Here is a 111,783-nt window from a genome sequence, read left to right on the forward strand (position 1 = left end):
ACCTGTTTGGGCTGACGGCGCAAGGACTGGTGCAGGGCGCGCAGGAAACCGCCCGGTTGACCGCCGTCCAGGACAACTATGTCGGCAAGGTGGCCGACCTGTCGGTGCCGCAGCTGGTGCAGTCCTTCATTCCGAAGAACCCCTTTGCCGAGCTGACCGGCGCCAAGCCCACGTCCATCATCGGCGTGGTGATCTTCGCGGCGTTCCTGGGCGTGGCTGCGTTGAACCTGCTGAAGGATGATGCGGTAAAAGGCGAGCGCGTGCTGACCGCCATTGACACCGCGCAGGCCTGGGTGATGAAGCTCGTGCGGCTCGTCATTCGCCTGACTCCTTACGGCGTGCTCGCGCTCATGACGAACGTGGTAGCCGTGTCCAACGTGCAGGACATCATCAAGCTCGGCGGTTTCGTGGTGGCGTCTTACCTCGGCCTGGCGATCATGTTCGGCGTGCATGCTGTGCTGCTCACGCTCAATGGCATCAATCCGCTCCGCTTCTTCCGCAAGGTCTGGCCGGCGCTGTCGTTCGCGTTCACGAGCCGGTCCAGTGCGGCCACCATTCCGCTGAGCATCGAGGCGCAGACGCGGCGCATTGGTGTGCCGGAATCGATTGCCAGTTTCGCTGCATCGTTTGGCACGACCATTGGCCAGAACGGCTGCGCGGGCCTGTATCCCGCCATGCTGGCAGTGATGGTGGCGCCCACGGTGGGCATCAACCCGTTCGATCCTGTATGGATTGCAACGCTCGTGGCGGTGGTTACGCTCAGCTCGGTTGGCGTGGCGGGTGTGGGCGGCGGCGCCACGTTTGCGGCGTTGATCGTCCTGCCGGCGATGGGCTTGCCGGTGACGCTCGTGGCACTGCTGATCTCCATCGAACCGCTCATCGACATGGGCCGTACCGCTCTCAACGTCAATGGCTCGATGACGGCCGGGGCGATCACTAGCCAGTTGCTGGGGCAGACCGATCGCAGTGTCTTCGATGCTGCCGATGACGTGGAGATGGCGCACCGCTGATCTGCGCGTCGAAATAAAAAATGCCGGCCATGGGGTCGGCATTTTTTTGAGGGCGAGGCGGCTCAGATCGGCGTCTGCGCCAGCTCGGTCAGCAGTTCCATGAACGCGCTGGCCAGTTCGCTGGGTGTGGCGACGCTTCTGCGCAGCAGGCCGACGGGCTCCTTGGTGCCCGACGTGGCAGTGTCCAGACGGGCAAGTTGACCATGCGCCAGGTCGTCGCCCGCAGCGCGCTCGGGGGTGATCCACACCGCATCGGATCGGCACGCCAGCAACCGTGCGACGGACACCGAAAGCGTTTCCGTCACGCCCGCGGGCAAGCGCAGGCCGTGTGTCTGGAACAGCGCTTCGGTGTGATGGCGGGGCACCGTGCCCGGCGTGGCGATCACGAGCGGGTAATCCAGCACCGCCTGCAGGGACGCCGATGCGCCCGGCAGCGTCAGCAGCGGATGTCCAGGCCGCACGACCAGCGCCAGCGGCTCTGCATACAGCAACTCGAACGACAGCCCCTGCATGCGGTCGGGCTCGGCCATGCGCCCGACGATGAAATCGAGTTCGCCGGCCTTGAGCGCGGTCAGCAGCTCGATATTGGTGCCGGTGCGCAACCGCACGCCGGCATGCGGGCGCTGCGCGTGCAAATGGGCAATCGCCTGGGGCAGGAGGCTGCTGGCCACCGTCGGCAGGGCGCCCACATGCACGACCGGCGCGGAAGCGTCCGTCGATCCCATCAGCGCGGCGGTGGCCGATTCCAGCGCCTGCGTCACGCCCACTGCATGCCGCAGGAATTGCTCGCCGGCCGCGGTGAGCCGCGCGCCTTGCCGGCCGCGTTCCACGAGTTGCATACCGGCAAGCGCTTCGAGTTCGCCCAGCGTTTTCGATACCGCCGGCTGGCTCAGATGCAACCGCTCGGCGGCGCGCCGCAGATTGCGCTCCTGCGCGATGGCGACAAAGCAGCTCAGATGGCGAAAGCGGATGCGGGACGGCAAGTCCGCTGAGAAGGCACTTTCCATAACTTGGAGTTATCGATTTTCCGATAAGAAGTCAATTTACTTCACTTTTTGTCGGCGATACAGTCTCTCCACGATTTCAACAGGAGACGCCCCATGACCCTGCCGCTTTCCGGCACCGGCGAATTCGCCCAGCGCGACACCGCGCAGCACCCGCCCGCACTGACTCCCGGCTACAAGACCAGCGTGCTGCGCTCGCCGCGCAACGCGCTCATCTCCACCCTGAATACGCTGTCCGAGACCACCGCACCGGTGTTCCGCGCCGACGACCTGGGCGCGCTCGATAACGATCTGATCCTCAACTACGCCAAGGAAGGCCTGCCGATCGGCGAGCGCATCATCGTCCACGGCTACGTGCGCGACGAGTTCGGCCGCCCCGTGCCGAACGCGCTGGTGGAGGTGTGGCAGGCCAACGCCGGCGGCCGCTACCGCCACAAGAAAGACCAGTACATCGCGCCGATCGACCCGAACTTTGGCGGCTGCGGCCGCATGCTGACGGACGCCAATGGCTACTATGTCTATCGCACCATCAAGCCGGGCCCGTATCCGTGGCGCAACCGCATCAATGATTGGCGCCCGTCGCACATCCATTACTCGCTCTCGGGCGACGGCTGGGCCCAGCGCCTCATCACGCAGATGTACTTCGAGGGCGATCCGATGATCGCGCAGTGCCCGATCATCAAGACCATCCCGAGCGAAGAGCAGGTGCGTGGTCTGATCGCGCTGCACGACACGGCGAACCACGTGCCGCTCGACAGCCGCTGCTACCGCTTCGACATCACCTTGCGCGGCCGCCGTGCCACGCATTTCGAAAACGCCGTGCCCGCCCTGCAAGGAGCCAAGTGATGACCACGACCACACTGCGTGAATCGCTCGAACGTGCCCAGGCAACGGCCATGACGACAACGCCGCCGTTCGCGCATTTCAACGAGACCGCTTCGCAGACGGGCGGCCCCTACGTGCACATTGGCCTTGCACCGCGCCAGGCCGGCTTCGACATCTACGACAAGGAATTCGGCAGCGTCCTGACCACGCCCGCCACGCGCGGCGAACGCATCGCGCTGGAAGGCCGCGTCTACGATGGCTCCGGCTCGCTCGTGCGCGATGTGCTGATCGAGATCTGGCAAGCCAATGCCGACGGCAAATACGCGCATCCTGCAGATCGGCAAGACAAACCTGTCGACCCGGCATTCCGTGGCTGGGGCCGCGCCGGGGCGGATTTCGATACGGGCGTCTATCGTTTCGATACCATCAAGCCGGGCGCCGTGGCCGGCCGCAGCGGTACCACGCAGGCACCGCACATCTGCATGATCCTGTTTGCGCGCGGCATCAACCTCGGCCTGCATACGCGCGTGTACTTCAGCGATGAGGCCGCAGCCAACGGCACGGACCCGGTGCTGAATGGCATCGAGTGGGAAGTGCGCCGCAAGACGCTGATCGCCCAGCGCAGCGAGCGTAACGGCGAGGTGGTCTACACCTTCGACGTACGCTTGCAAGACACGCCGGATGGCGGCGCGGAGACAGTGTTCTTCGATATCTGATCGCCGCATCACATCCAAAAGACCACGCCCGGCAGGTTCACACCGCCGGGCGTTGTTTTTGATGCGAGCAACACGACTTTCAGCGGGACGTCATGCGGGCGTCGATAATGGGTGGATCGCCAGCCCGGCGTTTGACGACCCTGCCGTGACCCAGCTCACTCTTCCCGGATTCGAAGCCACCCCGCAATTGCCCGCGCATCGCCTGTTTCTGGCGATCAAGCCTGACGTGGATACCGCCGAGCGCATCGCGCGGCTGATCCAGCAATTGCGGCCCGTCGTGGGTTTCAAGGGCAAGGCGCTGCGTACGGAGCGCCTGCATGTCACGCTGCATCATCTGGGCGATTTCGTTCATCTGCCGCCTGAGGATGTCGTGGCGCGTGTGCGTGCAGCGGCAGACAGCCTGGCCATGCCCGCGTTCGACGCCACGTTCAACCAGGTGGTAAGCCTGCATGGCCGGCGCGATCATCGGCCGTTTGTGTTGCTGGGCGATGAGGGCGTGGGCGGTTTGACGGCGTTTCAGGCCGCGCTCGGCGAGGCGCTCGAGCATGCCGCCGTGCCGGTGCAGCGCGGGCCGTTCAAGCCGCACATCACGCTGTTGTATGACCGCGGCGGCTTTGCGGCGAAGGCAGTCGAGCCCATCACTTGGACCGTACGCGAGTTCGCTTTCATCCATAGCTGGCTCGGCAAGACGCGCTACGACGAACTCGGCCGTTGGGCGCTCAAAGGCTGAGCGCCACGTCGTTACGCACAGCCGTCCGGGCCGCAGACGGGGCCATCGGCTTCGCTCGCCGGGGCAAGCGTGCCGATGTGCTGTGTCAGCGCCTGCACCCAGGATTCCGGCTTGCCAAGCCACGGGCCGATGTCGATGATGCCCAGTCGGCCATCCGCATCTTCCAGCGCAAACGTCGGAAAACCCTGTCCGCCAACACGGTCGAGCCATTGCCGGCTCTGCGCGATGTGCTGCTGCGTGAGCGCTCCGGTCTGTCGCGCGTATTCCGCGTCGAATGCTTCGGGCGATAGGCCGATCTCTGCTGCGAGCTCGCGCAGTACCGCCGCATCGGCAATGCGCAGGCCTTCTTCGTAATGCGCGCGTTGAACGCGATGGATCATGTCGAGCCCGCAGCCGCCGAGCGCCTCCGCCGCAAGGACCGCCGCAATGGGCGGCTCCGAATCCATCACTGCCGTGGTGTCGCGCAATAGGCTTTCGAAGTAGGGCTCGCCGAATGGCTGGCCGGTCAACTCGGCAATGCGGTGGTCGTGCGGCATCACATAGTCGCGCCATTGGGGCGTGACCGTACGGCGATTCGGGCCGGCAAGCATGCCGCCGCCGTGGAAGGCAATCGTGAGGCCCGGCACCGTGCGCGCGGCCTCCACCAGCGGTGCGGCACCGTAGCACCAGCCGCACAGCGGGTCGTAGATGTAATGCAATGTCGTCATGTTGTTTCCTCGGTGGCAGACCAGCTTACTGCGGCCACTTCATTTCGCCCTTGATGACCTTGGCGCTCAGTTCCAGCGATGCATCGCCGCCCAGCGTCGGATACGCCGCCTTCATCGCCTTGATCAGCTCCGCCGAGTTGTCTGCCTTTGCAGCTTGCAGTTCGAAGGTCTTCAGGTAGTCCGCCGTAAAGCGAACCGCCTCCAGCCCCTTTGGCATTGCACCCGTGAAGTGACCGGGCACCACGGTCGTCGGCTTGAGCGCCGTGATGTTGTCCAGCGTCTGCAACCAGCGCAGGCGCGATTCGCGCGTCTGCGTGTCGGCCACCCAAACGTGGTCGCCGCTGTTGACGACCACGCCGCCGGCCACGGTCTTGATCGAAGGGATCCACAGATACGTGCGTGCCGCGTCCGGGCCGTTCAGCTCCTTGATCTCGATGGTGCGGCCTTCCAGCGTGAGGTGGTCGGCGCTCAGCACGTCGGGCAGCACGAGCGTCTTGGGCGCGTTGTCCTTCAGGATCGGGCCCCAGTAGGCGAGCTTGCCATCCATCGATGCCTTGATGGCGGCCACGGTTTGCGGTGTTGCCACGATCTTCGCTCGCGGGAATGCCGCACGGATGACATCGAGCCCGAAGTAATAGTCCGGATCGCTCTGGCTGATGTAGACGGTAGTGAGCGTCTTGCCGCTGGCCTTGAGTTTCTGCACGAGCGCCTCTGCATCGCTGCGCTGGAACTGCGCGTCAATCAGGATGGCTTCGTGCGCACCGCTGATGATTTCCGACGACACCGGGAAGATGCCCTTGGCACCGGGGTTGTAAACCTCAAGATGCAATGGCGCCGGCGCGGCAGCGTGGGCAACAGGACCGGCGCTGACAAGGCCGGCGGCAAGCAGGGTGCGGAGCAGGGACATCGGGGTTCTCCAGGCGGATGTGATTTCTGCGAAGCCGCTACTGTAAGTTGCTTGATTCGATCAAAAAACCACCTAAGATGCGCATATTTGTTTCTCCAATCGATCAAATATGGATCGCATCACGTCGGCCGAAGTGTTTGTGGCGATTGTCGAGCGCGGCAGCCTGAGCGCCGCCGCCGAAGCGCTCGACATGTCGCGCGCGATGGTCACGCGCTATCTGGCGCAGATGGAGGCGTGGTCTGGCGCGCGGCTGCTGCACCGGACCACGCGCCGCATCGGCCTGACACCCGCCGGCGAGGCCACGCTTGCACGCTGCCGCCAGATGCTGGAAATCGCTTCACAGATGGCCGTGGCGGATGGCCCCGAAGCCGATACGCCGCGCGGGCTCCTGCGCATTGCCTGCGCGCAGTCCCTGGCGCAGCAGACGTTGAGCGCGGCCGTGACGGCCTACCTGCGGCGCTATCCGCAAACGGCCGTCGATCTGGTGGTCGACAACCGCACCACCAACCTCGTGGAAGAACGCATCGACCTGGCCGTGCGCATCACCAACGACCTTGATCCGAACCTGATTGCGCGGCCGCTGGGCATGTGCGAATCCGTCGTGGTGGCGGCACCGTCTTACCTGGCCGCGCACGGTACGCCGCGCCGCGTGCAAGACCTGGCCGTTCACAACTGCCTGACGTATACGTACTTCGGCAAAAGCCTGTGGAAGTTCACCGAGGCGAAGACGGGCGCGCCGTCGGACGTACCGGTGGGCGGCAATCTGAGTGCGAATGAATCGATGGTGCTGCTGGCGGCGGCGCGAGAGGGCGCAGGCATTGCATTGCAGCCGGTGTTTGCCGCCGCGCCGCTGATTGCCAGCGGGCAACTCGTGCGTTTGTTGCCCGACTACCTGCCGCAGGCGCTGGGCATTCACGGCGTGTACAGCTCGCGCAGGCAGATGCCGGCGGCGCTGCGGGCGATGCTGGATTTTCTGGTGGACTGGTTCAGGGCGCAGCCGAACGTCACGTGATCCCGGAAGACTTTCCTCGCATTGCCAATAAGCCCAATGCCAGCACGCAAAACACCGCACCCGCGTGGAATGTTGCGGCTGCGCCAAGCTTGTCCCACAGCAGCCCTGCAAGAACGCTGGCCGCTAGCATGGCCAGTCCGCTCACCAGGTTGAACATGCCGTACGCCGTGCCGCGCAAATCGGCCGGTACGGTATCAGCGACCATGGTTGCCAGCAAGCCCTGCGTAATGCCCATATGCACGCCCCACAGCGCCACGCCTGCGACGACCACGCTCCAGTGAGCGGACAGGCCGAGCACCACATCGGCGGCAACCAGCACTACCAGCCCAAGCGCGAGCAGCTTCGTGTGACTCATGCGGTCAGAGAGCTTGCCGAACGGGTACGCCGCCAGCGCATAGACGATGTTCATCGCCACCATGACCAGCGGCACCAGCGCCAGAGGAATGCCGCCTTGCTGTGCCCGCAACACCAGGAACGCTTCGGAAAACCGCGCAAGCGTGAAGACCGCGCCGATCATCACCACCCACCAGTACGCGCGGGGCAGCCGCTGGAGGTTGTCCCGGCGGAGCGGGTTGGTGCGGCGGGCACCGTTGTGGGTTTCGGGCTCGCGCAGGCCGAACATCAGCAGCGCAACAGAGAGCAGCCCTGGCACCACGGCCACCCAGAACACGGCGCGAAAATCATCCGCCCACAGCAGCATCAGACCCACCGCCAGAAGCGGCCCCAGAAATGCACCCACGGTATCGAGCGACTGCCGCAGCCCGAAGGCCGCGCCGCGCAACGCAGACGGGGCAATGTCGGCGACCAGCGCATCACGCGGTGCCCCGCGGATGCCCTTGCCGACGCGGTCCAGCAGGCGCGCCGTCAGCACAATGCCAACCGTGGGCGCGATGGCGAACAGCGGTTTGGACAGCGCGCCCAGCGCATAGCCGAACACCGCCAGGCCCTTGCGCTTGCCAAGGTAGTCGCTGAGCGTGCCGGAGAATATCTTGACGATGAGTGCGGTCGATTCTCCCAGGCCCTCGATCAGCCCGACCGACAGCGCGCTCGCGCCCAGCACCGACACCATGAACAGCGGCAGCAGGCTGTGGATCATCTCGGAAGCGATGTCCATCAGCAGGCTGACGCAGCCGAGCACCCAGATGCCGGCGGGCATCTGGCGCAGGCCGCCGGGCGGCTGGGTGTCGGTTGGAGGGGATGCCAAGATTGGCTGCGATCGCCCGGCGGCAAGCTCAGGCGAACGGTGCAAAGAGGCCGTTGAGCTTGGCTCCACTGGCGGCATCGCGCGCAAAGCTGAACGTCCCGGCGGTGCGCAGTTCTTCCGCCGCCCGCATGAATGCACCCATGGCTACGCGTGCCAGCGTCGCGCCTACGCTGATGCGCTTGACGCCCAATTCGGTCAACTCGGCCACGCTCAAGTTGCCGTCGGCAAAACCCATCAGCACGTTGAGCGGGCGGTCGATCTCGCGCAGCACGGCGGCGATCTCGTCGCGTGTTTTCAGGCCGGGGGCGTACAGCACGTCGGCGCCGGCGTCCTGGAAGGCCTGCAGGCGGCGGATCGTGTCGGCCAGGTCGTTGCGACCGTGCAGGTGGTTTTCGGAGCGCGCGGTGAGCGTGAACGGAAACGGCAACGCGCGCGCAGCCTCCACCGCTGCGCGCACGCGGTCGACCGAAGCCTCCAGCGAATAGATGGGCGCATCTGCGCGACCCGTCGCGTCCTCAATCGAGCCGCCGACGATGCCGGTGGCGCCTGCCAGGCGGATGGTCTCTGCCACAGTTTCCGGCGCATCGCCAAAGCCGTTTTCCAGATCGGCAGCCATGGGCACATCCGTGGCGGCCGCCAAGTCAGCCACATGCGCGAGGATGGTGTCGCGGCCGACGCCATAGTCAGGCAGCCCGCGCGAGAACGCAAAGCCGGCGCTGGTGCTGGTCAATGCTTCGAAGCCCACCGATGCGAGCAGCCGGGCCGAGCCAGGGTCCCACGGGTTCGGGATCACGAAGGTGCCGCTGCGTTCATGCAGCGCGCGGAAGGCGCGGGCTTTTTCGATCTGGGTCGGCATGGGTTATCCGCTGTGATATGAGCCAGGATTGGACTGCAATGCTACGGCGCAGGCGAGCGCATCGTCCAGGCGGTCGTTGCCCCAGAACATCGCGTCGCCGACAAAGAACGTGGGAGCGCCAAAGATGCCACGAATCTGCGCGGGGTGCGTTTGCTCGCGCAGGCCTAGCTTGCTTGCGTCGGACTGTGCCTGAGCGAGGATGGCGTCGACCGGCAAGCCGAGCGCCGTCAGTTCTTCTGCCACGGCGTCAGGCGTGTGGATGTCGCGGTCCTGGGCGAAATTGCGCAGCATGATGCGCTGGCAAAAGGCGCCGATCCACGGGGTGTCTGCGCCGTGCAGCGCCACACGCAGCGGCAGGACGGAGGCGCGCGGAAACGTGCTCGGCTGCGTCCAGGGCAAGTCGTGTTTGGCGCATTCGCGCGCCATGTCCTGCCAGACGTAATGCCCTTTGGCCCGTTGCAGCACAAACGGCGAACTGGCCCAGCCGAGTGACTGAAAAATCGGCCCCAGCAGGAAGGGTTTCCATGCGACTTGCACACCAAGTTGCACTGCGGCCGCCTCGATGCGCATCACGCTCAGGTAGCTGTAATTGCTCGCGAAGTCGAACCAGAACTCGACGGTGGGCGCGGGGACAAGCGGCTCCCATGTGGCGTTGTAAGCGGCGTGCTGGGGTGCGGTCTGCGGGCGGGCTAGGGTGTCCATGCGGCCTCCAACATGATGTCGTTGGCGGCATTACACGTGGGGCGCGGTACGCGTTCAAACGCCTTTCATGCAAGTTCGGATGCGCCGGATGCATGCGTGGCCTGCGTTGCCGCTTCAGCGCAGATCCAGGCAGCCACATCGCGCACGTCGCGTCGAGGGTTGGGCTCGGATTGGATCAACCAGTACGCATGCGTGTTGCGCACGCCGGGGGCGATGGTCGGTACGGTGACCAGGCGGCCGTCGGCCAGCAGCGGCGCGATCAACTCCAGACGGCCCAGCGCGATGCCCTGGCCGGCCACCGCCGCATGGATGATCTGGTCGTGCTGGTTGAAGCGCAGCACGGTGCGCGGCTTGGCATGGCTCCATCCGGCGGCGGCCAGCCAGTCGGTCCATTGGAGCCAGGGGCGGCGCAGGTCGCGGTCGTCAAAGTCGAGCAGCGTCAGGCCGGCGAGCGCCTCGGCGGAATCCAGCGAGCGCAGCCCCAGCGACGGATGCGCGACGGGCGCCACGGTTTCCCCAAACAGCCGGATGGCACCGGGTGGCGCATCGCCGGGTGGGCAATACCGGATGGCAAGCTCAATCCCTTCGTTCTTCAGGTCGACGAGGCGGTTGTTGGTCGCCACGCGCACGTCGATGTCGGGGTACTGCAGCTGGAAGCGCGCCAGGCGCGGCAGCAGCCACAGGCCGGTGACGCCGATGCTGGCCGTGATCGTGACCGGCCGACGTTCGGCCGCCACGCGGATGGCCCCGATGGCGTCCTGCAACTGCTGCACGGCACTGTCAGCGCTGCGGAACAGGCGTTCTCCCTCGGGCGTGAACGCGATCGAGCGGTGCCCGCGCACCAGCAGTTTCACGCCCAGTGCCTCTTCGAGCGCCGACACCTGGCGGCTCACGGCGGACTGCGTCAGACACAGATCATCGGCTGCGAGCGTGATGCTCATGCGCCGGCCTACCGCCACGAAGCCGCGCAACAGGTCCAGGGAGGCCAATCGAACCAGGGGAGTCGACATGCGTTTTCCTCATGCAAGGCGTTCTCAAAGATCAATTGAGAAGCTGGGCAGGGCTAAGTTTAATAAGCCATCGGACGACATTCCAGCCCAATGCATGTTCCACACGCTTGCGGAGCCGGAATGTCTGCCACATCGGAGAAAAAACGCTCATGACCTCGAAATCTCTCACGCAATCGCCCTGGTTGCCGGTATTGGCCGGCGGCGCGGTGATCGGCGTGGCGCTGGGCATTCGGCACGTGCAAGGGCTCTTCCTCGTGCCCGTCACGATGGGCCATGGCTGGACACGCGAAACCTTCGGCCTGGCGATCGCGTTGCAAAACCTCATCTGGGGCGCGGCACAGCCATTTGCGGGCATGCTGGCCGACCGTTACGGCGCGGCCAAGGTGGTCGTTGCCGGCATCGTGGTCTATGCGTTTGGGCTGATGCTGATGGCACATGCAGGCACGCCATTGGGCTTTACGCTGTCGGCGGGCGGGCTGATCGGGCTCGGGCTGTCAGGCACGTCGTTCGGCGTGGTGTATGGCGCGATCAGCCGATTGACGCCGCCCGAGCGGCGCAGCTGGGCGCTGGGCGTAGCGGGCGCGGTGGGCGGTGTCGGCCAGTTCGTGATGGTGCCGACGGCGCAGGGCTTGCTGAGTACGGTCGGCTGGGTGACGGCGCTGGTGATCATGGCGGGGTTCATGGCGATCTTCTTGCCGCTGGCCGCGCCGTTACGCGAGAGAACATCGGCTGCCGCCGCGCAGCAGGCGCAGCAAAGCATGGGTTCGGCCATCCGCGAGGCCTTTGCCCACCGGGGTTTCTGGCTGCTGAATCTCGGGTTCCTGACGTGCGGATTCCAGCTCGCCTTTATCGGTGCGCACATGCCGGCGTATCTGCTCGACAAGGGGCTCACCGGCCGCCACGGCATGGTGGCGCTGGCGCTCATTGCCGCCGCCAACATCGTCGGCACGTATTACTGCGGCGCGCTGGGCGGGCTGTTCCGGCGCAAATATCTGCTGTCGTTGCTGTACCTGATTCGCACGGCGGCGATTGCGCTATTCATCCTGCTCCCGCTGTCGCCCGCAACGCTGTATGCGTTTGCCATCGTGATGGGCCTGCTGTGGCTGGGGACGGTGCCGCTGACGAACGGGCTGCTGTCGCAGGTGTTTGGGGTGCGCTACATCGGCACGCTGTTCGGCTTCGTATTTCTTGGTCATCAGATCGGCGCGTTTCTGGGCGTGTGGCTGGGCGGCGTGGTGTACGACCACCTGCATTCCTACGACGCGATCTGGTTTGGCGCCATGGCGCTCGGTGTGGTGGCCGCGCTGCTGCACTGGCCGATCGACGATCGCCAACTCGTGCGTACGCCGGTGGCGCAACCCGCGTGAATGCACAGTTCAAAACATGGATGGCTTGGGCGCTGGCAGCGGCCGGCGCCGCCCTGATCTTTGCGGCGTGGCTGACCCCGGAAGGCGCGTTTTCCTTTGTGACGCTGGCGTCCTTCTGCGGATAGGGCGACGCGTGAGCCCGATTTGTGAAACAATATCGGGTTAATCACTAGTGGGCACTGGTACGGTTTGCGCGGGAAATACGTCGCTTCTGCGTCGTTCTCCTGTGAATGCCACCGTTCAGACATGACTTACGCCGTCAAGGAAATTTTCTACACGCTGCAAGGCGAGGGTGCCAACACCGGCCGCGCAGCCGTCTTCTGCCGCTTTGCCGGCTGCAATCTCTGGAGTGGGCGCGAAGCCGATCGCGCCACCGCCGTCTGCCAGTTCTGTGACACCGACTTCGTCGGCACGGACGGCACGCAAGGCGGCAAATACACCACCGCCGACGCACTCGCCGACACCGTTGCCGCCGAATGGCCGGCCAGCGCCACGGGCGGCAAGCCGCTCGTCATCTGCACCGGCGGCGAGCCGCTGCTTCAGCTCGACAAGCCGCTGATCGACGCGCTGCACGCACGCGGTTTCGAAATCGCCATCGAGACCAACGGCACCATTACCGTGCCGGAAGGTATCGACTGGGTGTGCGTGAGCCCCAAGATGGGCTCCGAACTCGTCGTCACACGCGGCGACGAGCTGAAGGTGGTGATTCCGCAAGACGGACAGGACCTCGACGCATACGAACGGCTCGATTTCCAGCATTTCTTCCTGCAGGCCATGGACGGCCCGCTTGCCCGGCAGAATACGGCGGCAGCCGTCGAGCTGTGCCAGCGCCGGCCGCGCTGGCGCCTGTCGCTGCAAACCCATAAGATGCTGGGCATCCGCTAGGGCGGGCCGCAGCACTTTGTCCCCGGTTTTCTGCCGGTTCCAGCCGTTTCGCGGCGCCCGCTGCCGCCACCTTGCTCCATGACCAAGACCGTTTCCATCACGCGCCGGCTCGAATTCGACGCCGGCCACCGCATCCCGGGCCATGCCGGCCAGTGCCGCAACCTGCACGGGCATCGCTATCAGCTCGAACTCACGCTCACCGGCGAAGTGCTGCACAACGACAAGGCTGCCGACGACGGCATGATCCTCGACTTTGGCGACGTCAAGCAGCTCGCCAACAAGCATCTTGTCGACCTTTGGGATCACGCCTTCCTCGTCTATCGCGGCGATACGAAGCTCGTTGAATTCCTGAACGACATGGAAGGCGGTCACAAGACCGTCGTGCTGAACGATGTGCCCACCGTCGAGAACCTCGCGCAGGTCGCGTTCGACATTCTCGAGCCAGTGTTTCGCAACACGTTCGGGCACCATCTGCGCCTGTCCAAGCTCGTGCTGTACGAAACCCCGAATTGCTGGGCCGACGTGAAGCTCGCGCGTCCGCACGAACAGGATTGATGCGACAGCGCCGGATCGCATGACCACACCGCACGTCCTCACCCCGCCTGCCGACATGTCCGCCCATGAGCGCGACGGCTACTGGATGCAGCAGGCGCTCGTGCAGGCCAAGTTCGCGTGGGGGCAAGGCGAAGTGCCGGTGGGTGCCGTGGTCGTGCGCGGCAACGAAATCGTCGGGGTGGGCTACAACGCCCCGATTGGCACGCACGACCCATCCGCGCATGCCGAGATGCGCGCGCTGCGCCAGGCCGCCGAGAAGCTCGGCAACTACCGCCTGCCCGACTGCGAAGTCTTCGTGACCCTGGAGCCGTGCGTGATGTGCGCCGGCGCCATGCTGCATGCCCGCGTGGCGCGTGTCGTCTATGGCGCGCCAGACCCCAAGACGGGCGCCGCGGGCAGCATCCTCGACCTGTTTGCAGAAACGCGGCTGAACCACCAGACCGCCATCACCGGCAGCGTGCTCGCGCAGGAGTGCGGCGACATGCTGCGCGCCTTCTTCGCCGAGCGCCGCGCAACCCAGAAGGCCGCACGCCTGGCGGCCACTGAATCCGACGAATCCGCCACATGACCACTGTCCGCCTGATTGCCCCTTCCGGTTATCCGAACGATCCGGCCATCGCGGAGCGCGGCGTGGCGGCGTTGGAAGCGCAGGGCTGCACGATCGTCAACCGCGAGTGCCTGAGCCGGCAGCATCAGCGTTTTGCCGGCGGTGAACTTGCGCGGCTGGCAGACCTGAACCAGATCGGCACGGGCAGCGGCCAGGAAATCGCCATGGCCATTCGCGGCGGGTATGGCCTGACGCGCTTGCTGGACCGCATCGACTTCATCGACATCGGCCGCCGCGCGCAGGCCACCGACGCCATCATCGTCGGCCACAGCGATTTCACCGTGTTTTCGCTGGCGTACCTGGCGGCCACGGGTGGCGTGACGTTTGCCGGCCCGCACGTGTGTTCGGACTTCGGGCTGGAGACGGTCGACCCGTTCATGGTCGAGCATTTCTGGGGCATTTTGCGCAGCCCGACCTACGCGCTGCGTGCAGATGTGCCGCAACCCAGCGGCTGCGCGCGGCCCGGCCGCTATGAGGGCACCCTGTGGGGCGGCAATCTGGCCATGCTGTGCAGCTTGATCGGCACGCCGTATCTGCCGGACATTCGCGACGGCATCCTGTTCGTTGAGGACATCAATGAACATCCGTACCGCGTTGAGCGCATGCTGCTGCAATTGCAGCAGGCCGGCGTGCTCGATGCGCAGCGGGCGCTGGTGCTGGGCGATTTTTCCGGCTATCGCACCACGCCGTACGACGCGGGCTATGGTTTCGACGCCATGCGCGACTACCTTGCCGAACACCTGTCGATTCCGGTCGTCACGGGCTTGCCGTTCGGCCATTGCCCAACCAAGGCGACACTGCCGATTGGCGCGCAGGCCGAGCTGGATGTTGACGCCACGGGCTTTACGCTGCACTTGTCGGGGTATCCGACACTGAAGGCGTAAGTCTTCCGGCCATCCGGGTCACGTCCGGGTGGTAAAATCTCGGGTTCTCCAAATGGCGACCGGCCAAGTGCTTGCCGCGCCAGATCACCGCTTTCCAAATCAAGGTTTCCACGTGCTTTCCACCGCCAACATCACCATGCAGTTCGGGCCCAAGCCCTTGTTCGAGAACATCTCGGTCAAGTTTGGCGAGGGCAATCGCTATGGCCTGATCGGCGCCAATGGCTGCGGCAAGTCGACCTTCATGAAAATCCTGGGCGGCGATTTGGAGCCGAGCGCAGGCAACGTGATGCTGGAACCGGGCGTGCGCCTGGGCAAGCTGCGTCAGGACCAGTTCGCCTACGAAGACATGCGCGTGCTGGACGTGGTGATGATGGGCCACACCGAAATGTGGGCCGCCGCGCAGGAGCGCGATGCCATCTACGCGAACCCGGAAGCCACTGACGACGACTACATGAAGGCCGCCGACCTGGAGGCCAAGTACGCCGAATACGACGGCTACACGGCGGAAGCGCGCGCGGGTGAACTCCTGATGGGCGTGGGCATTCCGACCGACCAGCACAACGGCACGATGAGCAACGTCGCGCCCGGCTGGAAGCTGCGCGTGCTGCTGGCGCAGGCGCTGTTCTCGAACCCGGACGTGCTGCTGCTGGACGAGCCGACCAACAACCTCGACATCAACACGATCCGCTGGCTGGAATCGGTGCTCAATGAGCGCAATTCCACCATGATCATCATCTCCCACGATCGCCACTTCCTGAACTCGGTCTGCACGCACATGGCCGACATGGACTACGGCACGCTCAAGGTCTACCCGGGCAACTACGACGACTACATGCAAGCCTCCCTGCAGGCGCGCGAACGCCTGCAGGCCGCCAACGCCCGGGCCAAGGAGCGCATCTCCGACCTGCAGGACTTCGTGCGTCGCTTCTCGGCCAACAAGTCCAAGGCGCGCCAGGCTACGTCGCGCCTGAAGATGATCGACAAGATCAAGGTGGAAGACATCAAGCCGTCGTCGCGCCAGAACCCGTTTGTCCGCTTCGAGATGGAGAAGAAGCTGCACAACCTGGCAGTGGAAACCGAGAACGCGCGCAAGACGTACGATCGCAAGATTTTCGATGGCCTGACGATGGCAGTGCGGGCGGGCGAGCGCATCGCCATCATCGGCGAGAACGGCGCCGGCAAGACCACGCTGCTGCGTTGCCTGCTGAACGGCGCCGTGAAGACCGGCGTGCAGCGCGGCATCGAGATCGACGGTGGCACCGTCAAGTGGGCCGAGAACGCCAATGTCGGCTACATGCCCCAGGACACCTACGAAGAATTCCCCGAAGACCGCGACCTGATGGACTGGATGAGCCAGTGGATGCAGCCCGGCGATGACGACCAATCGCTGCGCGGCACCATGGGCCGCCTGCTGTTCTCTGCCGACGACATCAAGAAGAATGTGAAGGTGCTCTCCGGTGGCGAGAAGGGCCGCATGATCTGGGGCAAGCTGATGCTCGGCCGCCACAACGTGCTGGCGCTGGACGAGCCGACCAACCACATGGACATGGAGTCCATCGAGTCGCTGCAGATTGCGCTCGACAAGTTCGAAGGCACGCTGATCTTCGTGTCGCATGATCGCGAGTTGATCAGCGCCCTGGCCACGCGTGTGATCGAAGTGCGCCCGGACGGCACGCTCACCGACTACCTCGGCACCTACGACGAATACCTGCAGAGCCAGGGCGTCGAAGTCTGACCCCCGATCTTTTGCCGTAGCCAAAGGGCCGCCGATGTGCGGCCTCTTTTTTTTTGCGGGCGTCCCCGCGAGGCGAACGTGTGTTTCCGATCCGGATCGGTCTCTCACGTGCGGCTTGCCGAGGCCGCGTTGACAGTGCCTCCTCCCGATTCCAGAATGCCTTGGCCGAACGCGGCACAGCATCCTTGCGGCTGCGTTGAGCGCCAACACAGAACAATCAAAACATATGAGGAGACTCACGTTGAAAAACGTACTGACCTTGCTATCGACAGCCGCCCTGGTGCTGATGACGTCTGCACACGCAGCTGAGCGCCTACCAACCATTCCGCCGGACAAGTACAGCGCCGAACAGACCAAGGCGGCGCAGGACTTTCAGGCTGCGCGCAAGGTGCCGGTATTCGGTCCTTTCGAGCCCCTGATGCATAGCCCCGAGGTGATGAGCCAGGCCCGCGCAATGGGCGACTATCTGCGATATCACTCCGCGATTGGCAACACGCTGAGCGAATTGGTCATCCTGATCACGGCGCGGGAGTGGAGCCAGGATTACGAGTGGTACGTGCACCATCCGATCGCTCTGAAGGCGGGTATCAAACCCGGTATTGCCGATGCCATTGCCGATGGCCGCCGCCCCACGGGCATGAGCGAGGACGAGGAGATCGTCTACGACTTCGCGACGGAACTGATCCGCAACAAGCGCGTGTCCGACCAAACCTATACCCGAGCGGAAAAGCGGTTCGGCAACAAAGGCATCGTAGACATGACGGGCATCTGCGGCTACTACACGCTGCTCGCCATGGAAATGAACGTGGCGCAGTATCCGGCACCCAAGAACGCCGCCAAGCTCGCGCGTTTTCCGGAGCCTTGACCGCTGTGCCGTAGACCGAGGACTGCGCGCAGCTGTGATGCCGCGCAGGGTGAACGCCGATTCTTTGCCGTCATCAAGGGGCCGCCAATGTGCGGCCCTTTGTTCTTGGTCTTCGCCGCAATCGACTGAAGCATGTCGGCAAAGTGGGCCATTTATGAAAAAACCGACTGGATTTCATGATTTTTTATCGCCATCAGAATGCATGGTCGTCGCTACACTGGTCTGCATATCCCAGTGAATAGGCCGAGACCTGCTGACGGGGCGCCCTACATTACAACAAGAAGCGCCAAAGTCAGGCTCGGCGAAGTACCAAGGAGACGAGATGACCTCTGATATTGGCGGCCGCATTCGCCTGCAATCCCTGCTCGATAAAGTGGTGTCTGCGGACGAAGCCGCGACCCTGATCCACGATGGCATGACGGTCGGCATGAGCGGTTTCACCCGTGCCGGCGACTGCAAGGCCGTGCCGTTTGCCCTGGCCCGGCGTGCCGCGCACGAGCCGCTGCGCATTACGCTCATGACCGGCGCATCGCTGGGTAACGACATTGACAAGGTATTGGCCGAAGCCGATGTGATTGCCCGTCGCCTGCCGTTCCAGGCCGATGCCACCCTTCGGCGCAAGATCAACGCAGGCGAGGTCATGTTCATTGACCAGCACTTGTCGGAAACCGTCGAGCAACTGCGTTCGCGGCAGATTGCACCGCTGGATGTGGCGGTGGTCGAAGCCACCGCCATCACCGAGAACGGCGGCATCGTGCCGACGACGTCGGTGGGCAACTCTGCAAGTTTCGCCGTGCTGGCGAAGCAGGTGATCGTCGAGATCAACCTGAACATGCCCGCCAATCTGGAAGGGCTGCACGATATCTTCTTTCCGGTGCAGCGGCCCTATCGCCAGCCGATTCCACTCATTGCAGCGGAGCAGCGCATCGGCCTGCCGTCTATCCCGATCGACCCGCGCAAGATCGCTGCCATCGTCATCACGGGGCAGGACGACAGCCCGTCCAACGTGTTGCCCCCCGATGCGGAGACCAATGCCATCGCGGGGCATCTGAACGCATTCCTGGCGCGCGAGGTGCGCACGGGCCGTCTTTCGCCCACGCTGCAGCCGCTGCAGGCGGGTATCGGAACGATCTCCAACGCGGTCCTGCATGGCTTCATCGACTCGCCGTTCCATGACCTCAAGATGTATTCGGAGGTTTTGCAGGACAGCTCCATCGAGCTGCTCGACTCGGGCAAGCTGGCGTTTGCCTCGGCTTCGTCGATCACGCTGTCACGCCCGATCTACAAGCGGTTTCTGTCAGAGCTGGAACGCTACAAGACGCGGGTGATTCTGCGACCGCAGGAGATCAGCAACCACCCTGAAGTGATCCGCCGCTTGGGCCTGATCACCATCAATACCGCGCTGGAATGCGATATCTACGGCAACGTGAATTCGACGCACGTGGGCGGAACGCACATGATGAACGGCATCGGCGGCTCGGGCGACTTCTCGCGCAACGCGCATCTGTCGGTCTTCGTGACCAAGTCATTGGCCAAGGACGGCGACATTTCGAGCATCGTCCCGATGGTCTCGCATGTGGACCATACCGAACACGACGTCGACATCATCGTCACCGAACATGGACTGGCCGATCTGCGCGGGTTGGCGCCGCGCGAGCGTGCTGTGCAGATCATCAGCAACTGCGCTGATCCGCGCTACCGCGAGCTGCTGCGCGACTACGTTGTGCGCGCGCAGCGGCGCGGCGGGCATACGCCCCACCTCCTGGAGGAGGCGCCGGCCTGGCATGTCCGGTTTCGCGACCAGGGCTCGATGGCCTCAGCCGGGCTCACAGGTGAAAGCCTGCTCCCGGAACCCGCCCTCAGCGCTTGACGCACGTCGCAGCCGCTGCTCAGGCGCCGAGCACTTCCTGGCACGTCGCGAGCCACGCGCGAGCGGCGTGCGACAGGTAGCGGCCGGGCGACCACAGGTGCGCGAGCGCCCAATCCATGTCGGGGGCGGTCAGGCGTGCCACGGCCAGCTTGTCACGGTTCGCAAGGTTGGCCACCAGCGGCTGCGGCAAAAAAGTCGTGCCCAGTCCCGCAGCGGCCATCGAGGCGAGGAATTCCCAATGCCCGCTCCGCGCAGCGATGTGCGGCTCGATACGGGCTTCGAGAAAGGCCTGTCGCAGCTTGCGCGTCAGGGAGAAATCCTCGGCCAGCAATAGCAGGGGTTCGTCGCGCAGTGCCGTGAGGGTGACGGTCCTGCCTTTGGCCCATTTCGCTTTGCGCGGTCCCACCACCCAGATCGGATACTTTGCAAACTGCCGCGTAGCGAGTTCAAGGCCGCTATCGCCGGGAAGAACGGTGGCGCCCACCTCCAGTTCGCCGCTGGCCACCTGCTGTTCCACCGTCTTGCCGCCGTACTCTGCCAAGTTCAGTACCAGATTCGGATAACGCTGACGAAACGCGCTCACGACGGGCGAAAAGAACAGATTCACCATCGGTGGGATGCCGACCGTCAGTTCGCCCCGTCCGAGCGAGGACAGATCAGCGACTTCAAGCGTCAGCCTGTGCACCACGCCCAGCGTTTCCTGGCCCCGCGCGTACACGACGCGGCCCACGTCGGTGAGCCGCACCTGCTTGCCTTCGCGGATCAACAAAGGCTGGCCAACTTCGTTTTCCAGCTGACGCACCATTTTGCTGACGGTGGACTGGGTGACCGAGAGCGAACTCGCCGCTTGCGTGAAGCTTTGCAGCCGCGCGGTCTCGACAAAGTAACGAAGCGCTCGGATATCGATGGGCACGGGCGGTCCTTTGCCATGAAGGATGGGAATGGGATTCGCCATGGTAATGAATTTTCCCCATTCCACGGTGCTCAAAAAAAAAAAGCGGCACAGGTGGCCGCCTTCTTTTGCTGCCCGACCGTGTGGGCTTAGCCTGTTGCTTCGTCGATCAGCAGATCGAGCTGGGCGATCACGTTGCTGGTCTCGGGCTCGCCGCGTGTTTTGCTGAGCGCGGCCTTGAGCGTGTCGCGCAGGGCGACGAGTTCCGCCACATTGCCGGCTTTCTCCACCTTCATCTCCAGCAGATAGCCGCGCAGGCCGAGATACCGGCTGATCGTTTCGGTATAGAAGCGATAGAGGCGTTGATAGCCCTCGGCGGCGGGCTCTTTTGAAGGCACTGCGGGTACTGCGCTGGCCGACGCGGGGGCAGGCGCAGGTTCATCGGTCGAGACAGCCTTCACCGTGGTGCTGCTGGCCAAGTGCGGGCGGATATACCCCCCTCCCTCCAGCTCGTCGAATACCGCTTGCGTCATACCGAGCGGCTGAAGCTGCACGAGGATGTCGTCGCAGGTTTTCTCGCCATTCACCATCAGGAGCACCGCGCGGTGACGCTGGTCGAGGTGGTTCGCGCGCGTTCGGATCTCGTCCTGACCTTTTTCGGTCTTCTGATAGATGCGGGTGGTCATGGTCGTCTCCCTCGGCCGGCGCGTCTGCAGTGTGCGCTCTGGTGGCTCTACAATAGTCCGATCATAACCGCCCGGGGGCGACGTGGGCCTCAGTCGCAACCCGGATAGCACAACGCGCAAATCGCGCATCCACCAGAGCGAGACGACCGACGATGCAGCAACGCGACAAGCTTTTTATCAATGGCAAGTGGGTGGCGCCGCAGGGCAAGGGCGTCATTGAAGTGATTCATTCGGCCACGGAAGCCGTGATGGGGACCATTCCCGAAGGCAGCGCGGCAGACGCTGAAGCCGCCGTGGCCGCCGCGCGCGCCGCATTTGATGACTGGGCTGCTACGCCCGTGGCCAAGCGCGCCGAGTACATCCAAAAGATTGCCGACGGCCTGCATGCCCGCAGCGAAGAACTGGCGCAGCTGATTGCCGGTGAAGTCGGCATGCCGATCAAGTTGGCGCGTGCCATCCAGGTGGGCGGCCCCGTCTACAACTGGAGCAATTTCGCCAAGCTGCTCAGCACGTTTGAATTTGAAGAGCACGTTGGCAACTCGCTGGTGGTGCGCGAGCCCGTGGGTGTGGTGGGCGCCATCACGCCGTGGAACTACCCGCTCAACCAGATCACGCTGAAGGTTGCGCCCGCGCTGGCGGCCGGCTGCACGGTGGTGCTCAAGCCGTCGGAAGTGGCACCGCTCAACGCCTTCGTGCTGGCGGAAGTCATTGAAGAAGCCGGCCTGCCGCCGGGCGTGTTCAACCTGGTCACCGGCTATGGCCCGGTGGTGGGCGAGGTGCTGGCAAGCGACCCCGAGGTCGACATGGTGTCGTTCACGGGCTCCACGCGTGCGGGCAAGCGCGTGGCGGAACTCGCATCGCAGTCGGTCAAGCGGGTGGCGCTGGAGTTGGGCGGCAAGTCGGCCTCGGTGATCCTGGATGACGCGGACCTGGCATCGGCGGTCAAGGGCACGCTGTCGGCATGTTTCTTGAACTCGGGGCAGACGTGCTCGGCGCACACGCGCATGCTGGTGCCGCGCGCCAAGTATGAAGAGGTGAAGGCGCTGGCCGCACAGTTTGCCGCTGCGTACGTGCCGGGCGATCCGGCGCAGGAAAGCACGCGCCTGGGGCCGCTCATCTCTGCCGTGCAGCGCGACCGCGTGCTGGGCTACATCCGCAAGGGGCTGGAGGAGGGCGCAGAACTCATTACCGGCGGCGCCGACACGCCCGAAGGCCTGACCACCGGTTACTTCGTCAAGCCGACGGTGCTGGGCAACGTCAAGACCACCGACACCGTCGCGCGCGAAGAAATCTTCGGCCCTGTGCTGACCGTCATCTGCTACGACGACGAGGAAGAGGCCGTCCGGATTGCCAACGACAGCATCTACGGCCTGGGCGGCGGTGTGTGGTCGGGCGACGAGGCCCGGGCGATTCGGGTGGCGCGGCGCATCCGCACGGGCCAGGTCAATATCAACGGCGGGCCGTTCAACATGCAGGCACCGTTTGGCGGCTACAAGCAATCCGGCAACGGGCGGGAAAACGGCAAGTACGGCCTGGAGGAGTTCCTGGAGTACAAGGCGCTGCAACTCAATCCCGCCAAGACGGCCTGATCTGCCCCACGTGCAGCACCAATGAAAAACCCGGCCTCGGCCGGGTTTTTTGCGTTTGACGCCCTCCGCCTACTTGCGGCTGCCGTCAGCGTTGTAGCCCTGGGCGGTGCCTTCGGCCAGGATGCGCGTCCAGACCGCGTTGCGCTCTTCGTCGGTCATGAAGACCCAGTTGCTGACCTCCAGTTGCGTGCGCCCGCAGCCCTGGCAAACCTCGTCGAAGAGCGTCGAGCAGATGCCGATGCAGGGGCTGTCTGGGCGGCCCAGCAGGGTGCTGTCGGAAGCACTGGTTGCGTCGTCTGGCATGGGGCTGAAAGCGGTCGATTCGGTCATGGCCGGTATTTTACCGGCTTCGGCCGGACGTCAGCTGCACGGCGGTTCCCCCGTGCGCTGGCTGACATGATCGGCCGCCTTGGATAGCGCCAGTGCGGAATTGACCAGCGCGATATGCGAAAACGCTTGCGGGAAGTTGCCAACGAGCCGACGCAGGCGTGGGTCGTATTCTTCAGCCAGCAGGCCCACGTCATTGCGCAGCGCCAGCAGCTTGGTAAAGAGCGCGCGCGCTTCGTCATGGCGGCCCTGCATGACGAGGTTGTCGACGTACCAGAAGCTGCAGGCAAGGAATACGCCTTCGCCCTCGGGCAGGCCGTCGGTCGCCGCTTCGGTGCGGTAGCGGCGCACGAGGCCATCGACGAGCAGGTCTTCTTCGATGGCCTTGACCGTGCCCTGGATGCGCGGGTCGGATGCCGGCAGAAAACCCACCAGCGGCAGCATGAGAAGCGCGGCATCCAGTTCGTCGCTGTCGTAGCTCTGCACGAAGCAGCCACGCGCGGCGTTGTAGCCGTGGGCACAGACCTCTGCGTGGATGCTGTCGCGCACGACGCGCCAGCGCTCTACCGGGCCATCAACGTTGAATTGCTCGATGGTTTTGACGGCGCGGTCGAACGCCACCCACGCCATGACCTTGGAGTGCGTGAAATGGCGCGAGGGGCCGCGGACTTCCCAGATGCCCTGGTCCGGCGTTTGCCAGATGCTTTCCAGATGCGTCATCAGCGCAACCTGCAGGCGCCACGAGGCATCGTCGCCGTCGAGGCCACCTTTGCGAGCGATGAAGAGGGCGTCCATCAACTCGCCATACACATCGAGCTGCAGTTGCTGCGCGGCCGCATTGCCCACGCGCACGGGCTGGGCGCCCTCGTAGCCGGGCAGCCAGGGGACGGTCCATTCGCCCAGGCGGCGCTCCCCGGCAATGCCGTACATGATCTGCACTTGCGCCGGGCTGCCGGCAATCGCGCGTTCGAGCCATTGGCGCCAGCTGCGGGCCTCGTCGTAGAAGCCGGCGTTCATCAGCGCGAGCAGCGTGAGGGTGGCGTCGCGCAGCCAGCAGTAGCGGTAATCCCAGTTGCGCACGCCTCCAAGCTGTTCCGGCAACGACGTTGTGGGCGCGGCCACGACACCGCCGGTGCGGTGGTACGTGAGCGCCTTGAGCGTGATCAGGGAGCGCTCTACGGCTTCGGTCCATTCGCCTGCGCCGTGGCAGCGGCCACCCCATGCGCGCCAGCGCGCCTCGATGTCGACCTGGGCTTCCAACGCGTCGATCGATGCCGGTAACGGCAGGTGCGACGGCGAATGCGTGAGTACAAACGGGACCGCTTCGCCTTCGCTTACCGTGAAATCGGCCACGGTGGAAAGGTTTTCGCCGCGGATGGGGGCGGCGGTGCGCACTGTCGTCATGTTGGGCCCGGCCACGGCCCGCAGCACGCAATCGGGCATGTCGCACGGGCCGTCAGCCGGGGCGCCCGTCACTTCGGACACGCGGCTGACCCACGGTACAGACGCGCCGTAGTCGAACCGCAGGGTCAGGTCCATGCGCATATCGACGGTGCCGGAGAGCCCGCGCACGATGCGGATGAGGTCGGAGGTGTCGTCCCGTGCGCCGGCGGTGCCGGGCAGACGGGCCGTCATCAGGTCGGTCACGCTGGCGGAACCGGTGTCGGTTTCGAAGACGGTCTCCAGCACGAGCGTGCCAGGCAGGTAGCGCCGGCGCGTGGCGCGGACCTCGCCTTGCGGTGCGATGCGCCATCGGCCGTGGTCCGGCGTGCCGAGCAGCGCGGCAAAACAGGCGCCTGAATCGAACCGTGGCCAGCAGAGCCAATCGATGGAGCCGTCACGCGAAACCAGTGCCGCGGTTTCACAATCGCCAATCAACGCGTAATCTTCGATTCTTGAGGGCATTGCACTCCACTCCAAGACTTCAACGAGGCCTGACCATGCATGACAGCACCCGCATCCTGCTTGAATACAACGCCGGGCGTGATCCCGAAAGGCTTACCCGAAAACTGGATGCCATTGCCGCCGACCCGTTTTCATTTTTTCGCGGCACCAACAACCTGTACGCCGCGTCTCTGGCCGATGCCGCCTTGCTGCACGACGCGCCCCGCACGCTGGTCTGCGGCGACCTGCACCTTGAAAACTTCGGCAGCTTCAAGGGCGACAACGGCCTCGTCTACTTCGACATGAACGACTTTGACGAAGCCTTGGCGGCGCCGTTCACCGTCGACCTCGTGCGCGTGCTGTCGAGCCTGCAGGTGGCGTCATTCGGCTGGAAGCTGGCCGATGAAGACGCTCATAACCTGTGCCGGCGCTTTCTTGACACGTATGCGGCCGCGCTGGTGGAAGGCAAGCCCCGCTGGGTGGAGCGGGCAACCGCCACGGGCATCGTGCGCGATCTGTTGCGTGCCTTGCGCAAACGCAACCGCGCGGCCTACCTCGCGCAGCGCACCGAGCGCGTCGGCAACCGCATCTCGCTGCGCATTGACGGCCGCCGCACATTGCGTGCCAGCAAGGACGAGGCCCGCCGCGCGCGGCGCATTCTCGAGGCGTACGGACAGCAGGGCAACGGCCAGCGTTTCGTTGCCGTCGACGTAGCCCGGCGGATTGCCGGTACGGGCAGCCTGGGGCTTGAGCGTTATTCCGTGCTGGCTCGCCCCGAAAACGACCCCGCCACCCTGCGCCTGATCGACATCAAGCTGTCGATTCCGAGCGTATGGGCCGGCGTGCTGGGCAGCGCCTGCAGCGTGGCACCCTGGCATAGCGAGGCAGGGCGCGTTGTCGATATCCAGCGCGTTTCGCAGGCCATTTCGCCCGCGCTGCTGCGCGGCGTCGTCTACGGCGCCAAGGGCGAAAAGCCGAAGTCGTACGTCGTCAAGAGCCTGCAGCCGACGGCCGACCGTGTCGCGCTCGGCTCGGGCAAGAACGTGGTCGCCAATCTGGACGATGCACTGCAGACCATGGCGCACGTGGCGGCCTGGTGCCATCTGCGCGGCTGTGGCCGCCACGGGACGGATCTCGTGGAGAAGGTGCAGGACTACGCGGCCGGCACGGCGTGGCGCAAATCGGCGCTGAAGCTGGCGGTGCACGGCCGCAAGGTGTCGTTGAAGCAATGGGCCGAGTTTGCTGAGGACTACCGCCAGGCGCGTGGTGACAGGGCCGCTTAAGTGCGTGCCGTCAGTGCGGGATAGCGGGCCATTGACTTCAGGCCCGCGAGACCTATTTGAAAACCCTCTGAGACTGCAATGAAAAACCTCGACAACCCATCGCATGATCGCGAGGTGGGCGTTGCCGACGGCACGCAAGACACGACGCGTATCGACGACACCCGCATCGGTGCGGTGCGTCCGCTGATTTCTCCGGCGCTGCTGCTGGACGAGCTGCCCGTGCCGGCCGATACGCAGACGCTCGTTGAAGACACCCGCCGTGCCATCAGCAACATCCTGCACGGCCGTGACGATCGGCTGCTGCTGATCGTCGGCCCGTGCTCGATCCACGATCACGATCAGGCGCTCGATTACGCGCGCCACCTCAAGGCTGCCGCAGATGCACTGAAGGACGACCTGCTGATCGTGATGCGCGTCTACTTCGAGAAGCCGCGCACGACGGTCGGTTGGAAGGGATACATCAACGACCCGCGCCTGGACGGCAGCTTCCGCATCAATGAAGGGCTGCGGGCTGCGCGGCAACTGCTGCTCGACGTCAACGCGCTCGGGCTGCCCGCCGCGACCGAATTTCTCGACCTGCTGAGCCCGCAATACATTGCCGACCTCATCGCATGGGGCGCGATCGGCGCGCGCACGACAGAAAGCCAGAGCCATCGGCAGCTCGCCTCAGGCTTGAGCTGCCCCATCGGTTTCAAGAACGGCACGGACGGCGGCGTGCAGGTTGCCTCGGACGCGATCATCGCGGCGCGCGCCAGCCATGCGTTCATGGGGATGACGAAGATGGGCATGGCCGCGATCTTCGAGACACGCGGCAACGACGACGCGCACGTAATCCTGCGCGGCGGCAAGGGCGGGCCGAACTACGGCAGCGAGCACATCGAGGCGGCCTGCGCGGCGCTGCGCGCGGCAAAGTTGCGCGAACAGGTCATGGTGGACTGCTCGCACGCGAACTCAAACAAGTCGCATGAACGTCAGATCGACGTTGCGCAAGATCTGGCGCGGCAACTCTCGCAGGGCGAGCGCCGGATCGTCGGCGTGATGGTCGAAAGCAACCTTGAAGCAGGGCGCCAAGACCTGAAACCGGGTGTGCCGCTCAAGTACGGCGTGTCGATCACCGATGCGTGCCTGAGCTGGACCCAGACGGAGCCCGTACTCGACATACTCGCCGAGGCGGTGCGGCATCGGCGCGCGTATTCGTACGACGGGTAACGTGACGGCGGCAGGTTCGGGCTTGTCGCATTGTCCTAATCCTTGATGTAGCTCGGCGTCTCACTGTCATTTCACTGATGGCCAGCCGCTGCATATGCGCATGCGGCTCGGTCAGGCATTGTGTTTTGGCCCCAAGCCGGGTGATCTGCACATCTTCCAACGGGCATTCGACAATCAACCCGCCCTAGATGAAGCAGGCCGCAGCAGTGTATTCGCCTCTTCGCCCTTAAGTTGATCGACTCCGCAGCCGATAGTGCCCAGGTAGCCGGCCGCCTGGCGCGATGGTCGCGCCGCGTGAAGAGCCGTGCACGCCACTCTCGCCGCGCCCATGTCCGCTCGCCTGACCATCCGCACCCGCCTGGTGCTTTCGGTTTCCATACTGTTCCTGCTCGCCTTGCTGATTGGCGTGGCCGGCTTGCTGGGGCTGCGCGATGCCAACCGCGCGCATGAGCAGACCTTTACCAACCAGTTTCCGTCCGCACTCGCGCTGGGCGAATCCGATCTGAGCCTGACGCGTGCCCGCACCGCGCTCGACAAGGCGATGCTGTATCCGGATGACAAGGGTGCGATGCAGTTGCTGGATCGTACGGAAGAACTCATCGTCCGCTCCGATGAAGCGTGGAAGAAATACCTGTCGCTGCCGCGCGACGACGAAGAGGAACGCCTGGCCAAGGACGTCGCCACCAAGCGCGACGCGGCTTCCGCCAGCCTGCGCGACATCATCAAGGCGCTTCGTGCTGGGGATCGCGCAACGGCGGACAAGATCATGGAAAAGGGCGTGTCCAAGGCCTTCCGTGATGCCAATGATTCGAGCCTCGCACTGAGCAAGAAGCAGTTGGCGTTTTCCAAGGCCAACTATGACGAATCGCGCGACGCTTACGCGCGCTTCCGCCTGATCATGATTGCCGCCATCGTCCTCGCGCTGGTCGTGGCGCTTTGGTGCGCGTGGTCGCTGCTGCATGCAATCGTCGGGCCGCTGAACGCCGCGCTGGCGCAGTTCGACCGCATTGCCGCGGGTGACCTGACCGAGCGTGTGCGCATCGATCGTCAGGACGAAATGGGCCGCCTGCTCGAAGGCCTGGCCCGCATGCAGACCGCACTGACCGATACCGTGCGCCGGGTGCGCACGGGCTCCGAGTCGATCGGTGCCGCCACCAAGCAGATTGCCGCCGGCAATGCAGACTTGTCGCAACGCACGGAAGAGCAGGCCAGCTCGCTGGAAGAAACCGCTTCCAGCATGGAAGAGATGACCTCCATCGTGCGCCAGAACGCCGACAACGCGCGCCAGGCCAGCCAGTTGGCCGACAGCGCATCGGAAGTCGCCAGCCAGGGCGGCGCCGTGGTGACCGATGTGGTGGCGACCATGCGCGAGATCAGCGCGTCGTCGCGCACAGTGTCGGAAATCATTGGCGTGATTGACGGCATTGCGTTCCAGACCAACATCCTGGCGCTCAACGCCGCCGTGGAAGCCGCCCGTGCCGGCGAGCAAGGTCGCGGCTTTGCCGTGGTGGCCGGCGAGGTGCGCAACCTTGCGCAGCGTAGCGCCGCAGCCGCGAAGGAAATCAAGGAAATGATCGAGGCGTCGCTCTCCAAGGTGGAGACCGGCAGCGCGCTGGCCGAACGCGCGGGCAGCACGATGGAAGACATCGTGTCGTCCATTCGCCGCGTGACCGACATCATGGGCGAAATTGCCGCCGCCTCGAATGAGCAAAGCTCGGGCATCGAGCAGGTCAACAAGGCCGTCACGCTCATGGATGAAGCCACCCAACAAAACGCGGCGCTGGTGGAGCAGGCCGCAGCCGCGGCTGAATCGCTGGAAGAACAGGCCCAGGCCCTGAACGCCGCCATCGCCGCATTCCGCCTCGCTTGATATTGGCCCCGTCGACGCGCGGGGCATCCTGAATACTTGCCTTGAACGCCATTTCGGTTGATATAACCGACGGGTCCATTCAAGGAGTCGCCTCATGCCGTTCATCATTGCCGCGCTCGCGTTGGTTGGTCTGCTGATCTACGGCGCGCTCCGGCTGTATGCGGGCGTTGCCGCGGCATACGGCGCGGTGGCGGGCGGCGCGGCGGTGCTGCTGGCTGTGGCGCTGCTGGCCGGCGCAGTCGTTACTTTCATCCGGCGTTATCGCGCCGTTCATGGCGTGAACGTGAAAGGCCAGCGAATTGTGTCGCTCAGTGCAAGCTGGGGGCAGGTCGCGGTCGATGCCGAACAAAAGCGCGGGACGCTGCAGTTGCACGGGCAGGGCGCCCGTTTTCTCTTTGCCGATATTGTCGGCGCCGACGCGGTCGAGCGCGAGGGCGCCTGGACGCTGGTGCTACGCCTGAAGCATCAGGCGCAGGCCGATTGGCTGATCCCGATGCGCAACCGCCGGGAAGCGCACCGCTGGGCGAAGATCTTCGCGCTGGCGGCGAGCCAGGAACTTTGACCGGCGCGTTGGGTTGACCGCTTATTCGGTCGTACTCGGATTCCAGAACGCCTGCGCCACGTGCGGCTGCGATTGCAGCGACGCCACGATGCGGTCCAGCTCGGATGCGTTCACGGCGGTCGACATCAGCATGGCTTCAATTTCCACGTGGTCGTCGCCAAACGGTTCGACCGACAGATCGCTGATCGGGTAGCTCGCTTCTTCGAGCAGGCGTTCCAGATCGGCAAGTGCCTCCTTCTGGCGTTCGCTGGTCGAGATGACGCACATGGTGTACGTGACTTCGCTCGCCTGGTTGTCCAGCGGCGTGCGGTTGATGCGATCCACCACCGGCCGCAGCAGGATGTTCGAGGCCAGCACGAACAGCGTAATGAGAATGGCCTGCCCAATGAGATCGGAGCCGGTCGCCGCACCCACAGCGGCGGAGCCCCAGAGCGTGGCGGCGGTGTTCAGCCCGCGCACGTTCAGCCCTTCCTTCATGATGGTGCCGGCCCCCAGAAAGCCGACGCCCGACACCACATAGGCGATCACGCGGGTGGTGTCCGATGCGGTGCCGATCTGCGCCGCCATGTCGACGAACGCCGATGCGGCCACCGCCACCAGCGCATTGGTGCGCAGCCCCGCAGTCCGCTGTCTTACCTGCCGTTCAAAGCCGATGAGTGAGCCCAGCGCAAAGGCCGAGGCAAGGCTGATGAACGAATCCACCAGCGTGGCGATATTGAGATGGGCGAGGGCTTGCAGCGTCATCGGCGGCTCCTTGTTGTGGTGACCGGAGTCTTGGTGAAGGGCGCCGATGGTTATAGCACGGCGCCATGACACGCCGTGCGGGCCGTGGAGGCCGGACGGCTACTTATAGTCCCACCGCATCTGCTCGGGGATCGGCACGGCGTCCGACGTCTCGAGGCAGCGGTCGAGATAAGCGAGCAGGGAGCGCGGCTGGAAGCCGGTCTCCTGCACCAGCCGCGTGTTGTCGAACACGTAGCTCATGCTGGCGAACTTGGCATACAGGTGGATGCAGCGCGCGACCAGTCGCACGTTGCCATCGCCCGTCAAGCTCAGGAATTTACGCGCCAATGCTTTCTCGGCGATTTTTTCCTGGTACACGTAGCCGGCCAGCGCCTGCGCGTCTTCTTCTGGCGTCTTGCAACGCTTGAAGCGCGGGTACAGCGTTTCGATGCGCTCGGAGTTCGCGTCGCCGGCGCTGATGTGGTACAGGTCGTGCGCCAGCGTCGGCTTGGTCGCCAGCTGCACGATGCCTTCGGCGCAATCGTCCACGGGCAGGATGTCGACGCGGTCGGACAGCCGGCAACTGAACGTTTCGAGCATCGCCACCATGCGCAGCATCCAGAAAATGCTGCCCGACGGTTCGCACCCCAGCGTGCTGTGCCCCACCACGATGGACGGCCGCACCACCACCAACGGCAACTCGGGCACCGCTTCGCGCAGCTTCAGTTCGGCCATGCCCTTGGAATACGTGTACGGCACCGCGTGCTGTTGCAGCGCGGGCACACTCCAGCTTTCGCTGACATGGCGATTGGCCAGTTGGCCGCACGACATGGCCGTGCCGATCTGCATGAACCGCTTCAGGCGTTTGCCTTGCGCCGCCAGCCGGCCCAGCGCCAGCACGCCCTCAACGTTGGTTTCCCACAGCGACGGATGGTTCGAGAACGTTGCCAGCGCCGCGCAGTTGATGATGACTTCCGGATCGCCCAGCTCGGCCGCTCCGGCCTCGCGCAGGTCGAATGGCACGATTTGCGATTCGGTAATGGCGTTCAGCGTGCCGGGTGCGAATTCGAAACGCCGCAGGTTGCTGCGCAGCCGCGCTAACCCGTCTGCGGGCGTGTCGCCGCGCACGGCAAAGCGCGTGTCAGCCAGCAAACCTTTGGCTGCCAGATTGGCGGCAATGGCACCGCCCACGAAACCGGTGGCACCGGTCAGCAAAATACTCATGCGAGAAAACTAGATTTTCTTGGGGGGCAAAACGGGGGACCGTCCCGTTTGCAAACAACACGGCTGCTGCCGCACCGGTACGGGGCAAGGGGCAGGTAAGTCGTGCCAAATGATGCCGCGAACACGAAACGAAGTTCGTGGCCCGCTGGGTTCGCACAATGCGATGCGGCAAACTTACGCCCAATCGGCGATATATAAGAATGTAACCTTTCAGGCGCCTTTCGGCATCCCATTCGATCAGAGGGTTGACTCAGCTTTGCGGCACAGCGCAGCTTGACGCGGCGTTGGCGGCAATCTCGCGCGCCGCCTTGGCGCCTTCGACCTGCAGGATGGTCGGCAGCGACACGCCGTTCTTGGCAGCCGTGACTTCGGCCAGGATCGAGATGGCGATTTCCGGCGGCGTGCGGCTGCCGATGTAGATGCCGACCGGCCCATGCAGGCGCGCCAGCTCGGCATCACTCAGGTCGAATTCCTTGAGGCGCTCGCGGCGGTTGGCGTTGTTGCGGCGGCTGCCGAGCGCGCCGACGTAGAACGCGGGCGTCTTGAGCGCTTCCATGAGTGCGAGGTCGTCGAGCTTGGGGTCGTGGGTGAGCGCGATGACGGCGCAGCGCTCGTCGAGCTTCATGGCCATCACCGTGTCGTCGGGCATGGTGCGGACCATGGCCACGCCGGGAATCGACCACTCCTCGCTGTATTCCTCGCGCGGGTCGCAGACGGTGATCTGGTAATCCAGGCCCACGGCGATCTGGCACAGGTAGCGCGAAAGCTGTCCCGCACCAATGACGAGCATCCGGTAGCGCGGCCCGTGAATCGTCACGAGGCGCGCTTCGTCGAACTGAAGGCCGTCGGTGACGGTGGCGTGCTGCAGCGTTGCGGCGCCGGTCGCCATGTCAAGCGTGCGGGCGACGAGCTGACCGGCTTCCACGGCGCGCAGCAGGGCGTCGATTCCGCTGGAAGCGTTTAGCGGCTCCAGCACGAGTTGCAGCGTGCCACCGCAAGGCAGCCCAAAACGATGCGCTTCTTCAGCGCTGATGCCGTATTTGACGGCTTCGGGCTTGGTGTAATGCAGGCCTTCGCGGCGCACGCGGTCGATGAGGTCGTCTTCAATGCAGCCGCCCGAGACCGAGCCGATGACGACGCCGTCATCGCGCAGCGCAAGCATCGCACCCTCGGGCCGCGGCGACGAACCCCACGTTTTGACCACCGTGACGAGCAGCACGCGCCGCCCCTGTTCCAACCAGCGCACGCTGGTTTTCAAGACTTCAAGATCGACGCTGTCCATGATGCGTTGGCTGCGCTTTCGCGCGCTTCAGTGATGTGTTGCGGGGAATGGACCGATTATGCCCCGTGGTGCAAAAACAGGTAGGCGGCTGCCACGGCCACCACCGCAACGATGATCCACGGCCATGGATTACGCGGCTGGAGCGCGGGGCTGACGTCGGGTGCGTGGCCGGGCGGTGCGCCGTGGGCCTGCAACTGGCCAGCGGCCAAGTCCGGAATTGCCTGTGTGGCCGGCATGTCGTCGACCGGAGTGGCATGTCCGTCGACGCCAGCCGAATCTGTGGGGCCGAATTCTGCCGCGAAACGCTGGAAGAACTCGTCCGCCAGTTTGCGAGCGGCGCCGTCGACAAGCCGTGAGCCGATTTGCGCAAGCTTGCCGCCCACCTGCGCCGTTGCGGTGTAAGAGAGCCGCGTGACCGTGGGGCCTTCTGGCGTGAGCTGCACCTGGGCGCTGCCCTTGCCGAAGCCGGCCGCGCCGCCCTGGCCGTCGAAATGCAGCGTGTAGCTGCGCGGCGGCGCCACGTCGGCCAGTTCCATGCGCCCCTTGAAACGCGCCTTGACGGGCCCGACGGCGGCGGTCATCGCAATGTCGTAGGCGGGGTTGGCGCCTGCCTCGGCAGCGGTGATGCTCTCGCAGCCGGGAATGCAGCGTTGCAGCACGGCCGGGTCGTTCAGCGCATCCCAGGCGGTCTGCAGGGGCACGGGCAGGAGATGGGTCTGGGTCAGTTCCATGGGGTGGTCGAGGGGGCGGGGGGGCGCCCGGCACCGCCCGTGTCGCGGACGCGGCGCGCCGCGTCCGCGACACGGGCGGTGCCGGGCGCCCCCCCGCCCCCTCGACCACCCCATGGAACTGACCCAGACCCATCTCCTGCCCGTGCCCCTGCAGACCGCCTGGGATGCGCTGAACGACCCGGCCGTGCTGCAACGCTGCATTCCCGGCTGCGAGAGCATCACCGCTGCCGAGGCAGGCGCCAACCCCGCCTACGACATTGCGATGACCGCCGCCGTCGGGCCCGTCAAGGCGCGTTTCAAGGGGCGCATGGAACTGGCCGACGTGGCGCCGCCGCGCAGCTACACGCTGCATTTCGACGGCCAGGGCGGCGCCACGTCGGCCAGTTCCATGCGCCCCTTGAAACGCGCCTTGACGGGCCCGACGGCGTGCGCACGGGCACGGCGTTGGTGCCCGAAGCGGTATCCGCTGTGATCGACACCATCCAGATGGGCGTGCCGATTGCGCGCGTGGAGTTTGTCGACGCACTGGCCATCCGCGCGATCAACCAATACGACAAGCTCACGCTGCCCGAATTGCCGACGTTGTTCTTCGAATTTCACGGCTCGGAGCACGGCGTGCAGGAGCAGGCCGAGACCGTTCAGCAGATCGCTGCTGAACATAAAGGCCAAGGCTTCGAATGGGCAACACGCCCCGAAGACCGCAGCCGCCTGTGGAACGCCCGACACAACGCGTACTTCGCGTTCCTGCAGCTCAAGCCGGGCTGCCGCGCCGTCACCACCGACGTGTGCGTGCCGATCTCGCGCCTGGCTGAATGCGTGGTCGAGACCGAGAAGGACCTGCTCGCCAGCGCGCTGCAACTGCCCGCCCCCATCGTCGGCCACGTGGGCGACGGCAACTTCCACGTTGCGCTGCTGATCGACCCGAACAAGCCGGAAGAACTGGAAGAGGCCGAGCGCATCAACCAGCGCATCGTCGCCCGTGCAATTGCCATGGACGGTACCTGCACGGGCGACGATGCGCTGGTTGATGCGCTCGGCCTCTTCCAGTTCTTCCGGCTTGTTCGGGTCGATCAGCAGCGCAACGTGGAAGTTGCCGTCGCCCACGTGGCCGACGATGGGGGCGGGCAGTTGCAGCGCGCTGGCGAGCAGGTCCTTCTCGGTCTCGACCACGCATTCAGCCAGGCGCGAGATCGGCACGCACACGTCGGTGGTGACGGCGCGGCAGCCCGGCTTGAGCTGCAGGAACGCGAAGTACGCGTTGTGTCGGGCGTTCCACAGGCGGCTGCGGTCTTCGGGGCGTGTTGCCCATTCGAAGCCTTGGCCTTTATGTTCAGCAGCGATCTGCTGAACGGTCTCGGCCTGCTCCTGCACGCCGTGCTCCGAGCCGTGAAATTCGAAGAACAACGTCGGCAATTCGGGCAGCGTGAGCTTGTCGTATTGGTTGATCGCGCGGATGGCCAGTGCGTCGACAAACTCCACGCGCGCAATCGGCACGCCCATCTGGATGGTGTCGATCACAGCGGATACCGCTTCGGGCACCAACGCCGTGCCCGTGCGCACGAAGAGGTCTTCGCCCCACAGCTCTTCCAGATTCTTGATGCGGTGCGATACCGCGCTGGGCGTGACGGACAGCTCTTCGGCCGCGCGCGCTGCTTGCTGAATTCCGGCCGTGCCAGTTCGTGCTCCAGCGCAGCGAGGCTGTCGAAATGGTGCGCCGGCACCATCACGTCGACATGCGGCAGGATGGCCCGCACGCCACGTGCCCGCGGCTCAAAGCCGGCAAAGCGCAATAGCGGGTTGAGCCAGACGATGCGATGGGCGAAGCGCGCCAGACGCGCCATTTCGGTGTCGAGCACGTCGATGTGCTCGTGGTCGAGCCCATCCGTCACGAGCAGGACGGTGGCACGGCCGGACAACGTGCGGCGCGCCCATTGGCGGTTGAACTCCGCCAATGCTGCACCGATGCGCGTGCCGCCCGACCAGTCGGGCACAAGCTGCGCGATGGCCTGCACGGCGACATCCGGATCACGCTCGCGCAACTGCCGGGAGACATTCGTCAGCCGCGTGCCAAACAGGAAAGCCTGGATGCGCTCCCGCGACTGCACCAGCGCATGGCAGTAGTACAGCACGGCGCGTGAATAGCGGCTCATCGAGCCGGAGATGTCGAGCAGCAGCACCAACGGCGGTGTGCGGTCGACGGGCTGGCGGTATTTCCAGCCGGTCCACTCGCCGCCGGCGCGCACAGCCTGGCGGGCGGTGGCACGCAGGTCCGGATGGCGCCCGCGCGAGGCCGCTTTGAGCCGCCGCGTGCGCTCCTGCGCCAGATGCACGCGCCGGCGGCGGATCATGTGTTGCAGCGTGCGCCATTCCGCCGCATTGAGCGTGTCGAAGTCACGCGTGCGCAAGGCCTCGTTGGCGGAAAAGGCGAGCGGCGCCACGATGTCATGGCGTTCGCCATCGGGCGTGGGGCCCGGGGGCAGATGTGTCGAAGGCTGCGCGCGCAAGGCATCGGCCAGGCGGTTGCTGCGTGCCGCCGGAATGCCGCCACGCACCTTGGGCAGCAGCAGGGCGCGCAGCTTGCCCTCCCAATCCGGATCCCGCCAGAACACGTTGAAGGCCGCGTCGAACAGCGGGCGCTCGTCGGGGTGCGAGACGAGCAGGGCGGACAGCGCGGCTTTTACCTCGTCGCGGCGGCCGATGTCGATATGGCTCAGGGCTTCGATGGCGTCCACCGCGCGGGAGGGCGCCAGCGGCATGCCTGCGTTGCGCAGCAGCCGCACGAAATGCGTCACGTTGCGCGCCAGCATCGGACACTGCGTTGGTTCGGTCGCTTGCATGCCTTACTCCGGCAGCGCGGGGGCGGCCAGCAGTTGCTCGATGGTCGGCATATCGACGCGGGCCAGGTCGTCCTGGTACTTGAGCAGTACGCCCAGCGTGTCTTGCACGGACTGGGGATCAAGCTCCGTCACGTTCAGCGCCGCCAATGCGCGGCACCAGTCGATGGCTTCGGCAATGCCCGGGGCCTTGAACAGGTCGATACCGCGCAGACGGTGCACAAAATCGACCGCGCGCTGTTGCAGGCGGGCAGCCGTCTCGGGCGCGCGCTGCGCCACGATCTGCAGCTCCCGTGCCTTGTCGGGGTAGCCAATCCATTGATACAGGCAGCGCCGCTTGAGCGCGTCGTGCACCTCGCGTGTGCGGTTGGACGTCATGATGACCAGCGGAATCACCTGCGCGCGCACCGTGCCGAATTCGGGAATCGACACCTGGAAGTCGGACAGCAGCTCCAGTAAAAACGCCTCGAACGGTTCGTCGGCGCGGTCGATCTCGTCGATCAGCAGCACGCGTGGTGTCTCGGCATGGAGTGGGTCGGGCAGCAACGCCTGCAGTAGGGGGCGCTTGAGGAGGAATTCGTCGCGGTAGAGGGTGTCGGCGCGGGGTTTTTCGCCGGCGGCCTCGGCCAGGCGCAGTGCCATGATCTGGCGCGGGTAGTCCCATTCATAGAGCGCGCTGGCGGTATCGAGCCCCTCGTAACATTGCAGCCGCAGCAGCGACGTGCCGAGCAGGCCAGCCGCCGCCTTCGCCAACTCGGTCTTGCCCACGCCGGGCTCGCCTTCCAGAAACAGCGGCCGCTGCATGCGCAACGCGAGGAACAGGGCCGTGGCCAGCTCACGGCTGGCGAAATAGCCCTGACCTTGCAGTTGCGCGATGCAGTCGTCGATGGAATCGACTGGCATGCCGTTCCTTGGGCGTGCGCTCAATGGTGGTGCGCCAATGCCTGTTCGACCGCGCGCGCCGCCAATACCGGAATGAGGTGCGCCCGGTATTCCGGCGGGGCATGCAGATCGCCCACCAGATCGTCGGCCGGCACCACCACCTTGCGTGCGGCTTCCGATGTAAAGCTGGCTGCCAGCGCCTGCTCCAGGGGCGTGCAACGGAACACGGACGGCGCCGCGCCCGTCACCGCCACACGCACGTTGTTGCCCTTGCGGCTGATGAACACGCCCACCAGCGCAAAGCGCGACGCCGGATTGCGGAATTTCACGTAGGCCGCCTGGTCCGGCACGGGAAACTGCACCTCGGTGATGAGTTCGTCCGCAGCCAGCGCGGTTTCATACATGCCGAGGAAAAAGTCGTCCGCCGCGATGTTGCGCCGTTCGGTGACGACGGTGGCGTTCAGCCCGAGCACGGCGGCCGGGTAGCACGCCGCCGGGTCGTTGTTGGCGAGCGAGCCGCCGAGCGTGCCCATCGCGCGCACCTGGCGGTCGCCGATACCGCCGGCCAGTTCCCCGAGCGCGGGCAGCATGCGGGCGATGTCGGCGCTGTCCGCCACATCGGCATGGCGTGTGGCAGCGCCCACCGTAATCACGCCGGGCTGCGTGCGAATGCCCGACATGCCCGGAATGCGCGTGACATCGACCAGCGTCGACGGCTGCGCCAACCGCAGTTTCATCGCAGCCAGCAGGCTCTGGCCGCCGCCGAGGTATTTGGCGTCGGCGTGCGTCTTCAGGGCGGTCACGGCGGTCTGGGCGTCGGTGGCTTTCTGGTACTCGAAGTCGTACATGGTTCGCTCCTCTGCCTAGGCCTTGGCCGCTTGAATGGTTTGCCAGACGCGATGGGGCGTCGCCGGCATCTGGATGTCTTTCACGCCCAGCGGCGCAAGTGCGTCGACGATGGCGTTGATCAGTGCCGGCGGGGAGCCGATCGCGCCGGCCTCACCGCAGCCTTTGACGCCCAGTGGGTTGTGCGTGCACGGCGTGCCCTTGGCGGTTTCCACCGTAAAGCTGGGAAGATCGTTCGCGCGCGGCATGGCGTAGTCCATGTACGAGCCGGTCAGCAGCTGGCCGTTTTCGTCGTACACGCACGCTTCCAGCAGCGCCTGGCCGATTCCCTGGCCAAGCCCGCCGTGGACCTGGCCCTCGACGATCATCGGATTGATGATGTTGCCGAAGTCATCCACGGCGACAAAACGGTCGATGTGCACCTCGCCGGTGTCGGGGTCGACTTCCACCTCGCAGATGTACGCGCCGGCCGGGTAGGTGAAGTTGGTCGGATCGTAGAAGGCGTTTTCGTCCAGCCCAGGTTCGAGCTTGTCGAGCGGATAGTTGTGCGGCACGTACGCCGTCAGCGCGACTTCGCCGAACGTCTTGGTGCGATCCGTGCCGGCCACGCGGAAGACGCCATCCTTGAACTCGATGTCCTCCGCCGAGGCTTCCAGCAAATGCGCGGCGATCTTCTTGGCCTTGGCCTCGATCTTGTCGAGCGCCTTCATGATGGCCGAGCCGCCCACGGCAATCGAGCGCGAGCCGTACGTGCCCATGCCGAACGGGATGCGGCCGGTGTCGCCGTGCACGATTTCGATGTTGTCGATCGGCACGCCCAGACGATCGGCCACCACTTGCGCGAACGTCGTCTCGTGGCCCTGGCCGTGGCTGTGCGAGCCGGTGAAGACCGTGACGGAGCCTGTCGGGTGGACGCGAATTTCGCCGGCTTCAAACAGCCCGGCCCGCGCGCCCAGCGCTCCGGCGATGTTCGACGGTGCCAGCCCGCACGCCTCGATGTAGCAGGAGTAGCCCATGCCGCGCAGCCGCCCTTTGGCGCGGGAGGCATCGCGTCGGGCGGCAAAGCCCTTCACGTCGGCCAGCTCGATGGCGCGGTCCAGGCAGGGTTCGTAGTCGCCCGTGTCGTACGTCAGCCCCACCGGCGTTGCATACGGGAACGTGCGGATGAAGTTGCGGCGGCGCAGCTCAGCCGGGTCGATCTGCAGTTCGTGCGCGGCGGTTTCAACGAGGCGCTCGACCACATACGTCGCCTCGGGCCGGCCGGCACCGCGATACGCATCGACGGGCGCGGTGTTCGTGAACACCGCTTTCACTTCGGCATAAATGGCCGGCGTTTTGTACTGGCCGGCGAGCAACGTCGCATACAGGATGGTCGGCACGCTGCTGGCAAACGTCGACAGATAGGCGCCCATGTTGGCCGTCGTATGCACGCGCATGGCGAGGAAATTGCCCTGCGCATCGAGCGCCAGTTCCGCATGCGTGACGTGGTCGCGGCCATGCGCGTCGGTCAGGAAGGATTCGGAGCGCTCGGCGGTCCACTTGATCGGCCGGCCAACTTTTTTCGATGCCCACGTCAGCGCCACATCTTCCGGGTACAGGAAGATTTTCGAGCCGAACCCGCCGCCCACATCCGGCGCAATCACGCGCACCTTGGCTTCGGTCAGGCCCAGCACGAATGCCGACATCAGCAGGCGTTCGACGTGCGGGTTCTGGTTGGCAACGTAGAGCGTGTAGCTGTCGTCCTGGCGCGAATAGCTGGCGTTGACGGCGCGTGGCTCAATCGCATTCGGGATCAACCGGTTGTTGACGATATCGAGGCGCGTCACGTGCGCGGCCCTGGCAAACGCCGCGTCAGTGGCGGCCTTGTCGCCGTGGCCCCAGGTGTAGCAGGTGTTGTTCGGTACGTCGTCGTGGACAGCGGTGCCGGCAGTATCTGCGGTGGCGGTGTCCACCACGGCGGGCAGTTCGTCGTATTCGACGTCGATCATCTCGACGGCGTCCTTGGCGATCTTCACCGATTCCGCCACCACCAGCGCAACCTGGTCGCCCACATGGCGCACCTTGCCTTGCGCGAGCACGGGGTGGGGCGGCTCCTTCATCGGTGTGCCGTCAATGCTGTGGATGAGCCAGCCGCACGGCAGGCCATTGACCTTGTCGGCAGCCAGGTCGTCGCCCGTCAGCACGGCCAGCACGCCCGGATGGTTGCGTGCGGCATCCGTGTTGATGTGCTTGATACGGGCATGCGCATACGGCGAGCGCAGGAACACCGCGTAGGACTGGTGCGCCTGCACGACGTCGTCCGTGTATTGCCCGGCGCCCGTCAGGAAGCGGAAGTCTTCCTTACGTTTGACGGACGCGCCAATCAGGTGGTTGTTGGGTTCTGCGGGAGCGTTCATGGTGGTCTCCTCGCTGGGGTCAGGCGGCGTGGGCCCGCGCCGCGGCCAGGCTTTGCAGCGAGGCATCGTCGCCCTGGGCTTCGGCCATGGCTTCGGCACCGTGCATCACAGCACGCACGATGTTGTGATAACCCGTGCAGCGGCAAAGATTGCCGTCGAGCTGCTCGCGCACCGTGTGTTCATCTGGATGCGGGTGCTGCGCAACCAGTGCCGTCGCCGCCATCACCATGCCGGGCGTGCAGAAGCCGCATTGCAGGCCGTGGCATTGACGAAAGGCTTCCTGCATCGGGTGCAGTGCACCATCTTTCGACAGGCCTTCAATGGTTGTCACCTCGGCGCCGTCAGCCTGTACGGCCAGGATGTTGCAGGACTTCACCGCCCGCCCGTTCATATGCACGGTGCAGGCACCGCATTGCGCCGTATCGCAGCCGACGTGCGTGCCGGTCAGGCGCAGGTGCTCGCGCAGCAATTGAACTAGCAGGGTATGGGGTTCGACACTGACGGTGACAGGCGCACCGTTGACCGACAGCTTGAGGCTGATCGCCATGGGAGTCTCCTTGGGGGATGGGCGCCGGGTGCCACGCTGTGCGTCTTCCTGGCTGCGAAGATGCACGCGTGGTCTCGATATGGGTGGTCGCGGCTCTACTCAGTAAAGCACAGGCGAACGAGAAGACAACTGCGGCGCGGTGAGCCGGTCGGGGGAGACAGGGCGATGCTGCGGCATGAAACAACCCAGACAAATGCCGCAGACATGACAAAGGGCCGGAATCCGGCCCTCGATTGGCACCAGGCGGTCATGACCTGGCGGGTGTGGCGGCGGGTGTGATGACACACGGCCGGCGCACGGTGCTACTGAGACTTCGGGTACTGCATACAGCTAACTCGGGCACACGCCCATCAACAATAGCGCGGCGGGTTAGGCCTTGGCGGTGCGGTGCGTGCCGAACAGGTTCGCGATTGCCGAGAAGAACTGGGCGAACGAGAACGATTGGCCGCTCGGACGGCGATAGTAGTAGATACCTTCGGACATTTCGCGCTCGATCAGTTCGCGTTCGAGTTGATCGGTCAGCTTCAGGTCGTTCGTGTTTTGCATGATTGGCCTCTTAGGGAAATCCCGGTTAGGGAATACCCTGACTATACACCAGATGATGCAATGCACCATACGTAGGCTTACCTATGCACCTTTTCTGCGCGGCTGACCGTTGCTCAGCCACCACGCTCGTGTTGCACCGCACCAACGTGGTGCGGTCATCGCTTTAGCGGCCAGATTTGCGCGTCACTTCACGGGAATCGGCTGGCTGGCCGGGATCGGCACGGCCGTCACGCTGTTCTTCGGGCTCCCCGAAATGACCTTGTCCGAATACGTCAGATAGACCAGCACATTGCGTTTGCGGTCCACCGTGCGCACCACGTGCAGCGTCTTGAAAACGAGCGACAGGCGCTGCGTGAACATGTCGTCCTGCTGCGGCAGCGGCTTGACGAAGCTGATCTGGCCGACCTGCCGGCAGGCCACGGCGGCTTCGCTCACGTCTTCGGCCACCCCCAGCGAGCCCTTGATGCCGCCCGTGCGCGCTCGCGAGACATAGCACGTCACGCCTTGCACGAGCGGATCGTCAAAGGCTTCGATGACGATCTTGTCGGAGCCCGTAATACGGAAATTGGTGCTGACGCTGCCGATGTCCTCGGCACGGGAGCATCCAACGGTGCTCAGAGCGAGCGCGGCAATCAAGAGGGGGAGTTTGGTGAACGGGCGCATGGCTTTGCGTAGATAAAAAGAGGGTTTGTCAGTCAGAGCAGCGATTCGGGCGGCCAGGATGCCGCGGCCTCGTCTACGAACGTGGGCCGCATGTCGGTGTGTTGGCGGGAATGCTCTATACGGCGGTGAAGGGCGTCCATGAAGACCTTGACCTTGGCGGGCATCAGGCGGCGGCCCGGGAAGACGGCGTACACGCGCATCGGCGGAGATTGGAATCCCGTCAGCACCTCCTGTAGCGCGCCCGAAGCGATCAGGTCGGTGGCAAACACGGAGGTGATGCGGGCGACACCCAGGCCAGCGATGGCCGCCTGCATCCGCAATTCGCTGTTGGAGGTGCGCATGCGGAAGTCGAGCGGCAGGTTGATTGTCTCGCCGCCGGGCGTGCGGAACTGCCATTCAGCTTCATTCGAAGTGCCGAGACAAGGCCAATCGGTGAGTTGGTCCGGGTGCGTTAGCGGCCCAAGGCGCTCCAGCAGTTGCGGAGCGACGACCACCGCGCGGCGCAGATCGAAGACGCGCTGGGCCACGAGGCCGGAATCGGGCAATGGGCCGCGCGGCACGGTCAACATGATGTCGTAGCCCTGTGCGAGCGGATCGATCTGACGTGGCGCGACATCCACTTCGATACGCAAGCCGGTGTGTTCGCGCATGACTTCCAGCACCACCTCGGCGAGCTGCTTGGCGGCAAATTCGTACGGCATGGCAATGCGCAATGTGCCGGCGGGCGATTGGAACGTTGCTGCGGCGTCTTCCGAGACTTCGCGCAGCCGCTGGAACAATGGGCCGGCATCGCGCAGCAGGGCTTCACCGGCATCGGTCAGCCGCAGGCGGCGCGTGCTGCGCTCGAACAGGCGTACGCCCATCTTCCCCTCCAGCCGCGACACCGCTGTGCTGACCGAAGACTTGGGCAACCCCAGCCGATCGGCCGCGCGCGTGAAGCTGCCCAGCGTGGCCACGGTGCAGAAAGTGTCCCAGTCGTTCCAGTCCGTCGTTCGCATAGTTGAACAATGAATTTGTCGGCAGGCGATTTCCGCCGGTTTCGAGGCAAATTACCATCCCTGCATGAACACGCCAAGCACAGACCACACGGTTTCCCCGCCGCCCCCACCGCGCAACCCGGCCGCCGAATCGACCGTCGGCAGCCGGATGGAACTGCGCATGGTCGGGATGGTGATTGGCTTGGCAACGGGCGTGGACTACATGTCCAACCTGATGTTTTCGATTGCGGGGCCGCATATCGAAGGCGGGGTGCTGGCGTCCCAGGATGTGTATCTCTGGGCCGTGACGGCGTATGCGGCGGCGGCCAGTCTGTCGATTCTGGTGATGGGCCGGCTGGCTGATCACATGACGTACCGCAGGCACACGCTGCTGTCGCTGCTGGTGTTCATTGCGGGCACGCTGATGTGCGTCGCCGCCGAGGGCGGCACGATGCTGATCGTTGGGCGGGCGGTGCAGGGGTTTGGCGGCGGCCCGATGCTGTCGACTTCGCGCATTTTTGTGCAGCACAGCCCCGCGCACGAACGCCGCACGATGATGAAGGGCATGATCTACGGCATCTTCGGTCTGAGCTGCGTGTCGCCGATGCTTTCGGCAGCGCTCACGGAGCAATTCGGCTGGCGCGCCATCTTCGTCGGGCAACTGCTGGTGGCCGTGGTGGTATGCGGGCTGGTCGCGGCGTTCTATCCGCACCCGAAGGTGCACGAACGCAAGGGAGATTTCGCCTCGCTCGACTGGCCCGCAGCCATCGCATTTGGGCTGGCGGCGCTGATTGCGCTGCACGGCTTCCAGCAGGCGCGCTTTGTCCACCCCGACGGCTCGCCCGCGCAGGTGGTGCCGATCATTGCCGTAGTGGCCCTCATCATCTGGGTCGGCATTCGCCAGACGGCCCACCCATTGCCGTGGGTTGACCTGCGGGCCACGCTGCAGCGGCGCTTCATGATGGGCATGGTGTTCTACGCCATCTATTACATGTTTGCGAGCGCCTGGGGCTTTCTTTCGTCGAGCCTGCTGCAGAACGGTCTGGGCTTTCGCTACGAGACCACCGCGCAGTTGATGAGCCTGGGCGGGCTGGTGACGGTGGTGCTTGGTATCCTGAACTTTCAATTGACGAACGTGTTGCCGACCAAGCGCGTGCTGATCTCCATCGGCTTTGTGCTGATGGCAACGGCCTTGCTGTGGATGTCGCGCGTGGCCATGCCGGGCGCCTCGGTGGCGGCGGTGGTGCCGGGCTTCATGATCGAAGGCATGGTGGGGATGTTTGTGGTGATCCAGGTGGCGGGGCTGACTTACGTGGATTTGCCGGCCAAGGATTTCGGCCATGCCTACCAGTTCAAGGGAATCATGCGGGCGTGGGCGCAGGCCTTTGGGACGATGGGGGCAACATTGTTGCTGCAGAGCGGACAGGCGCAGCATCGCACCGATCTGGTGGGGCACGTGAGTGCGCTGACGCCGGCCTGGCAGGGGCCGCATCCGTTGCAGGGGGCGGAGTTGATGCGGCTCTCGTTGGAGATCGATCGGCAGGCGACGTTGCTGGCAGTGGGGGATTTGTTCGCCTGGGGCGCGGTGGTGGCGTTGGTTTGCGCGGGGGCGATCTGGTTGCAGCGGTCGTTGCGGTGAGGGTCAATCCAGCTTCTGTTCCGGCGCCGTGGCCTGGGGCATCTTGCAGTTGAAGGCTGGCGCTTCGTCTTGCAGGTCCAGGTGATTCATCAACGTGGGGGCCAAGACCTTGAGCACTTGCACGGTCAGTGCGCTGGTGAATTTGTACTTGGCCGCGTCAGCGCCGGCCACGTAGGCGACGACGGTGCCGAAGTAACGGTCTACCAGGTAGAAGACGAAGGCGCCGGAGCGGCTCACGACCCGCTCGGAGATGAGGCCGCCGCCGCGGCTGAAGGTTTTGAAGCGGTTGTCGCCGGTGCCGGTTTTGCCGCCGATTGCGATGGGTTTGCCGTTCTTGTCGATGAACGTGCCGGAGATACGCTTGGCGGTGCCGCCTTCGACGACGCCGGCCAGCGCGGATTTGACCAAGGGTGGAATCTCGGGCGGCAGCACGCGTTCTCCGGCGTTGGGGTCGCGGCAGAGCATGACTTCGTAAGGCGTGTCGGCGGCGAAGCGCAGGCGGTCGATGCGTACGCTGGGCAGGCGGATGCCGTCGTTTTCGAGAATGCCCATCAGCTCCGCCAGCGAAGCCGGGCGATCTGCCGATGCGCCGATGGCGGTTCCGTATGACGGCACCAGCGATTCGAACGGATACCCCAGCCGCTTCCACATCGCGTGAATCTGCTGGAACGCTTCGATCTCGAGCATCTGCTTGATGCGCTTGTCTTGCGCGGCCTTGCGGTGCGATTGCAGCAGCCATTTGTAGACCGACAAGCGCTCATCCGCGCTGGCCTCGTTCACCTGCGCGAGGGTGGCTTGCGGATGGGTGCGCAGATACGCCACCAGCCACAGCTCCAGCGGATGCAGCTTGGCGATGTAGCCGCGATCGGCCAGGTCGAAGCGCTGGACGGAGTACTTCTCATACAGGTTGGTGAGTTCGGCCTCATCGAGCTTCGCGCCTGGTAGGTAGCTGCGGATGAATGCAGCGAGTTTGCCCGGGCCGGCCTCCGGGTCGATGCTGCGATAGATGGTAGCCAGCCGCACCGGCGTGGCGCGCGTGCTTTGCACCAGGATGGCTTCACGCTCCCGGTCGGTCTTGCCTTTGTACTTGGCATAGAAGCGGCCCATGAAGAGCTTGCCTTCGCGGTCGGCAAAGCGTTGCAGGTAGACCTGTCGCTGCGGGGAATCGGGGTTGGTCAACGCCTCGGCGCCCGCATTGGGCAACTGGTGCTGAAAGTAGCGCGAGATGTCACGCATGATCCGGACGAAGACGAGGTTGACGGAGTGCTTGAGCCCCTCGCGCACCGTGAAGTTCTGCGTGCCTTCCCATTTCTCGAAGTTTTCGAAACTCTGCATGCCGCCGCCGGTGGCAAACCATTCGCCGGCGTTACCGGAGTATTTGCGCTCCATCGATGCATCGAGCATCGCCGTGAGCGACCGGTCTTGCGTGTGGGCGAGGTAGTCGACAGCCCAGCGCTCGATCGGGTTCTGCACGGGAATATTGACCTTGTGCAGCGCCGCCACAGGTTGATCGGCGTAGCGCTTGTGCAACTCGGCCACGATCTGAAGGTACGTCACCAGCGTGCGCAGCTTGGCCGTTGAGCCCAGATCAAGCTTGACGCCCTCGTTGATGTCGAACGGCTTGTCGAACGTATCGGCTTGCACCAGCACGCGGTTGCCGCCCGGCGCGCGTTCGTAGAGCGTGAAGCTGTAGGTCACGCCGCCCGGGTCGCCGCGCTCCAGCATCTTGTCGCCGACGAGGCCGGCGGCCTTGGCGCGGGCCGGGTCGCGCAGCTTGCGCAGCTCAGATGAGACATCGCGCTGCAACGGCGCGTCCAGCGTGCTGCTTGCGGTCAGGTCGAGCCGGTCGAGCGCATACATGCGCGAGATCCCAAGCATGCCCGCCAGGTTCACGCGTACGGCGTTCGTGCCTTTATGTTCCAGCGGCGGGGGCGGCACGCGCGTGTTCAGCGCCTGCTGCTTGAGCGACTGCGCAATCGCCGCATCGCGCAGCGCGGGCGGAATCACGCCGGACGCGGCCAGCACGCGCAGGTAGGCGTTGGTCAACGTCTCCAGCTCATCCAGGTTCTCAAGGTAATACGACGGCCGCCGCTGCGAGACCAGCAGGCTCAACGCTTCCTTGTAGGCCAACGCACGGTCTGCGAGCGGCGCGGCCGACTGGGCCGCGAGCAATGCATTTACCTGGGCGAAGTCGCGTCCGTACCAGACCCACAGCGCATCGCCAATCCCCTGAATCTCGCCAAAGCCGGCGCGTGCGCCCAGTGGCACGGTGTTCAGGTAATCGACCGCGAGTTGGTGGCGCGCGGCAGTGGTGTCTTCGCCGTTCAGGTAAGCACGGGCGGATGCGGAGAACATTTGCCGCAGCTTTTCGCTGGGCGATTCGGTGCGGCCTTCGGGCGAGTGGCGGTACTTCTCGATTTGCGTGGCGAGCGTGCTGCCGCCCGGCGATTCATGCGCCGGGTCGACCGCGTGAAGGGCACGGTCCCAGACGGCGCGCGCGAGACGCGACCACTCCACGGCCGGGTTGCGCTTGGGGTATTCGGTCTGCAGCAGCGTGCGGTTTTCAATCGCCAGCAGCGAGTTGACGAGCAGCGGCGGCACCGACGCGAAACTGTCATACACGCGTTCGGGGTGCCGCACGCGGTAGATCGGGCGGCCATCGTCATCGAGCAATTCCAGGCCAGCCTGGTCCTTCTCGCGATAGGGCGGATTCATGCCGCTGTCCATGCGCGCGACCATCTCCTTGGATGGCACGGCCTGCTGGGCAACGACGTAGCCGCGCGAGCGCAGGCGGTCCAGAAAGGTGGGGAGATCGTGATAGCCGAGCCGCAGGTCGTAGGGGCCGGAGTTTGGATAGCGGGCCGAATCGTTCGGCCCGGGCTTGACGGGAAAGGTTTGCGACTTCGCCAGTTGCGCGAAGTAGCGGGCTTGCCAGGCGGAGGTGCGGAATTCGTGCGCGACAAGCAAGGCGGCCATCGCAAGCACCAGCGCCACGACGACGGCCAATTTGATGATGGGGCGGCGTATTTTTTTCACTCGCTTGCGCTCCAATCGCAGGCGAACGGGCGCCTTGCTTCAATCTAGCCCATGCGGCCGTCGTGTCCAGCGGCTTGTAACTTTGGAGCCGCCATTGCAAGCCTTACGAGGGCGCGTAATACGGGATGTTCTGCTCGTCGTACAACCGGTACGTCAGCGCCAGCATGGCCTGAATGTCTTCAGACTCGTCGAGCAGCCGCGTGCTGAAGATAATGGGCGAGACCAATTGCGGATCGTCGAGTTCCATGTAGCAGACATCTTCGCGCCGCAGGCCCGCCACACTGCGCGGCACCACTGACACGCCTTCGCCCGCGGCAACCAACCCCAGGGCAATTTGCAATTCCCGTGCCTCATAGATCTTGCTGGGTTCCAGCGCGCGATCGTGGAAGAGGGCGAGCACCTGATCGGCATAGCTCGGACGCGGTGTGCGCGGATAGATGATGAGCGTGTCGCCGACAAGGTCGCGCAGGGATACCGTTGGCTTGGCGCCCAGCAGCGCATGGCCCGAAGGCAAGGCGACGATCAACCGTTCGTCGCGCAGCAGGATACGTCGCACGTTTGGGTCTTCATAGCGGATGCGCCCGAACCCGACATCGATGCGGCCGTCCTTGAGCGCCTGGATCTGGTCCATGGTCGTCATCTCGTGCATGGTCAGATCGACCATCGGGTACTCCGCGCGAAAGCGCCGGATGACCTTCGGCAGCATCCCATACAGCGTTGATGCCACGAAGCCGATAGACAGGCGCCGCTCGATCTGGCCGACGCGCTGTGTCATCGAGGCGAGTTCGGCCGTTTGCGCGAGCAGTTGCCGCGCGTGCGCGTGAAAGAAGCGGCCGGCTTCGGTCAGCTTGAGTGGGCGGCTGCCGCGCTCGAACAACCGCACGCCGACTTCCTCTTCCAACTGCTGAATCTGCCGCGAGAGTGGCGGCTGCGCGATGTGCAGCCGTTCAGCGGCACGGGTGAAGTTCAGCTCTTCAGCGACGGCAACGAAGTAGCGAAGGTGGCGCAGCTCCATTCTTATACCTCTGGAGTATGAAACTGATACTAAATCAGTGTTGGACGTGACAATTCGCGCTGCGTAATCTGGTTCCCACGTTGATAGCAGTTCTTCTGATACCTGGAAAACATGATTCGCTCGATCGAGGCAATTCTAGTGGATGTGCCCACCATCCGTCCGCACAAACTGTCCGTCGCCACCATGCACACGCAGACGCTCGTCCTCGTGCGTGTGTGCTGCGAAGACGGCATCGAAGGCTGGGGCGAGGCCACCACCATTGGCGGCCTCAACTACGGCGAAGAGAGCCCCGAGAGCATCAAGGTCAACATCGACACGCACATCGCGCCGCTGCTGATCGGCATGGAGGCGCGCAATGTGGCGGCAGCCATGGCTCGCGTGCGCAAGACCATCCAGGGCAACCGCTTTGCCAAGTGCGCGCTGGAAACAGCGCTGCTGGATGCGCAGGCCCGCCGGCTTGGTGTGCCGCTGTCAGAACTGCTGGGCGGCCGGCTACGCGATGCGCTGCCGGTGGCCTGGACGCTCGCCAGTGGCGACACGAAGAAGGACATTGCCGAGGCGGAAGCGATGCTGGCTGAGCGCCGCCACCGCATCTTCAAGCTGAAGATCGGCTTGCGCCCGGTAGCAGACGATGTGGCCCATGTACTGGCCATCAAACGGGCGCTGGGCGATGCCGTGAGCGTGCGCGTGGACGTCAATCAGGCCTGGAGCGAGCTCGACGCCGCCAATGGCATCGCCGCGTTGCAGGCCGGCGGCATCGACCTGATCGAGCAACCGGTGCGCGCAGAAAACCGCGCCGCGCTGGAGCGCCTAGCCCGCCAGTTCGCCGTGCCGATGATGGCCGATGAGGCACTGCACGGTCCGCTCGATGCCTTCGAACTGGCGTGCAGCGCGAGCGCCGACGTCTTTGCCGTGAAGATCGCGCAGTCCGGCGGGTTGGTTCCGGCCATGCAGGTCGCCGCCATCGCGCAGCTTGCGGGCATCAGCCTCTACGGCGGAACGATGCTCGAAGGGGCTGTCGGCACAGCAGCGTCGGCCCACGTGTTTTCCACCTTCGGCGAGCTGCAGTTCGGCACCGAGCTGTTCGGCCCCTTGTTGCTCACGCAAGAACTGCTGACCGAGCCGCTGCAATACCGCGACTTCATGTTGCAGGTGCCGACCGGCCCCGGCCTGGGCATCGAGATCGATCGCGACAAGCTGGCGCGCCTGCGCCGCCAATAAAAACCGCCTTACCAAGACACCGCCAAGGAGACCACGATGCTGTTCCACGTCCGCATGGATGTCCGCCTGCCGGCCGACATGCCCGCCGATGTCGCCAACGAGATCAAGGCGCGCGAAAAGGCCTACTCGCAAGATCTGCAGCGCAGCGGCAAGTGGCGCCACATCTGGCGCCTGGTTGGCGAGTACGCGAACGTCAGCGTCTTCGACGTGCAGAGCAATGCTGAACTGCACGACATCCTGACGGCGCTGCCACTGTTTCCGTACATGGAGATTTCCGTGACACCGCTGTGCCGTCATCCGTCGTCAGTTCACAGCGACGACGCTTGAGACATTCCCTAGAAAACCACGTGGAGACATCCATCATGAACGTGCGCGTATTCCAAACGAAAGAAGTGCAGGACCTGCTGAAGGCCGCTACCAACCTGGATGGCAACGAAGGTAACGCCCGCCTGAAGCAGATCACCCACCGCTTGCTGGCGGACCTGTTCAAGGCCATCGACGATCTCGACATCACGCCGGATGAAGTCTGGGCCGGCATCAATTACCTGAACAAGCTTGGCCAGGACGGAGAGGCTGCATTGCTGGCTGCCGGCGTGGGCCTGGAGAAGTATCTCGACATCCGCATGGACGCCGCCGACGAGGCGCTTGGTCTCAATGGCGGGACGCCGCGCACGATCGAAGGCCCGCTGTACGTGGCGGGCGCAACGGTGCGCGATGGCGTGTCCCGCATCGACGTTGATCCGGATCCCGCCGCAGGCCCGTTGATCATTCACGGCACGGTAACCGGCCAGGACGGCAAGCCGGTCGCCGGCGCCTTGGTCGAGTGCTGGCATGCGAATTCGAACGGTTTCTACTCGCACTTTGACCCGACCGGCGAGCAGAGCCCGTTCAACCTGCGCGGCGCGGTCCGGACCGGTGCCGACGGCAAATACGAATTCCGCACGCTCATGCCCGTGGGCTACGGCTGCCCGCCAGAGGGTGCGACCCAGCAACTGCTGAACGGACTGGCCCGCCATGGCAACCGGCCGGCGCACGTGCACTTCTTCGTCACGAGCGATGGCCACCGCAAGCTGACGACGCAATTCAACATCGAAGGCGACCCGCTGATCTGGGACGACTTCGCCTACGCCACCCGTGAAGAACTGATTCCGCACGTGGTTGAGAAAACCGGCGGCGCCGCATTCGACCTGAAGACCGATGCGTACAAGGACATCGAATTCAACGTCGTGCTCACGCCGCTGGTTCAGGGCAAGGACAACCAGCGCGTGAATCGCCTGCGTGCTTCGGCCGAGGCCTGAGACCCAAGACCTCACGTGGAGACAACCATGTCCGCCTTGATCGACAAAGCCAACGAACTGGATCACCTGCTCTCAACCGCGGTGGTGGATGACGAAGAGGCGGGCATATTCCGCTGCCGCCGAGACATCTTCACCCACCCCGATCTGTTCGAGTTGGAGATGAAGCACATCTTCGAGAACAACTGGGTGTATCTCGCGCACGAAAGCCAGATTCCGAACAACAACGATTACTACACCACGTGGATCGGTCGCCAGCCGATCGTCATCACCCGCGACAAGACGGGTGAGCTGAACGCGGTTATCAACGCCTGCGCACACAAGGGCGCGATGCTCTGCCGTCGGAAGCACGGCAACAAGGGCAGCTTCACGTGCCCGTTCCACGGCTGGACGTTCTCCAACACCGGCAAGCTGCTCAAGGTGAAGGACGAGAAGACCACCGAGTATCCGGTGCAGTTCAACACGCACGGGTCGCACGATCTGAAAAAGGTCGCTCGGTTCGAGAACTATCGCGGCTTCCTGTTCGGCAGCCTCAACGCCGATGTGCAACCGCTCGAAACCTACCTGGGCGAAGCGCGCGTGATCATGGACCAGATCGTCGACCAGGCGCCCGATGGCCTGGAAGTGCTGCGCGGCAACTCCACGTACGTCTATGACGGCAACTGGAAGATGCAGATGGAGAACGGCTGCGACGGCTACCACGTCAGCACCGTGCACTGGAACTACGCCGCAACGATGGGCCGGCGCAAGGAAGGCGGCACCCAGGCCGTGGATGCGAACAGCTGGAGCAAGTCGGTGGCGGGCGTCTATGGGTTCGAGCACGGCCACATCCTGCTGTGGACGCAGACGATGAACCCGGAAGTGCGGCCCGTCTATGCGCACCGCGAGGAAATCAAGGCGCGCGTGGGTGAAACCCAGACCGATTTCATCGTCAACCAGACGCGCAACCTGTGCCTGTATCCGAACGTGTTCCTGATGGATCAGTTCAGCACGCAGATTCGCGTGGTGCGCCCGATCAATGTCGACAAGACCGAGGTCTCGATCTTCTGTTTCGCGCCGAAGGGCGAGAGCGCAACGGACCGCGCAACGCGCATCCGCCAGTACGAGGATTTCTTCAACGTCACCGGCATGGGCACCGCCGACGACCTCGAAGAGTTCCGCGCCTGCCAGAACGGCTATGCCGGCACCACTGCACTGTGGAACGACCTGTCGCGCGGCGCACCGCTGTGGGTGCACGGCCCCGACGAGAACGCAACGAAGATGGGATTGAAGCCCCTCATCTCAGGCGAGCGCAGCGAAGACGAAGGCCTGTTCGTCTGTCAGCACGAATACTGGGTGCGCGTCATGCGTGAGGCGCTCAAGCAGGAATGCGAAGGAGTGCCGGCATGAGCGCGGATTACCAGAACATTTGCGCCGCCCTGTACCGCGAGGCGCGCCTGCTGGACGACCGGCAGTGGGACGCTTGGCTGGAGTGCTACGCGGAAGACGTCACCTACTGGATGCCGGCATGGGATGACGACGACCAGCTGACCGACGACCCGCACAGCCAGATCTCGCTGATGTACTACGCCAATCGCTGCGGGCTGGAGGATCGCGTCTTCCGTATCAAGACCGAGCGCAGCGGCGCGTCCACGCCGGAACCGCGAACCAGCCACACCGTCACCAACGTGGAAGTCCTGGCCGAACGCGGCGATGAAGTCGACGTGCGCTACAACTTTCACACGCTCAGCCACCGATACAAAACCACCGATCACTTCTTCGGCACGATGTTCGTCACCCTGCGCCGCGCGGGCGACGGCTTCCTGATCGCATCCAAGAAGATCGTCCTGAAGAACGACTACATCCGGCAGGTGCTCGACGTCTATCACGTCTGACGAGCACACCCGTATAGGACACGCAAAAGAGGCAGTGAGGTATTCCATGTCCAGTTTCACAGTCGCATTGAACTTCGAAGACGGCGTGACCCGCTTCATCGATTGCAAAGCGGGGGAGAAGGTGCTCGATGCCGCCTTCCGCGCCAAGATCAACCTGCCCATGGATTGCTCCGATGGCGTCTGCGGGACCTGCAAGTGCCGCGCCGAGAGCGGAACCTACGACCTTGGCGACGATTACATTGAAGACGCCCTGACCGAAGACGAGAAGAACACCGGCCTTGTGCTGACGTGCCAGATGGTGCCGCAAAGCGATTGCGTGATCGCGGTGCCGACCTCGTCGACCGCCTGCAAAACGGGGCAGAGCACGTTCGGCGCAACGGTGTCGAACGTCGAGTTGCACAACGATGCCGCCGTGGTGCTCGAGCTGGACGTGGATGCTACGGCGCCGGTGTTCCTGCCCGGCCAGTACGTCAACATCGGTGTGCCGGGAAGCGGCCAGCACCGCTCGTATTCGTTCTCCTCAGCGCCCGGTGAAACGAAGATCAGCTTTCTGATCAAGAAGATTCCCGGCGGCGTGATGAGCACCTGGCTCGAAGCCGCAAAGCCGGGCGACAAGCTCGATCTGCAGGGGCCGCTGGGCAGCTTCTACCTGCGTGATGTGCAGCGGCCGCTGTTGTTCCTGGCCGGCGGCACCGGCCTTGCGCCGTTCCTGTCGATGCTCGAAGTGCTGGCGCGCAGCAACTCGCAGCAGCCCGTGCATCTGATCTACGGCGTGACCCGTGATCTCGACCTGGTACAGGTCGACGCGATCGATGCCTATGTGGCGCGGTTGCCGAACTTCAGCTACGCCACCGTCGTCGCCGACGCCGCGTCGAATCATCCGCGCAAGGGTTGGGTGACGCAGCACATTCCGGCCAACGCGCTGAACGATGGCGACGTGGATGTCTACCTGTGCGGGCCGCCGCCGATGGTAGACGCCGTGCGCAAGTACTTTGACGACCAAGGCGTGAAACCCAAGAGCTTCCACTACGAGAAGTTCACGCCCAATGCAGTACCGGAGGCGAAGGCGGCATGAGCACGCAACGATTTTCAGGCAAGGCCGTCGTGGTGACGGGCGCAGCGCAGGGCATCGGCCGTGGCGTGGCGGTGGCTGCGGCAGAAGAGGGGGCGCACGTGCTGCTGGTGGACCGCGCCGAACTCGTCCACGAAGTGCAGGCCGAGATTGCGGCAGCGGGCGGCCACGCCCACGCCACCACGGCTGATCTCGAAACCTACGCCGGTGCCCAGCATGCCGTGCAGACTGCGCTTGGCGCGTTCGGCCGCATCGACGTGCTCATCAACAACGTCGGCGGCACCATCTGGGCCAAGCCGTATCAGCACTATGAAGAGGCGCAGATCGAGGCGGAGATCCGCCGTTCACTGTTTCCGACGCTGTGGTGCTGCCGCGCGGTGCTGCCGCACATGGTCGAGCGCAAGCAGGGCGTGATCGTGAACGTGTCGTCCATCGCTACACGCGGCATCTACCGGATTCCGTACTCGGCGGCCAAGGGCGGCGTCAATGCGCTCACCGCGAGTCTGGCGTTGGAACATGCGGACGACAACATCCGCGTCAACGCCGTCGCCACGGGCGGCACGGAGGCACCGCCGCGCAAGATCCCGCGCAACACGGCGCCCATGTCGGAGCAGGAAACCGTCTGGTACCAGGGCATCGTCGACCAGACCCTCGCCAGCAGCCTGATGCACCGCTACGGCACGATCGACGAGCAGGTGCGGGCGATCCTGTTCCTCGCGTCAGATGAGGCCTCGTACATCACCGGGACGGTACTGCCCGTCGGCGGCGGAGACCTGGGTTGAAGGTTTGAAGCGCCAACAGAGTGCGCCATCAGTCGAAGAAGCCAAGCCAGCATAAGAAAGGCGCTCACGCCTTCAAGAAAACACCAAAGGAGACCACCCATGCGTCAGATTGACCTGCACGCCGTGGCCGACCACGCCCGGTTCGGCCGCTTCCATGCCATCACACTGTTCTGGTGCGCGCTCATCATCATCTTTGACGGCTACGACCTTGCCATCGCGGGCATTGCACTGCCGTCCATCATGAAGGACATGGGCGTCACGCCCACCAGCGCCGGCTTCATGGTCAGCGCGGCACTGTTCGGCATGATGTTCGGCGCGATCTTTCTGGGCACGATTGCGGATCGTATCGGCCGCCGCTGGGCGATTGCCGTGTGCATCGTGCTGTTCAGCGTCTTTACGGCGGCAGCGGGTTTTTCCACGGACCCGGTCACCTTCAGCGTGACGCGTTTCCTGGCGGGCCTCGGTATCGGCGGTGTGATGCCGAACGTCGTGGCGCAGATGACGGAGTACTCGCCGCGCCGGGCGCGCAGCACGCTCGTCACGCTCATGTTCAGCGGCTATTCGGTGGGCGGCATGCTGGCGGCGCTGCTGGGCAAGGGTCTGCTGGAGCACTACGGCTGGCAATCGGTGTTCATCGCGGCTGTGCTGCCCGTGCTGCTGGTGCCGGCGATCCTGCGGTGGATGCCGGAATCGATGCCGTTCCTGCTGCGCACCGGCAAGCTCGATGCGGTGCGTGACATCGTGCGCCGGCTCAATCCAAACGATGCGCCTCAGCCAGGCGACACCTTCATCCTGCCCGAAGCCGATCGCGGCAACGATGCGCCGCTGGGCAGACTGTTCCAGGACGGACGCGGCTTCAGCACGGCCATGTTCTGGATTGCCTTCTTCATGTGCCTGTTCATGGTTTACGCGCTCAGCTCGTGGCTGACCAAGCTGATGGCGTCGGCGGGCTACAGCCTGGGTTCGGCGCTCACCTTTGTGCTGGTGCTGAACTTCGGGGCCATGCTCGGCGCCATCGGCGGCGGCTGGCTGGCTGATCGCTTCAACATCAAATACGTGCTGATGGCCATGTATGCGCTGGCGGCGGTGTCGATCGCATTGCTCGGCATCAAGACTTCAACCGAGGCGCTGTACCTGCTGGTGGCCGTGGCCGGCGGCTGCACCATCGGCACGCAGATCGTGACGTACGCCTATGCCGGGCAGTTCTATCCCATGAGCATCCGCTCCACGGGCATCGGCTGGGCATCGGGCGTCGGGCGCAGCGGGGCCATCCTCGCTCCCATCGTCATCGGCATGCTGGTGGGGATGGCGCTACCGCTGCACCACAACTTCTTCGCCATGGCTGTGCCGGCGGTGATCGCGACGATTGCCGTGGCGTTCATCAACCACCAGCGGTCGGCCTCGGTCATCGCGCGCTGATCGGCCACGAGCGATGCATCCATCAAGCACGCAAACGGCCTCGCGCGGAGCGCTGTCCGATTGGTCCCTCTCGGCCGTCGCGGCGGGGTTCCTGGCCGTGCTGATTTCGTATGCGGGGCCGCTGGTCATCTTCTTCCAGGCGGCGCAGGCCGCGCATGTGCCGGATGCGATGGTGGCGTCGTGGGTCTGGGCGATCTCCATTGGCGCGGCGGTGTCCGGCATCTACGCGAGCTGGCGGTGGAAAGCCCCGGTGGTAACGGCGTGGTCGGCGCCGGGGACGGCGTTGCTGGTATCGCTGTTCCCGGGGCTGTCGCTCAATGAAGCGGTGGGGGCGTACATCACGGCGGCCGTCGTCATTCTGTTGATCGGCGTGTCGGGCACGTTCGACCGGCTCATGCGGCTGATTCCCAAGGGCATCGCCGCGGGCATGATGGCGGGCATCCTGTTCCAGTTCGGTACCCACGCGTTTGCCGCAGCTTCTGCCATGCCGGTGCTGGCGTTTTCCATGATCGCCATCTACGTGGTGGGCCGGCGCTGGTGGCCGCGCTACTGCATCGTCGTGGTATTGCTGGCCGGGATTGCGCTGGCAATCACCCTGGGGCTGACGCATTTCGACCGTGTCACGCTGGAATTCACTCATCCGGTCTTCATCGCCCCACACTGGGCCCTGAGTTCGACGCTGAGCCTGGCCATCCCGCTCGCCGTCGTCAGCCTCACTGGGCAGTTTTTGCCCGGCATGGCGGTGCTGCGCGGCTCCGGGTACGACATCCCGGCCAAGCCGATCATGACGGCCACCAGCGTGGCATCGATCAGCGTGGCGTTTTTCGGCGGCATCACGATCGTGATCGCCGCGATCACTGCCGCGTTGTGCACTGGCAAGGATGCACATGACGACCCGTCCAGGCGCTACGTGGCCGGTATCGCCAACGGGGTGTTCTACCTGATTGGCGGCACGTTTGCGGGTGCCATCGTGATGCTGTTTGCGGCGCTGCCCAAGCCGTTCGTGGCCATCCTGGCCGGGCTGGCACTGATTGGCGCTATCGCCTCGAACGTGATGGGGGCGATCGAAGATGGCGAGCACCGGGAGGCGTCGATCATCACCTTCCTGGCGACGGCGTCCGGGTTGACGCTGTTCGGGTTGGGCTCGGCATTCTGGGGGATTGTGATCGGCTCGGCGGCGGCGCTTGTCTTGAGGCCGGCGCAGCGATAGTGCGCTCCAAAACAAAAACGGCGCTATTGCGCCGTTTTTTTATGTCTCCGCGGGATAGCCGAACATTCGGCTGCGGTGGTCAGCCCAGGTACGAACCGGACTTGCCAACCACCTCTGCGTACGCGAGGTTGTCGTCCCAACCGTTGCGGAAGAAATTGATGACTGCGCGCAGCAGCGAGGTGCGGTTGGCGGCTTGAACTTGGATTTCGCCGGCGAACTTGGGGGTGAAATAGGCTTGCTGGACCATGATGTTTTCTCTCAGTGCGTGATCTAGGGTTTTCCCGAGTATAGGGTTATCCCTAGGGCTGAGCAATGAGGCAAGGCAAAGCTGGGGTCCATTCTCAATATCACTCAATGTAAATAATCGGTGCGCTTGGCGCCCGCTCCGCGCCCGGCCCAGGCGAAATTGAATGTCTCTTTGTGTGCCTTTGGGAGCATATTTTTCTGCGCTGGAAAAGATTTTTTAGCGACACGTTCCCAGCAGGAGGTGGAAAATCGCACGAAGAAGTGCGCTTCTTTCGCCTTCGTTCGGCTATGTGCCGGCATTTTCTTTCAACGTGCGGGCTTGTTGTTTGATCCACATGCCCTCTACCATACGCCGCCGAATCCCCGCTTCTGTTTCTGTTTCGAGGAGGCCTCGTATGGCGTATCCCCCAATCCCGGTGCCGGTCGACGGCGCGCCCAGCGCCAACACGGCGTGGCAGGCGCGCAGCCGCGCGGCCGTATGGCATCCGTGCACCCAAAATGCACGGCTCGATGCCATGCCGCCGCTGCCGATTGCCCGCGGCCAGGGGCCGTGGCTGATCGACTTTGACGGCAATCGCTACCTGGACGGCACCAGCTCGTGGTGGGTCAACCTGTTCGGCCACGCCAATCCGCATATCAACGCCGCGCTCAAGACGCAGCTCGATTCGCTGGAGCACGTCATGCTGGCGGGCGCCACGCATCGTCCGGCCGTGGAGTTGGCCGAGCGCCTGATCGATCTGACGGGCGGCGTGCTGGGCCACAGCTTCTTCGGCTCCGACGGCGCGTCTGCCGTGGAAATCGCGCTCAAGATGAGCTTCCACGCCCATCGCAATGCAGGGCAGGGGACACGCAGCCGTTTCGTCTGCCTGGAGCACGGCTATCACGGTGAAACGCTTGGTGCACTGGGTGTGACCGATGTGGCGATCTTCCGGGATGCGTATGACCCGCTGATTCTGCAATCTCACCGGGTGCCATCGCCGGACGCGCGTCTGGCCGGCCCGGGCGAAACCGCCGCCGACGTTGCAGAACGCGCGCTGGTGGCACTGCGCGATTGCCTGTGCACCCACGCCGGCACGATCGCCGCCGTCATCATCGAACCGCTGGTGCAGTGCGCGGCCGGCATGGCCATGCACGACGTGAGCTATCTGCGCGGCGTGCGCGCACTGTGCGATGAGTTTGGCGTGCATTGGATTGCCGATGAAATTGCCGTCGGCTGCGGCCGCACCGGTACATTCTTCGCGTGCGAACAGGCTGGCGTGTGGCCGGACTTGTTGTGCCTGTCGAAGGGCATCAGCGGCGGTTATCTGCCGCTGTCGATCGTGCTGTCGCGCGATGGCATCCACGACGCCTTCAACGACGATGCGCCGGTGCGCAGCTTCCTCCATTCGCATTCGTATACGGGCAATCCGCTGGCGTGCCGTGCGGCGCTGGCCACGCTCGATCTGTTTGCTGAAGAAGACGTCTTTGCGCGCAATCGCGTGACCGCGGCGCGCATCGCTCAGGGCCTGGCGCCACTGTCGCACGATGCGCGTTTTGCCCATCTGCGCCAGACCGGGATGATCACCGCGTTCGACGTGCACCCGGACGTGGCCGGTGCACGCTTTGCCGAGCGCTTTGCGCTCACGGCGCGCACGCACGGGCTGCTGCTGCGCCCGATCGGCAACACCGTCTATCTGCTGCCGCCATATGTGCTGAGCGATGAAGAGACCGACACGCTGGTCGAACGCACGCTGCAGACGCTTGAAGACACGCTGGCCCAAGCCACGGGCGAAACAGAGGGACACACCTATGCGATTGCTTGACGACCTGCAGGCGGGCCTAGCTGCTATCGACGCCGCGCACCTGCGCCGCGTGCGCCGCACCGCGTACAGCCCGACCGACCGCAGCCAGCGCATCAGCGTGCCCGGTGAAGCGCCGCGCGACATTCTCGGCTTTTGCGGCAACGATTATCTCGGCCTGGCAGCGCATCCGGCCTTGGCCGAGGCGATGACGCAGGGCACACAGCAATATGGCTTCGGCAGCGGCGCATCGCACCTGGTCAGCGGCCATTCGATTGCGCACGCGCGGCTGGAAGCACGCATGGCTGCGCTGCAAGCCGAACACATTCCCGAGGCAGATGCGCTGTTCTTCTGCACCGGCTACATGGCCAATCTGGCCGTGGTGAGCGCCATGGCGCAGGCGGGCGGCATCCGCCCGGCCGACGAATGCACGATCTTTTCCGATGCGCTGAACCACGCCTCGCTCATCGACGGTGCACGGTTGTCGCGAGCGCCCGTCAAGGTCTATCCGCACGTCGACGTTGCCGCGCTGGAGGCGCTTCTGGCCGCCAGCACCAGCCGCAACAAGCTGATCGTCACGGACGGCGTGTTCAGCATGGATGGCGACATCGCGCCGCTGCCCGAACTGCTTGCGCTGGCCGAACGCTACGACGCCTGGCTGATCGTGGACGACGCGCACGGCCTGGGCGTGCTCGGCGAGAACGGCGCAGGTGTGCTGTCGCACTTCGGGCTGCGCTCACAGCGCCTCATCTATGTCGGCACGTTCGGCAAGGCTGCGGGCGGATCGGGCGCCGCCATCGTGGCGCATCGACTGGTGATCGACTGGCTGGTCCAGCGCGCACGCACGTACATCTTCACAACCGCCGCGCCGCCGGGCATTGCGTGTGCGGTGGAAGCAGCATTGGACCTGATCGCAAGCGAAGAGGGGGATGAACGGCGCACCCGCCTCGATCGCCACATCGCTGTGTGGAGTACGCATGCCCAGCGCCTGGCTGCGCGCTTCGGCTGGCAATGGATGCCATCGCAAACGGCCATCCAGCCGATCGTGATCGGCGAGAACGCACCCGCATTGGCGCTGGCCGCCGCGCTCGAACGCGAAGGCATCCGCATCGCCGCGATTCGTCCACCGACGGTGCCGGCAGGAACGGCCCGCTTGCGCATCACGCTGTCAGCGGCACATACCGATGCCGACATCGAGCGCCTGGCGCAGGCGCTGGAAGCGGCCGGCCAATCCCTGCAGCCAGCCAAGGCAGCCTGACATGTCCGCACGTTTCGATTGCTTTGTCACCGGCACGGATACGGAAATCGGCAAGACGCTCGTCAGCGCCGCGCTGCTGACCAAGCTCTCCGACGCCGGCTACCGTGCCGCGGGCCTCAAGCCGATCGCCGCAGGCACGCTGGCGGGCGCGCCCACGCGCACCAACGAAGATGTTGAGCAACTGCGTGCCGCCGCGTCAGTCGATCTGCCGCTCAACACCGTTTGTCCATGGTTGCTCGACGCGCCGATGTCTCCGCATCTGGCTGCGGCGCGCGAAGGCGTGACGATCACGCTGCCACCGATTCTCGATGCGTTCGCACACGCTAGATCGTTGGCGGATGCCGTTGTGGTGGAGGGCGTTGGAGGTTTCCGCGTGCCGCTGTCGGACGACTTTGATACGACCGAAATGGCCGTGGCATTGGGTTTGCCGGTGGTCCTTGTTGTCGGGCTGCGCCTGGGCTGCTTGAACCATGCCGCGCTCACCGCCGAAGCGATTGCCGCACGTGGCCTGCACCTGGCCGGCTGGGTCGGCAACGTGGTCGACGCGTCCATGGCTGGGCTTGACGACAACGTTGCGACGCTGTGCCGCTGGATCAACGCACCGCATCTGGGCACGATCCCGCGGTTGCCGCACGCCGATGCGCGGCGCGCAGCAGCCCACATCGATATCGCACCGCTGCTTGCGCGTTGAACTGGAGTGCGGCGGTAAACTACCGCCTTGACTTAGTTTGGCGAGGGCGGTTGTCATGCGCGCAATGCGTTGGCTGACAGTAGCGATTGTGGTGGTGGCGACGGCGGGATGTGCGGCATTGGAGTCCCCCGTCACGAAGGGACAGCGACTGGTTGGCGCGGACGGGCCCGCTGTGCAGGCGCAGTTCGGCCCGCCGCGCGAAACCTACCCGCTCGATGGCGGCACTCGCTGGCTCTATCCGACCAAACCGTACGGGCAGTTCACCTACGCGGCCGACTTTGATGCCGGCGGCAAGCTCGCCGCCTTCAAGCAAGTCCTGAGCAGCCTCGAGTTTGCCCAGGCCAAGATCGGCGTCTGGACGCGGGACGACGTCCTGCGACATTTCGGCCAGCCGGTCGAAACCGCGTATTTCCCACGCATGGACCGGCTGGTCTGGTCGTACCGCTTCAAGGCGGACGACGTGTGGCCGTCGCTGATGCATTTCTACTTCGACCCCGCCGGCGTCCTGCAACTCACGCAGATTACGCCCGACCCGCTTTACGATCCGGACCGCCCCCGGCTGTTCCGCCGCTAGTTGGGCGGCAGTTGAGGTAGCGCAACCCGATTGTGCGCTCAGGGTTCCTCCTGCATTGCGCGCATTGCGCGGCGACCTAAGCTAAAGGGCAGGGGAGGCAGACGCCGCCGGCGCTTGCCGAAAGCAACCGTCATCAGAACGGACGCGCACTGTTGGGGGTGCATCATGCTGACGCATCGCTGGGTCGACATCGACCCGATCGCAGCGGGCCAACATCCGCTGTACGGCATTGCCGGATGGCTGCCGTGGGTGCTGGCCATTGCCATCGCGGGGCCAACGTGGGTGTTCTGGCAGGGGCTGTCGATGGATGCGCTGCAACTGGCCGGCGCCGATCTATTTAATGCCAACGCGCCTGGCAGCGGGGCGATCAACCTGACTACGCTGCTTTATCTGATTTCCTGCGTGACGGTCCTGGTGCTCGCTACCACGCACGACAGCGCATTCCGCCCGGCCATGCTTGTGCACATGGCGCTGCTGCCGCCGCTGATCGGACTGATGCTCATGGCCGGCGGCGTTCCAGGGGCGCGTTCAACTCTCATCGACGGCGTTGCCGTTGCGGTGGCACTGACGCTGACGTGCGGCGTCTACCTGCAGGCCTCGCGCCGCGTGCACATCACCTTCGAACTCCGCGACCGGGCGCCTGGCGAGCATGCCTGGTTCAAGCGTCAGAAACGGGCTGCGGCGGGTTGACGAGCGTGACCATCACGTAGCTCACGCCAATACGTCAAACGGGCCCGCAGGCCCGCTCACAACGAGATAGTTTCCGCCGACATTCAGTCGATCAGCGCAAAGCGCGGCACTTCCCGGCCGTCGACCTCGACCATCTCATGGAACATCGTCGATGGCCGTGTCCAGATCGTGCCGTTGGCGGCGCGATAGACCGTCATTTTGATGGTGGGATCGGGTTCGTACGTGGCCTCGCACAGCCATTCGTATTCGCCGCCCTTGTAGTGACGGTAGCGGCGCGTTGGCGTGTTCTGCATGACGGCTTCAGTGTTGGGTGGGCTTGTCTTCTTCGTCGACGTAGGGCAGGTGCTTGCCCTCTTGCGTCTGCGCGCCGAGCTTGGCGTCTTCCATGGCGTCCTTGTACGCCAGCATGGCGGCGGCCACGGCTTCGGGCTCGCCGTTGAACGAGATCACGCTCTCGCCGCAGTTCGGACATTCGCCGCCGAAAATGGCGTGGATGCCGGGCATGTCGCGCGGCTCCATGCCTTCAAATTCGGTAAAGGCGGTCTGACAGGCACCGCAGACCAGCTTTTCAGGACGCAGCGCGTCCAGCCGGGCGTGCGCCTGAGAAATGCGGTCGGCCTGAGAGCCGCGTCGTTTGGCTTCGCCCATGGTGTCCTCCTGTATTCAAATGATTACAGGCGGGATCATACCGAACGGCACGGAACCCATGACGACCGGCCGTCAAGAAACTCAAGCCGGTGCTTTCGACAGGGCGTGCTGCCGGGCCGTCTCAACATAGTCGGGCGTGGGGTGCAGATCGTGGGTGCGTCCGGCCTTGGCGACCTGACCGTTGGTGTCATGACCGATGAGGCCCGGCAACAGTCGCGAAGCCTCCAGCAGGGCGCCAAGGTCGGTGCCAGTGTCGTAGTTCAGGAGTTCAAGCATGTGCACCATGTCCTCGGTGCAGACGTTGCCCGAGGCACCGGGCGCGTAGGGGCAGCCTCCCAGGCCGCCGAGCGCGCCATCGAAGCGATCGACTCCCGCCTGCAGCGCGGCCAGCACGTTGGCAAGTGCCATGCCGCGCGTGTTGTGCAAGTGCACGGTCAGCGTGGTTTGGGGGAACGCCAGCCGGAATGCACTGCACAGCGCGAACACCTGGCTGGGCCAGGCCATGCCGGTGGTGTCGCACAGCGTGATGCCGCCGATGCCCGCTTCGACGGCCCGTGCCGCCCAGGTCAGCACGGTGTCAGTGGGGATCTGGCCTTCCATCGGACAGCCGAACGCGCATGAGAGCGAAAGGTTGAGCGACGTGCGGCTCGAACGGAATGCCGCCGCGACCTGCGCAGCCTGCTGGAACGACTGCCCCGGCGTCATGCGCAGGTTGGCGAGGTTGTGCGTTTCGCTTACCGACATCACGAGGTTCAACTCGTCGACATCGCAGTCCACCGCACGTTCGGCGCCTCGCATATTCGGCACGAGCGCGGCGTAAGTGACGCCGGGCACGCGCGCGATACCGCGCATCACGTCTTCCGCGTCGGCCAGGGTCGGGATGGCCTTGGGCGAGGTGAACGAGGTGACTTCGATCTTGCTCAGCCCGCATTGGCTCAGCCGGTCGACAAGCGCGATCTTGTCTTGGGTCGGAACCATGCGCGGTTCAATCTGAAAGCCGTCGCGCGTGGCGACTTCCTGGATGAACACCCTTTTCCCTTGACCGTTGAGTACCACTGCGTTCCCCGTGCTGGACATATGTTGGAACTGCAGTGTGTTGCGCAGGCAGCCAGCGCGCAATTGAAGAATCAGGACGTGAGCCTTCTCCGAACCAGATGGGTCGCGCTAGTTTTCTGCGCTGGCCTGGGATACCAGATGGTCGATCAGCAGCCGGGCCGGCACCGGCAGCGCCGCGTAGCCCCGCGTGATGACGGACAGCGGGCGCTGTGCCCAGGTCTCATCCAGCTCGACCATGCGCAGCGTGCTGTTGCGCAGATAGGGCTTGACACTGGCCTTGGGCAGCAGGCCGATGCCAAGGCCCGCCGCCACCATGTTGCGCAGCCCCTCGAAGCTGGTCACCTGGATGCGGATCTTGTGCTGCTTGCCGGCCTGCTCGGCGCTCTGCGCGCAGAGCGTGGAGATTGACGCGCCCAGCGGCATGCTCACGTAGTCATAGTCCAGGGTATCGGCAAAGCGCAGGTGGCGCGCCGCGCCGATCGGGTGGTCGTGCGGCACGATCAGCACGAGCCTATCAACGTGATACGGCCGTACTTCCAGCCCCGGTGCAGCTTCCGGCTGGCTGCAGATGCCGATGTCAGCGGTGCCCGCTTCGACCGAGCGCAGGACCTGGCTGCTGCTTTTCTCCATCAGGTCGATCTTCACGTCGGGGTTGATCGACAGGAACGAGGACAGGTCGCCCGGCAGGTACTGGACCATGGTCGAAAAGTTGACGTGCATGCGCACGTGCCCCCGCACGCCCTGGGCGTACTCGCTCATTTCCGACGAGATTTCCTGCATCTGATCGATCAGGCGCTTGGCCCGGTAGTACAACGCCGAGCCCGCCGGGGTGGGCTCCACGCCACGGCTGTGCCGATAGAGCAGGGCGGTGCCGGCGTCGCTTTCCAGCTCCGCAATGCGTCGGCTGATGGCCGAAGGCACGATGTGCTGCCGCTCGGAAGCCGCCGCCAGGCTGCCTTCCTCGATTACCGAGACCAATACCTGCAGCGATTCCAGGTCGAAACGCATGGTCGTCCATTCCCCCTTCGTGTTGAAGCCTTCTCCTTTGGAGATGGCTCGCTTGATTATTTAGCGTTTTTTGGTCTGGCGAGAAGTGTCCATGATGCATTCATCGAGTGCGGCAATGTTGTGCGCTGCACGATATGGAGTAAAGAGGAGACAACATGGCACAGCCAGATCAACCCTTGCCCCTGCAAGGCATCAAGGTGATCGAGTTGGGGTCGCTGATCGCCGGCCCCTATGCCGGCACGCTGCTGGCCCAGTTCGGCGCCGAGGTCATCAAGATCGAGACCCCGGTCAACGGCGACCCGCTGCGCAAATGGCGCAAGCTGCACGACGGCACATCCCTGTGGTGGTATTCGCAGAGCCGGAACAAGAAATCGGTCACGCTCAACCTCAAGTCGGAACGTGCGCAGCAGATCGTCCGCGATCTGGTGAAAGATGCCGACGTCGTGATCGAGAACTTCCGCCCGGGTCTGATGGAAAGCTGGGGACTGGGCTGGGAGCAACTCTCGGCCATCAACCCGAAGCTGGTGATGGTGCGCATTTCGGGTTACGGGCAGAGCGGCCCGTACCGCGAGCGGCCCGGCTTTGCTGCGATTGCCGAGTCGATGGGTGGCCTGCGCTACCTGTCTGGCTACGCCGACCGGCCTCCGGTACGCGTGGGCGTGAGCCTGGGCGATTCGCTGGCGTCCCTCTACGGCGTGATTGGTGCGCTGCTGGCCATGCATCACGTCAAGGCCAATCGCGGCACCGGGCAGTTCATCGACGTGGCGCTGTACGAAGCGGTGTTCGGGATCATGGAAAGCCTGATCCCCGAGTATGCGATGTTCGAGCACGTGCGCGAGCGCACCGGTTCAAGCCTGCCGGGCATTTCGCCCTCCAACACCTACCTGTGTGCCGACGGCAACTACGTGATCATCGCGGGCAACGGCGACGGCATCTTCAAGCGCCTGATGCAGGCCATCGGCCTGCCGGAGTTTGCGGAGGACGCGCGCTTTGCCGACAACGCCAGGCGCGTCCAGCACAACGATCTGCTCGACGGGGTGATCGGCGAATGGACCGCGCGTCATCCGATCGACGCTGTGCTGCAGGTGCTGGAGCAAGCCGATGTGCCGAGCGGGCGCATCTATACCGCCGCCGACATCGCACGCGATCCGCAATATGCGGCGCGTGGCATGATCGAGCGCCACACCTTGCCCGATGGCCAGCCTATCGACTTGCCGGGCATCGTGCCCAAGCTGTCCGCCACGCCGGGCAGCACGCGCTGGGTCGGCCCCGAACTGGGTGAGCACACCGACGAGGTGCTGCACGCGCTCGGACTCGATGCTGCCGCGCTCGACAGCCTGCGCGCCGAAGGCATCATCTGACAGCGGGATCGCACATGACACCTCAGACCTTGTTCGCAAAGCTGTGGCAACGCCACGCCGTGCGTGATACCGACGATGGCCACACGCTGCTTTACATCGACCTGCATCTGGTCAATGAAGTGACCAGCCCGCAGGCGTTCGAAGGACTGCGCATCAGCCGGTTGCACCCGTGGCGGCCCGCCTCGGTGCTGGCCACCGAAGACCATAACGTGCCGACCGCCAACCGCGCCGCCGGCATTACCGATGACATCGCGCGGCGTCAGGTCGAGGCGCTGCGCAGCAACTGCGCGCGCTTCGGCATTACCGAATACCCGATGCAGGACGCGCGTCAGGGCATCCTGCACGTGATCGGGCCGGAGCAGGGGGCCACGCTGCCAGGCATGACGATCGTCTGCGGCGATTCGCATACCACCACGCACGGCGCATTCGCCACGCTGGCATTCGGTATCGGGACGTCCGAAATCGAACACGTGCTGGCCACGCAATGCCTGATCGTCAAAAAGATGAAGACGATGCGCGTGCTGGTGGAGGGCGACCTGTCGCCCGGCGTGACTTCCAAGGACGTGGCGCTTGCGCTGATCGGCCGTATCGGCACCGCGGGCGCCACCGGGTATGCCATCGAATTTGCCGGCTCGGCCATCTCTGCGATGAGCATGGATGCACGCATGACCCTGTGCAACATGGTCATCGAAGCCGGAGCACGCTGCGGCATGGTCGCCGTGGATGACAAAACCATCAACTACCTTCGCGGGCGGGCGCGTGCGCCGCAGGGCGCGCAATGGGACGCCGCGCAGGCGTACTGGCGCACGCTGCGCAGCGATGAAGGGGCGCAGTTCGATCGGACTATCGCACTCGACGCGACCACGATTCGCCCACACGTCACCTGGGGCACCTCGCCCGAGATGGTGGTCACCATCGACGGCCGTGTGCCCGACCCGGCCGAGGAAAGCGACCCCATCAAGCGGCAAGGCATCACCCGGGCGCTTACCTACATGGGACTCGAGCCGGGCACGCCGCTGCGCGACATCGCACTCGACAAGATTTTCATCGGCTCGTGCACGAATGCACGTATCGAAGATCTGCGTGCCGCGGCGCGTGTGGTGGCCGGCAAGCACGTTGCGGCCAACATCGTGCAGGCGCTTGTGGTGCCGGGCTCCGGACTGGTCAAACGCCAGGCCGAGGCCGAAGGGCTCGACCGCATCTTCGTCGATGCCGGTTTTGAATGGCGCGACCCGGGGTGTTCGATGTGCCTGGGCATGAACGACGACCGCCTGCAGCCGGGCGAGCGCTGCGCGTCAACGTCCAATCGCAATTTTGAAGGGCGGCAGGGCGCTGGCGGGCGCACCCATCTGGTCAGCCCGCCAATGGCGGCTGCCGCAGCAATCGCGGGGCATTTCGTTGCCGTCAGCGAACTTGGCGCCGATGTTTTGGGGAGGAACAACGATGCAGGCTTTTGATTCGATTGACGGACTGGTGGTGCCGCTTGACCGCGCCAATATCGACACCGACGCCATCCTGCCAAAGCAATACCTGAAGATGATCGGCAAGACCGGTTTTGGGCCTTACCTGTTCGACGAGTGGCGCTATCAGGACCGCGGTGAACCGGAGCAGGATTGCTCGACGCGCCCGCGCGTGCCGGATTTTCCGCTCAATCAGGCCCGCTATGAGGGCGCGCAGATCCTGCTGGCGCGCGAGAACTTCGGTTGCGGCTCCAGCCGCGAGCATGCGCCGTGGGCGCTCCGGGATTGGGGCATCCGCGCGCTCATCGCCCCGAGCTTTGCCGAGATATTCCATGGCAATTGCTTCAAGAACGGGCTGCTGCCGATCGTGCTGGACACCGACGTGGTAGACCGCCTGTTCGGGGCCGTCGCACGCACGCCCGGCTATCGGCTGCAGGTCGACCTGGCGGGGCAGTCGGTAACGACGCCGAACGGCAACGTGTACCGCTTCGACATCGACCCTTTCCGAAAAGACTGCCTGCTGCGCGGGCTCGATGAAATCGGCCTGACGCTGCAGCACCGTAGCGCCATCGCCGCATTCGAGCAGGCGCGCCGCACCGCGGAACCCTGGCTATTCAACTCACCAGCATAAGTCGGCACAACACACAAAAAGCAGCCGTATATCCCTATCTTCCAAAGGAGACAACGATGGAAACCCAACAAGCGGTCGCTGCGGGCAAGCCCTGGCATGCAGACCTGACCCCCACGCACTGGCGCGTGCTGACCGGCAGCTTTCTGGGCTGGATTTTCGACGGCTACGAAGCCTTCGCGCTCGTCGTCGTGCTATTCCCGATGCTGCATTCGCTGCTCACACCCGCACAGCTGGCGACGCCGGCCCTCTACGCCGGCATCGTCATCGGCGTGACTCTGCTCGGCTGGGGGATCGGCGGCCTGGTGGGCGGCGTGATGGCGGACTATGTCGGGCGCAAGCGGATGATGCTGTGGTCGATCTTTCTGTACGCGCTGTTCTCGGGCCTGACCACGTTCTCGCAGACGTTCGTGCAGTTGTGCGCGCTGCGCTTCATCACCGGTCTGGCGATGGGCAGCGAATGGAGCACGGGCATCTCCCTGCTTGCCGAAACCTGGCCGGAAAAGGCGCGCGCCAAGGGCGCCGGCTTCCTGCAATCCGGTTTTGGCTGGGGCACGCTGATTGCTGCGCTGATCTGGTTTGGTCTGTCGTCGTCGCTCCCGATGGGCCAGGAAACCTGGCGGCTGATGTTTGCCCTCGGCGCACTGCCCGCGTTCTTCGTGCTGTACATCCGCCGCGGTGTCGAGGAGTCGGAAAAATGGAAGCAGGCCGTGCGTGAAAAGCGCTGGAGCGCCACCGGCGCGGCAGGCAAGGGCGGCAGCGACAAGCGGCCCTTCACGCTGTCCCAGTTGTTCCGCGAACCGGAGGCTCGTCGCCGTACGTTCGTCACGCTGTTGCTTTCGGTGGTCACCACCGTCGGCTGGTGGGCGATCTCGAGCTGGCTGCCGACCTTCACCATCGGACTCGCCAAGGAACAAGGTCTGGCCAACCCGGCCGGCTGGGGCTCGAAGATCACGATTCTTTACACGGTTGGCGCCATTGTTGCCTATATGGCCGCCGGCTTCATCGTTGACGCCATTGGCCGCCGCCGCTTCCTGTTCCTGACGTTCCTGGGCTCACTGGCGACGACCTACGTGACCTACGCGATGACGACCTCGGTTGAATCGATGTCCGTCGTTGCGCCCATCAACGGCTTCTTCACGCTGGGCTGCGCCTATGTGTGGATGGCGATCTATCCGGCAGAGCTGTTCAGCTCGACCGTACGCTCGACGGCGTGCAGTTTCGTCTTCAATGCTGCGCGCCTGATCGCCTGGGTGTTTCCGATCATCGCCGGCTCGCTGATCCACTCGTTCGGTGGCGTCGCCAATGCGGCACTGGCGCTTGGCTCGGTCTACGTCCTCGGGCTTGTATTGCCGTGGTTCCTGCCGGAAACGCAGGGGGAAGGTCTACCACACTAAGCGCCCATCCCTACGGCACTTTGGCTGCGCGGCGATATCGCCGCGCTTTTTTTTTAGAAGAGAAGGGGATTGAGCCCGCTGCCGACTCGCACTGAGGCTCAGGGATGTGTCGGGGTGCCGAGCGACGCTGCCGTGCTTCGACGTGCCATCTGCGTCGTCAAACGCTGCGGCCGCGTACCGGCGTCATTCGTCCATCAGCCGAACCCTGACCTTCTTGCCCTTCATCTTGCCGGCTTTGAGCTTGCGCAGCGCGTCGAGCCGTGCGAGCAGGGCCAGCGCAAACGCAGCGGTTTTGCCGCTGCCCGTTTTTGCCTGCGCGATCAGATCGTGGCCGGCAAGGGCGATCGGCAGGCTTGCGGCCTGAATATAGTCGCGCGCGCCGCATAGCGCACAGCGGAACAGCGGCCCTTGGCCCTCATCTTTGATGACGACGTCGGACAGCTCCCACTGCGTGCCGCAGCTCTGGTTTTTGTTCGCGTCTTTTATTTAACATAATGCAAATTATGAGAAATATAGAGGCGCACGCTGGGGTGGTGGTGCCCATCACCCGACCAGCCCAGCGGCGCGCATTCGGCAATTCACTCCGCCATCGCCGGCACCACCTCGACGCGTTTCGGCACGCCCGTCACGATGGTCGCGACGGCAATCGCCAGCACCACGGCGGCGCCGATGAACACACCGGCCGCGCCGTTCGCGTCGAACACCACGCCGCCGGCTGCCGCGCCGGTTGCAATCGCGAGCTGCACGGCGGCGACGATCAGGCCGCCCGCGCTTTCGGCTTCGTCGGGCACGGTGCGCGTCACCCATGTCGACCACGCCACCGGCACGCCGCCAAACGCCATGCCCCAGAGTGCGATCAGCACTGCGTCGATGACCGGCGCGCGGCCCAGCGACACAAGTGCGATGCCGAGCACAACCATCAGCGCGGGCATTGCGATCAGCATTGGGCGCAGCCGGTGTTCCAGTACGCGGCCGGCCAACGATGTACCGACGAAGTTGGCAATGCCGTAGCCCAGCAGGATCGCCGACAGCCCGTTCACGCCAACGCCCGCCACCTGCTCCAGGAACGGCCGCAGGTACGTGAAGAACGCAAAGTGGCCGGTGAACACGAGGATCGTCGCGAACATCCCGATGCCGACGCTCGGGCGACGCAGCACGTCGATCAGCGTGCGCAGGCGCGTCGTCCCGCTTGGCGCCATCGATGGCAGCGTGGCGACTTGCGATACGAACGCAATCACCCCCAGTCCCGCTGCGGCCAGGAACACATTGCGCCAGCCGATCAGGTGGCCGAAGTAGCTGCCCAGCGGCGCCGCGGCAATCGTGGCGACGGCCACGCCGCTGAAGATGATCGACAGAGCCCGCGGCACCAACGCCGGTGGCACGAGTCGCATTGCGGTGGCGGTTGCCATGGTCCAGAAGCCGCCCAGTGCAATGCCAAGCACCACACGGCCGATCAGGATCGTCGTGAGGTTGGTTGCAAACGCCACGGCAAGATTGGATGCCACGAGCAGCACCGAGAATGCGAGCAGCACGCGCCGCCGATCGATGGAACGCGTGACGGCGGCGGTCAGCAAGCTGGTGACCAGCGCAACGGTTGCAGTGGCCGTGACGGCCTGTCCTGCCACGCCTTCTGTTACGCCAAGGCTTTCCGCCATGGGCGTCAGCAGGCTTGCTGGCAGGAATTCGGCCGTGACGAGCCCGAACACCCCCAGCGCCATCGCGAAGACAGCGCCCCAGGCGGGTTCACGCGGAGCCGCGACTGAGGCGGCAGTGGAGATTCCGGGATTCATGCGTCGTTCCGTCGAAAACATCAGGAAAAATACCAATAAGGGCGCATGGTAAGGCCCGATAGCCGGACGGTCTATGGCATACACTCCGACCTTGTTGATCGATCGTCCGGATTTTCGACATGCTGACTCCCCTCCCCGACGTGCACGACCTTGTCAGCGAGCTGCTGCTCGGCATGCGGCTGAGCGGCGTCCAGTACCGCCGTATCCACGTGGCGCGGCCCTTTGGGCTGAGCTTTGGCAAGGCGCCGGGGCGCGCGCAGTTTCACTTCGTGGGGCGCGGGCCGGTGCTGCTGCGCGACGCGTCTGGGGCGACGATGCGGCTGGAAGCGGGCGATGCGGTGTTGCTGCCGCAGGGCACCCCGCACGCGTTGCTGTCCGATCCGGATACGCCGTGCCGCGAGATCGCCGGCTTTGAATCCGCGAAGATCTGCGACACGGTGGCGTCGGTTGGCGTCGGGGCGGAAGCGGCCCCGGGCGATGCGCTCATTTTCAGCGCCTGCATGGAGCTGGACCTGGGCGGCATGCAGCCCCTGGTGGGCACGATGCCGGAGTTCATGCATGTCGGCACCCTGCTCGCGCGCTACCCGGAAATCCGCCCGATGCTCGACGCGATGGAGCGCGAATCGTGCTCGGAGCGCGCAGGTTTTGCGGGCATCCTCGCGCGGCTGGCGGACGTGGTGGCCGCCTTCATCGTGCGCGGCTGGGTGGAGTGCGGCTGCGGCGACGCCACGGGCTGGGTGCAGGCGCTGCGCGAGCCGAAACTCGGTCCGGCGATCGTCGCCCTGCATCGTGACCCGGGGCGCAACTGGAGCGTCGCGGAGCTGGCAGCGCAAGCCGGCGTCTCGCGTTCGGTGTTTGCCGAGCGCTTCCTGGCGGCGACCGGAATGACGCCCGTGCGCTATCTGACCGAGCTGCGGATGCGGCTCGCCGCACAATGGATCACGCGTGACCGCGAGGCGATCGAAGCCGTCGCGTACCGGCTCGGCTATGGATCGCTCGCTGCGTTCAGCCGCGCGTTCAAGCGGGTGGTCGGACGGCCGCCGGGGGCCATGCGCGCAGAGGGTGCGGAAGCCGACGCGTGACGGTCAGCGATGACGATAGCGCTGCGCCGCATGCCGAATCTCCTTGCTGAATTCCGCGCAGGCATGCGTCATCAGGTCCGCCGATCGGTAGACCATGTAGACGCTGAAGTCGGGTAATTCGTCTTCCATGGGGAGCACCTCCAGCGCGCCCGAAATCGTACGCAGCGGCCCCAGTGTGTTGGTGAAGACAAAATCCGACCACATGCTCACCAGGTCCGTCTTGGTAGCCAGTTGCAGGCCGAGCAGGTTGGAGCCGCTCTGCACGATCCGGTGCGGGATTTCCAGCCGGTGCAGCCGCATTAGGCTTGCCATCGGGCTGCCAGGGTCATCCAGCGGGTCCAGCACCAGCCAGTCGGCATCCAGGAGCGAGCGCAGCTTGCGCGTGCGCCGTAGCGGATGACCGGGGCGCACCGCCAAGCGCATCGGCACGGAGAATAACGGCTCCCACTGGAAGCTGCTCGTGCCGGGCCCGCTGTTGGTGGAGATCAACCCCAGATCGATGCGGCCTTCGCGCAGACCTTCAAGAATTTGCTGCGAGCGCTGTTCGAAACCGCGCAACGCCACATTGGGAAAGCGCGTGCGGAATGCCGCCATGGCATCCGGTAGCGGGCCGCTGGAGGCGACGGCGGTAAAGCCGATGTTCAGTTCGGCCTCTGCGTGGCCGCGAATGGCTTCGATGTCTTCCAGCGCGTGACGCAGTTCCTGCTCAACCACGCTGGCCCGTTTGACGAGCGCCATCCCATACGCCGTCAGGCTCACGCCGCGCACCGAACGCGACAGCAGCGTGACGCCGAGCTCCCGTTCCAGTTCCGCAATCGTCTTGGACAACGCCGGCTGCGAGATATGCAACCCGCGCGAGGCCTCGTGAATGCTGCCGTGCTGTGCCACGGCAAGCAGGATGCGCAACTGGTGCAGCTTCACCTCGCTCTCCTCCTCGCTCATTGCACACGGTTGGGTGTGCGTGTCGCCTCACGCCTTCACGGGCTTTCCCTGATAGCGGATACATGCCGGTTATGACGGTGATTCTATTTGGTTATCGAGATGAATATTTGCGATTTTTTCAGCGCACGCGTTCCCTGAATACTGCAAGCACCCAAGGCTCAGAGAAGCCCTTTCCAACATCGTGGACGGAGACCCCATGAACGACGCCACCTTGCAGACTACGGCCCTGCCCGCCTCGGCCGTTGCTGCGCCCAAGCCCGCCGGCCAGGCGCGATTGATCGCCGCGTGCTCGATCGGCAATGCGCTGGAGATGTACGACTTCACGGTCTACAGCTTCTTCGCGCTGATGATCGGCAAGCTGTTTTTTCCGTCAGACAGCGCGTACGGCTCGTTGCTGCTCGCGGTGGCGACGTTCGGCATCGGCTTTGTGATGCGGCCGCTGGGCGGTTTCGTCATCGGCAACTACGCAGACCGCCACGGACGCAAGGCCGCAATGACGCTGACAATCGGGCTGATGGTCATCGGCACGCTGTGCCTGGCGGTTGCGCCGACATACGCCACCGCAGGCCTGCTCGGCCCGCTGGTGATCCTTGCCGGCCGATTGCTGCAGGGCTTCTCGCTGGGCGGTGAAATCGGCGCGTCGACGGCGATGCTGATGGAGTCCGGCGGTATCCGCGGGCGCGGTTTTCGCGTGAGCTGGCAGTTGGGCAGCCAGGGCATTGCAGCGCTGTGCGGCGCGCTGACTGCAGCCATTCTGTACGGCAGCCTGTCGCCGGAAGCGCTGCAGAGCTGGGGCTGGCGTGTGCCGTTCTTCCTTGGCCTGCTGATTGCGCCGGTGGGCCTGTATATCCGCTCGCACCTGGATGAAACGCACACCGCCGAGGCGCATGCACCGAGTCCGCTCGGCACCTTGTTCCGAGATCACGGCGGGCTGGTCATCAAGGGCGTGCTCACGATCATCGGCGGGACCGTCGGCACGTATCTGGTCATCTACTTCATGCCGACCTACATGATCCGCGAGCTGCATCTGCCGGCTTCGCTGTCGCTGCTGGCCGGTTGCGTGACGGGGCTGACGAGCTTCGGCGCGTCGCTCCTTTCCGGTTGGCTGGCCGACCGCCTGCCGCGCCGCAAGCCGCTGGTAGTGGGCGCAACGCTGGTCACCGTGGCGGCGCTCTATCCGGCCTTCTGGCTGATGACGCATTACCCGAGCGTGCCGCTGGTGCTGGCACTGTCGGCGTTGCTCACCGGCACGCTGTACCTGGGCACCACGCCCATGCTGCTCATGATGATGGAGCTGCTGCCCATCAAGGTGCGCGCCAGCGGCCTGTCGGTCATCTATGCGATCGGCGTCACGGTGTTTGGCGGCTCGTGCCAGTTTGTTGTGACGTGGCTGCTGGCCCGCACCGGCAATCCGCTCTCCCCTGCCTTTTACATGATGGCGTGCAGCGCCATCACGCTGCTGACCGTGCTGAGCCTGCGCGAAGCGCACGAAACCGATTGACCCCGGATTCCCATCTCCAACCTCCAACCCCGGAGCCCCGACATGACCAAAGCCCCCACGCTCACGCCGTTCCAACTGTTGCCGCATCTCCTGCCGCCCGTCCATATCGATGCAGAAACGTTCGTCAACATCCGCCGTCAGATCCACGCGCAGCCCGAACTCGGTTTCGAGGTGGGCGCCACCAGCACGTTGGTGGCCGATCTGCTCAAGAGTTGGGGTTACGAGGTGCACACGGGCATCGGCAAGAGCGGCGTGGTGGGCCAACTGAAGCTGGGCAACGGCACGCGCCGCCTTGGCATTCGGGCGGACATGGACGCCCTGCCCATTGTTGAAGCGACCGGCCTGCCCTACGCCAGCCGCAACCGCGGCAAGATGCATGCGTGCGGCCACGACGGGCACACCGCCATCCTGCTCGCCGCAGCCAAGGCGCTGGCCGAGAGCCGCGATTTTGATGGCACGCTGAATCTCATCTTCCAGCCCGATGAAGAAAACCTGTGCGGTGCGCGCGCCATGATCGAAGACGGCCTCTTCGAACGCTTCCCCTGCGATGCCGTCTATGCCTTGCACAACATGCCGGGCGTGCCGGCCGGCAGCTTCCGCGTGCTGCCGGGACCGGTGAGCCTGTCCTCCGACGTGGCCGACGTCACCATCAAGGGCATGGGCGGACACGGTGCGATGCCGCATCGCGCGCGTGATCCGATTGCCGCGTCGGCCGCCATCATCACCGCGTTGCAAACCGTGGTCGCACGCAATGTCGCGCCTGACGACACGGCGGTGGTGTCGGTCGGTTTCATTCGCGGCGGTGCAACGCACAACGTGATTCCCGAATCGGTGACGATCGGCCTGAATGTGCGCGCAGCGCGACCGGAAACGCGTGCGCTGGTGGAAATGCGCATTCGCGAGATTGTCAGCCTCACCGCACAGGCCCATGGCGTCCAGGCGCAGATCGACTATCGTCAATTGACGCCGCCCATGGTCAATACCGAGGCCGAGACGCAACTGGCGCAGCGGGTCTGTACCGAACTGGTAGGCGCGGCCAACGTCGTCACCCAGGCGCCCAAGGGGCTCAACGGCAGCGAAGACTTTGCCTGGATGCTCAATGAAGTGCCGGGCTGCTACCTGATCCTCGGCAATGGCGAAGGCGAATTCGGCGGCTGCATGGTGCACAACCCCGGCTACGACTTCAACGACCAGGTGTTGCCGTTGGGCGCAGCCGCCTGGGTGCGTCTGGCGCAAACCTACCTGAGCGCCGCGTGAAGTGAACTTCGAGTCAAGCAATGCAAGCGAATCCGAGCCAAGCTGCAACACCTGCGGCCGCCAACGAAGAGATCGTCCAATGGAGCGCGATCGAACTGTCCCGGCGTATCCACGCGCGCGATGTGTCGTGCGTGGAAGTCATGGAAGCGTTCCTTGCACAGATCGATCGTCATAACCCGACGGTGAACGCCGTCGTGGCCCGCATCGATGCCGAATCGGCCATCGACCAGGCACGCGAGCGGGATGTGCTGCTGTCGCAAGGTTTGTCCGGCGGCTGGATGCATGGCTTTCCGCAAGCGCCCAAGGATCTTGCGGCCACCGCAGGCATGGTGACGGCGATGGGCAGCCTCGCCATGGCGCGCAATGTGCCGACGCATGACAGCATCGTCGTCGAGCGCATTCGCCGGCAAGGCACGGTGCTGATCGGCAAGACGAATACGCCTGAGTTCGGGCTCGGCTCGCACACCTACAACCGCGTGTACGGCACTACGCGCAACGCCTGGAACCCCGAGCGCTCGGCCGGCGGCAGCAGCGGTGGCACGGCCGCCGCGCTGGCGCTGAACATGCTGCCCGTGGCCGACGGCAGCGACATGATGGGCTCTCTGCGCAACCCCGCCGCCTGGAACAACATCTACGGCCTGCGTCCGAGCCTCGGTCGTGTGCCTTACGGCCCCACCGGCGACGTGTTCTTCCAGCAGCTGGGTACCGAAGGCCCGATGGCGCGCAATCCGCAAGACCTCGCCTGGTTGCTCGCCACGCAGGCCGGCTACGACCCGCGTGCGCCGCTGTCGCTGAGTGATGATCCGGCGTGCTTCATGCAGCCGCTGCACCGTGACTTCCGGCAGGCCCGCATTGGCTGGTTGGGCGATTTCGGGGGCTACCTTGCCATCGACGCCGAAGTGTTGGCCGTCAACGAGCATGCGCTCGACACGTTCGACACGCTGGGCTGCCATGTCGAGACCGTGCGGCCTTTCTTCGCCATGGATGCGCTGTGGGAATGCTGGTGCACGCTGCGCGCGCTGAGTGTGTCCGGCAACCTCGGGCTGCTGTACGCCAACGCCGCCACGCGCGATTTGCTCAAGCCCGAAGCGATCTGGGAAATCGAGCACGGACGCAGCCGCACCGCCATCGACATCAACCGTGCCATCGCCACACGGGCAAGCTGGTACCAGGCGCTGCTGCGGCAGTTTGCGCACTACGATTTCCTCGTCCTGCCTTGCACGCAGGTTGCGCCCTTCCCCGCCGAAGAGCACTGGCCCAAGGCCGTAGCAGGCCGCGCGATGGACACATACCACCGCTGGATGGAAGTCGTGATTGGCGCCACGCTGGCGGGCGTGCCGGCCGCGAGCCTGCCGTCGGGCTTGACCGCTGATGGCCTGCCGCTGGGCCTGCAGGTGATTGCGCCGCCCCGGTCGGAGTTTGCGTTGCTGCAGCTTGCGGCCGCGTGGCACGAAGCGTTCGCGCCGGCACGTGCCGCGTCGCCGCTATTGGGCTGAGCGATGCACACGTGCCGTGTTTTCCCGGCACGCGCATAGCCAATCCCACACCGCGCGCACGGCAGCGTCTTCAAGCCGCGCAGATGGCGCCACGGCCCAGAACGCATAGCGCTGAATGACCGGCGCTGCGAAAGGCTGGACGAGCGTGCCCGCCTCCAGCGCATCGCGCACCAGCGGCAGGTTCGCCAGGATCACGCCTTGCCCGGCCATGGCCGCCGACATGGCGTGCCCGTCGTCGGAGAGCACGATGCCCGTGTCCGTCTTGAGCATGTGGTCGATACCGGCGGCGCGTGCCCACATCGGCCAGCCGATCGCCTGCGGCAGCGTGCGCTGCCATCCGGAGTGGATGAGCGGCACGCGCGTCAGATCGTCGTGCGACCGCACGTTCAGGCCAGGGTGGCAGACGGGCGCATAGGCGTCGCCAAAGAGATGTTCGGTGATGAGGCCGCCCCCCGTGGCGCGCGTATCGCCATAGCGCACGGCAAGGTCTGCGCTGCCGCCATGCGGGTCGACCACGGTGTCGGACGCATGAATGCGCAGATCCACCTCCGGATGCTGCGTCGCAAATTCACCAAGCCGCGGCACCAGCCAGCGCGCAGCAAGCCCCATCGGCGCCGTGAGCGTCACGCGCTGACGCCCCGGTTGTGCCTGCGTGCCGCGAATGGCATCGATGGCCTGCGCAAACGCATCAAAGCCGGTGTTGAGCACCGGATACAGCTGCTCGCCGGCATGAACAAGCGCCTCGTCATCCTCAGCGCACGCGGCGATTTCGGTTACGGCCCCGGCCAGCGCATTGCCCACCTGAACCACGTCGAGGCCGGCGTCGCCACGGCATTCAGCTACATCGGCATCACCGATGTGGCATCCGTCGCCATCGAATACGACGAGTTTGCCGACAAGCGGTTACGCGCGTCCATCGCATCGGCGGAAAACGAGGTCGATGCACTGGTCGCGCGGATGGCCGCCGCCGTGGAAGCGGCCTAGTCGATCAGCCGGCCATCCGGCTCGAAGAACGGATGGGGGCCATCGAATTGCCCCACGTAGGCGAGGTGGCTCACCAGGCCCTGGCCCGGCACCCATGCGTGCACCTTGTAGGCGGGTGGCTCCATGACGAAGCCGGGCGCCGCGTTCGGGTCGAGATCCAGCGCCACCTGATGCGCCGGCGACGGGCAAGTCGACGCCACCGTCCCGGCAAACCGCACGTCAATGGAGCGATGCAGATGGCCGCAGATGATGCGCTCGACGTTGCCGGCGGCACGCACGATCTGCGCGAAGGCCGGGATGTCTTCGGGGGCGAGCGATTGCACGTCCATGTGGCCGATGCCCGTGGCAAACGGCGGGTGATGCATGGCGATGACGGTCGGGCGCTGCGTTTCGCGTGCCAGCGCTTCGGCCAGCCAATCCAGGCACTGCACGCCCAGGCGGCCGCCCGGATGGCCGGAGTCCAGCGTGTCGATCACGATCAGGCGAACGTCGCCAATGTCGGTCCAGTACTGCAAAGCGTGCGTGTCTTGCGCATCGGCCGGAATGGGTGCGAGCCAATCGGCAAAGGCTTCGCGTGCGGCATCACGGCCATCGTGGTTGCCGAGCACCGGCAGCATGCGGATGCCTGCCGCATCGAGCGGCGCCAGCACCGCACGCAGGTGGGCGTATTCCTCGGGCGCGCCGGCGTCGACCAGATCGCCGGTCAGTACGATAGCGTCTGGTTTCTCGGGCTGTGCCAGGATATGTGCCACGCAGCGTGACAAATAGGCCGCCGAATCTACGCGCCGATAAGCCAGTTGCCCCGGCCGCTTGATATGAAGATCGGTCAGTTGCAGGAAGTGCATCGGCATCAGGCTTGCAAGGTCAAGAGGCGGTCTACCGGGATATCGAAGCCGACCGCATGGCCCAGCGCAAACTGCTGGCGGCCGGGCACATCAATAAACAGCGGCGTGGCTGACACGCCCGCCACGCGCACGCGGGTGCGGAAGCCGAGAAACAACGCCGACTCGACCGTGCCCTTCAGCGCCGCCTGGGCCGGGTCGGCCAGCACGGCATCTTCGGGGCGGAAGAAGATGGCATTGCCGTCGCCGGCCGGCACGGGTACGCGGCCGCCCGCGCAGACGAATGCGCCATCCTCGCGCGTGCCGTCAAGCCGGTTCATGATGCCGATGAAGTCCGCCACGTGCCGGTTGGCCGGCTGGAAGTAGATCTCGCGCGGCGTGCCGATCTGCGCAATGCGGCCGGCTTCCATGACGACGATGCGATCGGCCAGCGCCATCGCCTCTTCCTGATCGTGCGTCACGTAGATCGTCGTGATGCCCAGACCGCGCAGCAGGCGGTCCATCTCGGCGCGCACGGATTCGCGCAGCTTGGCGTCGAGCGCCGTAAGCGGTTCGTCGAGCAGCAGCACGCGCGGCTCGGGCGCCAGCGCGCGCGCCAGGGCCACGCGTTGGCGCTGCCCGCCCGAAAGCTGGGCCACACCGCGATCCGCATACGGCGTGAGGTGCATCATCTCCAGCAGCGTGTTAGCCCGGGCGCTGATCTGCGTGTCGGACAAACCGTTCTGCCGGCGCTGGATGCGCAGGCCGTATTCGACGTTGCCGCGCACGCTCAGGTTCGGGAACAGCGCGTAGCTCTGAAACACCATGCCGACGCGGCGGCGCTCGATCGGGCGCGCGGTGACGTCTTCGTCGCCAAAGTGCACGGTGCCGCCGGCATCCGGCGCTTCCAGGCCCGCGACGATGCGCAGCGTGGTGGTCTTGCCGCAGCCCGAGGGGCCGAGCAGCACGACGGTCTCGCCGGCGGCGATGTCGAGGTCCATGGACTCCAGCACGCGTTGGCCGCCGAAGTGTTTTCCGCAGCCACGCAGCCGGATCGGCACGGGCGCGAGATGTAGAGGTTCGGTACTCATCGGGAAGCCTTTCCGTTGTTCACCCGCAGGCCGCCAAAGCGCTGCATCAGCACCAGCAGGGGCACGATCATGACGAAGAAGATCAGCGTGTAGGCGCTGGCAATCTCCAGGCGCATCGACGCATAGGTATCGGCCAGGCCGACCGGCAGGGTTTTGGTTTCGGGCGTGTGCAGCATCCATGTGAGGTTGAATTCGCCCACCGAGAGCGTCACCACCGTCAGCGCGCCGGCCAGGACGCCGGGCTGCACGTTGGGCAGCACAATCGTGCGAAAACGCTGCCAGAACGACGCGCCCAGGCTGGCGGCGCCCTCTTCCAGCGTCTTCAGGTTCTGGCCTGCCGCCACGGCGGCAACCGAGCGCACCATGAACGGCAGGGTGAACACCACGTGCCCGACGACGATGAACCACAGGCTCTCGCGAAAGCCACCAAAGCCGCCGTACGCCACGATCAACCCCAACGCCGTCGCCAGGCCCGGCAGCGCCACGGGCAGCGTCAGGAATTCTTCGATCAGGCGGCTCGCACGGCTCTGGCGGCGCGCCAGCACATACCCCGCAGGCACACCGGCCGCGAGCACGATCACCAGCGTGCACAGCGCCACCAGCAGCGACATCCAGATCGACGCGTGATACATCTCCCAGACTTGGGCGACCCAATCCAGCGTCCAACCGCTCTTGAAGCCGCGGATGTAGTTGCGCGTCAGGCCCACGGCCATCGACAGCACGACGGGCACGATCAGGAACAGGCACAGCAGCAGCGTGATGAGCCACTGCGAAAGAGAAAGCACGCGTTTCATGCTGCGGCCCCACTTGGGCTACCACTCGCGGTGCGCGCAATCGCCAGCACCAGCCACGTCACCACGCCCAGCACCACCGACAGCGCTGCCGCCATCGCAATGCCCGCGTTGAGCGTGAACTCGGTATAGATCGTCATCGGCAACACGTCGATGTCGGTGGCGAGCGTGAAGGCGGTGCCGAATGCGCCCATCGACGTGGCAAAACAGATCGCCCCCGAGGCGATCAGCGCAGGCGCCAGCCCTGGCACCAGCACATCGCGCGTCACCTGCCACGATGATGCGCCCAGCGAGCGCGCCGCTTCTTCCAGTGAACGATCGAGCTTTTCCGCCGCCGCCATCACCGTCAGCACCACGCGCGGAATCGAGAAATACAGGTAGCCGAGAAACAACCCGCCGATGGAATAGGCGAACACCCATTTCTCACCGATGAGCTTGTGCGTGACGTCGCCCAGCAGTCCCTGGCGCCCCGCCAGCAGGATCACCATGAAGCCGACCACCACGCCGGGAAACGCCAGCGGAAACGTCAGCATGGCGGTAATCATCCGCTTGCCCGGCACGTTGCGACGCACTAGAAACAGCCCGGCGATGGTCGAGAGGACAAGCGTCGCCAGCGTGACCGCCGCCGACAGCACCACCGTCGAGAACAGGCTGCCCAGATAGCGCGACGTGGTGAGCGCCGCCGTGTACGTGGCAATCACGCCCTCGCTGCCGCTGACTCGCAGCAGCGCGGCCATCGGCAGCAGCCAGAACGCGCAGAACAGCGCAACGGCCGGTGCCAGCAACGCCACCCGCCACCGTGCGGGCAGTACCGCATCGTCGGGCAAGGTGTTTCGGGTGACGGTGCTCATGCTCAGCGGACCTCGTTCAGGTAGCGCGTGCCAAATGCCTGCTGGCCGGCCGCCATCTTGTTGAAGTCGACCGTCTTGGCGCGGGCGTATTCGCTGGCCGGCAGGAAGCGCGACGCGGCCTCCTTGCTCATGGCGCTGGCGCGCACCGGGCGCAGGTAGGCGTTGGCCCACAGCGTCTGGCCTTCGTCCGACAGGACAAAATCCAGCACCTTCTTGGCGTTGTCGGCATGCGGTGCACCGGCCGTCAGGCTCATCACGTACGGCACGGCAATCGTGCCTTCCTGCGGGATCACGAATTCCACGTTCGCGTGATCCTTGTACTTGGCGCGGTAGGCGTTGAAGTCGTAGTCGAGCAGGATGGGGATTTCGCCGGCCACCACGCGCGCGTAAGCGGTTTGCTTCGGCACGATCGGCGCGTTCTTCTTCAACTGCTTGAACCATTCGACGGCGGGGCTGAAGTCGTCAAGCGTGCCGCCCAGGGCCTGGTTGACCGCCACGGCGCCCACGTAGCCGACGAAGGCGCTGCTCGGGTCGAGGTAGCCGACCATGCCCTTGTATTCGGGCTTGAGCAGATCTTTCCAGGAACGCGGCACGGGCTTGCCTTCCAGTGCGTCCTTGTTGACGAAGAAGCCCAGCGTGCCGGAGTGGATCGAGAAGAACGCGCCGTCCGGGTCTTTCATGCCGGCCGGAATGTCTTCCCAGTGCTTGGGCTTGTAGTTGGCGACCAGGCCCTTTTCCTTGGCCTGATACGCAGACGTGATGCCCAGGTAGGCCACGTCGGCCACGGGGTGCGATTTCTCGGCCAGCATCTGCGCGATGGCCTGGCCGGAGTTCTTGTTGTCGAACGGCACGGTAATGCCGGTCTTGTCCTTGATGGCCTTGATCTGGCTGGCCCAGTCGGCCCATTCGGGCGGGCAGTTGTAGCAGATGGCGACTTGCTGGCCGGCCGGCTGTGCCTGCACTGGCGCAGCCACGGCGAATGCGCCGGCAGCCACGAGGCCGCACGCGCGCAGCCATTGAACGAGACGTTTCATCGAGACGCTCCTTGCGTATCAGACGTGAGGGAAGAAACAACGGAGAGGGACGCTTCCGCTGGCGCACGGGCCAGCGTGCCGCCCGCCAGCAGGCGGTGCGGCAACGTAATCGAGGGCACCACCTCGCCGGCGATGCGGCGGGCCAGCGCCGTGGCCGCGTCGGTGCCGATCCGGCGGTGCGGCTGCGCCACGGTGGCCAGCGTCGGCGAAAGCCACTGCCCCATCGCCAGGCCATCGAAGCCGACCACGCTGACGTCTTCGGGCACGCGCAGACCCATCTCGCGCAGCGAGCGGATGGTGAGCAGCGCAAGACGGTCGTTGCTGCAGAAAATGGCGGTCGGACGCGGCGGCGCCAGCAGGCGGGCCAGTTCGGCCGGCAGCATGGCATCGGCGTTGAAATCAATTTCGACGGGCGGCTGCGGCGCAATGCCGGCCGCTTCCAGCGCTTCGCGGTAGCCGTTGTGGCGCAAGGCCGCACGGTCAGACGCTGTCAGCGTGCCCGTCAGCATGCGGATCTGGCGGTGGCCCTGCGCGAGCAACGCGCGAATGGCGTCGCGTGCGGCGGCGCGGTTGTCGACGGTCACGCAGCAGCGGGCGGGAATGCGCGCCTGGCCGACCGTGTCGTTGTAGACCAGCACGTAGGGCACGTGCTCGGCGTCCAGGCGATCGAGGTGCGGGTTGGCAGCGGCATCGCCCACGGTCAGGATCAGGCCGTCGACGCGTTGCTCGAGCATGGTCTCGATGGCGCGGGCTTCACGCTCGCGGTCGTAGGCCGTCGTCATGAGCATGACGCGCTGGCCTGTGATGGACGCCGCTTCCTCGATGCCCTGCATGCATTCGGCAAAGACGGGGTTGGCCAGCGACGGCAGCACCACGCCCAGCAAGCCTGTGCGTTCGGCGCGCAACTGACGGCCCAGCGCATTGGGGCGATAGTGCAGCGCATCCATGGCCGCCTGCACACGGGCCAGCGTCGACGCACTCACCCGCTCCGGCGTGTTGACCGCCCGCGACACCGTGGCAATCGAAATGCCGGCATGCGTCGCGACATCCTTGATGCTGCTGCCCACTGTGCGCCCCTTCGATTTGTAAACGTTTACATCCTAGGTGGGCGGAGTGACTGTTTCATGACAATCCATGCTGCGCCGCAGCCATCGTCGCAACGCAGCATCGCCAGTGTTGTGCATGGCAAAGTTACAAAGCTCGCATATGCTTCTTACGAACATCGGCAAGCGACGTGCGCCAATGCGTGCGCAGCGGCATGGCCCAGTTGCTGCTGTCCTGTTCTCGCTGCCTGCTTTGGAGACACCATGCGTGTATCGCCCGTATTCGATGTGCCGACCACCGGCCTGCCCGCCTTGATGCAACACTACGGCGTGGTCCGGGCACAGTCCCTGGCCCTGGCCGCGCCGCTATCCGACGCCGATGCCACCGTTCAGTCCATGGACGATGCCAGCCCAGCCAAATGGCACCTGGCCCATACCACCTGGTTTTTCGAGGAATTCATCCTGGGCCCCAACGTGCCGGGCTATCGCTCGCCGGATGCACGCTACCGCTACCTCTTCAATTCATACTACGAAACGGTGGGTGCACGGCACCCCCGCCCGCGCCGCGGCATGCTCACCCGCCCCACCCTCGATGAGGTGCGCGCCTATCGCGCCCATGTCGATGCAGCCATGCAGCGCCTGCTGGCCGACGGTGTATGCGATGACCTTGCCCGCCTGGTGACGCTCGGCCTGCACCACGAGCAGCAGCATCAGGAGTTGCTGTTGACCGATCTCCTCCACCTGTTCGCGCAGAATCCGCTCTGTCCGGCGTATGCCGAAACGCTCCCACCACGCGTGCATGCGGCGCCCGCGCAACCTGGCTGGGTCAGCTTCCAGGGCGGCGCCGTGCAGATCGGCAAAACCGAGACAGGAGCCGACACCGATTTCATGTTCGACTGCGAGGGGCCACGCCACACGGTCTGGCTGGAGCCCTACGCATTGGCCACGCACCCAGTCACCAACCGTGAATGGCTCGCCTTTATGCAGGATGGTGGTTATCGGCAGCCAACGCTGTGGCTGTCCGACGGCTGGGCATGGGTTCAGCGGGAGGGCATTGACGCCCCGCTCTACTGGCGGGCGGGCATGGACGAGGCCGAAGGTTGGCAGCAGATGTCGCTGCACGGCCTGCAGCCGGTCGATCTGGATGCGCCGGTCAACCACATCAGCTTTTACGAGTCCGATGCCTACGCCCGCTGGGCCGGCGCTCGCCTTCCGACGGAAGCCGAATGGGAGCACGCCGCAGAAGGCCAGCCCGTGCAAGGAAACTTCGCCGGGCGGGGCGCGCTACGTCCGTTGCCCGACCATGGCATCGCCGAGGCCGGCAGCCTGCGTCAATTGTTCGGTGATGTGTGGGAATGGACTGCCAGCCCTTATGGGCCGTATCCGGGCTTCGAGCCCGCCGAAGGCGCCGTGGGCGAATACAACGGCAAGTTCATGTGCAGCCAGATGGTGCTGCGCGGCGGATCGTGCGTGTCGCCCGAGGGGCATCTGCGGGCGACGTACCGCAACTTCTTCTATCCGCACCAACGGTGGCAGTTCACCGGAGTGCGGCTGGCGCGACGCGCTTGACGCCCGTCACGCCCAGTAGCAGGGCCAATTGCCCTGCCATGCAGACCGCGTTCAGCGGTTGCTGTCAAACAGCATGTTGGTGGGCGTACCGATCGTATCTCGACCGGCCGGGCTAGGTGCTCCGGCGTCGCGTTTAGCGGGCGGCATCGGCGTCGGCACATCCGGCGCTGCGGCCTTAACAGGCGGGGAGACTGCGGCTGCAGGGACCGGCGCCGAAGCAGGCTTGCCGGACTGCTCCGCCAACTTGCGCCGGCGCGATTCCAGTCCCGCAGCAATCTCATCCTGGTGATACCGCTTAGCGAAATCGATCACGTCCATCTTCTGCTGATTGCGCAGGTTCATGTCGGCGCCCTCGTCCAGCAGCAGCTTGACGGTCGTGATGTGACCGCCCATGGCCGCCATCATCAGCGGCGTGGTCGCGTTGGGGCTTTCGGCATCAATATAGGCCGCGTGGTCGAGCAGGTATTTGACGATGTCGTCATACCCGTTGGTGGCGGCGTAATGCAGCGCGGTCCAACCGGTCTTGTTGACCTCCACGTCGTACGTTTCCACCATCAGCTTCACCATGGGCAGCAGGCCCTGGTACGCGGCCATCATCAGCGCGTTTTCACCTGCGGCATTGGTGCGCTCGAAATCGATGTTCTTGGCGCGAATGAGCGCCTCGGCCACCTCGATGTTCTTCTCCTTCAGCGCATCCACCAGCAGCGGCGTGCCGTCGCGGGTCTTCAGGTTGGGGTCGACGCCCTGCGCGACATACTTCTGCACCAGCGCCGGGCGGTTGTATTCGACGGCGTTGCGCAGATCGTCCTGCGGCGTGGCGAGTGCGACACCCGACAGCGCCATCGTCAAAGCACCAGCGAGGGCGATCTTGTTCAGTGCTGGCTTCAAGTTATCGCGGTATCGCATTGAATAGATTGAAGAAGTTATCGGTGGTAGCGCCGGCAATCCGCTCCAGCGGTTCGCCGCGCAGCGTCGCCAGGAATTCGCCAACGTGGCGCACATACGCCGGCTCGTTCGTCTTGCCGCGGAACGGCACCGGCGCCAGGTACGGAGAGTCGGTCTCGATCAGCATGCGGTCCAGCGGCACCTTCTTGGCGGTTTCCTGCAGGTCCACGGCATTCTTGAACGTCACGATGCCGGAGAACGAGATATAGAAACCGAGGTCCAGCGCGGCCTTGGCCACCTCCCAGGTCTCTGTAAAGCAGTGCATGACACCGCGTGCGGCCTCGGCGCCTTCCTCGCGCATGATCGCCAGCGTGTCGTCAGCCGACGAGCGCGTGTGGATCACCAGCGGCTTGCCGGTCTGCTTCGACGCGCGGATGTGTGTACGAAAGCGATCGCGCTGCCACTCCATGTCGGCCACGGTGCGGTCGCCCAGGCGGTAGTAGTCGAGCCCGGTTTCACCGATGCCGACCACGCGCGGATGATCGGCCAGCGTCAGCAGGCGCTCGAGCGTGGGCTCTTCAATGGACCGGCCTTCTTCAACGTCCGCCTCTGCATCGGGATGCACGCCCACAGTGGCGTACACGTTCGGCTCCTGCTCGGCGATCTCGAGCACGCTCGGAAAATCCTCCAGCGTGACGGAAATGCAGAGTGCGTGCGTGACGCGGTTCTCCCGCATGCGCGTCAGCAGCTCAGGCAGGCGCGCGCGCAAGTCGGGGAAATTGATGTGGCAGTGGGAATCGACAAACATCGAATAATCAGAAAGTTACGGCGCAAACTTCGTGCGCCGTATCAGGAAAAAATCACAGTGTTTGGGTGGGGCGCTGCGAATTGATCTGCTTGCCCAGCACCTCTTCGATCACACGGCGCAGCACGCGGCACTGCTCATCTTCGCCAAGGTGCACGCCAATGCCCGGCGTCTTGGCCGGCGTGCCCACCGGCGTGATCCAGGCTACCTTGCCGGCCACCTGATACTTCTGCGGGCGGTCCAGCAGCGAGAGCACCAGGAAGACTTCCTCGCCAATCCGGTAAGGGCGCTGTGTCGGCACAAAGATGCCGCCGTTCTTCAGGAATGGCATGTAGGCGGCGTGCAGGCCGGCTTCATCCTTGATGGCCAGCGAGACGATGCCCGGGCGGGTCGGTGCACCTGAAGCCGTGCCGGGTGCAGCGGGGGTACCAGGGGTGACGGGAGTGCCGGGCGTACGAAGAGGTGCAGTGCTCACAGGGTGTCCACTCAGTGCAAACGTTCAGGTGCAGGTTCGGATTCAGGCAGCGGGAAACAACTGCCGGTAATCCATCAACAGGCTTTCGATGACGAGCCGCGCGGCAAGCGGATGCTGCTCGGAGCGGCGCCGCTGGGGCAAGGCACGCGCAAAACGTTCCAGGCGGTCCAGCGGGATGGTATTCGCGCAACGTTGCAGCGCATCGCGTTGCGCCGGGAAATAACGCGGACGTCCGGCAACTCGCGCCGCCATCAGGTCAAAGACCCACCGGTGCATGGTACTGAGAACGGCAGGCACCGACAATTTCTGTAAATGATCTGCCGTGGCGAGTGCGTCCAGCTTTGCGCCCTGGCCCAATTGTTCGAGCAGGAATTGCAGCAGCGGGCGGTCTTCGGACTCGGCGGCGGCCAGCGCGGCCAACGGCGCATTGCCGAACTCGGCCAGCAGGTTTTGCGCGTGCGGCACGCCTTGCTGCTCCAGCCACTGGCGCGCCGCCTCGGGCTGGGGCTGCTGCAGCGGAAACTGCCTGCAGCGCGACAGGATGGTCGGCAGGATACGGTCGATACGATCCGTCACCAGCAGGAAGACGGTGTTCTGCGGCGGCTCTTCCAGCGTCTTGAGCAACGCGTTGGCACCTTCGGTCTGCAACGCGTCGAGCGGATACAGCACCACCACCCGCAACCCGGCCCGGTGCGTGCCGACCCCCACGCCTTCGATCAGGTTACGGACCTGCTCCATGCGGATGATCTTGCTGGGCGCCTTCTTTTTGCCGTCGGCGTCCTTCTCCGTCTCGGGCGCGTCTTCCATCGCTTCAGGGCGCACGAGGTGGAAGTCCGGATGGTTGCCCTGCGCAAACCAGTTGCAGGCCGCGCACGTGCCGCACGGCTGGCCGTCGGGTGCAGGCGTATCGCACAACAGGCTTTGCGCGAAATGCATGGCGAAATCGCGCTTGCCGGTGCCGGCCTGGCCGTTGAGCAGAATCGCGTGCGGCAACTTGGCCCGCATCGCTTGCAGACGGGACCAGTCAGCGGATTGCCAAGGATAAAGCATCATGAATCAATGGGTTGCGTCAGATTGTTGATGCAGAAACTTGCCGTGAAACCATTATTTCCGTATCTGAAATTGCCCGCAAAATCAGAGCGTTGCAAGCAGATTCTCTAAGTCTTTCTGGATATCGGCGCGCTCGCGATTGGCGTTGAGCACGACAAATCGATCCGGTTCGGCGGCTGCGCGGCGCAGGTATTCGGCACGCGTGCGCAGGAAGAACTGCGCGGACTCGGCTTCGAACTTGTCGGGCGTGCGGGCATCGGCCAGGCGTGCGGCGGCAATCTCGGGGGCCAGGTCGAACAGGATGGTCTTGGTCGGCTGGAGGCCCTGCTGCACCCAGCGCTCAAGCACTTCCAGCCGGTCGATTGCCAAGCCCCTGCCCCCGCCCTGATAGGCGAACGTGGCATCGGTGAAGCGGTCGGAAATGACCCAATCGCCGGCGTCCAGGGCCGGCTGAATCACTTCGGCAATGTGCTCGCGCCGGCCGGCAAACATCAGCAGCGCTTCGGTTTCCAGATGCATGCGCTCGTGCAGCAGCACTTCGCGCAGGCGCTCGCCCAGCGGGGTGCCGCCCGGCTCCCGGGTGACGACGACCTTTTTGCCCAGAGGCGCGAGCTTCGCTTGCAATTGCTGCGCGAACCACGCCAGGTGCGTGCTCTTGCCTGCCCCGTCGATCCCTTCGAATGTGATGAACTTGCCGGTCATGGTTGGCCGCGCTGATATTTGTTGACGGCCCGGTTGTGGTCCGTCAGGTTGGTCGAAAACTGGCTGCTGCCGTCGCCGCGCGCCACGAAATACAGTGCGTCGGACGATGCCGGGTTCAACGCCGCCTGCAGCGACGCCATCCCCGGCAGCGCGATGGGCGTGGGTGGCAGACCGGTGCGCGTGTAGGTGTTGTACGGCGTGTCCGTTTGCAGATCCCGCTTGCGCAAATTGCCGTCAAAGCCGGCACCCAGGCCGTAGATGACCGTCGGGTCGGTCTGCAGCAGCATGTTCTTGCGCAGGCGGTTGACGAACACGGCGGCAATCATCGGCCGCTCCAGCTTCTGGCCGGTTTCCTTCTCGATGATCGAGGCCATGGTCAGCGCTTCGTACGGCGTCTTGTAGGGCAGATCCACCGAGCGCTTCGCCCAGGCGTCGTTCAGGCGCTTCTGCATCGCCTGGTAGGCGTGGCGATACAGCTCCACATCGCTGCTGCCCCGTGCAAAAAGGTAGGTATCGGGAAAAAACAGACCTTCCGGGTTGGCTTCGGGCGCGCCGATCTTGCGCATCAGGTCTGCATCCGACAGGCCCGCCGTGTCGTGCTTGAGCGCAGGCTCTGCGTCAACCACCGCCCGCATCTGCCGCATCGACCATCCCTCGATGACGGTGACGACGTAATGCGTGACCTCGCCACGGGCCATCTTGTCGAGGATGGACATGGGCGTCGCGCCGGTCTCCAACGCGTAGCCGCCGGCTTTCAGGCTTTTGGCGTTGCCTGTCGCGCGCGCCACCAGCGAGAACAACTGCGGCTGTACGCCCACACCGGCATTGGCAAGCTGCTTGCCGACGGAGACCACGCTCGAGTTCGGCTTGATCACCACCTCCAGCGGCGACGCCGCCAGGCTCACCGGTTGCTGGGCCCACCACACCACGCCGCCTGCCGCCGCCAGCACAATCAGGATGGCCAGCAGGACCAAGCGTTTGAGAAAAGAGAGCATTCTGTTGCGAATCTGTGTGAGGAACCGGCCGACACCGGCGATTTCCGCACTCTTGAAATGGATAGACAGGGCACAAGCTGCCCTTCAGACAGCCCAATATAATACCGGGTCAATCTCAGGCCGCCCCGCACCATGAATGATGTCTTCCACGATTTTGTCGATACGCTGAGCTTTCCTCCGCTCGACGTGCAATTTGATGCCGCCACGCGCGGCAGCGTGCTGTGTGCGCCGACCGATCTGGCGCGCATCGCTGTCGAAGGCGCCGATGCCGCCGAGTTCCTCCATAACCAACTCACCAACGCCGTGACCGGCCTGGGCCTGAACCAGGCGCGACTGGCGGGCTATTGCTCGCCCAAGGGACGGCTGCTTGCCACCCTGCTGGTATGGCGCCAGGCCGATACGATCGTGCTGCAGACAGACAAGCTGATCGCGCCCGCGTTGACCAAGCGCCTGTCGATGTTCGTGCTGCGCGCCAAGGCCAAGCTGCGCCCGATGGACGAGTTCATCGCCATCGGCGTCGCCGGGCCTGACGCGGCGGAAGCGCTGCGCGAGGCTGGTGCCGTGCTGCCTGAACCCGATACCGTCAACGCGGTGGCGCAGCAGCCTGCCACGGTCGGCCAGCAATTCGGCGCCGTCGTCCGCCTGCCGGATGCCGGCGGCCGCCAGCGCTATCAATGGATGGTGCATGCCGAGCACTTCCAGGACGCCTGGAAGACGCTGTCGTCGCGGCTGTCGCTGGTCGGCACCGAGGTGTGGGATTGGCTGAGCCTGCAGGCAGGTGTGCCGCACATCACCCTGCCCACACAGGAGCAGTTCGTCCCGCAGATGGTGAACCTGGAACTGCTGGGCGGCGTCGATTTCCGCAAGGGTTGTTACCCGGGGCAGGAAATCGTGGCACGCAGCCAGTATCGCGGCACGCTCAAGCGGCGCATGCAGCGCGCGCACGTCAATGCCCCCACGTCGGCCGGCGCCGAGGTCTACAGCGCAGCCGATCCGAACCAACCGTGCGGCATGGTGGTCAATGCAGCCATGGCGCCGGATGGCGGGACCGATCTGCTCGTCGAGTTGAAGCTGGACGCCCTCGACACCGTCATCCACCTGGCCACGCCGGACGGCCCGATGCTGACGCTGCAAGAACTGCCGTACGTCATTCCCGCTTCAGAAAACGCCTGATACCGCCCCCACCATGGCCGACCACCTGTTCGTCTACTTCCGCATCGCCGAGCGTGACGCTGCCACTGCCCTGCCGCGCTGGCAGCGTTGGCTCGATACCGTGGAAGAGGCGACCGGCGTGGCCGGCGCGTTGATGCGCCGGCCCGAAACGCGCGACGGCCAGGCCACATGGATGGAGTCCTACGACGACGTCCCGCCTGCGTTTGCGACCACGCTGGCGGCCCTGTGGGAAACCGGCGGCCCGCGTGAATTCGTCGCGGGTGAACGCCATGCAGAGCTGTTTGTCGATCTGGAAAACAGCTGACGGCGTCCTGCCGCAATCGGCATCGCAAAAATCCGGCAGGCTGCTATGCTTGGCCGAAGCCCGCGCAACACAGGTCGTCACATTGACCATTGGCCGTCCGTTGCGCGGCATGTTCAAAGGAAGTGCTCATGTGTTTGATTCTCACGGCCTGGCACGCCCACCCCGACTACGCGCTGGTGGTGGCCGCCAACCGGGACGAATTCTATGACCGCCCGGCCGCGCCCCTGGCGTGGTGGAGCGACGCGCCCAACGTGCTGGCCGGGCGTGACATGGCCCAGGTGGTCGGTCACCCTGGCACGTGGATGGGCATGACCCGCGACGGCCGTTTTGCCGCGCTGACGAATTACCGCGCGCCGTCCGAGCGCCGGCCCGATGCACGCTCGCGCGGGGAACTCGTCTCGAATTTCCTGATGGCGGACGACATGTCGGTGCCCGCCTATCTCGATAGCCTCGCCGCACGCGACCGCGCCTACAACGGCTACAACCTGTTGACCGCCACGCGCGACGAACTCTGGTGGACGAGCAACCGCGCCGAAGCGCCGCGCAAGCTCGCGCCCGGGCTCTACGGGCTGTCCAACGCATTGCTCGATACGCCGTGGTTCAAGGTGCGGCATCGCATGGCCGCCTTTGCCGAAGCGCTGGCCGCAGATACGGGCCGGCACGGCAACGCGCTTGACGTGGCCCGCTATCTCGATCTGCTGTCGGAAACCCGTGAAGCGCCGACTGGTGCCCTGCCCGCTACAGGCGTGGCGCCGGAGTGGGAGAAGCTGCTTTCTGCCGCCTTCATCCGCTCGCCGCGCTACGGCACGCGTGCCAGCACCATCCTGCGCATCCGCCACGACGGGTGCTTTGACGTGACCGAGCGCCGCTTCGACGCCCAGGGCCAGATTGGCGAAACGCGCTATCTCGGCGTGCTCGATACCGTCACGCACGCCGATACCTAGGCGCTGCCGACTCAGGCTGCTTCCTGCTTGGCGCTCGCGGCCTGATTCATTTCCAATTCGGTGACGGCGGCGCCGCCCGGCCGCAATGCCGAATGTTCGCGCTTGGACTGCACCAGCGGATAGAACATCTGCGCGGTCCACGGCTCCGCACCGAACAGCACGTCGTCCTGTAAACCGATTTGCGCGGGATATTTGCGCGTGATGTGCGCCGTGCCGAACAGCACATCCCAGAAGAACAGCAGGTTGCCGAAATTGCCCTTGTAATGGCCAATGCCATCGGCGTTGGTCAACGCGTGATGCGCCCAGTGTGTGGCCGGCGTCGAAATCGTCCGCTCGATCACCCACATCAGCGGACGCAGCGCGCGAACGCGATACAGCGGCGCATCCCAGGGCCAGGCGCAATGCGCGCCAACAATGACAGTCAGCTTGACGACGAGGTAAGCCGCATAGACCGGCCCAAAGCCCAGGTAGACAGCCACGCCGCCAATCCACAGCCCCGGCATCATCAGGTAGTAGAAGAAGTTGTTGCGGTACGTGACGCGCACGCTCATGTATGACGCGCTGTGATGCGCGCGGTGCAACGGCCACAGCAGCGGCGTGTGTGAAGCGCGGTGCCAGAGGTATTGCGTGAGGTCGTCGCCGATCAGCAGCAACCCCGTCATCGCCCACCAGGGCAGATCCGCCCACGCGTTGTGCTGTGCCGGAATGAGCCAGTTACACAGTGCATTGCTGCCCAGCAGCGCGATCGGCTGCGTCACGGCAACGAGGCTGATGAACATCAGCACTTCCAGCCAGGCATCGTTGGCGGTGGCGCGGCCGCGCACGTTGGCTTGATAGCGCCGCGTCACGAATTCCATGGCGGCAAATCCGAGGATGCAGGCGACGATCAGCGCGTGCTCCATCTGCGAACTCATTAGTGTCTCCTCGCTTTTGTTGTGGAGACAAGCCTAGGAGTGCGATACCAATGCGTCCAATGCATAATTAACATCCATTCAATGCAAAGTACGCAACGCCATGGATTTGCGCCGCCTCAGTCACGTTGTGGCCCTCGCTGACACACTGCACTTCGCACATGCTGCGCAAGCGGTGCATCTGAGCCAACCCGCGTTCAGCCGGAGCATCCAAGCGATCGAGGACGATCTCGGCATCCGCCTGTTCGATCGCGAAACCGGCGACGTGCGCCCCACTCCCGCCGGCGAATTCGTCATCGAACGCGCGCGGCGCCTGCTGTTCGAGGCGCGCTGCCTGCAACGCGATGTTGATCTGTATCGCGACAGCCAGCTTGGCGACACGGCCTTCGGTGTCGGGCCACTGCTGACGGCCACGCTCATGCCGCAAGCGCTGCAGGATTTGCGGCAGCAGCATCCTCAGGTGGCGCTGCGCATGGAAGTCGGCAACTGGGTGCAACTGCTGGAGAGCCTGCGCAGCGAGAACATCGAATTCTTCGCCGCCGACGTGCGCGACATGCCGAAAGACGCCGCGCTGGATATCCAATTGATTGGAGGTCAGCCCCCGCACCTGTACGTGCGGGCCGGCCATCCGCTTGCAGGGCGCACGCACACGCTGCGTGAAGTCTGGGAATACGGCATTGCCGTGCCCAAGCTGCTGAGCCCGTCCAAGGTTGAGCTGGCGATGCTGCTAGGGCTGCCGGCAGGTCAGGAGGCCAGTATCGCGCTGGAGTGCGACAACTACGGCGTATTGAAGACGGTTGCGCTCACGACGGACACCGTGCTCGGTGCCACGGACGCCGCCGTGAGGGAGGAGCTGGAAAGCGGCACGCTGGTGCGGCTGGCGGTGAAGGGTTGGCTTTCGCCGCCATCGACCACGGGGATTGTGCGGCTGCACGGCAGAACCGCGTCGCCGGCAGCGCAGGCGGCCGTCGCAGCGATTGTGCGGGCCGCCCAAGGAATCAACGTGTAAGGACGCGCCGCATGGTCCGGTGCGGAATGCCCGCCTCTTCAAACTCCTCGCCCTCGGCCGCAAAGCCTGCGCGCGAGTAAAACGGCATGGCGTGGGTTTGTGCGTTCAGGATCAACTCGGGATAGCCCAGCGACTGCGCCTTGTCGATCAAGGCTTCCAGCACGCGTGCGCCAACGCCCGTGCCTCGCGCCTCCTTGCGCACCGCCATCCGGCCGATATGGCCGTCGGGCAGCAGGCGGCCCGTGGCGACGGCACGCCCGGCCGTGTCGTGTGCCAGCGCATGCCAGCACTCGTCATCCCATTCGTCCCATTCCAGTTCAACGGGCACGCCTTGCTCGATGACGAACACGTCGTAGCGGATGGCGCGCGCTTCTTCGCGCACGGCGTCCCAGCGGGCGACTACAACACCGGCAAGCGGGCGGACAGATTCAGGGGCAGTCATGCTTCGTTCTCACACTTCAGGCTTCAGAACTTCAAAATTGAGGATGCGCTCGCGCAGCGTCTCGGGAATCGGCGCGGAGGTCTGCGTGGCGATGGATGTGGCTGGACGGGCGCACACGTAGATGACTTCGCCGGTGACGAGGTGTTGGTCTGCGCGATACATCTCGATGATAAAGCGGATGCTGGAGCGGCCCAGGCGTGCCACCCGGCAGCGCAGGTCCAGCTCGTCGTCAAAGCGCGCGGAGGCGTGGTATTCGAGCGTGGATTTGACCACGTAGAAATCCACGCCAAAGGTGTCGACCACATCCACCGGATACCGCACGCCGATGCTGCGCCAGTATTCGGTGATGCACACATCGGCGTACAGCAGGTAGTGGCCGTTGAAGACGATGCCCTGCGCATCCACTTCGGCCCAACGTACGCGCAGGGGCGTGCTGTGGCGGAAATCCTCGATCGCCATGCGGTCTCCTCTCGTTATAGGGATTCGGTCTCGGTGCCGAAGGCGCGGCGTAGCGCGTCGGCGGCATCGCGATGCGCGTCTTCCACAGCCGGCACGAAGCGCCCGATCTTGAAGAAGTCGTGGATCATGCCTTCGTACAGTTTCAGCTCGACTGGCACCTCGGCTGCGCGCAGCTTGTTGGCGTAGCCGATGCCGGCATCGCGGATCGGGTCGAAGCCGGCCACGGCAATCCAGGCAGGGCAGACGCCGGTCACGTCCGCGCCGTGGCCGCCTGCATCGAGCGGGGCGAAACGCCAGTCGTCGCGGTCGGCATCGCTGCGCAGGTATTGAGAGAAGAACCAGTGGATCATGTCCTGCGTCAGCAGGTAGCCCTCGGCAAACTCACGGTGCGACGGCGTGGATTCACGCGCGGTGGTGCCGGGGTAGATCAGCAACTGCAGCACAGGTGCCAAGCCGCGGTTGCGTGCCTCGATGGCGCTGATCGCGGCCAGCGTCCCGCCCGCGCTGTCGCCGCCGAATGCGATGCGGGCTGGGTCAGCGCCCATGGTGGGGGCTTCATCGAACACCCACTGCAGCACGTCGAATGCGTCGTTCGCTGCGGTCGGAAATTTCCAGTCGGGCCCAAGCCGGTAGTCCACCGACAACACCATCGCCCCCGATTTGGCCGCCAGCGACCGGCAAAGCTGGTCGTGCGTCTTGATGCTGCCCACGGTAAAACCACCGCCGTGGAAATACACCAGCAGGGGCAGCGGATCGGCCCAACTGGCCTCGCGCGCTGCGTACGTGCGGACAGGGATGGCATGGCCATCGCGCGCCGTCACCGTCAGGTCGTGCACGGCTTCCAGCGCGATGGGCGGGATGTCGACAATGGGGCTGCTTTTTTCGTAAGCGATCTTCGCGTCGGCTGGGTCAAGGGCATTCAGCGGCGGACGCTTGGCACGCGCGACCAGATCGAGTAATTGGGCGACGTGCGGATCGAGAGACGGGTGCTGCATGAGGGCGAGAACTGAACGATCGTTCTAATTTGGCTATCATCGGAGTATCCATCGAACCACGCCCGCACGGCAAGACGGGCGATGCAGACCAACACCCTACGGAGACAGCATGGCCCTCATCTTCTACCTCACGCACGTTCATCTCGGCTTCGGCACCGTCAACGAACTGAAAAGCGAATGCGCACGCGTCGGCATCCGTCGGCCGATGATCGTGACCGACAAGGGCGTGGCTGCCGCCGGACTCGCGCAGCGCGCGATTGACGCCACGGGCGGGTTGCCCGTCACGGTGTTCGATGAGACGCCCTCCAACCCGACCGAGGCGATGGTGCTGAAAGCCACCGCACAGTACAAAGACGCGGGCTGCGACGGGCTGATCGCCATTGGCGGCGGCTCGTCGATCGACCTGGCCAAAGGCATTGCGATTGCGGCCACACACCCGGGACCGCTCACCACCTACGCAACCATCGAGGGCGGCAGCACGAAGATCACTGAAGCGGCGGCGCCGCTGATCGCGATTCCAACCACGGCCGGAACGGGGAGCGAAGTGGCGCGCGGCGCGATCATCATCCTGGAAGACGGCCGCAAGCTTGGCTTTCACTCGTGGCACCTGCTGCCCAAGTCGGCCATCTGCGACGCAGAGCTGACGCTGGGTCTGCCGCCCGCGCTGACGGCCGCCACCGGCATGGACGCGATCGCGCATTGCATCGAGACCTTCCTGGCCCCGGCGTTCAACCCGCCCGCGGACGGCATCGCCCTGGATGGCCTCGAGCGTGCTTGGGCCAACATCGAACGAGCGACACGCGATGGTACTGACCGCGATGCGCGGCTGAACATGATGAGCGCGTCAATGCAAGGCGCGATGGCGTTCCAGAAGGGCTTGGGGTGCGTGCATTCGTTGTCGCACCCGCTGGGCGGCGTGAAGGTCGGCGGCAAAACGGGGCTCCATCACGGCACGCTGAATGCGGTGGTGCTGCCGGCGGTGCTGCGCTTCAACGAGACAGCCGAGACGGTGGTGCGCGACAACCGCTACGCGCGCATGCGCCGCGTGATGAACCTGCCGGCGGGCGCTGACCTCGCCCAGGCCGTGCACGACCTGACGGCGCGGCTGGGTCTGCCGACCGGCCTGCGCCAGATGGGCGTGCCCGAAGATGCGCTGGAACACGTCGTGGAAGGCGCCCTGCTCGACCACTGCCACAAGACCAACCCGCGCATCGCCACGGCGGACGACTACCGCCGCATGCTGGCGGAATCGATGTAACCCGGGCGTTCAGGAAACGAACGACCGGATCAGCGCAGTAACACGCTCCGGTTGTTCGTGCACGACCCAGTGCGTGCCGTCGGGAATGCGCTCCAGGCGCATGTCAGGAATGAAGCGTTCCAACCCGTTGAGCAGGCTTTTCGGCAGCGCCATGTCCATCTCGCCCCAGATCACGAGCGTGGGCACCTTCACAATAAACGCCTCGGGCGGCATCTGGTCGATGCGCAACGGCGCCGTGCCCTCGGTGGGCGGGTGCAACGGCGAGGCGCGGTAATAGTTGACGCCGCCGGTCAGGCCATGCGAGCCGCCTTCGCCAGGCTGGCTCCAGGCGGCGTGATAGCGCGCCCGCACCTCGGGCGTGAACCATTCGGCCACGGGCTGGCCCATACCGCTGAAGAAGCCCTCGAGCTTTTCGAACTCGTTGGCGGCCAGCGCCTGCTCCGAGCCCGGCTGGCGTAGCCAATTCATATACGCTGATGAAGCCTGCTGCGCGGGATCGCTCAGCAGCGCATTCGCAAACACCCACGGGTGCGGCGAATTGACGATTACCAGCCGCTCCACCAACTCCGGATGCTGGATGGCGAGGTTCCAGCAGATCGCCCCGCCCCAGTCATGCGCCACCACGATGGCACGCTCGTAGCCCAGAGCGGCAATGAACTGCTCAAGGTCCTGCACCAGCAGTTTCGGGCGATACGCATCCACTGCGGCCGGCTTGCTCGAGAGGTTGTAGCCGCGCATGTCGGGCGCAACGGCGAAGTGCGTGTCGCCAAACGCAGCAAGCTGCGCTTCCCACTCGTACCAGAACTCCGGAAAGCCGTGAACGAACAGCATTAACGGTGCACCGGGCTTGCCGGCGCTGGCGTAATGCAGCCGCGTGCCGTTGGGCAGATCGGCGAATTGCGATTCCGTGATGGCGGCAGCGGTGGCGGTGTTCATGGCGATCTCGGCGTTGTGGCAGTCGTGGAGGTGGAATTACCCGCGAAGCGCATCGACCAGACGCGCGCGCACGTCCGGCTTGCCTTCAAACGGATCGGACGGATTGCGCTGCGAGATGATGTCTTCAAAGCGATGCTGCACAGGTGCCAGCGCGTGCGGATGCGAATAGATGTAGAAGCCCGCGTTGCGGATCGCGTCGAACGTCATCTGGCCGACCTGCTCGGCGGTGACCTTGCCGGAGCTGACCGCCTTTTCCGACATGGCGCGCGAAACCAGCTGCGACTTGGTGGGCGGTGTCGTGTTCGCCAAATCCTGCGGGCGGTTGCGATCGGACTGGGTGATACCGGTCGGCACGAAGTACGGGCACAGCACCGAGCAATGAATCTGTTCGGTCACCAGGCTCAAGTCCTGGTACAGCGATTCAGACAACGCCACCACCGCGTGCTTGGACACGTTATAGATGCCCATGGCCGGCGCGTTCAGCAGCCCCGCCATCGACGCCGTATTGACGATATGCCCCTCGTACGACGGGTCTTTCTTGGCAGCTTCCAGCATTAGCGGGGTGAAGATGCGCACACCGTAAATGACGCCGTGCAGGTTCACGCCGAGCACCCAATCCCAGTCGCGCTCGGAGTTTTCCCAGACCAGGCCGCCAGCGCCCACGCCGGCGTTGTTGAACAGCAGGTTGACCTTGCCGAACGTCTTGATGGCGGCATCAGCCAGCGCCTGCACATCCTCCACCTTCGACACGTCGACGCGCAGGCCAATCACTTCCACGCCTTGCGCCGAGAATTCAGCCACGGCGGCATCCAGCGCATCCTGCTGGATATCGGCCAGCACCAGCTTCATGCCCAACCCCGCGCCGATCTTGGCGAACTCCTTGCCGAAACCCGACGCACCGCCCGTGATGACGGCCACACCGCCTGCGAATTGCTTCATACGTGTCTCACTGATGTCGTTGTAGTAGAAAAGGCGATCGAGATGGCAAAGCCGTGTCAGCCTGCCGCCTCGACCTTGCGAACGGCATATCCCACGCGCGGGAAATGCACCACCACCTGGCCGACGCGCGGGTCTTCACGCAGCACGCCGACGCTGTCGCGCGTGGAGACGAGGAGGTCCCCTTCGACAGGATCGACGCCGTAGTCGACCGCCGCCACCGTCACGCGCGTGCCTTTGGGCAGGCCGTAGCTGTCGTCGAAGGCGGCGTTCGTTTCAGTCAAGGCACGGGGCGTGGCGGCCTTGGCGATGTCCAGCGCCTCGGCCGGTGTCATGGATTGCGCCTGCGAGTGGCCGAAGGCCGCAACGCGATGCATCCACGCCACCACTTCCGGATGCGCGTCGAGAATGCCGGCCACTGCCGTCGCACGGCGGATGAACCACAGGCAGTGGTAGACGGAGAAGTCGGCGACGGTGGGCTGCTCGCCAAACAGGAAGATGCGTTCGCCCGTGGCCAGCTGCCGTTGGAGCTGCGCCAGGAAGACATTCAGCGTGGAAGTGGCTTCCGGCGGCGGTGTGCGCAAGCCAGTGCCGCCCACGCGCATGGCCTTGCGATCTTCCACAAAGGCTTTGACGAAGGCTTCGGGCGCATCGCCGAACAGGCTCTGGAAGCCCGCCGGTTGCATCACGAATGTCGCCGTCGCCCAGAACAGCGTCGTATCGGCCCACTGTGCCATCGCAAACACAGCGGCTGCGTGCTCGGACGGCACGAGTCTTGGCAGCGGATGGATCGACTCGATCACTTGCGCGATCAGCGCCGTATCGCAGTAGATGTCGGCGCCGATCTGCAGGAACGGCGTGCGCCTGTAGCCGCCGGTGAGCGGCATCACATCGGGCTTCGGCAAGATGGACGGCACCGTGACGGACTTCCACGGCTGGTCTTTGTAACCGAGGATCAAACGCACCTTCTCGGAAAACGGCGAGGTGGCGTAGTGATGCAGGATCAGGTCCGTCATGCGGGCTCCAGAAATTTGCGATGCCGATCAGTCGAGCAGATCGGGGTGTTCTTTGACGATGCGCGCGTACAGCGGCTGGAACTGGAACCAACCCGCCTGCGCCGATCCGACGATGGAATACGCCTGACGGGCAGCGGCATCGGAAATCGTGCGCGGTGCTTCGCCCGTGCGTGCGGCAGCGGCTTCGGCCAGCAACTGCACCTGGCACGAACGCTCCATCGTGATGAACCACCACGCCGCTTCATCGACTGTCTTGCCGACTGTCAGCAGGCCGTGGTTCTGCAGGATGGCGGCCTTGTTGTCGCCCAGCGCTTCTGCAATGCGCTGGCCTTCGTCCAGCTCGACCACTACGCCGCCGAAATCGTCATACACGGCGTGGTCGCCATAAAAGGCGCACACGTCTTGCGTAAGCGGGTCGAGTTTGCGGCCGAGCGTCGACCACGCCCGTCCGTACGTGCTGTGCGAGTGCGCAGCGGCCACCGCGTCGGGGCGCGCCTGGTGCACGCGCGAGTGAATAGCAAACGCTGCGGCGTTGACCGGGTAATCGCCTTCGACCACGTTGCCGTGGTGATCGCAGCGGATCAGGTTCGATACCGTCACCTGGCTGAAATGCACACCGAACGGGTTCACCCAGAAGCTGTCCTGATGTTCCGGATCGCGCGCCGTGATGTGTCCGGCCACACCTTCGTCGAAACCGAATTTGGAGAACAAGCGAAACGCCGCAGCCAGGCGCTGTTTGCGATGCAGGCGCTCTTCTTCAACGGTGGCAAATTGCGGCGGACGCGGCAGGTTGCGATAGCGGGCAGCGGCCTCGGGGCTGAGGCTGGCGGCCATGCTGTCGGGCCGCTTGGCTTGCGTGGTTTCAGGTGCGTTCATGGTGTCTCCTTCACGCGTTCGTTGTGGGTGGGGCCATTCTGTGGCGGCCCTCGCCCGGCGGACTGTCAAGCGATTGACAGTCCGCATCCGGCTCAGCTCAAACCAGCTTGACGAGTTGCTTGCCGAAGTTCTTCCCCTTCAGCAGGCCCATGAACGCTTCCGGTGCGCTCGCCAAGCCCTGTGCCACGCTCTCGCGGAACTTCAGCTTGCCCTGGGCCACGAAGCCGCCCAGCTCGCGCAGTGCTTCCGGCCACACGTCCATGTGTTCAGAGACGATGAAGCCCTCGATGGTCAGACGCGACACCAGGATCAACTGCGGGTTCTGCAGCGGCAGCGGCTGACCGTCGTAACCGGCGATCATGCCGCACATGGCAATGCGGCCGAACGCGTTCATGCGCGAGAGCACCGCATCCAGAATCGCGCCACCGACGTTCTCAAAGTACGAATCGATGCCGTCGGGCGTCGCTTCCTTGAGCATCTTGTACAGCTCTTTTGCGTCACTGGCGGCCTTGTAGTCGATGCAGGCGTCAAAGCCCAGTTCGTTGACCACGTAATCGCACTTGTCCTTGCCGCCGGCAAAGCCCACCACGCGGCAGCCCTTGAGCTTGGCAAGCTGGCCGACCACGCTACCCACGGCGCCCGAAGCGGCGCTCACTGCCACGGTCTGGCCGGGCTTGGGATGCATGATCTTGTTCAAGCCATACCACGCCGTCACGCCCGGCATACCGACCGAACCGAGATACGCCGACAGCGGAATGTGGCGCGTATCGACCTTCTGAATGCCGCGGCCGTCCGACACGCCCACTTCTTGCCAGCCGAACATGCCGACAACGGCATCGCCCACGGCAAACGACGGGTTCTTGGACGCTTCCACCACGCCCACCGTGCCGCCGATCATCACCTCATCCAGCGGCTGCGGCTGCGCATAGGACTTGCTGTCGTTCATGCGGCCGCGCATGTACGGATCGAGCGACAGGAAATGGTTGCGCACCAGCACCTGGCCGTCCTGCAGCTCGGGAAGCTCCACCGTCTCCAGGCGGAAATTGTCGGGCGTCACGGCCCCTTGCGGGCGCGAAGCCAGAACGATGCGCTGATAGGTCTTCGACATGAAAAACGCTCCTGAATATCGGATATCAGTGTTGGGTCAGGTTGTTACTTGTGTTGCATGAAGTACTCGGCCAGCGCCGCATAGGCGCGATGCGTGACCGGATCATTGGCAGCATTGGCAGCGATCGGGTGTGAGGCATAGCGCACGATCGTCATTTGGGCTACCGGATCAATATAGATGCGCTGGCCATGGATGCCGCGCGCTTCGAACGTATGGTGGTCATTGCTCGAAACCCACCACATGTTGCGATACGAATAGCCGGGCAGCGTCGTGTAGCCTGCCTTGGCAAACTTGGCCGGATCGCCGCCGCGGCGAATGTCGTCGATCACGCTTTTGGGCAGGATCTGCTTGCCGTTGAAGCGGCCGTCGTTGCGGATCATCTCGCCAAAGCGGGCCAGATCGCGCAGCGTGGTGTTCAGGCCACCGCCGCCTGATTCCGTACCGATGCTGTCGACTGAGAAGTACGCATCGTCCTGTGCGCCCATCGGTTGCCAGATGCGCTCGGACAGCAGCGCCGCCAGCGATTTGTTCGACGCACGCCGCACGATCCACGCCAGTGTTTCAGCGTTGACGGTCTTGTACGCGAACTCCGCGTCGTGCTCGCCTTCCTTGCGCAGCGTCGTCAGGTAGTCGTAGAAATTGTCCGGGCCCTTGTAGCCCGCCGGCCGCGGCAGCATGCCACCGGCGCGCGCGTAGGCCCAGACATCGGCGTTCGGGTCCGCATAGTTTTCGGAGTAACGCACGCCCACGGTCATGTCCATCACTTGGCGCACGGTGGCGTCGCCGTAAGCGGTGTCCTTCAGCTCTGGCACGTATTGCGTCACGGGCGCGGCAGGGTCAAGCTTGCCGTCCGCCACCAGCATGGCGGCCAGCGTGCCGACAAACGATTTCGTGATCGACATGGCGATGTGCTGCGTATGCGCATCGAGCGCGCCAAAGTAGCGCTCGTAGATCACCTTGCCCTTGTGCATGACGAGGATGCCGTCGGTGTAGGTCAGCTTGAGCGCTTCGGCAAACGTGCGGCGCGTGCCGTTCGGATCCGTAAACAGCACCCCGCTGATGTCACGCTCCGCACGCGGCAGCTTGCTGACCGGACCGTCGCCGCGCCACACCACACGCGTCGGCACAAACTCGCGCATGTGGCTATAGCCGTAGCGCGTGCGCGGGAACATGTTGCCCGCCAAGTCAAAGCGGATGATGCGATCGGGCGGCGGCGGAAAGCCCTGCATCCAGCCCATCTTGTTCGGGTCGGATTCGTCAGCCGTCAGCGGTTTCTGCATCGGCGGATTGGGCGCCGGGGGCGGCTGCACGGCGGTCGGAGCACTGGCGGCTGGCGTATCGGGCGGCGCGGAGTTGGCGGCGCATCCTTCCAGGGTCATAGTCAGTCCCGTGCAGTAAAGCGAAGTGATGGCAAGGGCGGACGCCGTCCGCAGCGCAGCTTGTTGCATGGTTGTCTCCGTGGTTGCTCTTCTTGTGTGCCGGACGTAGTCCGGTGTGCAACTAGGTACGTTGGTACTGCAACTGCGGGGTTGTCTGATCAGCCGTCCGCACCGGGTTCGGGTGTGCGCGGCGGTGGCATGCGCTTGACGAACTTGAACGTGCCCGAGCCGCGTGCGACCAGCTTGTCATCTGCGTCACGCACTTCGCCTTCGCAAAACGCCATGGTGGTGGACTGATGCACACAATGCGCGCTGGCCTTGAGCGTGCCGCGTCCGGGCTGCATGAACGCCGTCTTCATCTCGATCGTCACCACCCCGCGGCCATGCACGTCGGCCGATCGGCCGGCCATGGCCATGGCGACGTCGAGCATCGTCATGGTCACGCCGCCGTGGGCCATTTCCCAACTGTTCATGTGCTCGGCTTCGAGTGCAAGTTCGACCACGCCCTCGCCATCGGCCACCTTCAGGCAGCGCATGCCGAGAAGCTTGAGGAAAGGGATGTCGATCGGAAAACCGTTGTTGTCTGCGTTCATGCTGCGTCAGAAAGAGTAAGAAGCAGCCGAAATTAGACCACGCTCACGCCGCCGTCGACGGCGAGAATCTGGCCCGTGATGTGCTTGGACGCATCCGACGCGAACAGCGCGGCCACGCCCTTGAGGTCTTCGTCGTCGCCAATGCGATGCAGCGGCGAGCGCTCGGCCAGTTTGTCGACCCCGAGCTTTTCCAGCGAGCCGCGCGTCATCTTCGACGGGAAGAAGCCCGGGGCAATCGCATTGACGGTGATGTTGTGCTCGCCCCACTCGCCCGCCAGCGCGCGCGTGAAGTTGACCACTGCGCCCTTGCTGGTGTTGTAGGCGATCGTATCCAGCGAGCCGGGCGGATTGCCCTTCAGGCCCGCAATCGACGCCACGTTGACGATCTTTCCGTACTTGCGCGGAATCATCGAACGCTTGCCGATCTGCTGCGTGAGCAGGAACAGGCCGCGGATGTTCAGGTTCATCACCTTGTCCCACGCTTCGACCGGGTGGTCTTCAGCCGGTGCGCCCCACGTCGCGCCCGCGTTGTTGACGAGAATGTCGACGTGGCCGAGTTTGGCCAGCGCCTCGTCGGCCAAGCGCTGGATGTCGGCTTCGACGGCGCCGTCGGCGGCGATCCAGTCGGCCTCGATGCCGAGGGATTTCAGGTGCGCCTGCGCTTCCTTCAGCTCATCGGCCTTGCGGGCAGACAAAACGATGCGCGCGCCCTGCTCGCCCAATGCTTCGGCAATCTGCAGGCCGAGCCCGCGCGAACCGCCGGTGATTAGCGCCGTCTTGCCGGAAAGATCGAAGAGGTGTTTCAGCGTACCCATGGTGTCTCCTGTGTCTCGTTGTGGTTGTGCGATGCCGTCAGAACCAGGCGTCCTGCATGTCCAGCGTGGTCGTGTCAAGCGAGCCCAGCAGCACGATCTGCGGGTCGATCTTCGGCAGTTCCCACTGGAAGAAATAGCGCGCGGCCTGCAGCTTGCCGCGGTAGAAATCAGCGTCTTCGCCTTGGGCGTTCGGCAATGCCTTGGCGGCGGCCAGCGCCTGCTCCAGCCAGATCCACGCGACGACGACGTGGCCGAACGCCTCCAGATAGACCGAGGCATTCGCCAGCGTCACGCGCGGGTCGCCGGCGGCCCACAGCGTCTGCGTGACCTTGGCCAGTTTCTGCGTCGCCATACCAAGCGCACGGCCGTAGCCGACCAGCGTTTCATCGTCGGTTTCCAGCGCGCGGCCCACGGTGGCCTGCACGCGGCCCACGGTGGCCTGCACGCGCTCACCGAGCGCGGCGAAAGCAGCGCCGTCCTGCATCACGACCTTGCGGCCCAGCAGGTCCAGGCCCTGGATGCCGTGCGTACCTTCGTGAATCGGGTTTAGGCGGTTGTCGCGGTAGAACTGTTCGACGTTGTATTCGCGCGTGTACCCGTAACCGCCATGCACCTGGATCGCCAGGCTGTTGGCCTCCAGGCACCACTGCGACGGCCAACTCTTGGCAATCGGCGTGAGGATGTCGAGCAGCAGACCGAGCTTGGCGCGTTTGGCTGCGTCGGTTTCCCCGCGTTCTTCATCGACGAGCTTGGCGCAATACAGGTTCAGGCCGAGCGCGCCTTCCACATACGCCTTCTGCGCCAGCAGCATGCGACGCACGTCGGCGTGATCGACGATACGGATCTGCGGAGATGCTGCATCCTTGCCCGATGGCCCGACCGGACGGCCTTGGGGGCGATTGCGCGCGTAGTCCACCGCATGCAGATAACCCGTGTAGCCAAGCATCGTTGCGCCCATGCCGACGCCGATGCGCGCCTCGTTCATCATGTGGAACATGCACGCGAGGCCCTTGTGCGGCTCCCCGACGAGATAACCGATCGCCCCCGCGCGCGGCTGGCCGTCTGCCCCCTTCGGGCGGAACTGCGTGCCTTCGCCAAAGTTCAACAGGCAGTTGGTCGTGCCGCGATAGCCCATCTTGTGGTTCAAGCCGGCAAGCACCACGTCATTGCGCTCGCCAAGCGAGCCATCGGCGTTGACGAGGAACTTCGGCACGATGAACAGCGAAATGCCCTTCACGCCGGGAATCAGCTTGCCGTCAGGCCCGGGAATCTTTGCCAGCACGAGGTGGACGATGTTCTCCGACAACTCATGCTCGCCGGCGGAGATCCACATCTTGTTGCCGGTTAAACGGTACTGCGCGCCGAGCGGCGATTCGCCCTCGTACTCGGCCCGCGTGACGATGTCCGAGAGCGATGAGCCAGCCTGCGGCTCCGACAGGCACATCGTGCCGTAGAAGCGGCCTTCCATCTCGGGCTGCACGAACGTTTCGATCTGCGTGGGCGTGCCGTGCGCGAGCAGCAGATTCGCGTTGCCGATAGTGAGGAATGGATACGAACTGGTGCCGACGTTGGCAGCCTTGAAGAAGCCGAAGCCGGCCTTCTCGACCACGGTGGGCAGTTGCATGCCGCCGCGTTCAAAGTCCTGCCCGGCGGCCATGAGACCGGCCTTGTTGAAGGCATCCAGCGCTGCCTTTACCTCGGGAATGATGTGGACCTTCTTGCCGTCGAAGTGCGGTTCTTCCTGGTCGTTCTTCTTGTTATGCGGGGCGAACAGGTCTGTTGCGATGCGCTCGCACGTGTCCAGCGCGGCGTCGAAGGTTTCGCGGGAGTGGTCTGCGTAACGCGGAATGCGCGTGAGCGATTCGACGTTGAGCCATTCATAGAGCAAGAAGCTCAGGTCGCGGCGGGATAGCAGTTTCGAGGACATGATGTTGGTGGTGCATCCTGTGTTTCGTGCCCTGCCCGGGCCCGACTCACTTTCTTTGTCTTGCCAAAGAAAGTAAGCAAAGAAAGGCGCGCCCGAGATGGCGAAAGATTGCTTGAATTTCCGTAACCGGGCGGAGAAGGACCGAAACTCGCTGCGCTCAGACAGCGGTCCTTCTTTTTTCCGCCCGCTTACAGAAATTCAAGGTGCCATCTAGGGCAGGAACGGCAACGGCCAAACCGTTTCGGTGCATGGGCTGACGATTAAGCCAGCTCTGGCACAAACAAAACAGGCTCCCGTTTTGAGCGGGAGCCTGTCTGTTTAGAGCACCTCGAACAGGCCGGCTGCGCCTTGGCCGCCGCCGATGCACATGGTCACGACCACGTACTTGACGCCGCGGCGCTTGCCTTCGATCAACGCGTGGCCCACCAGGCGTGCGCCCGACACGCCGTACGGATGGCCCACGGCGATGGCGCCGCCGTTGACGTTCAGGCGGTCCATCGGGATGCCCAGCTTGTCTGCGCAGTACAGCACCTGCACAGCAAACGCTTCGTTCAGTTCCCACAGGCCAATGTCTTCAACCTTGAGACCCGCCTTCTTCAGCAGCTTGGGCACGGCAAAGACGGGGCCGATGCCCATTTCGTCCGGCTCGCAGCCGGCCACGGCGAAGCCGCGGAACACGCCGAGCGGCTGCAGGCCCTTTGCGGCTGCCACCTTGCCATTCATGACCACAGCAGCGGATGCGCCGTCGGAGAATTGGCTGGCGTTGCCGGCCGTGATCACGCCGCCCGGCATGGCCGTGCGAATCTTCGACACGCCTTCGAGCGTGGTGTCAGCGCGAATGCCTTCGTCGGCTGAGATCGTGACTTCGCGCGTCATGAGCTGGCCGGTCTTGGCATCGGCCACGCCCATCACCGTCGTCATCGGGACGATCTCGTCGTTGAACTTTCCGGCAGCAGCAGCGGCGGCGGCGCGCTGCTGGCTTTGCACGCCGTACTCGTCCATGCGCTCCTTGGCGATGTTGTAGCGCTTGGCGACGTTCTCGGCGGTCTGGAGCATGTTCCAGTAGATTTCCGGCTTGTGCTTGTTGAGCCAGCCTTCGGTCATCATGTGGCGGTTCATTTCCTGCTGCACGCACGAGATGGATTCCACGCCGCCAGCCACGAAGATGTCGCCTTCATCGGCAATCACGCGCTGCGCGGCCATGGCGATGGTCTGCAGGCCCGACGAGCAGAAGCGGTTGACGGTCGCGCCCGGCACCGTCACGGGGCAGCCGGCACGCAGGGCGATCTGGCGGGCGATGTTGGCGCCAGTCGCGCCTTCCGGGTTCGCACAGCCCATCAGGATGTCTTCCACTTCGCCGGGTTCGATCTTGGCGCGCTCGATGGCGTGCTGAACCGCGTGGCCGCCCAGCGTGGCGCCGTGCGTCATGTTGAAGGCGCCCTTCCAGCTTTTGGCCAGGCCGGTACGTGCGGTGGAAACGATGACTGCTTCGGTCATGGTGTTGCTCCTCGTATCTGGTGGCGGGCGCACTGCATCGGCAGCGGCCCGGTATCTCTGTTATCCGTTCAAAACGTCCGCCGACTGCAACCGTGCGATGCCTGCATCCGTCATCCGCTGCCACGCCTGCGCGAGCGAACCGTTGAGGTCGATCGCGCGGCACGCATCCTCGATGACAGCGACCTCCAGCCCCGCAGCACGCGCATCCAGCGCAGACCATGCCACGCAAAAATCCGTGGCAAGGCCAACGCAGAACACGCGCTCGACCCCAAGCTCGCGCAGGTAGCCCAGCAGGCCGGTCGGCGTCTTCCGATCCGCTTCAAAGAATGCGGAATAGCTGTCGATGTGCGGGTGATAGCCCTTGCGGACAATCAACTGCGCATGCGGCACGTCCAACCCATCTGCCAGCGCGGCGCCCGTGCTGTGCTGTACGCAGTGAACTGGCCACAGCACTTGCTCCCCATACGGCAGGTCGATCATGCCGAATGGCTGCGTACCAGGATGGTTGGCCGCGAACGACACGTGCTCGCTCGGGTGCCAGTCCTGCGTCAGCACAGTACGACCAACGGGCCCGAATGCCTTGGCGAGCAGGTTGACGACCGGGATGACCTGGTCGCCGTCCGGCACGGCCAACGCACCGCCGGGCAGAAAATCGTTCTGCACGTCGATGATCAGCAGGCAATCGGTGGACGTCAGTTGCATGGTGGTTCAGTCGCGTCAGTCGATTGATTCGCTGCTCATTCAGCCATTAAAGCCCTTGCCTTCATCGGCCAGCTTCTGCAGCAGCGGGGCAACCTTCCACGCTTCACCGTGGTAGCCCTTGCTGTAGCGGTGCATGGCTTGCGCGACGTTGTACAGGCCGACCGTGTCTGCGTAGAGCATCGGGCCACCGCGGAACAGCGGGAAGCCATAGCCGGTCAGATACACCATGTCGATGTCGGAAGCCTTGGAGGCAATGCCCTCTTCCAGGATCTTCGCGCCTTCGTTGACCAGCGCGAACACCAGGCGCTCGACGATTTCCTCGTCCGAAATCTTGCGGCGCGTGATGCCCAGATCCTTCGAGTGCTGGACGATCATGTCGTTGACCTGCTGGTTCGGATACGGCTTGCGGTCGCCCGCCTTGTAGTCGTACCAGCCGCCGCCGGTCTTCTGACCGAAGCGGCCCATTTCGCACAGCAGATCAGCGGTCTTCGAGTAGACGATGTCCGGCTTGTCCACGGCGCGGCGCTTGCGGATAGCCCAGCCGATGTCGTTACCGGCCAGATCGCCCATGCGGAAC

At 64.7% G+C, this 111,783-nt stretch carries 109 protein-coding genes and 4 pseudogenes (2 of these 113 cut by a window edge); 50 read left to right on the forward strand and 63 right to left on the reverse strand.

Features of this window, described 5'->3' with window-relative positions:
• Positions 1-1,010: the 3' portion of an L-cystine transporter gene (locus RP6297_RS06440; protein ID WP_009238206.1), read on the forward strand. Its footprint begins 379 nt before the window's first position; the window shows 1,010 of its 1,389 coding nt (coding positions 380-1,389); the start codon falls outside the window, past its left edge; its stop codon occupies positions 1,008-1,010.
• Between the two features lie 62 nt (positions 1,011-1,072).
• Here the strand turns inward: RP6297_RS06440 and pcaQ are convergent, their stop codons facing one another.
• Positions 1,073-2,017 carry a pca operon transcription factor PcaQ gene (gene pcaQ, locus RP6297_RS06445; RefSeq protein ID WP_009238205.1) on the reverse strand — a complete coding sequence of 315 codons (945 nt, stop codon included), beginning with the start codon at positions 2,015-2,017 and terminating at the stop codon, positions 1,073-1,075.
• 93 nt (positions 2,018-2,110) lie between these two features.
• On the opposite strand from pcaQ, the gene pcaH reads away from it, so the two are divergent.
• The 3 genes from pcaH (at position 2,111) to thpR (ending at position 4,285) form a co-directional block, all read left to right on the forward strand.
• Positions 2,111-2,860, forward strand: coding sequence for a protocatechuate 3,4-dioxygenase subunit beta (gene pcaH / locus RP6297_RS06450; RefSeq protein WP_009238204.1), 750 nt, complete (start codon positions 2,111-2,113; stop codon positions 2,858-2,860).
• A complete protein-coding gene (pcaG, locus tag RP6297_RS06455) occupies positions 2,860-3,555 on the forward strand; it encodes a protocatechuate 3,4-dioxygenase subunit alpha (protein WP_004626744.1) in 696 nt (231 codons plus the stop codon). Before pcaH ends, pcaG begins: the two co-directional genes overlap by 1 nt.
• Before the next feature lie 61 nt (positions 3,556-3,616).
• Complete coding sequence (gene thpR / locus RP6297_RS06460; RefSeq protein ID WP_009238203.1) at positions 3,617-4,285, forward strand: RNA 2',3'-cyclic phosphodiesterase; 669 nt, start codon at positions 3,617-3,619, stop codon at positions 4,283-4,285.
• Between the two features lie 11 nt (positions 4,286-4,296).
• Here the strand turns inward: thpR and RP6297_RS06465 are convergent, their stop codons facing one another.
• Together RP6297_RS06465 and RP6297_RS06470 are read right to left on the reverse strand one after the other, a co-directional pair.
• Entirely contained in the window at positions 4,297-4,992 is a 696-nt protein-coding gene (locus RP6297_RS06465) for a DsbA family protein (RefSeq protein WP_009238202.1), read from the reverse strand.
• 25 nt (positions 4,993-5,017) lie between these two features.
• On the reverse strand, positions 5,018-5,899 hold the full coding sequence (locus RP6297_RS06470) for an MBL fold metallo-hydrolase (RefSeq protein ID WP_009238201.1): 882 nt from the start codon (positions 5,897-5,899) through the stop codon (positions 5,018-5,020).
• A gap of 109 nt (positions 5,900-6,008) precedes the next feature.
• Here RP6297_RS06470 and RP6297_RS06475 point away from each other — a divergent pair, with 109 nt between their 5' ends.
• A complete protein-coding gene (locus RP6297_RS06475) occupies positions 6,009-6,911 on the forward strand; it encodes a LysR family transcriptional regulator (RefSeq protein WP_009238200.1) in 903 nt (300 codons plus the stop codon).
• Here RP6297_RS06475 and RP6297_RS06480 read toward each other — a convergent pair.
• From RP6297_RS06480 to RP6297_RS06495, 4 genes are all read right to left on the reverse strand, one after another.
• A complete protein-coding gene (locus RP6297_RS06480) occupies positions 6,904-8,067 on the reverse strand; it encodes an MFS transporter (RefSeq protein ID WP_009238199.1) in 1,164 nt (387 codons plus the stop codon). The genes RP6297_RS06475 and RP6297_RS06480 overlap by 8 nt on opposite strands.
• 76 nt (positions 8,068-8,143) lie before the next feature.
• Positions 8,144-8,971: an isocitrate lyase/PEP mutase family protein gene (locus tag RP6297_RS06485; protein WP_009238198.1), complete on the reverse strand. Its 828-nt coding sequence runs from the start codon at positions 8,969-8,971 to the stop codon at positions 8,144-8,146.
• A gap of 3 nt (positions 8,972-8,974) precedes the next feature.
• A complete protein-coding gene (locus tag RP6297_RS06490; RefSeq protein WP_009238197.1) occupies positions 8,975-9,673 on the reverse strand; it encodes a 2-hydroxychromene-2-carboxylate isomerase in 699 nt (232 codons plus the stop codon).
• Between the two features lie 65 nt (positions 9,674-9,738).
• Positions 9,739-10,683, reverse strand: coding sequence for a LysR substrate-binding domain-containing protein (locus tag RP6297_RS06495; RefSeq protein WP_009238196.1), 945 nt, complete (start codon positions 10,681-10,683; stop codon positions 9,739-9,741).
• Positions 10,684-10,832: 149 nt separating this feature from the next.
• Between RP6297_RS06495 and RP6297_RS06500 the strand changes: the two genes are divergently transcribed.
• The 8 genes from RP6297_RS06500 (at position 10,833) to RP6297_RS06535 (ending at position 19,451) form a co-directional block, all read left to right on the forward strand.
• A complete protein-coding gene (locus RP6297_RS06500) occupies positions 10,833-12,050 on the forward strand; it encodes an MFS transporter (protein WP_009238195.1) in 1,218 nt (405 codons plus the stop codon).
• Positions 12,051-12,296: 246 nt separating this feature from the next.
• Positions 12,297-12,935, forward strand: coding sequence for a 7-carboxy-7-deazaguanine synthase (queE, locus tag RP6297_RS06505; protein ID WP_009238194.1), 639 nt, complete (start codon positions 12,297-12,299; stop codon positions 12,933-12,935).
• Positions 12,936-13,013: 78 nt separating this feature from the next.
• The gene (queD, locus tag RP6297_RS06510) at positions 13,014-13,490 is read left to right on the forward strand and encodes a 6-carboxytetrahydropterin synthase QueD (protein ID WP_009238193.1); all 477 of its coding nucleotides are present in this window, start codon (positions 13,014-13,016) and stop codon (positions 13,488-13,490) included.
• 19 nt (positions 13,491-13,509) lie between these two features.
• A complete protein-coding gene (tadA, locus tag RP6297_RS06515; protein ID WP_009238192.1) occupies positions 13,510-14,058 on the forward strand; it encodes a tRNA adenosine(34) deaminase TadA in 549 nt (182 codons plus the stop codon).
• Positions 14,055-14,981, forward strand: coding sequence for a muramoyltetrapeptide carboxypeptidase (gene ldcA, locus RP6297_RS06520; RefSeq protein WP_009238191.1), 927 nt, complete (start codon positions 14,055-14,057; stop codon positions 14,979-14,981). The genes tadA and ldcA overlap by 4 nt, the downstream gene beginning before the upstream one ends.
• A gap of 112 nt (positions 14,982-15,093) precedes the next feature.
• Complete coding sequence (locus RP6297_RS06525; RefSeq protein WP_009238190.1) at positions 15,094-16,716, forward strand: ABC-F family ATPase; 1,623 nt, start codon at positions 15,094-15,096, stop codon at positions 16,714-16,716.
• Positions 16,717-16,957: 241 nt separating this feature from the next.
• The gene (locus RP6297_RS06530; RefSeq protein ID WP_009238189.1) at positions 16,958-17,581 is read left to right on the forward strand and encodes a carboxymuconolactone decarboxylase family protein; all 624 of its coding nucleotides are present in this window, start codon (positions 16,958-16,960) and stop codon (positions 17,579-17,581) included.
• 322 nt (positions 17,582-17,903) lie between these two features.
• Positions 17,904-19,451, forward strand: a complete 1,548-nt coding sequence (locus RP6297_RS06535) for an acetyl-CoA hydrolase/transferase family protein (protein WP_009238188.1) — start codon at positions 17,904-17,906, stop codon at positions 19,449-19,451.
• Positions 19,452-19,470: 19 nt separating this feature from the next.
• Here RP6297_RS06535 and RP6297_RS06540 read toward each other — a convergent pair whose 3' ends face one another.
• Positions 19,471-20,364: a LysR family transcriptional regulator gene (locus RP6297_RS06540; RefSeq protein WP_009238187.1), complete on the reverse strand. Its 894-nt coding sequence runs from the start codon at positions 20,362-20,364 to the stop codon at positions 19,471-19,473.
• A gap of 128 nt (positions 20,365-20,492) precedes the next feature.
• Complete coding sequence (locus tag RP6297_RS06545) at positions 20,493-21,029, reverse strand: hypothetical protein (protein ID WP_009238186.1); 537 nt, start codon at positions 21,027-21,029, stop codon at positions 20,493-20,495.
• A 152-nt stretch (positions 21,030-21,181) separates the two neighbouring features.
• Between RP6297_RS06545 and RP6297_RS06550 the strand changes: the two genes are divergently transcribed.
• Positions 21,182-22,618: an aldehyde dehydrogenase family protein gene (locus RP6297_RS06550; protein WP_009238185.1), complete on the forward strand. Its 1,437-nt coding sequence runs from the start codon at positions 21,182-21,184 to the stop codon at positions 22,616-22,618.
• A gap of 69 nt (positions 22,619-22,687) precedes the next feature.
• On the opposite strand, the gene RP6297_RS06555 is transcribed toward RP6297_RS06550, so the two are convergent.
• Both RP6297_RS06555 and RP6297_RS06560 read right to left on the reverse strand, forming a co-directional pair.
• Entirely contained in the window at positions 22,688-22,948 is a 261-nt protein-coding gene (locus RP6297_RS06555; RefSeq protein ID WP_004626784.1) for a DUF1289 domain-containing protein, read from the reverse strand.
• A gap of 30 nt (positions 22,949-22,978) precedes the next feature.
• Positions 22,979-24,850: a glycoside hydrolase family 15 protein gene (locus RP6297_RS06560; protein WP_009238184.1), complete on the reverse strand. Its 1,872-nt coding sequence runs from the start codon at positions 24,848-24,850 to the stop codon at positions 22,979-22,981.
• Between the two features lie 35 nt (positions 24,851-24,885).
• Between RP6297_RS06560 and RP6297_RS06565 the strand changes: the two genes are divergently transcribed.
• From RP6297_RS06565 to RP6297_RS06580, 4 genes are all read left to right on the forward strand, one after another.
• Complete coding sequence (locus RP6297_RS06565; RefSeq protein WP_009238183.1) at positions 24,886-26,112, forward strand: DUF2252 family protein; 1,227 nt, start codon at positions 24,886-24,888, stop codon at positions 26,110-26,112.
• 78 nt (positions 26,113-26,190) lie between these two features.
• Complete coding sequence (locus RP6297_RS06570) at positions 26,191-27,321, forward strand: 3-deoxy-7-phosphoheptulonate synthase (protein WP_009238182.1); 1,131 nt, start codon at positions 26,191-26,193, stop codon at positions 27,319-27,321.
• 328 nt (positions 27,322-27,649) lie between these two features.
• Positions 27,650-29,191: a methyl-accepting chemotaxis protein gene (locus tag RP6297_RS06575; protein WP_009238181.1), complete on the forward strand. Its 1,542-nt coding sequence runs from the start codon at positions 27,650-27,652 to the stop codon at positions 29,189-29,191.
• A gap of 94 nt (positions 29,192-29,285) precedes the next feature.
• Positions 29,286-29,753, forward strand: a complete 468-nt coding sequence (locus tag RP6297_RS06580) for a hypothetical protein (RefSeq protein ID WP_009238180.1) — start codon at positions 29,286-29,288, stop codon at positions 29,751-29,753.
• Between the two features lie 21 nt (positions 29,754-29,774).
• On the opposite strand, the gene RP6297_RS06585 is transcribed toward RP6297_RS06580, so the two are convergent.
• From RP6297_RS06585 to RP6297_RS06600, 4 genes are all read right to left on the reverse strand, one after another.
• Positions 29,775-30,497 carry an MgtC/SapB family protein gene (locus tag RP6297_RS06585; protein ID WP_009238179.1) on the reverse strand — a complete coding sequence of 241 codons (723 nt, stop codon included), beginning with the start codon at positions 30,495-30,497 and terminating at the stop codon, positions 29,775-29,777.
• A 99-nt stretch (positions 30,498-30,596) separates the two neighbouring features.
• The gene (locus RP6297_RS06590) at positions 30,597-31,700 is read right to left on the reverse strand and encodes an SDR family oxidoreductase (protein WP_009238178.1); all 1,104 of its coding nucleotides are present in this window, start codon (positions 31,698-31,700) and stop codon (positions 30,597-30,599) included.
• A 250-nt stretch (positions 31,701-31,950) separates the two neighbouring features.
• The gene (locus RP6297_RS06595) at positions 31,951-32,982 is read right to left on the reverse strand and encodes an XdhC family protein (RefSeq protein WP_004626801.1); all 1,032 of its coding nucleotides are present in this window, start codon (positions 32,980-32,982) and stop codon (positions 31,951-31,953) included.
• Between the two features lie 56 nt (positions 32,983-33,038).
• Positions 33,039-33,713, reverse strand: a complete 675-nt coding sequence (locus tag RP6297_RS06600) for an SRPBCC family protein (RefSeq protein WP_009238177.1) — start codon at positions 33,711-33,713, stop codon at positions 33,039-33,041.
• A gap of 112 nt (positions 33,714-33,825) precedes the next feature.
• Here RP6297_RS06600 and RP6297_RS06605 point away from each other — a divergent pair.
• Positions 33,826-34,137, forward strand: a pseudogene (locus tag RP6297_RS06605) (SRPBCC domain-containing protein); the annotation flags it as partial.
• 29 nt (positions 34,138-34,166) lie between these two features.
• A pseudogene (locus tag RP6297_RS06610) lies at positions 34,167-34,727 on the forward strand (FAD-linked oxidase C-terminal domain-containing protein); the annotation flags it as partial.
• 21 nt (positions 34,728-34,748) lie between these two features.
• Here the strand turns inward: RP6297_RS06610 and RP6297_RS06615 are convergent.
• From RP6297_RS06615 to RP6297_RS06655, 9 genes and pseudogenes are all read right to left on the reverse strand, one after another.
• Positions 34,749-35,345, reverse strand: a pseudogene (locus RP6297_RS06615) (FAD-linked oxidase C-terminal domain-containing protein); the annotation flags it as partial.
• Positions 35,228-36,550 carry a vWA domain-containing protein gene (locus RP6297_RS06620; protein WP_223293265.1) on the reverse strand — a complete coding sequence of 441 codons (1,323 nt, stop codon included), beginning with the start codon at positions 36,548-36,550 and terminating at the stop codon, positions 35,228-35,230. The gene RP6297_RS06620 and the pseudogene RP6297_RS06615, both read right to left, overlap by 118 nt.
• 3 nt (positions 36,551-36,553) lie before the next feature.
• Complete coding sequence (locus tag RP6297_RS06625) at positions 36,554-37,450, reverse strand: AAA family ATPase (protein ID WP_009238175.1); 897 nt, start codon at positions 37,448-37,450, stop codon at positions 36,554-36,556.
• A 20-nt stretch (positions 37,451-37,470) separates the two neighbouring features.
• Complete coding sequence (locus tag RP6297_RS06630; protein WP_009238174.1) at positions 37,471-38,277, reverse strand: FAD binding domain-containing protein; 807 nt, start codon at positions 38,275-38,277, stop codon at positions 37,471-37,473.
• Between the two features lie 15 nt (positions 38,278-38,292).
• Positions 38,293-40,671: a xanthine dehydrogenase family protein molybdopterin-binding subunit gene (locus RP6297_RS06635; RefSeq protein WP_009238173.1), complete on the reverse strand. Its 2,379-nt coding sequence runs from the start codon at positions 40,669-40,671 to the stop codon at positions 38,293-38,295.
• Positions 40,672-40,690: 19 nt separating this feature from the next.
• Positions 40,691-41,218: a (2Fe-2S)-binding protein gene (locus RP6297_RS06640; RefSeq protein WP_004626813.1), complete on the reverse strand. Its 528-nt coding sequence runs from the start codon at positions 41,216-41,218 to the stop codon at positions 40,691-40,693.
• A 369-nt stretch (positions 41,219-41,587) separates the two neighbouring features.
• Positions 41,588-41,764: a hypothetical protein gene (locus RP6297_RS06645; protein WP_009238172.1), complete on the reverse strand. Its 177-nt coding sequence runs from the start codon at positions 41,762-41,764 to the stop codon at positions 41,588-41,590.
• Positions 41,765-41,947: 183 nt separating this feature from the next.
• Entirely contained in the window at positions 41,948-42,427 is a 480-nt protein-coding gene (locus tag RP6297_RS06650) for a CreA family protein (RefSeq protein WP_009238171.1), read from the reverse strand.
• A gap of 32 nt (positions 42,428-42,459) precedes the next feature.
• Positions 42,460-43,425 (reverse strand): LysR family transcriptional regulator, encoded by a 966-nt coding sequence (locus RP6297_RS06655; protein WP_009238170.1) that lies wholly within the window; start codon positions 43,423-43,425, stop codon positions 42,460-42,462.
• A 64-nt stretch (positions 43,426-43,489) separates the two neighbouring features.
• Here RP6297_RS06655 and RP6297_RS06660 point away from each other — a divergent pair, with 64 nt between their 5' ends.
• Positions 43,490-45,043, forward strand: a complete 1,554-nt coding sequence (locus RP6297_RS06660) for an MFS transporter (protein WP_009238169.1) — start codon at positions 43,490-43,492, stop codon at positions 45,041-45,043.
• Between the two features lie 3 nt (positions 45,044-45,046).
• On the opposite strand, the gene RP6297_RS06665 is transcribed toward RP6297_RS06660, so the two are convergent.
• A complete protein-coding gene (locus RP6297_RS06665; protein WP_009238168.1) occupies positions 45,047-48,079 on the reverse strand; it encodes a transglycosylase domain-containing protein in 3,033 nt (1,010 codons plus the stop codon).
• A 103-nt stretch (positions 48,080-48,182) separates the two neighbouring features.
• On the reverse strand, positions 48,183-49,094 hold the full coding sequence (locus tag RP6297_RS06670; RefSeq protein ID WP_009238167.1) for a LysR family transcriptional regulator: 912 nt from the start codon (positions 49,092-49,094) through the stop codon (positions 48,183-48,185).
• A gap of 111 nt (positions 49,095-49,205) precedes the next feature.
• Here RP6297_RS06670 and RP6297_RS06675 point away from each other — a divergent pair, with 111 nt between their 5' ends.
• The 9 genes from RP6297_RS06675 (at position 49,206) to RP6297_RS06715 (ending at position 57,967) form a co-directional block, all read left to right on the forward strand.
• The gene (locus RP6297_RS06675) at positions 49,206-50,315 is read left to right on the forward strand and encodes a muconate/chloromuconate family cycloisomerase (RefSeq protein WP_004626829.1); all 1,110 of its coding nucleotides are present in this window, start codon (positions 49,206-49,208) and stop codon (positions 50,313-50,315) included.
• A 36-nt stretch (positions 50,316-50,351) separates the two neighbouring features.
• Complete coding sequence (gene catC, locus RP6297_RS06680; protein ID WP_009238166.1) at positions 50,352-50,642, forward strand: muconolactone Delta-isomerase; 291 nt, start codon at positions 50,352-50,354, stop codon at positions 50,640-50,642.
• A 35-nt stretch (positions 50,643-50,677) separates the two neighbouring features.
• On the forward strand, positions 50,678-51,613 hold the full coding sequence (gene catA, locus RP6297_RS06685; protein ID WP_004626834.1) for a catechol 1,2-dioxygenase: 936 nt from the start codon (positions 50,678-50,680) through the stop codon (positions 51,611-51,613).
• A 27-nt stretch (positions 51,614-51,640) separates the two neighbouring features.
• Positions 51,641-52,999 (forward strand): Rieske 2Fe-2S domain-containing protein, encoded by a 1,359-nt coding sequence (locus tag RP6297_RS06690; protein WP_009238165.1) that lies wholly within the window; start codon positions 51,641-51,643, stop codon positions 52,997-52,999.
• Complete coding sequence (benB, locus tag RP6297_RS06695) at positions 52,996-53,484, forward strand: benzoate 1,2-dioxygenase small subunit (RefSeq protein ID WP_009238164.1); 489 nt, start codon at positions 52,996-52,998, stop codon at positions 53,482-53,484. Before RP6297_RS06690 ends, benB begins: the two co-directional genes overlap by 4 nt.
• Before the next feature lie 46 nt (positions 53,485-53,530).
• Positions 53,531-54,559: a benzoate 1,2-dioxygenase electron transfer component BenC gene (gene benC / locus RP6297_RS06700; protein WP_009238163.1), complete on the forward strand. Its 1,029-nt coding sequence runs from the start codon at positions 53,531-53,533 to the stop codon at positions 54,557-54,559.
• Positions 54,556-55,338: a 1,6-dihydroxycyclohexa-2,4-diene-1-carboxylate dehydrogenase gene (locus tag RP6297_RS06705; RefSeq protein WP_009238162.1), complete on the forward strand. Its 783-nt coding sequence runs from the start codon at positions 54,556-54,558 to the stop codon at positions 55,336-55,338. Before benC ends, RP6297_RS06705 begins: the two co-directional genes overlap by 4 nt.
• A 99-nt stretch (positions 55,339-55,437) precedes the next feature.
• Positions 55,438-56,757, forward strand: a complete 1,320-nt coding sequence (locus RP6297_RS06710) for an MFS transporter (protein ID WP_009238161.1) — start codon at positions 55,438-55,440, stop codon at positions 56,755-56,757.
• 13 nt (positions 56,758-56,770) lie between these two features.
• Complete coding sequence (locus tag RP6297_RS06715) at positions 56,771-57,967, forward strand: benzoate/H(+) symporter BenE family transporter (protein ID WP_009238160.1); 1,197 nt, start codon at positions 56,771-56,773, stop codon at positions 57,965-57,967.
• A 79-nt stretch (positions 57,968-58,046) separates the two neighbouring features.
• Here the strand turns inward: RP6297_RS06715 and RP6297_RS06720 are convergent, their stop codons facing one another.
• Positions 58,047-58,214 (reverse strand): hypothetical protein, encoded by a 168-nt coding sequence (locus RP6297_RS06720; RefSeq protein ID WP_009238159.1) that lies wholly within the window; start codon positions 58,212-58,214, stop codon positions 58,047-58,049.
• 394 nt (positions 58,215-58,608) lie between these two features.
• Between RP6297_RS06720 and bioA the strand changes: the two genes are divergently transcribed.
• From bioA to RP6297_RS06745, 5 genes are all read left to right on the forward strand, one after another.
• Positions 58,609-60,015 carry an adenosylmethionine--8-amino-7-oxononanoate transaminase gene (gene bioA / locus RP6297_RS06725; RefSeq protein WP_009238158.1) on the forward strand — a complete coding sequence of 469 codons (1,407 nt, stop codon included), beginning with the start codon at positions 58,609-58,611 and terminating at the stop codon, positions 60,013-60,015.
• A complete protein-coding gene (gene bioF, locus RP6297_RS06730; RefSeq protein WP_009238157.1) occupies positions 60,002-61,249 on the forward strand; it encodes an 8-amino-7-oxononanoate synthase in 1,248 nt (415 codons plus the stop codon). The genes bioA and bioF overlap by 14 nt, the downstream gene beginning before the upstream one ends.
• A 1-nt stretch (position 61,250) precedes the next feature.
• On the forward strand, positions 61,251-61,940 hold the full coding sequence (bioD, locus tag RP6297_RS06735) for a dethiobiotin synthase (RefSeq protein ID WP_009238156.1): 690 nt from the start codon (positions 61,251-61,253) through the stop codon (positions 61,938-61,940).
• A gap of 55 nt (positions 61,941-61,995) precedes the next feature.
• Positions 61,996-62,514, forward strand: coding sequence for a hypothetical protein (locus RP6297_RS06740; protein ID WP_009238155.1), 519 nt, complete (start codon positions 61,996-61,998; stop codon positions 62,512-62,514).
• Between the two features lie 165 nt (positions 62,515-62,679).
• Complete coding sequence (locus RP6297_RS06745; protein ID WP_009238154.1) at positions 62,680-63,204, forward strand: hypothetical protein; 525 nt, start codon at positions 62,680-62,682, stop codon at positions 63,202-63,204.
• An 83-nt stretch (positions 63,205-63,287) separates the two neighbouring features.
• Here the strand turns inward: RP6297_RS06745 and RP6297_RS06750 are convergent, their stop codons facing one another.
• From RP6297_RS06750 to RP6297_RS06765, 4 genes are all read right to left on the reverse strand, one after another.
• Entirely contained in the window at positions 63,288-63,497 is a 210-nt protein-coding gene (locus RP6297_RS06750; RefSeq protein WP_009238153.1) for a DUF1653 domain-containing protein, read from the reverse strand.
• A gap of 7 nt (positions 63,498-63,504) precedes the next feature.
• A complete protein-coding gene (locus RP6297_RS06755; protein ID WP_009238152.1) occupies positions 63,505-63,852 on the reverse strand; it encodes a hypothetical protein in 348 nt (115 codons plus the stop codon).
• Between the two features lie 81 nt (positions 63,853-63,933).
• Positions 63,934-64,929 (reverse strand): hydroxymethylglutaryl-CoA lyase, encoded by a 996-nt coding sequence (locus RP6297_RS06760; RefSeq protein ID WP_009238151.1) that lies wholly within the window; start codon positions 64,927-64,929, stop codon positions 63,934-63,936.
• Positions 64,930-65,016: 87 nt separating this feature from the next.
• Positions 65,017-65,916: a LysR family transcriptional regulator gene (locus RP6297_RS06765; protein WP_004626856.1), complete on the reverse strand. Its 900-nt coding sequence runs from the start codon at positions 65,914-65,916 to the stop codon at positions 65,017-65,019.
• A 155-nt stretch (positions 65,917-66,071) separates the two neighbouring features.
• Between RP6297_RS06765 and RP6297_RS06770 the strand changes: the two genes are divergently transcribed.
• The 4 genes from RP6297_RS06770 to RP6297_RS06785 are packed head-to-tail and all read left to right on the forward strand — an operon-like array spanning position 66,072 to position 70,762.
• Positions 66,072-67,277 carry a CaiB/BaiF CoA transferase family protein gene (locus RP6297_RS06770; RefSeq protein ID WP_009238150.1) on the forward strand — a complete coding sequence of 402 codons (1,206 nt, stop codon included), beginning with the start codon at positions 66,072-66,074 and terminating at the stop codon, positions 67,275-67,277.
• A gap of 14 nt (positions 67,278-67,291) precedes the next feature.
• Positions 67,292-68,734, forward strand: coding sequence for a 3-isopropylmalate dehydratase large subunit (leuC, locus tag RP6297_RS06775; protein ID WP_009238149.1), 1,443 nt, complete (start codon positions 67,292-67,294; stop codon positions 68,732-68,734).
• Entirely contained in the window at positions 68,721-69,368 is a 648-nt protein-coding gene (leuD, locus tag RP6297_RS06780; protein ID WP_009238148.1) for a 3-isopropylmalate dehydratase small subunit, read from the forward strand. Before leuC ends, leuD begins: the two co-directional genes overlap by 14 nt.
• 56 nt (positions 69,369-69,424) lie before the next feature.
• Positions 69,425-70,762 (forward strand): MFS transporter, encoded by a 1,338-nt coding sequence (locus tag RP6297_RS06785; protein ID WP_009238147.1) that lies wholly within the window; start codon positions 69,425-69,427, stop codon positions 70,760-70,762.
• Between the two features lie 243 nt (positions 70,763-71,005).
• Here RP6297_RS06785 and RP6297_RS22670 read toward each other — a convergent pair.
• Both RP6297_RS22670 and RP6297_RS06795 read right to left on the reverse strand, forming a co-directional pair.
• Positions 71,006-71,128, reverse strand: a pseudogene (locus tag RP6297_RS22670) (DEAD/DEAH box helicase); the annotation flags it as partial.
• Between the two features lie 212 nt (positions 71,129-71,340).
• Positions 71,341-72,552 carry an MFS transporter gene (locus RP6297_RS06795; protein WP_009238146.1) on the reverse strand — a complete coding sequence of 404 codons (1,212 nt, stop codon included), beginning with the start codon at positions 72,550-72,552 and terminating at the stop codon, positions 71,341-71,343.
• A 119-nt stretch (positions 72,553-72,671) separates the two neighbouring features.
• On the opposite strand from RP6297_RS06795, the gene RP6297_RS06800 reads away from it, so the two are divergent.
• Positions 72,672-73,634, forward strand: a complete 963-nt coding sequence (locus RP6297_RS06800; RefSeq protein ID WP_009238145.1) for an AraC family transcriptional regulator — start codon at positions 72,672-72,674, stop codon at positions 73,632-73,634.
• 3 nt (positions 73,635-73,637) lie between these two features.
• On the opposite strand, the gene RP6297_RS06805 is transcribed toward RP6297_RS06800, so the two are convergent.
• Complete coding sequence (locus tag RP6297_RS06805; RefSeq protein WP_009277514.1) at positions 73,638-74,555, reverse strand: LysR family transcriptional regulator; 918 nt, start codon at positions 74,553-74,555, stop codon at positions 73,638-73,640.
• Between the two features lie 217 nt (positions 74,556-74,772).
• On the opposite strand from RP6297_RS06805, the gene RP6297_RS06810 reads away from it, so the two are divergent.
• From RP6297_RS06810 to RP6297_RS06820, 3 genes are read left to right on the forward strand one after another with little or no spacing between them, the layout of a single operon-like run.
• Positions 74,773-76,077, forward strand: coding sequence for an MFS transporter (locus tag RP6297_RS06810; protein WP_009238143.1), 1,305 nt, complete (start codon positions 74,773-74,775; stop codon positions 76,075-76,077).
• Positions 76,078-76,119: 42 nt separating this feature from the next.
• On the forward strand, positions 76,120-77,334 hold the full coding sequence (locus tag RP6297_RS06815) for a M20 aminoacylase family protein (RefSeq protein ID WP_009238142.1): 1,215 nt from the start codon (positions 76,120-76,122) through the stop codon (positions 77,332-77,334).
• Between the two features lie 20 nt (positions 77,335-77,354).
• Entirely contained in the window at positions 77,355-78,830 is a 1,476-nt protein-coding gene (locus RP6297_RS06820) for an amidase (RefSeq protein ID WP_009238141.1), read from the forward strand.
• Here the strand turns inward: RP6297_RS06820 and RP6297_RS06825 are convergent.
• Positions 78,819-79,538: a LysR substrate-binding domain-containing protein gene (locus tag RP6297_RS06825; RefSeq protein ID WP_009238140.1), complete on the reverse strand. Its 720-nt coding sequence runs from the start codon at positions 79,536-79,538 to the stop codon at positions 78,819-78,821. The two genes, RP6297_RS06820 and RP6297_RS06825, sit on opposite strands and share 12 nt — an antisense overlap.
• 21 nt (positions 79,539-79,559) lie before the next feature.
• Between RP6297_RS06825 and RP6297_RS06830 the strand changes: the two genes are divergently transcribed.
• On the forward strand, positions 79,560-79,814 hold the full coding sequence (locus tag RP6297_RS06830) for an NAD(P)H-dependent oxidoreductase (RefSeq protein ID WP_009238139.1): 255 nt from the start codon (positions 79,560-79,562) through the stop codon (positions 79,812-79,814).
• Here the strand turns inward: RP6297_RS06830 and RP6297_RS06835 are convergent.
• Genes RP6297_RS06835 through RP6297_RS06860 form a run of 6 tightly spaced genes read right to left on the reverse strand, consistent with a single transcriptional unit; the run spans position 79,811 to position 85,469 of the window.
• On the reverse strand, positions 79,811-80,659 hold the full coding sequence (locus tag RP6297_RS06835; RefSeq protein WP_050775648.1) for a phosphodiesterase: 849 nt from the start codon (positions 80,657-80,659) through the stop codon (positions 79,811-79,813). The two genes, RP6297_RS06830 and RP6297_RS06835, sit on opposite strands and share 4 nt — an antisense overlap.
• A 5-nt stretch (positions 80,660-80,664) precedes the next feature.
• A complete protein-coding gene (locus tag RP6297_RS06840) occupies positions 80,665-81,726 on the reverse strand; it encodes an ABC transporter ATP-binding protein (RefSeq protein ID WP_009238137.1) in 1,062 nt (353 codons plus the stop codon).
• Positions 81,723-82,520 carry an ABC transporter permease gene (locus RP6297_RS06845; RefSeq protein WP_009238136.1) on the reverse strand — a complete coding sequence of 266 codons (798 nt, stop codon included), beginning with the start codon at positions 82,518-82,520 and terminating at the stop codon, positions 81,723-81,725. Before RP6297_RS06845 ends, RP6297_RS06840 begins: the two co-directional genes overlap by 4 nt.
• A complete protein-coding gene (locus RP6297_RS06850; protein WP_009238135.1) occupies positions 82,517-83,368 on the reverse strand; it encodes an ABC transporter permease in 852 nt (283 codons plus the stop codon). The genes RP6297_RS06845 and RP6297_RS06850 overlap by 4 nt, the downstream gene beginning before the upstream one ends.
• A gap of 2 nt (positions 83,369-83,370) precedes the next feature.
• Positions 83,371-84,402, reverse strand: a complete 1,032-nt coding sequence (locus RP6297_RS06855) for an ABC transporter substrate-binding protein (RefSeq protein WP_009238134.1) — start codon at positions 84,400-84,402, stop codon at positions 83,371-83,373.
• Complete coding sequence (locus tag RP6297_RS06860; protein WP_009238133.1) at positions 84,399-85,469, reverse strand: LacI family DNA-binding transcriptional regulator; 1,071 nt, start codon at positions 85,467-85,469, stop codon at positions 84,399-84,401. Before RP6297_RS06860 ends, RP6297_RS06855 begins: the two co-directional genes overlap by 4 nt.
• Before the next feature lie 240 nt (positions 85,470-85,709).
• Here RP6297_RS06860 and egtB point away from each other — a divergent pair, with 240 nt between their 5' ends.
• Positions 85,710-87,014 carry an ergothioneine biosynthesis protein EgtB gene (gene egtB, locus RP6297_RS06865; protein WP_009238132.1) on the forward strand — a complete coding sequence of 435 codons (1,305 nt, stop codon included), beginning with the start codon at positions 85,710-85,712 and terminating at the stop codon, positions 87,012-87,014.
• 51 nt (positions 87,015-87,065) lie between these two features.
• On the opposite strand, the gene RP6297_RS06870 is transcribed toward egtB, so the two are convergent.
• The 6 genes from RP6297_RS06870 to mltG all read right to left on the reverse strand — a co-directional run bounded on the left by RP6297_RS06870 (position 87,066) and on the right by mltG (position 91,926).
• A complete protein-coding gene (locus RP6297_RS06870) occupies positions 87,066-87,920 on the reverse strand; it encodes an ankyrin repeat domain-containing protein (RefSeq protein WP_009238131.1) in 855 nt (284 codons plus the stop codon).
• On the reverse strand, positions 87,904-88,707 hold the full coding sequence (locus tag RP6297_RS06875; protein ID WP_009238130.1) for a TatD family hydrolase: 804 nt from the start codon (positions 88,705-88,707) through the stop codon (positions 87,904-87,906). Before RP6297_RS06875 ends, RP6297_RS06870 begins: the two co-directional genes overlap by 17 nt.
• A gap of 52 nt (positions 88,708-88,759) precedes the next feature.
• Positions 88,760-89,179, reverse strand: a complete 420-nt coding sequence (locus RP6297_RS06880) for a PilZ domain-containing protein (protein ID WP_004626896.1) — start codon at positions 89,177-89,179, stop codon at positions 88,760-88,762.
• 42 nt (positions 89,180-89,221) lie between these two features.
• On the reverse strand, positions 89,222-90,232 hold the full coding sequence (locus RP6297_RS06885) for a DNA polymerase III subunit delta' (protein WP_009238129.1): 1,011 nt from the start codon (positions 90,230-90,232) through the stop codon (positions 89,222-89,224).
• 81 nt (positions 90,233-90,313) lie between these two features.
• Positions 90,314-90,931, reverse strand: a complete 618-nt coding sequence (gene tmk, locus RP6297_RS06890) for a dTMP kinase (protein WP_009238128.1) — start codon at positions 90,929-90,931, stop codon at positions 90,314-90,316.
• A complete protein-coding gene (mltG, locus tag RP6297_RS06895; RefSeq protein ID WP_009238127.1) occupies positions 90,928-91,926 on the reverse strand; it encodes an endolytic transglycosylase MltG in 999 nt (332 codons plus the stop codon). The genes tmk and mltG overlap by 4 nt, the downstream gene beginning before the upstream one ends.
• A 132-nt stretch (positions 91,927-92,058) precedes the next feature.
• On the opposite strand from mltG, the gene ygfZ reads away from it, so the two are divergent.
• From ygfZ to RP6297_RS06910, 3 genes are all read left to right on the forward strand, one after another.
• Positions 92,059-93,099, forward strand: a complete 1,041-nt coding sequence (gene ygfZ, locus RP6297_RS06900) for a CAF17-like 4Fe-4S cluster assembly/insertion protein YgfZ (protein WP_009238126.1) — start codon at positions 92,059-92,061, stop codon at positions 93,097-93,099.
• A 13-nt stretch (positions 93,100-93,112) separates the two neighbouring features.
• Entirely contained in the window at positions 93,113-93,403 is a 291-nt protein-coding gene (locus tag RP6297_RS06905; RefSeq protein ID WP_009238125.1) for a DUF4936 family protein, read from the forward strand.
• Positions 93,404-93,531: 128 nt separating this feature from the next.
• The gene (locus RP6297_RS06910) at positions 93,532-94,347 is read left to right on the forward strand and encodes an NRDE family protein (protein WP_009238124.1); all 816 of its coding nucleotides are present in this window, start codon (positions 93,532-93,534) and stop codon (positions 94,345-94,347) included.
• Positions 94,348-94,358: 11 nt separating this feature from the next.
• On the opposite strand, the gene RP6297_RS06915 is transcribed toward RP6297_RS06910, so the two are convergent.
• Positions 94,359-95,261 (reverse strand): sterol desaturase family protein, encoded by a 903-nt coding sequence (locus RP6297_RS06915; RefSeq protein ID WP_009238123.1) that lies wholly within the window; start codon positions 95,259-95,261, stop codon positions 94,359-94,361.
• A 100-nt stretch (positions 95,262-95,361) separates the two neighbouring features.
• On the opposite strand from RP6297_RS06915, the gene RP6297_RS06920 reads away from it, so the two are divergent.
• On the forward strand, positions 95,362-96,267 hold the full coding sequence (locus tag RP6297_RS06920; protein WP_009238122.1) for a LysR family transcriptional regulator: 906 nt from the start codon (positions 95,362-95,364) through the stop codon (positions 96,265-96,267).
• Here the strand turns inward: RP6297_RS06920 and RP6297_RS06925 are convergent.
• From RP6297_RS06925 to RP6297_RS06935, 3 genes are read right to left on the reverse strand one after another with little or no spacing between them, the layout of a single operon-like run.
• Positions 96,257-96,709 carry a GNAT family N-acetyltransferase gene (locus RP6297_RS06925; protein ID WP_009238121.1) on the reverse strand — a complete coding sequence of 151 codons (453 nt, stop codon included), beginning with the start codon at positions 96,707-96,709 and terminating at the stop codon, positions 96,257-96,259. The genes RP6297_RS06920 and RP6297_RS06925 overlap by 11 nt on opposite strands.
• A gap of 9 nt (positions 96,710-96,718) precedes the next feature.
• On the reverse strand, positions 96,719-97,168 hold the full coding sequence (locus RP6297_RS06930) for an acyl-CoA thioesterase (protein ID WP_009238120.1): 450 nt from the start codon (positions 97,166-97,168) through the stop codon (positions 96,719-96,721).
• Positions 97,169-97,182: 14 nt separating this feature from the next.
• Entirely contained in the window at positions 97,183-98,163 is a 981-nt protein-coding gene (locus RP6297_RS06935; protein WP_009238119.1) for an alpha/beta hydrolase, read from the reverse strand.
• A 109-nt stretch (positions 98,164-98,272) separates the two neighbouring features.
• On the opposite strand from RP6297_RS06935, the gene RP6297_RS06940 reads away from it, so the two are divergent.
• Positions 98,273-99,421 carry an iron-containing alcohol dehydrogenase gene (locus RP6297_RS06940; protein WP_009238118.1) on the forward strand — a complete coding sequence of 383 codons (1,149 nt, stop codon included), beginning with the start codon at positions 98,273-98,275 and terminating at the stop codon, positions 99,419-99,421.
• Positions 99,422-99,430: 9 nt separating this feature from the next.
• Here RP6297_RS06940 and RP6297_RS06945 read toward each other — a convergent pair whose 3' ends face one another.
• The 12 genes from RP6297_RS06945 to RP6297_RS07000 form a co-directional block, all read right to left on the reverse strand.
• Complete coding sequence (locus tag RP6297_RS06945) at positions 99,431-100,357, reverse strand: alpha/beta fold hydrolase (protein ID WP_009238117.1); 927 nt, start codon at positions 100,355-100,357, stop codon at positions 99,431-99,433.
• A gap of 36 nt (positions 100,358-100,393) precedes the next feature.
• The gene (locus tag RP6297_RS06950; protein WP_009238116.1) at positions 100,394-101,296 is read right to left on the reverse strand and encodes an SDR family oxidoreductase; all 903 of its coding nucleotides are present in this window, start codon (positions 101,294-101,296) and stop codon (positions 100,394-100,396) included.
• 56 nt (positions 101,297-101,352) lie between these two features.
• Entirely contained in the window at positions 101,353-102,309 is a 957-nt protein-coding gene (locus RP6297_RS06955) for a glutathione S-transferase family protein (RefSeq protein ID WP_009238115.1), read from the reverse strand.
• 27 nt (positions 102,310-102,336) lie between these two features.
• Positions 102,337-103,185 (reverse strand): class II aldolase/adducin family protein, encoded by an 849-nt coding sequence (locus RP6297_RS06960; RefSeq protein ID WP_009238114.1) that lies wholly within the window; start codon positions 103,183-103,185, stop codon positions 102,337-102,339.
• Between the two features lie 97 nt (positions 103,186-103,282).
• Positions 103,283-104,293, reverse strand: a complete 1,011-nt coding sequence (locus tag RP6297_RS06965) for an NADP-dependent oxidoreductase (protein WP_009238113.1) — start codon at positions 104,291-104,293, stop codon at positions 103,283-103,285.
• A gap of 44 nt (positions 104,294-104,337) precedes the next feature.
• Complete coding sequence (locus tag RP6297_RS06970) at positions 104,338-105,741, reverse strand: serine hydrolase domain-containing protein (RefSeq protein WP_009238112.1); 1,404 nt, start codon at positions 105,739-105,741, stop codon at positions 104,338-104,340.
• An 89-nt stretch (positions 105,742-105,830) separates the two neighbouring features.
• The gene (locus RP6297_RS06975) at positions 105,831-106,265 is read right to left on the reverse strand and encodes a PaaI family thioesterase (RefSeq protein WP_009238111.1); all 435 of its coding nucleotides are present in this window, start codon (positions 106,263-106,265) and stop codon (positions 105,831-105,833) included.
• Positions 106,266-106,297: 32 nt separating this feature from the next.
• Positions 106,298-107,080 carry an SDR family oxidoreductase gene (locus RP6297_RS06980; protein ID WP_004626936.1) on the reverse strand — a complete coding sequence of 261 codons (783 nt, stop codon included), beginning with the start codon at positions 107,078-107,080 and terminating at the stop codon, positions 106,298-106,300.
• 37 nt (positions 107,081-107,117) lie between these two features.
• Positions 107,118-109,007 (reverse strand): acyl-CoA dehydrogenase, encoded by a 1,890-nt coding sequence (locus RP6297_RS06985; RefSeq protein ID WP_037027427.1) that lies wholly within the window; start codon positions 109,005-109,007, stop codon positions 107,118-107,120.
• Between the two features lie 318 nt (positions 109,008-109,325).
• A complete protein-coding gene (locus RP6297_RS06990) occupies positions 109,326-110,504 on the reverse strand; it encodes an acetyl-CoA C-acyltransferase (RefSeq protein ID WP_009238109.1) in 1,179 nt (392 codons plus the stop codon).
• A 60-nt stretch (positions 110,505-110,564) separates the two neighbouring features.
• Positions 110,565-111,206 (reverse strand): bifunctional nicotinamidase/pyrazinamidase, encoded by a 642-nt coding sequence (pncA, locus tag RP6297_RS06995; RefSeq protein ID WP_009238108.1) that lies wholly within the window; start codon positions 111,204-111,206, stop codon positions 110,565-110,567.
• 39 nt (positions 111,207-111,245) lie between these two features.
• Positions 111,246-111,783 carry the 3' end of a 3-hydroxyacyl-CoA dehydrogenase NAD-binding domain-containing protein gene (locus RP6297_RS07000; protein WP_009238107.1) on the reverse strand. 1,544 nt of this gene lie beyond the right edge of the window, so 538 of the gene's 2,082 nt are visible here — the last part of the coding sequence; its start codon lies beyond the right edge, outside the window — the gene reads right to left on this strand; the stop codon is at positions 111,246-111,248.

The organism is Ralstonia pickettii, assembly GCF_016466415.2.
Taxonomy (GTDB): Bacteria; Pseudomonadota; Gammaproteobacteria; order Burkholderiales; family Burkholderiaceae; genus Ralstonia; species Ralstonia pickettii.

Coding starts and splice junctions, on each gene's coding strand:
- pcaQ (WP_009238205.1), bottom strand. CDS start 2,017: ATGGAAAGTGCCTTCTCAGCGGACTTGCCGTCCCGCATCCGCTTTCGC.
- pcaH (WP_009238204.1), top strand. CDS start 2,111: ATGACCCTGCCGCTTTCCGGCACCGGCGAATTCGCCCAGCGCGACACC.
- pcaG (WP_004626744.1), top strand. CDS start 2,860: ATGACCACGACCACACTGCGTGAATCGCTCGAACGTGCCCAGGCAACG.
- thpR (WP_009238203.1), top strand. CDS start 3,617: ATGCGAGCAACACGACTTTCAGCGGGACGTCATGCGGGCGTCGATAAT.
- RP6297_RS06465 (WP_009238202.1), bottom strand. CDS start 4,992: ATGACGACATTGCATTACATCTACGACCCGCTGTGCGGCTGGTGCTAC.
- RP6297_RS06470 (WP_009238201.1), bottom strand. CDS start 5,899: ATGTCCCTGCTCCGCACCCTGCTTGCCGCCGGCCTTGTCAGCGCCGGT.
- RP6297_RS06475 (WP_009238200.1), top strand. CDS start 6,009: ATGGATCGCATCACGTCGGCCGAAGTGTTTGTGGCGATTGTCGAGCGC.
- RP6297_RS06480 (WP_009238199.1), bottom strand. CDS start 8,067: ATGCCCGCCGGCATCTGGGTGCTCGGCTGCGTCAGCCTGCTGATGGAC.
- RP6297_RS06485 (WP_009238198.1), bottom strand. CDS start 8,971: ATGCCGACCCAGATCGAAAAAGCCCGCGCCTTCCGCGCGCTGCATGAA.
- RP6297_RS06490 (WP_009238197.1), bottom strand. CDS start 9,673: ATGGACACCCTAGCCCGCCCGCAGACCGCACCCCAGCACGCCGCTTAC.
- RP6297_RS06495 (WP_009238196.1), bottom strand. CDS start 10,683: ATGTCGACTCCCCTGGTTCGATTGGCCTCCCTGGACCTGTTGCGCGGC.
- RP6297_RS06500 (WP_009238195.1), top strand. CDS start 10,833: ATGACCTCGAAATCTCTCACGCAATCGCCCTGGTTGCCGGTATTGGCC.
- queE (WP_009238194.1), top strand. CDS start 12,297: ATGACTTACGCCGTCAAGGAAATTTTCTACACGCTGCAAGGCGAGGGT.
- queD (WP_009238193.1), top strand. CDS start 13,014: ATGACCAAGACCGTTTCCATCACGCGCCGGCTCGAATTCGACGCCGGC.
- tadA (WP_009238192.1), top strand. CDS start 13,510: ATGACCACACCGCACGTCCTCACCCCGCCTGCCGACATGTCCGCCCAT.
- ldcA (WP_009238191.1), top strand. CDS start 14,055: ATGACCACTGTCCGCCTGATTGCCCCTTCCGGTTATCCGAACGATCCG.
- RP6297_RS06535 (WP_009238188.1), top strand. CDS start 17,904: ATGACCTCTGATATTGGCGGCCGCATTCGCCTGCAATCCCTGCTCGAT.
- RP6297_RS06545 (WP_009238186.1), bottom strand. CDS start 21,029: ATGACCACCCGCATCTATCAGAAGACCGAAAAAGGTCAGGACGAGATC.
- RP6297_RS06550 (WP_009238185.1), top strand. CDS start 21,182: ATGCAGCAACGCGACAAGCTTTTTATCAATGGCAAGTGGGTGGCGCCG.
- RP6297_RS06555 (WP_004626784.1), bottom strand. CDS start 22,948: ATGACCGAATCGACCGCTTTCAGCCCCATGCCAGACGACGCAACCAGT.
- RP6297_RS06560 (WP_009238184.1), bottom strand. CDS start 24,850: ATGCCCTCAAGAATCGAAGATTACGCGTTGATTGGCGATTGTGAAACC.
- RP6297_RS06565 (WP_009238183.1), top strand. CDS start 24,886: ATGCATGACAGCACCCGCATCCTGCTTGAATACAACGCCGGGCGTGAT.
- RP6297_RS06570 (WP_009238182.1), top strand. CDS start 26,191: ATGAAAAACCTCGACAACCCATCGCATGATCGCGAGGTGGGCGTTGCC.
- RP6297_RS06575 (WP_009238181.1), top strand. CDS start 27,650: ATGTCCGCTCGCCTGACCATCCGCACCCGCCTGGTGCTTTCGGTTTCC.
- RP6297_RS06580 (WP_009238180.1), top strand. CDS start 29,286: ATGCCGTTCATCATTGCCGCGCTCGCGTTGGTTGGTCTGCTGATCTAC.
- RP6297_RS06585 (WP_009238179.1), bottom strand. CDS start 30,497: ATGACGCTGCAAGCCCTCGCCCATCTCAATATCGCCACGCTGGTGGAT.
- RP6297_RS06590 (WP_009238178.1), bottom strand. CDS start 31,700: ATGAGTATTTTGCTGACCGGTGCCACCGGTTTCGTGGGCGGTGCCATT.
- RP6297_RS06595 (WP_004626801.1), bottom strand. CDS start 32,982: ATGGACAGCGTCGATCTTGAAGTCTTGAAAACCAGCGTGCGCTGGTTG.
- RP6297_RS06600 (WP_009238177.1), bottom strand. CDS start 33,713: ATGGAACTGACCCAGACCCATCTCCTGCCCGTGCCCCTGCAGACCGCC.
- RP6297_RS06620 (WP_223293265.1), bottom strand. CDS start 36,550: ATGCAAGCGACCGAACCAACGCAGTGTCCGATGCTGGCGCGCAACGTG.
- RP6297_RS06625 (WP_009238175.1), bottom strand. CDS start 37,450: ATGCCAGTCGATTCCATCGACGACTGCATCGCGCAACTGCAAGGTCAG.
- RP6297_RS06630 (WP_009238174.1), bottom strand. CDS start 38,277: ATGTACGACTTCGAGTACCAGAAAGCCACCGACGCCCAGACCGCCGTG.
- RP6297_RS06635 (WP_009238173.1), bottom strand. CDS start 40,671: ATGAACGCTCCCGCAGAACCCAACAACCACCTGATTGGCGCGTCCGTC.
- RP6297_RS06640 (WP_004626813.1), bottom strand. CDS start 41,218: ATGGCGATCAGCCTCAAGCTGTCGGTCAACGGTGCGCCTGTCACCGTC.
- RP6297_RS06645 (WP_009238172.1), bottom strand. CDS start 41,764: ATGCAAAACACGAACGACCTGAAGCTGACCGATCAACTCGAACGCGAA.
- RP6297_RS06650 (WP_009238171.1), bottom strand. CDS start 42,427: ATGCGCCCGTTCACCAAACTCCCCCTCTTGATTGCCGCGCTCGCTCTG.
- RP6297_RS06655 (WP_009238170.1), bottom strand. CDS start 43,425: ATGCGAACGACGGACTGGAACGACTGGGACACTTTCTGCACCGTGGCC.
- RP6297_RS06660 (WP_009238169.1), top strand. CDS start 43,490: ATGAACACGCCAAGCACAGACCACACGGTTTCCCCGCCGCCCCCACCG.
- RP6297_RS06670 (WP_009238167.1), bottom strand. CDS start 49,094: ATGGAGCTGCGCCACCTTCGCTACTTCGTTGCCGTCGCTGAAGAGCTG.
- RP6297_RS06675 (WP_004626829.1), top strand. CDS start 49,206: ATGATTCGCTCGATCGAGGCAATTCTAGTGGATGTGCCCACCATCCGT.
- catC (WP_009238166.1), top strand. CDS start 50,352: ATGCTGTTCCACGTCCGCATGGATGTCCGCCTGCCGGCCGACATGCCC.
- catA (WP_004626834.1), top strand. CDS start 50,678: ATGAACGTGCGCGTATTCCAAACGAAAGAAGTGCAGGACCTGCTGAAG.
- RP6297_RS06690 (WP_009238165.1), top strand. CDS start 51,641: ATGTCCGCCTTGATCGACAAAGCCAACGAACTGGATCACCTGCTCTCA.
- benB (WP_009238164.1), top strand. CDS start 52,996: ATGAGCGCGGATTACCAGAACATTTGCGCCGCCCTGTACCGCGAGGCG.
- benC (WP_009238163.1), top strand. CDS start 53,531: ATGTCCAGTTTCACAGTCGCATTGAACTTCGAAGACGGCGTGACCCGC.
- RP6297_RS06705 (WP_009238162.1), top strand. CDS start 54,556: ATGAGCACGCAACGATTTTCAGGCAAGGCCGTCGTGGTGACGGGCGCA.
- RP6297_RS06710 (WP_009238161.1), top strand. CDS start 55,438: ATGCGTCAGATTGACCTGCACGCCGTGGCCGACCACGCCCGGTTCGGC.
- RP6297_RS06715 (WP_009238160.1), top strand. CDS start 56,771: ATGCATCCATCAAGCACGCAAACGGCCTCGCGCGGAGCGCTGTCCGAT.
- RP6297_RS06720 (WP_009238159.1), bottom strand. CDS start 58,214: ATGGTCCAGCAAGCCTATTTCACCCCCAAGTTCGCCGGCGAAATCCAA.
- bioA (WP_009238158.1), top strand. CDS start 58,609: ATGGCGTATCCCCCAATCCCGGTGCCGGTCGACGGCGCGCCCAGCGCC.
- bioF (WP_009238157.1), top strand. CDS start 60,002: ATGCGATTGCTTGACGACCTGCAGGCGGGCCTAGCTGCTATCGACGCC.
- bioD (WP_009238156.1), top strand. CDS start 61,251: ATGTCCGCACGTTTCGATTGCTTTGTCACCGGCACGGATACGGAAATC.
- RP6297_RS06740 (WP_009238155.1), top strand. CDS start 61,996: ATGCGCGCAATGCGTTGGCTGACAGTAGCGATTGTGGTGGTGGCGACG.
- RP6297_RS06745 (WP_009238154.1), top strand. CDS start 62,680: ATGCTGACGCATCGCTGGGTCGACATCGACCCGATCGCAGCGGGCCAA.
- RP6297_RS06750 (WP_009238153.1), bottom strand. CDS start 63,497: ATGCAGAACACGCCAACGCGCCGCTACCGTCACTACAAGGGCGGCGAA.
- RP6297_RS06755 (WP_009238152.1), bottom strand. CDS start 63,852: ATGGGCGAAGCCAAACGACGCGGCTCTCAGGCCGACCGCATTTCTCAG.
- RP6297_RS06760 (WP_009238151.1), bottom strand. CDS start 64,929: ATGTCCAGCACGGGGAACGCAGTGGTACTCAACGGTCAAGGGAAAAGG.
- RP6297_RS06765 (WP_004626856.1), bottom strand. CDS start 65,916: ATGCGTTTCGACCTGGAATCGCTGCAGGTATTGGTCTCGGTAATCGAG.
- RP6297_RS06770 (WP_009238150.1), top strand. CDS start 66,072: ATGGCACAGCCAGATCAACCCTTGCCCCTGCAAGGCATCAAGGTGATC.
- leuC (WP_009238149.1), top strand. CDS start 67,292: ATGACACCTCAGACCTTGTTCGCAAAGCTGTGGCAACGCCACGCCGTG.
- leuD (WP_009238148.1), top strand. CDS start 68,721: ATGCAGGCTTTTGATTCGATTGACGGACTGGTGGTGCCGCTTGACCGC.
- RP6297_RS06785 (WP_009238147.1), top strand. CDS start 69,425: ATGGAAACCCAACAAGCGGTCGCTGCGGGCAAGCCCTGGCATGCAGAC.
- RP6297_RS06795 (WP_009238146.1), bottom strand. CDS start 72,552: ATGAATCCCGGAATCTCCACTGCCGCCTCAGTCGCGGCTCCGCGTGAA.
- RP6297_RS06800 (WP_009238145.1), top strand. CDS start 72,672: ATGCTGACTCCCCTCCCCGACGTGCACGACCTTGTCAGCGAGCTGCTG.
- RP6297_RS06810 (WP_009238143.1), top strand. CDS start 74,773: ATGAACGACGCCACCTTGCAGACTACGGCCCTGCCCGCCTCGGCCGTT.
- RP6297_RS06815 (WP_009238142.1), top strand. CDS start 76,120: ATGACCAAAGCCCCCACGCTCACGCCGTTCCAACTGTTGCCGCATCTC.
- RP6297_RS06820 (WP_009238141.1), top strand. CDS start 77,355: ATGCAAGCGAATCCGAGCCAAGCTGCAACACCTGCGGCCGCCAACGAA.
- RP6297_RS06830 (WP_009238139.1), top strand. CDS start 79,560: ATGAACAAGCGCCTCGTCATCCTCAGCGCACGCGGCGATTTCGGTTAC.
- RP6297_RS06835 (WP_050775648.1), bottom strand. CDS start 80,659: ATGCACTTCCTGCAACTGACCGATCTTCATATCAAGCGGCCGGGGCAA.
- RP6297_RS06840 (WP_009238137.1), bottom strand. CDS start 81,726: ATGAGTACCGAACCTCTACATCTCGCGCCCGTGCCGATCCGGCTGCGT.
- RP6297_RS06845 (WP_009238136.1), bottom strand. CDS start 82,520: ATGAAACGCGTGCTTTCTCTTTCGCAGTGGCTCATCACGCTGCTGCTG.
- RP6297_RS06850 (WP_009238135.1), bottom strand. CDS start 83,368: ATGAGCACCGTCACCCGAAACACCTTGCCCGACGATGCGGTACTGCCC.
- RP6297_RS06855 (WP_009238134.1), bottom strand. CDS start 84,402: ATGAAACGTCTCGTTCAATGGCTGCGCGCGTGCGGCCTCGTGGCTGCC.
- egtB (WP_009238132.1), top strand. CDS start 85,710: ATGCGTGTATCGCCCGTATTCGATGTGCCGACCACCGGCCTGCCCGCC.
- RP6297_RS06870 (WP_009238131.1), bottom strand. CDS start 87,920: ATGCGATACCGCGATAACTTGAAGCCAGCACTGAACAAGATCGCCCTC.
- RP6297_RS06875 (WP_009238130.1), bottom strand. CDS start 88,707: ATGTTTGTCGATTCCCACTGCCACATCAATTTCCCCGACTTGCGCGCG.
- RP6297_RS06885 (WP_009238129.1), bottom strand. CDS start 90,232: ATGATGCTTTATCCTTGGCAATCCGCTGACTGGTCCCGTCTGCAAGCG.
- tmk (WP_009238128.1), bottom strand. CDS start 90,931: ATGACCGGCAAGTTCATCACATTCGAAGGGATCGACGGGGCAGGCAAG.
- mltG (WP_009238127.1), bottom strand. CDS start 91,926: ATGCTCTCTTTTCTCAAACGCTTGGTCCTGCTGGCCATCCTGATTGTG.
- ygfZ (WP_009238126.1), top strand. CDS start 92,059: ATGAATGATGTCTTCCACGATTTTGTCGATACGCTGAGCTTTCCTCCG.
- RP6297_RS06905 (WP_009238125.1), top strand. CDS start 93,113: ATGGCCGACCACCTGTTCGTCTACTTCCGCATCGCCGAGCGTGACGCT.
- RP6297_RS06910 (WP_009238124.1), top strand. CDS start 93,532: ATGTGTTTGATTCTCACGGCCTGGCACGCCCACCCCGACTACGCGCTG.
- RP6297_RS06915 (WP_009238123.1), bottom strand. CDS start 95,261: ATGAGTTCGCAGATGGAGCACGCGCTGATCGTCGCCTGCATCCTCGGA.
- RP6297_RS06920 (WP_009238122.1), top strand. CDS start 95,362: ATGGATTTGCGCCGCCTCAGTCACGTTGTGGCCCTCGCTGACACACTG.
- RP6297_RS06925 (WP_009238121.1), bottom strand. CDS start 96,709: ATGACTGCCCCTGAATCTGTCCGCCCGCTTGCCGGTGTTGTAGTCGCC.
- RP6297_RS06930 (WP_009238120.1), bottom strand. CDS start 97,168: ATGGCGATCGAGGATTTCCGCCACAGCACGCCCCTGCGCGTACGTTGG.
- RP6297_RS06935 (WP_009238119.1), bottom strand. CDS start 98,163: ATGCAGCACCCGTCTCTCGATCCGCACGTCGCCCAATTACTCGATCTG.
- RP6297_RS06940 (WP_009238118.1), top strand. CDS start 98,273: ATGGCCCTCATCTTCTACCTCACGCACGTTCATCTCGGCTTCGGCACC.
- RP6297_RS06945 (WP_009238117.1), bottom strand. CDS start 100,357: ATGAACACCGCCACCGCTGCCGCCATCACGGAATCGCAATTCGCCGAT.
- RP6297_RS06950 (WP_009238116.1), bottom strand. CDS start 101,296: ATGAAGCAATTCGCAGGCGGTGTGGCCGTCATCACGGGCGGTGCGTCG.
- RP6297_RS06955 (WP_009238115.1), bottom strand. CDS start 102,309: ATGACGGACCTGATCCTGCATCACTACGCCACCTCGCCGTTTTCCGAG.
- RP6297_RS06960 (WP_009238114.1), bottom strand. CDS start 103,185: ATGAACGCACCTGAAACCACGCAAGCCAAGCGGCCCGACAGCATGGCC.
- RP6297_RS06965 (WP_009238113.1), bottom strand. CDS start 104,293: ATGTCGAAGACCTATCAGCGCATCGTTCTGGCTTCGCGCCCGCAAGGG.
- RP6297_RS06970 (WP_009238112.1), bottom strand. CDS start 105,741: ATGCAACAAGCTGCGCTGCGGACGGCGTCCGCCCTTGCCATCACTTCG.
- RP6297_RS06975 (WP_009238111.1), bottom strand. CDS start 106,265: ATGAACGCAGACAACAACGGTTTTCCGATCGACATCCCTTTCCTCAAG.
- RP6297_RS06980 (WP_004626936.1), bottom strand. CDS start 107,080: ATGGGTACGCTGAAACACCTCTTCGATCTTTCCGGCAAGACGGCGCTA.
- RP6297_RS06985 (WP_037027427.1), bottom strand. CDS start 109,007: ATGTCCTCGAAACTGCTATCCCGCCGCGACCTGAGCTTCTTGCTCTAT.
- RP6297_RS06990 (WP_009238109.1), bottom strand. CDS start 110,504: ATGACCGAAGCAGTCATCGTTTCCACCGCACGTACCGGCCTGGCCAAA.
- pncA (WP_009238108.1), bottom strand. CDS start 111,206: ATGCAACTGACGTCCACCGATTGCCTGCTGATCATCGACGTGCAGAAC.